Annotated in this window: 110 protein-coding genes, 1 pseudogene and 1 other annotated feature (2 of these 112 only partly in view); of the genes and pseudogenes, 30 read left to right on the top strand and 81 right to left on the bottom strand. The window is 41.6% G+C overall.

The features are described from left to right. A protein-coding gene (gene polA, locus C4B60_RS06020; protein ID WP_104057275.1) for a DNA polymerase I crosses the window boundary here: on the bottom strand, positions 1 to 2,112 show its 5' portion. Its footprint begins 501 nt before the window's first position; only the first 2,112 of its 2,613 coding nucleotides appear in the window; the start codon lies at positions 2,110 to 2,112; the stop codon falls past the left edge of the window. A 244-nt stretch (positions 2,113 to 2,356) separates the two neighbouring features. Here polA and C4B60_RS21365 point away from each other — a divergent pair, with 244 nt between their 5' ends. After that, complete coding sequence (locus C4B60_RS21365) at positions 2,357 to 2,506, top strand: hypothetical protein (protein ID WP_167578589.1); 150 nt, start codon at positions 2,357 to 2,359, stop codon at positions 2,504 to 2,506. Between the two features lie 136 nt (positions 2,507 to 2,642). Here C4B60_RS21365 and pnpS read toward each other — a convergent pair whose 3' ends face one another. The 7 genes from pnpS to C4B60_RS06055 all read right to left on the bottom strand — a co-directional run bounded on the left by pnpS (position 2,643) and on the right by C4B60_RS06055 (position 10,159). Continuing rightward, complete coding sequence (gene pnpS / locus C4B60_RS06025; RefSeq protein WP_104057101.1) at positions 2,643 to 4,406, bottom strand: two-component system histidine kinase PnpS; 1,764 nt, start codon at positions 4,404 to 4,406, stop codon at positions 2,643 to 2,645. Between the two features lie 2 nt (positions 4,407 to 4,408). After that, a complete protein-coding gene (locus C4B60_RS06030) occupies positions 4,409 to 5,122 on the bottom strand; it encodes a response regulator transcription factor (RefSeq protein WP_104057102.1) in 714 nt (237 codons plus the stop codon). Positions 5,123 to 5,362: 240 nt separating this feature from the next. Then, positions 5,363 to 5,839, bottom strand: a complete 477-nt coding sequence (locus C4B60_RS06035; protein ID WP_104057103.1) for a MaoC/PaaZ C-terminal domain-containing protein — start codon at positions 5,837 to 5,839, stop codon at positions 5,363 to 5,365. 116 nt (positions 5,840 to 5,955) lie between these two features. Beyond that, the gene (mdh, locus tag C4B60_RS06040) at positions 5,956 to 6,897 is read right to left on the bottom strand and encodes a malate dehydrogenase (RefSeq protein ID WP_104057104.1); all 942 of its coding nucleotides are present in this window, start codon (positions 6,895 to 6,897) and stop codon (positions 5,956 to 5,958) included. A gap of 67 nt (positions 6,898 to 6,964) precedes the next feature. Continuing rightward, a complete protein-coding gene (gene icd, locus C4B60_RS06045; protein ID WP_104057105.1) occupies positions 6,965 to 8,233 on the bottom strand; it encodes an NADP-dependent isocitrate dehydrogenase in 1,269 nt (422 codons plus the stop codon). A 113-nt stretch (positions 8,234 to 8,346) separates the two neighbouring features. After that, positions 8,347 to 9,465, bottom strand: a complete 1,119-nt coding sequence (gene citZ, locus C4B60_RS06050) for a citrate synthase (RefSeq protein ID WP_104057106.1) — start codon at positions 9,463 to 9,465, stop codon at positions 8,347 to 8,349. Positions 9,466 to 9,691: 226 nt separating this feature from the next. Continuing rightward, positions 9,692 to 10,159: a DUF441 domain-containing protein gene (locus C4B60_RS06055; RefSeq protein WP_104057107.1), complete on the bottom strand. Its 468-nt coding sequence runs from the start codon at positions 10,157 to 10,159 to the stop codon at positions 9,692 to 9,694. A 69-nt stretch (positions 10,160 to 10,228) separates the two neighbouring features. Between C4B60_RS06055 and ytvI the strand changes: the two genes are divergently transcribed. Beyond that, positions 10,229 to 11,356, top strand: a complete 1,128-nt coding sequence (gene ytvI, locus C4B60_RS06060) for a sporulation integral membrane protein YtvI (protein ID WP_104057108.1) — start codon at positions 10,229 to 10,231, stop codon at positions 11,354 to 11,356. A gap of 13 nt (positions 11,357 to 11,369) precedes the next feature. Here ytvI and C4B60_RS06065 read toward each other — a convergent pair whose 3' ends face one another. From C4B60_RS06065 to C4B60_RS06105, 9 genes are all read right to left on the bottom strand, one after another. Next, positions 11,370 to 11,759: an FxsA family protein gene (locus C4B60_RS06065; RefSeq protein WP_104057109.1), complete on the bottom strand. Its 390-nt coding sequence runs from the start codon at positions 11,757 to 11,759 to the stop codon at positions 11,370 to 11,372. A 139-nt stretch (positions 11,760 to 11,898) separates the two neighbouring features. Continuing rightward, positions 11,899 to 13,656 (bottom strand): pyruvate kinase, encoded by a 1,758-nt coding sequence (pyk, locus tag C4B60_RS06070; protein ID WP_104057110.1) that lies wholly within the window; start codon positions 13,654 to 13,656, stop codon positions 11,899 to 11,901. A gap of 36 nt (positions 13,657 to 13,692) precedes the next feature. After that, positions 13,693 to 14,652 (bottom strand): 6-phosphofructokinase, encoded by a 960-nt coding sequence (pfkA, locus tag C4B60_RS06075; protein WP_104057111.1) that lies wholly within the window; start codon positions 14,650 to 14,652, stop codon positions 13,693 to 13,695. Positions 14,653 to 15,000: 348 nt separating this feature from the next. Then, positions 15,001 to 15,969 carry an acetyl-CoA carboxylase carboxyl transferase subunit alpha gene (accA, locus tag C4B60_RS06080; protein ID WP_104057112.1) on the bottom strand — a complete coding sequence of 323 codons (969 nt, stop codon included), beginning with the start codon at positions 15,967 to 15,969 and terminating at the stop codon, positions 15,001 to 15,003. Then, complete coding sequence (gene accD, locus C4B60_RS06085) at positions 15,963 to 16,829, bottom strand: acetyl-CoA carboxylase, carboxyltransferase subunit beta (protein WP_104057113.1); 867 nt, start codon at positions 16,827 to 16,829, stop codon at positions 15,963 to 15,965. The genes accA and accD overlap by 7 nt, the downstream gene beginning before the upstream one ends. A gap of 91 nt (positions 16,830 to 16,920) precedes the next feature. Then, positions 16,921 to 17,481, bottom strand: coding sequence for a FadR/GntR family transcriptional regulator (locus C4B60_RS06090; protein ID WP_245153880.1), 561 nt, complete (start codon positions 17,479 to 17,481; stop codon positions 16,921 to 16,923). A 69-nt stretch (positions 17,482 to 17,550) separates the two neighbouring features. Then, positions 17,551 to 18,789, bottom strand: a complete 1,239-nt coding sequence (gene ystJ / locus C4B60_RS06095) for an NADP-dependent malic enzyme (protein ID WP_104057115.1) — start codon at positions 18,787 to 18,789, stop codon at positions 17,551 to 17,553. A gap of 183 nt (positions 18,790 to 18,972) precedes the next feature. After that, positions 18,973 to 22,296, bottom strand: a complete 3,324-nt coding sequence (dnaE, locus tag C4B60_RS06100) for a DNA polymerase III subunit alpha (protein ID WP_104057116.1) — start codon at positions 22,294 to 22,296, stop codon at positions 18,973 to 18,975. A gap of 26 nt (positions 22,297 to 22,322) precedes the next feature. Then, positions 22,323 to 23,258 carry a DHH family phosphoesterase gene (locus C4B60_RS06105; RefSeq protein WP_104057117.1) on the bottom strand — a complete coding sequence of 312 codons (936 nt, stop codon included), beginning with the start codon at positions 23,256 to 23,258 and terminating at the stop codon, positions 22,323 to 22,325. A gap of 88 nt (positions 23,259 to 23,346) precedes the next feature. Here C4B60_RS06105 and C4B60_RS06110 point away from each other — a divergent pair, with 88 nt between their 5' ends. After that, on the top strand, positions 23,347 to 23,685 hold the full coding sequence (locus C4B60_RS06110; RefSeq protein WP_104057118.1) for a YtpI family protein: 339 nt from the start codon (positions 23,347 to 23,349) through the stop codon (positions 23,683 to 23,685). Positions 23,686 to 23,706: 21 nt separating this feature from the next. Here C4B60_RS06110 and C4B60_RS06115 read toward each other — a convergent pair whose 3' ends face one another. Both C4B60_RS06115 and C4B60_RS06120 read right to left on the bottom strand, forming a co-directional pair. Then, a complete protein-coding gene (locus tag C4B60_RS06115; RefSeq protein WP_104057119.1) occupies positions 23,707 to 25,017 on the bottom strand; it encodes a CBS domain-containing protein in 1,311 nt (436 codons plus the stop codon). A 132-nt stretch (positions 25,018 to 25,149) separates the two neighbouring features. Then, positions 25,150 to 25,830 (bottom strand): metal-dependent hydrolase, encoded by a 681-nt coding sequence (locus C4B60_RS06120; protein WP_104057120.1) that lies wholly within the window; start codon positions 25,828 to 25,830, stop codon positions 25,150 to 25,152. 195 nt (positions 25,831 to 26,025) lie between these two features. Here C4B60_RS06120 and C4B60_RS06125 point away from each other — a divergent pair, with 195 nt between their 5' ends. Further along, entirely contained in the window at positions 26,026 to 27,120 is a 1,095-nt protein-coding gene (locus C4B60_RS06125) for a M24 family metallopeptidase (protein WP_104057121.1), read from the top strand. 42 nt (positions 27,121 to 27,162) lie between these two features. Here C4B60_RS06125 and ald read toward each other — a convergent pair whose 3' ends face one another. Then, on the bottom strand, positions 27,163 to 28,281 hold the full coding sequence (ald, locus tag C4B60_RS06130; RefSeq protein WP_104057276.1) for an alanine dehydrogenase: 1,119 nt from the start codon (positions 28,279 to 28,281) through the stop codon (positions 27,163 to 27,165). Between the two features lie 237 nt (positions 28,282 to 28,518). Here ald and C4B60_RS06135 point away from each other — a divergent pair, with 237 nt between their 5' ends. Both C4B60_RS06135 and C4B60_RS06140 read left to right on the top strand, forming a co-directional pair. Beyond that, the gene (locus tag C4B60_RS06135) at positions 28,519 to 29,838 is read left to right on the top strand and encodes a cytosine permease (protein WP_104057122.1); all 1,320 of its coding nucleotides are present in this window, start codon (positions 28,519 to 28,521) and stop codon (positions 29,836 to 29,838) included. 89 nt (positions 29,839 to 29,927) lie between these two features. Then, entirely contained in the window at positions 29,928 to 30,410 is a 483-nt protein-coding gene (locus C4B60_RS06140; protein WP_104057123.1) for a universal stress protein, read from the top strand. Between the two features lie 43 nt (positions 30,411 to 30,453). Here the strand turns inward: C4B60_RS06140 and argH are convergent, their stop codons facing one another. The 10 genes from argH to sppA form a co-directional block, all read right to left on the bottom strand. Beyond that, on the bottom strand, positions 30,454 to 31,845 hold the full coding sequence (gene argH / locus C4B60_RS06145) for an argininosuccinate lyase (protein ID WP_104057124.1): 1,392 nt from the start codon (positions 31,843 to 31,845) through the stop codon (positions 30,454 to 30,456). Next, positions 31,842 to 33,059 carry an argininosuccinate synthase gene (locus tag C4B60_RS06150; RefSeq protein WP_104057125.1) on the bottom strand — a complete coding sequence of 406 codons (1,218 nt, stop codon included), beginning with the start codon at positions 33,057 to 33,059 and terminating at the stop codon, positions 31,842 to 31,844. Before C4B60_RS06150 ends, argH begins: the two co-directional genes overlap by 4 nt. A gap of 177 nt (positions 33,060 to 33,236) precedes the next feature. Then, positions 33,237 to 34,073 carry an EcsC family protein gene (locus C4B60_RS06155; RefSeq protein ID WP_104057126.1) on the bottom strand — a complete coding sequence of 279 codons (837 nt, stop codon included), beginning with the start codon at positions 34,071 to 34,073 and terminating at the stop codon, positions 33,237 to 33,239. Positions 34,074 to 34,339: 266 nt separating this feature from the next. Continuing rightward, a complete protein-coding gene (locus C4B60_RS06160; protein WP_104057127.1) occupies positions 34,340 to 35,524 on the bottom strand; it encodes an acetate kinase in 1,185 nt (394 codons plus the stop codon). A gap of 272 nt (positions 35,525 to 35,796) precedes the next feature. Continuing rightward, positions 35,797 to 36,783: a class I SAM-dependent methyltransferase gene (locus C4B60_RS06165; protein ID WP_104057128.1), complete on the bottom strand. Its 987-nt coding sequence runs from the start codon at positions 36,781 to 36,783 to the stop codon at positions 35,797 to 35,799. 411 nt (positions 36,784 to 37,194) lie between these two features. Next, a complete protein-coding gene (tpx, locus tag C4B60_RS06170; RefSeq protein WP_104057129.1) occupies positions 37,195 to 37,695 on the bottom strand; it encodes a thiol peroxidase in 501 nt (166 codons plus the stop codon). 85 nt (positions 37,696 to 37,780) lie between these two features. Next, positions 37,781 to 38,209 carry a GerW family sporulation protein gene (gene ytfJ / locus C4B60_RS06175; RefSeq protein ID WP_104057130.1) on the bottom strand — a complete coding sequence of 143 codons (429 nt, stop codon included), beginning with the start codon at positions 38,207 to 38,209 and terminating at the stop codon, positions 37,781 to 37,783. Then, a complete protein-coding gene (locus tag C4B60_RS06180) occupies positions 38,193 to 38,846 on the bottom strand; it encodes a hypothetical protein (protein ID WP_104057131.1) in 654 nt (217 codons plus the stop codon). The genes ytfJ and C4B60_RS06180 overlap by 17 nt, the downstream gene beginning before the upstream one ends. Before the next feature lie 92 nt (positions 38,847 to 38,938). Next, the gene (locus tag C4B60_RS06185) at positions 38,939 to 39,526 is read right to left on the bottom strand and encodes an RDD family protein (RefSeq protein WP_245153881.1); all 588 of its coding nucleotides are present in this window, start codon (positions 39,524 to 39,526) and stop codon (positions 38,939 to 38,941) included. Between the two features lie 14 nt (positions 39,527 to 39,540). Then, positions 39,541 to 40,536: a signal peptide peptidase SppA gene (sppA, locus tag C4B60_RS06190; RefSeq protein WP_104057132.1), complete on the bottom strand. Its 996-nt coding sequence runs from the start codon at positions 40,534 to 40,536 to the stop codon at positions 39,541 to 39,543. 201 nt (positions 40,537 to 40,737) lie between these two features. Here sppA and C4B60_RS06195 point away from each other — a divergent pair, with 201 nt between their 5' ends. Next, positions 40,738 to 41,538 (top strand): NAD kinase, encoded by an 801-nt coding sequence (locus C4B60_RS06195; RefSeq protein ID WP_104057133.1) that lies wholly within the window; start codon positions 40,738 to 40,740, stop codon positions 41,536 to 41,538. Between the two features lie 68 nt (positions 41,539 to 41,606). On the opposite strand, the gene rarD is transcribed toward C4B60_RS06195, so the two are convergent. Next, the gene (gene rarD / locus C4B60_RS06200) at positions 41,607 to 42,584 is read right to left on the bottom strand and encodes an EamA family transporter RarD (RefSeq protein WP_245153882.1); all 978 of its coding nucleotides are present in this window, start codon (positions 42,582 to 42,584) and stop codon (positions 41,607 to 41,609) included. Positions 42,585 to 42,726: 142 nt separating this feature from the next. Between rarD and C4B60_RS06205 the strand changes: the two genes are divergently transcribed. Then, on the top strand, positions 42,727 to 42,894 hold the full coding sequence (locus C4B60_RS06205) for a hypothetical protein (protein ID WP_245153883.1): 168 nt from the start codon (positions 42,727 to 42,729) through the stop codon (positions 42,892 to 42,894). A 48-nt stretch (positions 42,895 to 42,942) separates the two neighbouring features. Here the strand turns inward: C4B60_RS06205 and C4B60_RS06210 are convergent, their stop codons facing one another. The 4 genes from C4B60_RS06210 to C4B60_RS06225 all read right to left on the bottom strand — a co-directional run bounded on the left by C4B60_RS06210 (position 42,943) and on the right by C4B60_RS06225 (position 47,368). Continuing rightward, positions 42,943 to 44,538: an amidohydrolase gene (locus tag C4B60_RS06210; protein WP_104057136.1), complete on the bottom strand. Its 1,596-nt coding sequence runs from the start codon at positions 44,536 to 44,538 to the stop codon at positions 42,943 to 42,945. Between the two features lie 186 nt (positions 44,539 to 44,724). Then, positions 44,725 to 44,928, bottom strand: coding sequence for an alpha/beta-type small acid-soluble spore protein (locus tag C4B60_RS06215; RefSeq protein WP_104057137.1), 204 nt, complete (start codon positions 44,926 to 44,928; stop codon positions 44,725 to 44,727). Between the two features lie 87 nt (positions 44,929 to 45,015). Further along, positions 45,016 to 46,230: a tRNA uracil 4-sulfurtransferase ThiI gene (thiI, locus tag C4B60_RS06220; protein WP_104057138.1), complete on the bottom strand. Its 1,215-nt coding sequence runs from the start codon at positions 46,228 to 46,230 to the stop codon at positions 45,016 to 45,018. Further along, positions 46,220 to 47,368: a cysteine desulfurase family protein gene (locus C4B60_RS06225; protein WP_104057139.1), complete on the bottom strand. Its 1,149-nt coding sequence runs from the start codon at positions 47,366 to 47,368 to the stop codon at positions 46,220 to 46,222. The genes thiI and C4B60_RS06225 overlap by 11 nt, the downstream gene beginning before the upstream one ends. A 238-nt stretch (positions 47,369 to 47,606) precedes the next feature. Here C4B60_RS06225 and brnQ point away from each other — a divergent pair, with 238 nt between their 5' ends. Continuing rightward, on the top strand, positions 47,607 to 48,956 hold the full coding sequence (gene brnQ / locus C4B60_RS06230; protein WP_104057278.1) for a branched-chain amino acid transport system II carrier protein: 1,350 nt from the start codon (positions 47,607 to 47,609) through the stop codon (positions 48,954 to 48,956). Between the two features lie 33 nt (positions 48,957 to 48,989). Here the strand turns inward: brnQ and C4B60_RS06235 are convergent, their stop codons facing one another. Then, complete coding sequence (locus C4B60_RS06235) at positions 48,990 to 50,708, bottom strand: septation ring formation regulator EzrA (RefSeq protein ID WP_104057140.1); 1,719 nt, start codon at positions 50,706 to 50,708, stop codon at positions 48,990 to 48,992. Between the two features lie 264 nt (positions 50,709 to 50,972). Between C4B60_RS06235 and hisJ the strand changes: the two genes are divergently transcribed. Next, positions 50,973 to 51,782, top strand: coding sequence for a histidinol-phosphatase HisJ (gene hisJ / locus C4B60_RS06240; protein WP_104057141.1), 810 nt, complete (start codon positions 50,973 to 50,975; stop codon positions 51,780 to 51,782). On the opposite strand, the gene refZ is transcribed toward hisJ, so the two are convergent. Beyond that, entirely contained in the window at positions 51,777 to 52,412 is a 636-nt protein-coding gene (gene refZ / locus C4B60_RS06245) for a forespore capture DNA-binding protein RefZ (RefSeq protein ID WP_167578590.1), read from the bottom strand. The two genes, hisJ and refZ, sit on opposite strands and share 6 nt — an antisense overlap. 175 nt (positions 52,413 to 52,587) lie before the next feature. Here refZ and C4B60_RS06250 point away from each other — a divergent pair, with 175 nt between their 5' ends. Beyond that, positions 52,588 to 53,067: a GAF domain-containing protein gene (locus tag C4B60_RS06250; protein WP_104057143.1), complete on the top strand. Its 480-nt coding sequence runs from the start codon at positions 52,588 to 52,590 to the stop codon at positions 53,065 to 53,067. 123 nt (positions 53,068 to 53,190) lie between these two features. Here the strand turns inward: C4B60_RS06250 and megL are convergent, their stop codons facing one another. Continuing rightward, complete coding sequence (gene megL / locus C4B60_RS06255) at positions 53,191 to 54,405, bottom strand: methionine gamma-lyase (RefSeq protein WP_104057144.1); 1,215 nt, start codon at positions 54,403 to 54,405, stop codon at positions 53,191 to 53,193. Positions 54,406 to 54,791: 386 nt separating this feature from the next. Between megL and rpsD the strand changes: the two genes are divergently transcribed. Further along, positions 54,792 to 55,394 (top strand): 30S ribosomal protein S4, encoded by a 603-nt coding sequence (rpsD, locus tag C4B60_RS06260; RefSeq protein WP_104057145.1) that lies wholly within the window; start codon positions 54,792 to 54,794, stop codon positions 55,392 to 55,394. Positions 55,395 to 55,496: 102 nt separating this feature from the next. Here rpsD and C4B60_RS06265 read toward each other — a convergent pair. Next, positions 55,497 to 55,862: pseudogene (locus tag C4B60_RS06265) on the bottom strand (YybH family protein). 42 nt (positions 55,863 to 55,904) lie between these two features. Beyond that, positions 55,905 to 56,312 (bottom strand): DUF4181 domain-containing protein, encoded by a 408-nt coding sequence (locus C4B60_RS06270; RefSeq protein WP_104057146.1) that lies wholly within the window; start codon positions 56,310 to 56,312, stop codon positions 55,905 to 55,907. A gap of 220 nt (positions 56,313 to 56,532) precedes the next feature. Between C4B60_RS06270 and C4B60_RS06275 the strand changes: the two genes are divergently transcribed. After that, on the top strand, positions 56,533 to 57,696 hold the full coding sequence (locus C4B60_RS06275) for a DUF4317 domain-containing protein (protein WP_104057147.1): 1,164 nt from the start codon (positions 56,533 to 56,535) through the stop codon (positions 57,694 to 57,696). Positions 57,697 to 57,755: 59 nt separating this feature from the next. Here the strand turns inward: C4B60_RS06275 and C4B60_RS06280 are convergent, their stop codons facing one another. Next, a complete protein-coding gene (locus C4B60_RS06280) occupies positions 57,756 to 58,064 on the bottom strand; it encodes a DUF5412 family protein (RefSeq protein ID WP_104057148.1) in 309 nt (102 codons plus the stop codon). Between the two features lie 381 nt (positions 58,065 to 58,445). Between C4B60_RS06280 and C4B60_RS06285 the strand changes: the two genes are divergently transcribed. Beyond that, entirely contained in the window at positions 58,446 to 58,937 is a 492-nt protein-coding gene (locus tag C4B60_RS06285) for a hypothetical protein (protein ID WP_104057149.1), read from the top strand. Between the two features lie 59 nt (positions 58,938 to 58,996). Here C4B60_RS06285 and tyrS read toward each other — a convergent pair whose 3' ends face one another. Continuing rightward, the gene (gene tyrS, locus C4B60_RS06290) at positions 58,997 to 60,256 is read right to left on the bottom strand and encodes a tyrosine--tRNA ligase (RefSeq protein WP_104057150.1); all 1,260 of its coding nucleotides are present in this window, start codon (positions 60,254 to 60,256) and stop codon (positions 58,997 to 58,999) included. A 350-nt stretch (positions 60,257 to 60,606) separates the two neighbouring features. Continuing rightward, positions 60,607 to 60,818 (bottom strand) — a binding site (T-box leader). Positions 60,819 to 60,965: 147 nt separating this feature from the next. Between tyrS and C4B60_RS06300 the strand changes: the two genes are divergently transcribed. Continuing rightward, positions 60,966 to 64,016 (top strand): transglycosylase domain-containing protein, encoded by a 3,051-nt coding sequence (locus tag C4B60_RS06300; protein WP_245153885.1) that lies wholly within the window; start codon positions 60,966 to 60,968, stop codon positions 64,014 to 64,016. 162 nt (positions 64,017 to 64,178) lie between these two features. On the opposite strand, the gene acsA is transcribed toward C4B60_RS06300, so the two are convergent. Then, on the bottom strand, positions 64,179 to 65,897 hold the full coding sequence (gene acsA / locus C4B60_RS06305) for an acetate--CoA ligase (RefSeq protein WP_104057152.1): 1,719 nt from the start codon (positions 65,895 to 65,897) through the stop codon (positions 64,179 to 64,181). A gap of 188 nt (positions 65,898 to 66,085) precedes the next feature. On the opposite strand from acsA, the gene C4B60_RS06310 reads away from it, so the two are divergent. The 3 genes from C4B60_RS06310 to C4B60_RS06320 are packed head-to-tail and all read left to right on the top strand — an operon-like array spanning position 66,086 to position 68,548. Continuing rightward, positions 66,086 to 66,718, top strand: a complete 633-nt coding sequence (locus tag C4B60_RS06310) for a GNAT family N-acetyltransferase (protein ID WP_104057153.1) — start codon at positions 66,086 to 66,088, stop codon at positions 66,716 to 66,718. A 22-nt stretch (positions 66,719 to 66,740) separates the two neighbouring features. Further along, positions 66,741 to 67,388 (top strand): acetoin utilization AcuB family protein, encoded by a 648-nt coding sequence (locus tag C4B60_RS06315; RefSeq protein ID WP_104057154.1) that lies wholly within the window; start codon positions 66,741 to 66,743, stop codon positions 67,386 to 67,388. Next, a complete protein-coding gene (locus C4B60_RS06320; protein WP_104057155.1) occupies positions 67,358 to 68,548 on the top strand; it encodes an acetoin utilization protein AcuC in 1,191 nt (396 codons plus the stop codon). Before C4B60_RS06315 ends, C4B60_RS06320 begins: the two co-directional genes overlap by 31 nt. 102 nt (positions 68,549 to 68,650) lie before the next feature. Here the strand turns inward: C4B60_RS06320 and ccpA are convergent, their stop codons facing one another. The 12 genes from ccpA to C4B60_RS06380 form a co-directional block, all read right to left on the bottom strand. Then, on the bottom strand, positions 68,651 to 69,652 hold the full coding sequence (gene ccpA, locus C4B60_RS06325; RefSeq protein ID WP_104057156.1) for a catabolite control protein A: 1,002 nt from the start codon (positions 69,650 to 69,652) through the stop codon (positions 68,651 to 68,653). Between the two features lie 276 nt (positions 69,653 to 69,928). Beyond that, positions 69,929 to 71,011 (bottom strand): bifunctional 3-deoxy-7-phosphoheptulonate synthase/chorismate mutase, encoded by a 1,083-nt coding sequence (locus C4B60_RS06330; protein WP_104057157.1) that lies wholly within the window; start codon positions 71,009 to 71,011, stop codon positions 69,929 to 69,931. 445 nt (positions 71,012 to 71,456) lie between these two features. Next, entirely contained in the window at positions 71,457 to 71,777 is a 321-nt protein-coding gene (gene ytxJ, locus C4B60_RS06335) for a bacillithiol system redox-active protein YtxJ (RefSeq protein ID WP_104057158.1), read from the bottom strand. Between the two features lie 73 nt (positions 71,778 to 71,850). Next, positions 71,851 to 72,396, bottom strand: a complete 546-nt coding sequence (locus tag C4B60_RS06340) for a YtxH domain-containing protein (protein WP_104057159.1) — start codon at positions 72,394 to 72,396, stop codon at positions 71,851 to 71,853. 34 nt (positions 72,397 to 72,430) lie between these two features. Continuing rightward, a complete protein-coding gene (locus C4B60_RS06345) occupies positions 72,431 to 72,919 on the bottom strand; it encodes a DUF948 domain-containing protein (RefSeq protein WP_104057160.1) in 489 nt (162 codons plus the stop codon). A gap of 159 nt (positions 72,920 to 73,078) precedes the next feature. Then, a complete protein-coding gene (gene murC / locus C4B60_RS06350; RefSeq protein ID WP_104057161.1) occupies positions 73,079 to 74,386 on the bottom strand; it encodes a UDP-N-acetylmuramate--L-alanine ligase in 1,308 nt (435 codons plus the stop codon). Positions 74,387 to 74,536: 150 nt separating this feature from the next. Next, positions 74,537 to 77,125, bottom strand: coding sequence for a DNA translocase FtsK (locus tag C4B60_RS06355; protein WP_104057162.1), 2,589 nt, complete (start codon positions 77,123 to 77,125; stop codon positions 74,537 to 74,539). 222 nt (positions 77,126 to 77,347) lie between these two features. Next, positions 77,348 to 77,956, bottom strand: coding sequence for a YtpR family tRNA-binding protein (ytpR, locus tag C4B60_RS06360; protein ID WP_104057163.1), 609 nt, complete (start codon positions 77,954 to 77,956; stop codon positions 77,348 to 77,350). A 12-nt stretch (positions 77,957 to 77,968) separates the two neighbouring features. Continuing rightward, positions 77,969 to 78,778 (bottom strand): DUF1444 domain-containing protein, encoded by an 810-nt coding sequence (locus C4B60_RS06365; protein WP_245153886.1) that lies wholly within the window; start codon positions 78,776 to 78,778, stop codon positions 77,969 to 77,971. A 128-nt stretch (positions 78,779 to 78,906) separates the two neighbouring features. Beyond that, complete coding sequence (locus C4B60_RS06370; RefSeq protein ID WP_104057164.1) at positions 78,907 to 79,221, bottom strand: thioredoxin family protein; 315 nt, start codon at positions 79,219 to 79,221, stop codon at positions 78,907 to 78,909. Then, entirely contained in the window at positions 79,218 to 80,237 is a 1,020-nt protein-coding gene (locus C4B60_RS06375) for a PTS sugar transporter subunit IIC (protein WP_425331152.1), read from the bottom strand. Before C4B60_RS06375 ends, C4B60_RS06370 begins: the two co-directional genes overlap by 4 nt. A 192-nt stretch (positions 80,238 to 80,429) precedes the next feature. Continuing rightward, positions 80,430 to 80,951 carry a hypothetical protein gene (locus C4B60_RS06380; RefSeq protein ID WP_104057166.1) on the bottom strand — a complete coding sequence of 174 codons (522 nt, stop codon included), beginning with the start codon at positions 80,949 to 80,951 and terminating at the stop codon, positions 80,430 to 80,432. 150 nt (positions 80,952 to 81,101) lie between these two features. On the opposite strand from C4B60_RS06380, the gene C4B60_RS06385 reads away from it, so the two are divergent. Both C4B60_RS06385 and C4B60_RS06390 read left to right on the top strand, forming a co-directional pair. Continuing rightward, the gene (locus C4B60_RS06385) at positions 81,102 to 81,548 is read left to right on the top strand and encodes a YtoQ family protein (protein WP_104057167.1); all 447 of its coding nucleotides are present in this window, start codon (positions 81,102 to 81,104) and stop codon (positions 81,546 to 81,548) included. Positions 81,549 to 81,663: 115 nt separating this feature from the next. Further along, positions 81,664 to 82,308, top strand: a complete 645-nt coding sequence (locus C4B60_RS06390) for an alpha/beta family hydrolase (RefSeq protein ID WP_104057168.1) — start codon at positions 81,664 to 81,666, stop codon at positions 82,306 to 82,308. 166 nt (positions 82,309 to 82,474) lie between these two features. Here the strand turns inward: C4B60_RS06390 and C4B60_RS06395 are convergent, their stop codons facing one another. Both C4B60_RS06395 and C4B60_RS06400 read right to left on the bottom strand, forming a co-directional pair. Beyond that, positions 82,475 to 83,029, bottom strand: coding sequence for a DUF84 family protein (locus C4B60_RS06395; protein ID WP_104057169.1), 555 nt, complete (start codon positions 83,027 to 83,029; stop codon positions 82,475 to 82,477). Between the two features lie 4 nt (positions 83,030 to 83,033). After that, the gene (locus C4B60_RS06400) at positions 83,034 to 84,107 is read right to left on the bottom strand and encodes a M42 family metallopeptidase (RefSeq protein ID WP_104057170.1); all 1,074 of its coding nucleotides are present in this window, start codon (positions 84,105 to 84,107) and stop codon (positions 83,034 to 83,036) included. A gap of 181 nt (positions 84,108 to 84,288) precedes the next feature. Here C4B60_RS06400 and C4B60_RS06405 point away from each other — a divergent pair, with 181 nt between their 5' ends. Beyond that, on the top strand, positions 84,289 to 84,600 hold the full coding sequence (locus tag C4B60_RS06405; protein WP_104057171.1) for a hypothetical protein: 312 nt from the start codon (positions 84,289 to 84,291) through the stop codon (positions 84,598 to 84,600). Positions 84,601 to 84,757: 157 nt separating this feature from the next. On the opposite strand, the gene C4B60_RS06410 is transcribed toward C4B60_RS06405, so the two are convergent. Both C4B60_RS06410 and C4B60_RS21640 read right to left on the bottom strand, forming a co-directional pair. After that, entirely contained in the window at positions 84,758 to 85,384 is a 627-nt protein-coding gene (locus tag C4B60_RS06410) for a hypothetical protein (protein WP_104057172.1), read from the bottom strand. A 300-nt stretch (positions 85,385 to 85,684) separates the two neighbouring features. After that, positions 85,685 to 85,810, bottom strand: a complete 126-nt coding sequence (locus C4B60_RS21640; RefSeq protein ID WP_342365031.1) for a hypothetical protein — start codon at positions 85,808 to 85,810, stop codon at positions 85,685 to 85,687. A 67-nt stretch (positions 85,811 to 85,877) separates the two neighbouring features. On the opposite strand from C4B60_RS21640, the gene C4B60_RS06420 reads away from it, so the two are divergent. Further along, the gene (locus C4B60_RS06420; protein WP_104057173.1) at positions 85,878 to 87,020 is read left to right on the top strand and encodes a M20 family metallopeptidase; all 1,143 of its coding nucleotides are present in this window, start codon (positions 85,878 to 85,880) and stop codon (positions 87,018 to 87,020) included. Between the two features lie 50 nt (positions 87,021 to 87,070). On the opposite strand, the gene C4B60_RS06425 is transcribed toward C4B60_RS06420, so the two are convergent. From C4B60_RS06425 to thpR, 6 genes are all read right to left on the bottom strand, one after another. Continuing rightward, entirely contained in the window at positions 87,071 to 87,922 is an 852-nt protein-coding gene (locus C4B60_RS06425) for a YtnP family quorum-quenching lactonase (RefSeq protein ID WP_104057174.1), read from the bottom strand. Positions 87,923 to 88,127: 205 nt separating this feature from the next. Continuing rightward, positions 88,128 to 88,766: a tRNA (guanosine(46)-N7)-methyltransferase TrmB gene (gene trmB / locus C4B60_RS06430; protein WP_104057175.1), complete on the bottom strand. Its 639-nt coding sequence runs from the start codon at positions 88,764 to 88,766 to the stop codon at positions 88,128 to 88,130. A gap of 79 nt (positions 88,767 to 88,845) precedes the next feature. After that, positions 88,846 to 89,649 carry a phosphotransferase family protein gene (locus C4B60_RS06435; RefSeq protein WP_104057176.1) on the bottom strand — a complete coding sequence of 268 codons (804 nt, stop codon included), beginning with the start codon at positions 89,647 to 89,649 and terminating at the stop codon, positions 88,846 to 88,848. A 133-nt stretch (positions 89,650 to 89,782) separates the two neighbouring features. Further along, positions 89,783 to 90,724, bottom strand: coding sequence for a diacylglycerol/lipid kinase family protein (locus C4B60_RS06440; protein ID WP_167578591.1), 942 nt, complete (start codon positions 90,722 to 90,724; stop codon positions 89,783 to 89,785). Continuing rightward, positions 90,721 to 91,713: a nuclease-related domain-containing protein gene (locus tag C4B60_RS06445; RefSeq protein WP_104057178.1), complete on the bottom strand. Its 993-nt coding sequence runs from the start codon at positions 91,711 to 91,713 to the stop codon at positions 90,721 to 90,723. Before C4B60_RS06445 ends, C4B60_RS06440 begins: the two co-directional genes overlap by 4 nt. A gap of 32 nt (positions 91,714 to 91,745) precedes the next feature. Further along, positions 91,746 to 92,288, bottom strand: a complete 543-nt coding sequence (gene thpR, locus C4B60_RS06450) for an RNA 2',3'-cyclic phosphodiesterase (RefSeq protein WP_167578592.1) — start codon at positions 92,286 to 92,288, stop codon at positions 91,746 to 91,748. Positions 92,289 to 92,438: 150 nt separating this feature from the next. Here thpR and cysK point away from each other — a divergent pair, with 150 nt between their 5' ends. Further along, on the top strand, positions 92,439 to 93,371 hold the full coding sequence (cysK, locus tag C4B60_RS06455; RefSeq protein WP_104057180.1) for a cysteine synthase A: 933 nt from the start codon (positions 92,439 to 92,441) through the stop codon (positions 93,369 to 93,371). A gap of 52 nt (positions 93,372 to 93,423) precedes the next feature. Here cysK and C4B60_RS06460 read toward each other — a convergent pair whose 3' ends face one another. Next, a complete protein-coding gene (locus C4B60_RS06460; RefSeq protein ID WP_104057181.1) occupies positions 93,424 to 94,215 on the bottom strand; it encodes an aminoglycoside phosphotransferase family protein in 792 nt (263 codons plus the stop codon). 120 nt (positions 94,216 to 94,335) lie between these two features. Between C4B60_RS06460 and C4B60_RS06465 the strand changes: the two genes are divergently transcribed. Beyond that, a complete protein-coding gene (locus C4B60_RS06465) occupies positions 94,336 to 94,719 on the top strand; it encodes a DUF4181 domain-containing protein (RefSeq protein ID WP_104057182.1) in 384 nt (127 codons plus the stop codon). A gap of 66 nt (positions 94,720 to 94,785) precedes the next feature. Here the strand turns inward: C4B60_RS06465 and dat are convergent, their stop codons facing one another. Continuing rightward, positions 94,786 to 95,652 carry a D-amino-acid transaminase gene (dat, locus tag C4B60_RS06470; protein WP_104057183.1) on the bottom strand — a complete coding sequence of 289 codons (867 nt, stop codon included), beginning with the start codon at positions 95,650 to 95,652 and terminating at the stop codon, positions 94,786 to 94,788. A gap of 30 nt (positions 95,653 to 95,682) precedes the next feature. Continuing rightward, the gene (pepV, locus tag C4B60_RS06475) at positions 95,683 to 97,098 is read right to left on the bottom strand and encodes a dipeptidase PepV (RefSeq protein ID WP_104057184.1); all 1,416 of its coding nucleotides are present in this window, start codon (positions 97,096 to 97,098) and stop codon (positions 95,683 to 95,685) included. Positions 97,099 to 97,586: 488 nt separating this feature from the next. On the opposite strand from pepV, the gene C4B60_RS06480 reads away from it, so the two are divergent. After that, positions 97,587 to 97,805, top strand: a complete 219-nt coding sequence (locus C4B60_RS06480) for a DeoR family transcriptional regulator (RefSeq protein ID WP_104057185.1) — start codon at positions 97,587 to 97,589, stop codon at positions 97,803 to 97,805. Between the two features lie 51 nt (positions 97,806 to 97,856). On the opposite strand, the gene C4B60_RS06485 is transcribed toward C4B60_RS06480, so the two are convergent. Together C4B60_RS06485 and C4B60_RS06490 are read right to left on the bottom strand one after the other, a co-directional pair. Next, a complete protein-coding gene (locus C4B60_RS06485) occupies positions 97,857 to 98,570 on the bottom strand; it encodes a pseudouridine synthase (protein ID WP_104057186.1) in 714 nt (237 codons plus the stop codon). A 54-nt stretch (positions 98,571 to 98,624) separates the two neighbouring features. Beyond that, positions 98,625 to 100,244, bottom strand: coding sequence for a putative polysaccharide biosynthesis protein (locus tag C4B60_RS06490; RefSeq protein WP_104057187.1), 1,620 nt, complete (start codon positions 100,242 to 100,244; stop codon positions 98,625 to 98,627). 179 nt (positions 100,245 to 100,423) lie between these two features. Between C4B60_RS06490 and C4B60_RS06495 the strand changes: the two genes are divergently transcribed. Further along, complete coding sequence (locus tag C4B60_RS06495; RefSeq protein WP_104057188.1) at positions 100,424 to 101,683, top strand: BaiN/RdsA family NAD(P)/FAD-dependent oxidoreductase; 1,260 nt, start codon at positions 100,424 to 100,426, stop codon at positions 101,681 to 101,683. Between the two features lie 20 nt (positions 101,684 to 101,703). On the opposite strand, the gene C4B60_RS06500 is transcribed toward C4B60_RS06495, so the two are convergent. Further along, on the bottom strand, positions 101,704 to 102,138 hold the full coding sequence (locus C4B60_RS06500) for a GNAT family N-acetyltransferase (protein ID WP_104057189.1): 435 nt from the start codon (positions 102,136 to 102,138) through the stop codon (positions 101,704 to 101,706). Between the two features lie 166 nt (positions 102,139 to 102,304). Between C4B60_RS06500 and C4B60_RS06505 the strand changes: the two genes are divergently transcribed. Next, complete coding sequence (locus C4B60_RS06505) at positions 102,305 to 103,849, top strand: gluzincin family metallopeptidase (protein ID WP_104057190.1); 1,545 nt, start codon at positions 102,305 to 102,307, stop codon at positions 103,847 to 103,849. 207 nt (positions 103,850 to 104,056) lie between these two features. Continuing rightward, a complete protein-coding gene (locus C4B60_RS06510) occupies positions 104,057 to 104,503 on the top strand; it encodes a hypothetical protein (RefSeq protein WP_104057191.1) in 447 nt (148 codons plus the stop codon). 40 nt (positions 104,504 to 104,543) lie between these two features. On the opposite strand, the gene C4B60_RS06515 is transcribed toward C4B60_RS06510, so the two are convergent. The 5 genes from C4B60_RS06515 to C4B60_RS06530 all read right to left on the bottom strand — a co-directional run bounded on the left by C4B60_RS06515 (position 104,544) and on the right by C4B60_RS06530 (position 106,334). Beyond that, a complete protein-coding gene (locus C4B60_RS06515; RefSeq protein WP_104057192.1) occupies positions 104,544 to 104,951 on the bottom strand; it encodes an NUDIX hydrolase in 408 nt (135 codons plus the stop codon). Positions 104,952 to 104,990: 39 nt separating this feature from the next. Next, positions 104,991 to 105,311: a hypothetical protein gene (locus C4B60_RS21645; RefSeq protein WP_245153887.1), complete on the bottom strand. Its 321-nt coding sequence runs from the start codon at positions 105,309 to 105,311 to the stop codon at positions 104,991 to 104,993. Positions 105,312 to 105,456: 145 nt separating this feature from the next. Then, on the bottom strand, positions 105,457 to 105,834 hold the full coding sequence (locus C4B60_RS21650) for a nucleotidyltransferase domain-containing protein (RefSeq protein WP_245153888.1): 378 nt from the start codon (positions 105,832 to 105,834) through the stop codon (positions 105,457 to 105,459). Between the two features lie 109 nt (positions 105,835 to 105,943). Next, complete coding sequence (locus C4B60_RS21590) at positions 105,944 to 106,135, bottom strand: GNAT family N-acetyltransferase (RefSeq protein ID WP_104057193.1); 192 nt, start codon at positions 106,133 to 106,135, stop codon at positions 105,944 to 105,946. After that, positions 106,125 to 106,334 (bottom strand): hypothetical protein, encoded by a 210-nt coding sequence (locus C4B60_RS06530; protein ID WP_104057194.1) that lies wholly within the window; start codon positions 106,332 to 106,334, stop codon positions 106,125 to 106,127. Before C4B60_RS06530 ends, C4B60_RS21590 begins: the two co-directional genes overlap by 11 nt. A gap of 214 nt (positions 106,335 to 106,548) precedes the next feature. Between C4B60_RS06530 and C4B60_RS06535 the strand changes: the two genes are divergently transcribed. Both C4B60_RS06535 and C4B60_RS06540 read left to right on the top strand, forming a co-directional pair. Then, the gene (locus C4B60_RS06535) at positions 106,549 to 106,803 is read left to right on the top strand and encodes a hypothetical protein (protein ID WP_104057195.1); all 255 of its coding nucleotides are present in this window, start codon (positions 106,549 to 106,551) and stop codon (positions 106,801 to 106,803) included. A gap of 59 nt (positions 106,804 to 106,862) precedes the next feature. Next, positions 106,863 to 107,813, top strand: coding sequence for an arsenic resistance protein (locus C4B60_RS06540; protein WP_104057280.1), 951 nt, complete (start codon positions 106,863 to 106,865; stop codon positions 107,811 to 107,813). Positions 107,814 to 107,891: 78 nt separating this feature from the next. On the opposite strand, the gene C4B60_RS06545 is transcribed toward C4B60_RS06540, so the two are convergent. The 5 genes from C4B60_RS06545 to C4B60_RS06565 form a co-directional block, all read right to left on the bottom strand. Beyond that, positions 107,892 to 110,549: a GH32 C-terminal domain-containing protein gene (locus C4B60_RS06545; protein WP_245153889.1), complete on the bottom strand. Its 2,658-nt coding sequence runs from the start codon at positions 110,547 to 110,549 to the stop codon at positions 107,892 to 107,894. Between the two features lie 221 nt (positions 110,550 to 110,770). Then, positions 110,771 to 112,216 (bottom strand): glycoside hydrolase family 32 protein, encoded by a 1,446-nt coding sequence (locus tag C4B60_RS06550; RefSeq protein WP_104057196.1) that lies wholly within the window; start codon positions 112,214 to 112,216, stop codon positions 110,771 to 110,773. 1 nt (position 112,217) lies between these two features. Continuing rightward, positions 112,218 to 113,822, bottom strand: coding sequence for an ABC transporter substrate-binding protein (locus C4B60_RS06555; protein ID WP_104057197.1), 1,605 nt, complete (start codon positions 113,820 to 113,822; stop codon positions 112,218 to 112,220). 41 nt (positions 113,823 to 113,863) lie between these two features. Next, positions 113,864 to 114,739 (bottom strand): carbohydrate ABC transporter permease, encoded by an 876-nt coding sequence (locus C4B60_RS06560; protein WP_104057198.1) that lies wholly within the window; start codon positions 114,737 to 114,739, stop codon positions 113,864 to 113,866. Positions 114,740 to 114,755: 16 nt separating this feature from the next. Beyond that, positions 114,756 to 115,343 carry the 3' portion of an ABC transporter permease gene (locus C4B60_RS06565; RefSeq protein ID WP_104057199.1) on the bottom strand. 417 nt of this gene lie beyond the right edge of the window, so the window shows 588 of its 1,005 coding nt (coding positions 418-1,005); the start codon falls outside the window, past its right edge; it ends in the stop codon at positions 114,756 to 114,758.

Raw genomic sequence — 115,343 nt, forward strand, 5'->3', positions numbered from 1 at the left:
AAAGTTTACCGCTTTAGCATGGCGGCGCATTCCGGAGGTGACATTTTCTTTTTCTACACCGAAAACGTCCATTGCAGTTTTCGTATGAATATCCATATCATTATTAAACGCTTCAGTTAAGCCTTCATCCTGGGAAATATGGGCAAGGACACGCAATTCGATCTGCGAATAATCTGCTGCAAACATAACCCAGTCTTTCTTTGAAGGAATAAAAGCCTGTCTGATCTTTCGGCCCTCTTCAAGGCGTATCGGGATATTCTGTAGGTTCGGATCAATCGAGCTCAGACGTCCCGTTTGTGTCAGCACCTGGTTATACCGTGTATGAATTTTATTTGTATCTTTATTGACTACTTTAAGCAGGCCTTCTATATACGTGGATTGAAGCTTGCCTAGCTGACGGTATAGCAGAATGTGATCAATAATCTCGTGCTCAGGCTGCAGCTTTTCGAGAACATCAGCTGAAGTAGAATAGCCTGTTTTTGTTTTCTTTACTGCTGGAAGTCCAAGTTTTTCAAATAAGATGACCCCCAGCTGCTTAGGTGAATTAATATTAAAGACTTCTCCTGCAATGCGGTGAATATCTTCTTCTATTTGAGCGAGCTTGGTTTTAAGCTCATCTCCCATTTCTCTCAAACGTTCAACATCAACCAGTACGCCTTTTCTCTCCATCTCTGCCAGCACTTCAGCAAGTGGAAGCTCCAGATCGGTAAACAAATGATCCTGTTCGTTTTTCTCCAATTCACTTACACAGCGGTCTTTAATTTTTGCAATTGCTGCTGCTTTCCTGGAGATATGTTCACCAAGCACGTTGTCTTCCGGCACCTTTTTCTTCGCGCCTTTTCCATAAACAGCATCATCGGGCTGAACAGCATCAGCACCGTGACGCTTGGCAATTGAAGAAAAGTCATCAGCTGCCTGGGACGCGTCAATAACATAAGAAGCGATCAATAAGTCAAAATCGATGCCTTTTAACTCCATTCCCAATCGGTGAAAGGCGATAATTGATTGCTTGGCATCATAAACGGATTTCCTGCTGTTTGTATCCTCAATCCAGTCCTTGAACCGGGCAGAGTTTTGTGCGACCTCAACAGGGATAAAATACGTGCCTGATTCATTATGAAGACCGATGCCAAGAATTGCAGCGGTATGATAATTAACATCAAATAATTCGATATAAAGCTCTGATTGGGAAGAAAGCATTGATTCTGTAATATCCGTTACTGATTCCCATTCCAGGTCCTTTAACTCGATTTCTTCTGCATTTCCGTCCCCAAGCTTCTCGAGAAGTGAATTAAAGGAAAGCTCTTTATAGATCGTGCGCAGCTTCTCCTCATCCGGCTCGTGGCGTTTAAGATCATCAAGTGATACGTCTACCGGTGCGACACGGGTAATAGTCGCAAGCTCCTTGCTCATCCTTGCCTGGTCCTTGTATTCATTCAGCTTGTCCTTCAGCTTAGCACCCTTCACGTCCTCAATCGACTCGACCAGCTTCTCTAAGGTTCCAAACTCCTTCAAAAGCTTAATCGCTGTCTTCTCTCCAACTCCCGGGACACCTGGAATATTATCAGATGAATCCCCCATTAGTCCCTTCATATCAATAATCTGATCAGGGGTGAGTCCATATTTCTCCATAATATGTTCAGGTGTATAAGATTCCATATCTGTAATGCCTTTCCGGGTAATCTCTACACGGGTGCGCTCTGATGAAAGCTGCGTTAAGTCTTTATCCCCTGAGACGACAACCACATCGTATCCCTTCTTTTCTGCCTGCAGGGAAAGGGTCCCGATAATATCATCTGCTTCGTATTGATCAAGCTCATAATGTTTAATTGAAAAGGCATTAAGTAAATCTCTTATAAAGGGAAACTGCTCTGAAAGCTCTGATGGAGTTTTTTGGCGTCCTCCCTTGTATTCAGAGAAGGTTTTATGTCTGAAGGTCGTTTTACCTGCATCAAAAGCCACCAGAATATGACTCGGTTTTTCATCGTCAATCATTTTTGTAAGCATAGTAGTAAATCCGTAGATGGCATTCGTATGTACACCCTTTTCATTATTAAGCAGCGGCAGTGCAAAAAAAGCACGGTAGGCGATACTATTGCCATCAATAAGCATAAGTTTTTTCGTCAATGCTAGTCCTCCTTTAAACTCCTTTATTACTGACTGGTGTGTCCTTTTAAGGAAACTTCTATTTAGTGGTTAAATGTTATCCTTACTTCGTCTCTACCATTTTAGCATGTTCAAAATTAAAAAAGAAAACGCAGCGTTCTAAAAAGGGATCAGACTGATTAAGGGAAAAAATGTTTTTTACTATTTATAAGGGGAAAAGGATAGAAAGAACAATTTAGGAGGGGATAACATGCCAAGCGGAAAAAATGATAAAGAAAGCTTAATGGAATATGAAAAAAAGATGCAGACCAATCCTAAAGACTCGGAGAAGAATGTGAAAGAAGGCCGTGTTCCGGATCAGAAGAACCGGATGAAGGATAAAGAAAGCGGCCACAGATAAAATACGAAAAAAGACGTGAACGGGGTCTGTTCACGTCTTTTTTCTGGGTTCCTTGGATGAAGGGGCTTTCACTTGATATCGTATCAACTAAATATTAAGTGAAAACCCTTATATTGTTAAGTGATTGTAAATATCTTCATCCGTTGCTTTTTTGTCTTACCGGGAGATTTACTGAAAAAACAGTGCCTTCATTTGGTTTACTTTTAACTGAAAGCTCCCCGGCATGCACCTCCACTATATGCTTAACGATAGCCAGACCTAATCCGGTACCGCCTGAATTACGGCTTCTTGCTTTATCGACCCGATAGAAGCGTTCAAAAATCCTTGGGATTTCTTCTTCCTCCATACCGATCCCGTCATCCTGAACAAGAATAGTTGTGCTTTTCTTTTGATCCTCCACTACTACTCTTACTTCGCCTTCAGGTTGAGAATAAGTTATCGCGTTACTGATAAGATTAATAAAAACCTGCTTCAGACGGTCATAATCACCCTCAAGAGGAGTAGACTCATTGCTGATCAGTGTAATAACCATTCCTTTTTCAGCTGCCTTTTGCTTCATAATCGCTATTACTTCCTTAAGAAGATCCACAATGTTAAACTGCGTAATTGCCAGCTTAAAGCTTTGCTGCTCCACCTTCGAAAGCTCCAGCAAATCCTGAATTAACGCCTGCAGACGGTCGCTTTCCTTTAAAATGATCGATAAAAAAGACTGTAAAGCTTCTTTATCATTTAATGCACCATCCAAAAGGGTTTCAGTAAAGCCTTTAATTGAAGTGATAGGGGTTTTGACTTCGTGAGAAACATTCGCCACAAAATCCTTTCTCATCTGCTCAAGCTTTTTTAGTTCAGAAATATCGTGGAAAACAAGTACAATTCCTTGCCATACACTGCCATCACTAATGATAGGCGCTCCATAAATCTCCAGGTGGCGCTTGGCATAATCAGCCGGAAGATGAATTTGCTTGCGAATACGCTGCTCGGTCATAAACACTTCTTCAGCAAGCTCTCTTACCTTTACAGCAGGAATAATATCTACATAACGTTCATTGATAACCTCATTGCTGTCTAAGCGGAAAAAATTCAAAAATGTTTTGTTCACCAGAACGATATACCCCTGACGATCGATCATGATGAGACCGCTGCCCATATTTTCAATTAAAGTTTGAAGCCGGTCCTGCTGAATTGCCTGGTGGGTCACCATCTCCTGCAAGTTACGTGCGAGCACATTAATTGAATTGCTCAGCATTCCCGTTTCATCTACCCGGTCTTCGTAGGTTCTTGCGCGGTAGTTTCCTTTAGCCAGCTCGATTGCAACCTTTGTAGCTGATTCAATCGGCTTTGTATATTGGTTGGTGATGCGGGTGCCTAAAAGAATAATGATTAAAAGAGCTACCCCAAGGGTGATTCCGAGAATCATCCAGATTTGACGGTACACATCCTGCAGCTCTTCAAATGAAGCACCCACAATGATCACACCTGTCTCCCCATCAATTGTAATATGTTTAGCATAATAGGTGATATTATCAGTTACCGGGAAACGCCGAACCGGATCCCCAGGCCCAATCTCATCCTCAGCAATAACCGATACGATGGAATTATGCTCCTCCACTAGAATGTTATTTTCGCTGTCATAAGCAGTGCTTCCTTCTTCACTTAGCAGGATTATGCGGGTATCAAGCAGCTCACTCAATTCATCAAAGAGAGTAGAGTTTACATTTGCGAAGGAAGTCTGCTGCTCCGCCTCATTAACAACAATCATTACCTCTTTTTCTAAACGGGAGTTTAACGCATTAACGTAATAGGATTTAAATAATTCACCGAGCAGCACTCCAAGCCCGACTAACACTAAGACGATCAATGAAATCAGCGCAAACAGAAGCCGCGTTCGAAAGCTAGACATTCTCACTCTGCTTTTGGCTTCTCCATTTTATACCCAAGACCCCGGATGGTTTTAATGTAGAGAGGCTTTTTCGTGTTTTCTTCAATCTTTTCACGCAAGTGGCTGATGTGTACATCAACGATTCGTGTATCCCCTGCAAAATCATAATTCCATACTGCCTGAAGCAGCTGGTCTCTTGTTAAAACGCGTCCTTTATTTTCTATTAAATACACTAGCAGTTCAAATTCTTTCGGTGTTAATTCAAGCTGATCTTCTTTGTAGTAGGCTTCATACTGCTCTGGGAATACTTTGACTTCACCAACAGTTACAAAGTTTTCTTTTTCCGGTTCCGGTGCTTTTGGAGAGGTTTGTCCCGTTCTTCTCAGGATGGCTTTGGCTCTTGCCACTACCTCTCTTGGACTGAAAGGTTTTGTCATATAGTCATCTGCTCCAAGCTCAAGACCAAGAACTTTATCGAATTCGTCATCTTTGGCAGTAAGCATAAGAATCGGTGTTTGAATATGTTCCTGCCTGAGCTGCTTGCAAACTTCAATTCCATCTTTTTTTGGCAGCATCAGATCCAGTACAATCAAATCAGGATGTTCATCAATCGCTTTTTGTTTTCCTTCTTCCCCGTCAAGGGCAGTGATGACACTAAATCCCGCTTGTTCTAAATTATATTTTAATAAAGTAACGATCGATTGCTCATCATCTACTACCAGTACTTTTTTACTCATATTCGACCTCCAGATCCATAGTAAAGCCCGGTTACTCATCCAATAACCACTCTTATTATAATATAGTTTTACATCTGTTTCAGTAAAATTTCGAATTGTATAAGATAGACTTCTTTAGGTTTCCCTTTTTGGAGTCAGCTACACTCTTATTATTTTTTTGGGCGAATTCATCAAATTAAACGGAATGAATGTAAAAAGTCCTGCTGTGGAGTTCAGCAGGACACTTAGTAAATCTTTATTCTAGAAATTATCAAGTGCAGAGCTTTCGAAACGCTGCAGCTTGTGTGGAGGACAAACTGTAACAGATCCTGATACCACATTATCTCCACTTTCATCAATCGCATTCACTTTAATTTCCACTTTCGCATTAGAACGATCAATGGAGGTGACTTCAAATATAAATTCCACGGTAGAATAATGCGGAAGTGCTTTTGGGAACGTAAGACTTTGCGCCAATATATGGGAGCCTGGTCCGGGCAGGTATTTTGATATTGCAGAAGTAACGACCCCCGTCAGCATAATGGTTGGTACGATAGGTTTTTTATAAGGTGTTTGTGAAGCATAATCATGCTGAATATATAATGGATTCGCATCATTCGTCAGACCTAAAAATAATAGCAGATCCTTATCTTCTATTTTTTCTGTGAGTGTTAATTTCTCCCCGATGGTCATGTCCTCTATATTTCGTCCAAGCTTCCTTTTCTTCCCTAATAACATGATGATTCCCCCTTGTTCACCTTTGTTACCTCTCATTGCTTGAAATAAGTGTAACACTTTTCAGTTAATTATCAATGTAAAAAAGGAACCGCCTGTATGACGATTCCTTTTGCAGTTTAGTTTGTCAAAGCTCCCATTACGCTTTTTACGGAATCCACTGACTTTTGAAGCTGAGTCTTTTCATCTTCAGTAAGCTCAAGTTCTACAATTTTCTCTATTCCATTGCCGCCAAGAACGGTTGGAACGCCTAAGTAGATCCCTTCAAAGCCATACTCTCCTTCGAGGTAAGCAACAGAAGGAAGTACGCGCTTTTGGTCCTTAAGGATCGCTTCCGTCATTTCCATTAAAGAAGCAGCAGGAGCATAATAGGCAGATCCGTTGCCTAATAAAGCAACAATTTCTCCTCCGCCTTTACGAGTGCGTTCAATAATAGCATCCAAACGGTCTTTAGGGATCAACGTTTCAAGCGGGACTCCACCGGCATTAGAATAGCGCGTTAACGGCACCATATCATCACCGTGTCCACCAAGCACAAAGCCCTGAATATCTTTTACAGACAAATTCAATTCTTCTGCAACAAATGTATTAAATCTGGCAGTATCTAAAACACCCGATTGACCGATGACACGTTCTTTTGGAAAACCGGATTCTCTAAATACCGTGTAGGTCATAGCATCTACCGGGTTTGAAAGTACAAGAATCGTACTGTTTGGCGAGTGAGCTGCTACTTCCTTTGTTACAGCTTTCATGATTTTTTCATTTGTCTGAACGAGATCATCACGGCTCATCCCGGGCTTCCGCGGAAGACCTGCTGTAATAATAACGACATCTGAATCTGCAGTATCTGCATAGTCGGAAGTTCCTTTAATGGTTACATCATATCCAAATACCGGACCTGCTTCCAGCATATCTAAAGCCTTCCCTTTTGTCGGATCCTCGTTTTGCGGAATATCAACAAGCACGATGTCGCCAAGCTCCTTCTGTGCCAGAAAAAGTGCTGTCGTTGCTCCAGTAAACCCTGCTCCAATGATGGAAATCTTATTACGCTTGAAACCCATTAAAATTCCTCCCTATTTTTATTATGGTTATAGAGAAGGAACCAGACTCGCTGGTTCCTCTGCTTACTTACATATTGTCAATCAGGGTAGTTCCAAATTCTGAGCATTTAACCTCAGTTGCTCCATCCATCAGACGGGCAAAATCATAGGTTACAACTTTAGAAGCAATTGTTTTTTCCATTGAAGAAATAACAAGATTAGCAGCTTCATTCCATCCAAGATGCTCAAGCAGCAAAACGCCTGAAAGGATTACAGATGATGGATTCACTTTATCAAGACCTGCATATTTTGGTGCAGTTCCGTGAGTCGCTTCAAAAATTGCATGGCCTGTGTCGTAGTTGATGTTTGCTCCAGGAGCAATTCCAATTCCGCCCACCTGAGCTGCAAGCGCATCTGAAATATAGTCTCCGTTAAGGTTCATAGTAGCTACTACATCAAACTCTGCCGGACGAGTAAGGATCTGTTGAAGGAAGATGTCAGCAATTGAATCCTTGATGATGATTTTGCCTGCAGCTTCAGCATCGCTTTGAGCTTTGTTTGCAGCATCAAGACCATCTGTATCTTTAATTGCATCGTACTGTGCCCATGTAAATACTTTTTCGCCGAATTCTCTTTCAGCAAGCTCATAACCCCATGTTTTGAAAGCACCTTCAGTGAATTTCATGATATTGCCTTTGTGTACAAGTGTTACAGATTTACGGTTTTCAGTTAACGCATATTGGATCGCTGCACGTACGATACGCTCTGTACCTTCTTTTGATACAGGTTTTACACCGATACCTGATGTTTCAGGGAAACGGATATTTTTAGCTCCCAGTTCATCCTGAAGGAAAGAAATTAGCTTTTTAACCTCATCAGAGCCTTCTGCAAATTCAATACCTGCATAAATGTCCTCTGTGTTTTCACGGAAAATAACCATGTCAGTGTCTTCCGGGCGTTTAACCGGTGAAGGTACTCCTTCAAAATAACGAACAGGGCGCAGGCAAGTGAATAAATCAAGCTGCTGACGAAGCGCTACATTTAGTGAACGGATTCCTCCACCAATTGGTGTTGTAAGAGGTCCTTTAATGGCAATGAAGTATTCGTTAATGGCATCAAGAGTTGCCTGAGGCAGCCATTCACCAGTCTGGTCAAATGCTTTTTGCCCTGCAAGAACTTCCTTCCAAACGATTTGTTTTTCGCCATTGTAGGCTTTCTCAACAGCTGCATCAAGTACGCGGGAAGCAGATGCCCAAATATCCGGGCCTGTACCGTCTCCTTCAATAAATGGGACGATTGGATTGTTTGGCACATTTAATGTACCGTTATCGACTGTAATTTTTTCACCTTGTGTCATTTGTTTTCCCTCCAGCTTCATTGTTTGGGACTGGCTTATAAATAAGCCAGTCCCGCTTATAGCATCTAGTTCATTACATCAGTTATTGCTACATTTGTAAACTGTAAATGAAATTAACCTCTGTTTTCAACCGGTACATATTCCTGCATTCCAGGGCCGATATAATCGGCACGTGGACGGATCAGGCGGTTGTTTGAATACTGCTCTAGGATATGAGCAAGCCAGCCGGAAACACGGCTTACAGCGAAAATAGGCGTGAACAGATCGTGGTCGATGCCCAGGCTATGATAAACAGAAGCTGAATAGAAGTCCACGTTTGGCGGAAGTTCTTTTTCAGATGTAACAATTTCTTCGATTTTGATCGACATTTCATACCACTTTGTTTCACCGCTGATTTCTGTCAGCTTTTTAGACATCTCTCTTAAGTGCTTTGCACGCGGATCTCCCTGGCGATATACACGGTGGCCGAAGCCCATAATTTTTTCTTTATTTTCCAGCTTTTTACGAACAATTTCCTCAGCTTTATCAACAGAATCAATTTCAGTAAGCATTTTCATAACCTGCTCATTGGCACCGCCATGAAGAGGTCCTTTTAATGCACCGATCGCAGCTGTGACACCTGAATATATATCAGATAATGTCGCAACACATACACGTGCAGTGAAGGTTGAAGCATTAAGCTCATGATCAGCATGCAGGACAAGCGCTTTATTCATCGCTTCCTCCTGGATATCTGCAGGCTCTTCTCCAGTAAGCATGTACATAAAGTTTGCAGCAAAGCTTAGATCCGTTTTAGGTGCAATCGGGTCTTTCCCCTGACGAATACGGGAAAATGCCGTCACAATGGATGACATTTTTGCCTGCAGACGAATAGCCTTGCGGTAATTTGCATCATCCTCCATAACATCCGCTTCCTCATCAAAGAGACCTAATGCTGAAACCGCTGTGCGAAGTGCCGCCATCGGATGAACATCTTTAACAGGCATTGCTTTTAACTGTGCAAGAACTTCGTCAGGTAACGACATATTCTCTGCAAGCTGCTGTTTGAGCTCACTTAACTCGCTTTCAGTTGGTAGACGCAGATGCCATAGTAAGTAAATAACCTCCTCGAAGCTTGCGTTCTCGGTCAGGTCATCAATATTGTAACCGACGTATGTAAGTGTGTCATCAATAATTGAGCTGATAGACGACGTAGTCGCAACGACACCTTCCAGTCCTCTTGTTGCTGTCATACTTATCTCTCCTTCAAAATGTATTTTAGCCTTTCATAAGCTCTTATACAGGCCTAATCAAGAATAATTCATGAGCAGTCTCTTAAATTGAGCGGTTGCTCAGCATTAGAAAGCATGTTTCAGCAAAATGCTGCAAGGATGCGCTTTCATTCCCCATTATAATCAATAATCTGAACTTTGTGAATGAAAACGCATAAATTTGCTTATTTATTTTTCCAAAATCCCCTCATATCTGACTAATCCACTCATAGACCCTCATCGCAGAATAGGCAATTCCGGCTCCTATTAAAGGACCTACTGCGATTCCTTTAAATAATGCAACAGCTAAAACCGTACCTAAAACAAGCGCAACGGTTATATGCGGATCATTTTGCAGAAGGGAGACTCCGCCCTTTGCTATTAATGCAACTAAAATTCCAGAGCCTAACGCAATCCAGGCATATGGTGACTTTACCGCATCAGTCAGTTCCTTAAACCCGATAGCCCCGCTGGCAATAGGAGCCAGTACGGCAATCGTAATAATGGTCACCCCCCAATTAACGCCTTTAGATTGAATCGCTTCAAAGATTTTCTGGTCTGTACCGGCTACTTTTATGACCAATAATAGCGCTACAGCGAAAATCAGCGAGTTGTTTTTGGCTGCTATGCCAATTCCAAGCAAAAGTAATAAAAATAATAAGGCCTGATCCATCATCCGAAATCCTCCTGTAAGTCGATCATTTTTTTAGCTCTCTTTTCATACAAATAAAAAAGCCCTTAAGAAATGTTGGTGTTAATAGTGAACCAGAATCTGATGCTTTCCCGGCTTATTTTGCTTGTCACGGGTCTATTTTTTGCCCTGATAGCAACGATTGCAGCCTATCAATTTATGCTTCCCGTTCTTGCAGGAGGAATACTCTCGCTTTTTTTATACAGCCCTTCTCAAAGGCTGCACCAATTCAGCAGGCTCCCGCTTACTTTATGTATAACGATCATTATCCTCTGCTTTTGCACAGCAAGCACCGGGCTCATCATTATTGTGGGCGCTTTATTCTGGAATGACATCGTCCGGCTCGTCGAACAAATTCCAGCTCTTTTCAAAATGCTTGCAGATGCAGTTCAAAATAGTTTTTATCAATTACTGCCGTTGATTACTAAAATTGAGAACTGGACTCATTCAAAGGGACTTATTCCTGATTATACCACTGACAGTCTTTTACGTTCGCTTGAGAAGCAATTTACTGAATTGATTCAAAAAGCGGGAGAGGTTCTGTTTATTGAGCTTTCGCTTTTTCTTTCTACACTTCCCGGCATGCTGTTTGAAACTGTCATTACCCTCTTATCCTCCTTCTTTTTTATAAAGGAAAGAGAACGATTAACGTTAAAAATAAAAGCTCTCTTGTCAAGTTCCTTTCGTTCACATGTTAAAAAGGTTGCAGCGGCTATCCGCTTTTACACATGGTCCTATGTTCAAGCTCAAATGCTGTTAACTGCAATAACAGCCGTAATTGTACTTTCAGGTCTTCTGATCCTTAAAATTGATGGCGCACCTGCTATCGCTTTGGCGGCTGCTCTCTTAGATTTAATCCCTTTAATTGGGACAAGTGCTCTTTTTTTACCCTGGATTTTTTACTGCTGGATTAATGAATTGAATTCTCTTATGATCGGATTGATCATTATTCAATCTCTCCTTGTAGCTTCAAGACAAATTCTTGAACCAAAAATAATTGGACAAACTCTCGGAATTCATCCGTTTATCACGTTTCTGCTTATTTACCTGAGCTTCCAGAGCTTTGGATTTATGGGAATCATTTTTTCTCCCCTTATTCTTTTACTTATCAGCACCTTTATAAAATCAGGAACCGCTTCTCTGATCAAAGAGTACATAAAAAATGGAACTGTCCTAAAATAAGGACAGTTCCATTTTATTGACGATAAATAATAAGATTTCCTTTTCCTGCCCGTTTGCGGAACCAATTATAAATCAGCGGTTTAAATCCGTTTCTCGTTCGGGGAATCAGAAGCAAAAACCCTGCAATGTCAGAAATAAATCCCGGTGTGAGCAACAGAACTCCACCAATCAAAATACAAACACCGTCAAGCACAATTTCTCCTGCGGGTTTTTGAACACCCATTTGATTTTGAACATTACGGATTGCCTGAAGTCCTTGGGATTTTGCTAAATAAGCACCAAATACACCTGTAGCGATTATTAACAGGAATGTAGGGAGAACGCCTATGGCATTACCTATACTTATTAAAACAGCAATCTCTATAGCTGGTATCACAATTATTAAAAGCATGAGCCATCTCAACTGTCTGATCCTCCTTTGCTTGTTGCATCAACTACAGTATACCATACCCCGCTATTATCAAACAGAATTAGACCCGTAAAGTAAAAAACGGTAAATAAAAAACCTGTCATTTCCTTAAAGGAAACAACAGGTCTGCTTTTTATAATACACTTGCGTGTCCGTTATAAACAACACCGCGTTCTGCATCAACTGTTACAACCTGATTATCCTTGAATAGAGAAGTTGCATTCTCCACCCCAACGATAACCGGCAGGCCAAGATTCAGGCCAACAACAGCTGCATGGCTTGTCAAGCCGCCTTCTTCCACAATTAAAGCAGCACATTTTTCGAGTGCCGGGACCATTTCTTTATCTGTGCCAATTGTTACCAGTACAGAGCCTTCCTTCACCTTATCAAGAGCTTCAGAAGCATTAGAAGCAATTACTGCGCGGCCAAAGCCTGATCTGCGCCCGATGCCCTGTCCTTTTGCCAGCACATCGCCCACAATATGGATCTTCATCAGGTTCGTCGTGCCTGATTCACCGACCGGCACACCCGCCGTGATGACGACAAGGTCACCATGCTTTACGCAGCCGCTATTTAAGCTCTCAGAAACCGCCATATCGAGCATTTCATCCGTTGTAGCAGTCTGTCTGCCCACTTGCGGATAAACACCCCATACAAGTGCCATACGGCGTGATACAGCCGAATCAGCTGTAACTGCGACAATTGTTGCCTCAGGACGGTATTTTGAGATCATGCGTGCCGTATGACCGCTTTCTGTAGGAGCAATAATTGCATTTACTTCCAAATTCAATGCAGTATGAGCAACTGCCTGGCCAATCGCATCTGTCATATTCGGTTCAAACCGTTTGCTTCGGTTAGAGAGAATCGTTTTGTAATCAAGTGCAGTTTCAGCACGAGAAGCAATATCGTTCATTGTTTTTACTGATTCAACCGGGTAGTCACCAGCTGCGGTTTCCCCGGAAAGCATAATTGCATCGGTTCCATCAAAAATAGCATTCGCAACATCACTTGCTTCTGCACGGGTAGGACGCGGATTGCGCTGCATTGAATCAAGCATTTGAGTCGCAGTTATAACAGGTTTTCCAACAGCATTACATTTTCTGATAAGGTCTTTTTGTACAAGAGGCACTTCCTCAGCAGGAATTTCAACGCCCAAATCTCCACGGGCAACCATCAGACCGTCAGATACTTCCAGGATTTCCTCGATGTTGTCCACACCTTCCTGGTTTTCAATTTTTGGAATGATGTTAATATCTGCACCATTTTTCTCAAGCAGCTCACGAATTTCAAGAACATCTGATGCACGGCGTACAAAAGAAGCGGCAATAAAATCAACCTTCTGTTCAATTCCAAACAAAATATCCTGTGCATCTTTATCGGTAATACCTGGAAGCTGTACAGATACACCTGGAACATTAACACCTTTTTTGTTTTTCAAGGTGCCGCTGTTAAGAATTTTCGTGCGGATTTCTCTTGCATCACGGTCAACAGATAATACCTCAAGACCTATAAGTCCGTCATCTAAAAGGATTTTAGAGCCTGCGTCAACATCCTCTACAAGACTTTCATAGGTAATCGAAAATTTCTCAGTGGTTCCGACTACTTCTTTCATGGAAACAATAATTTCATTTCCTGCTTCGAGATGGATTGCTCCGTTCTCCATTGTATTCGTACGGATTTCAGGTCCCTTAGTATCAAGCAGGATCCCGACGTTTTTGCCTAGTCTTGAAGCTGCTTCACGGATATTTACAATTCGGGCTCCATGTTCTTCGAAGTCCCCGTGTGAAAAGTTGAGACGGGCTACATTCATCCCGGCTTCCATTAGCTGGGTAAGCTTTTCAATGCTTTCACTTGCAGGACCGATTGTACAAACTATTTTCGTTTTTCTCATAATGATGTTGAACCTCCTAATAGCGATTAGTCTTTATTAAATTGATAGTTCCTGTGACAGGCGGTATAAATCTTTGTCAGCTCTTCTTTTCATTTTCAGCGCTTCAATGATGTCATAATCTACAAGCTCATTTTTTTCGATCCCAACAGCTCGTCCACCTTTGCCATTCATCAGGATTTCAACAGCACGCGCACCTAAACGGCTTGCAAGTACGCGGTCAGCCACCGTAGGAGAGCCTCCACGCTGGATATGCCCCAGTACGGAAACACGCGTCTCAAGAGCGATCTTTTCTTTCAGTTTTTCTGCTAATTCGTTACCGGACATAACTCCTTCAGCTACGATAATGATACTGTGCTTTTTACCACGCGCGTGCCCTTTCAGGATGCGCTCGGCAATATTATCCATATCATGCGGGTCCTCAGGAATTAAAATCGTTTCAGCTCCACCGGCCAAACCTGTCCACAGGGCAATATCACCAGCATTTCGTCCCATAACCTCTATGATAAAGGTACGTTCATGCGAGGTTGCTGTGTCTCTGATTTTGTCAATTGCATCAATTACTGTATTCAAGGCCGTATCAAACCCGATTGTGAAATCTGTTCCAGGGATGTCGTTATCGATGGTGCCAGGCACTCCTACACACGGATACCCATGCTCAGTCAGCGCTTTAGCTCCCATATAAGATCCGTCTCCTCCGATCACAACGAGGCCTTCAATGCCGAATTTTTCAAGCTGCGCAATTCCTTTTTTTTGACCTTCTACTGTTTTAAACTCCTCACAGCGTGCAGAATAAAGCTTAGTGCCTCCGCGATGAATAATATCACCTACTGAACCAAGCTCAAGCTTTTCAATATTTCCGGAAATTAATCCTTGATATCCCTGATAGATACCGTAAACTTCTAAACCGTGAAAAATCGCTTTCCTCACAACTGCACGGACAGCCGGATTCATACCCGGTGAATCTCCGCCGCTTGTTAAAACACCTATTCTTTTCATTATTAGAAATTCCCACCTTTTTGAAAAAATGTATTTATTATGTTAATTATTTCACACAGGTGTAAATACCTTGTGAAGTTGGGTATACAAGTTATCGTTCTTCCTCATTTAAAATACCATGAAGAGTGGCTGTTCTCAATCATTAGAGGACAGGTTAAGGAAAAGACGAAATTATCATGCTACTGTAAGCGGTTAATAGACATTAAAATTCGATTTTTTGACATAATTCTATCATATTCTACAAATTTCATGTTTTTTTAGCAGATTCTGATACAAACGTTCACTTGTAATTCAATTAGCGTGGAAAAAAAAAACGTGTACTGAAAAACAGTACACGTCTACTATTCCCTAAAGGATTTCACTCAAAACAGAATGAGACCCAATTTTCTGGAATTTTTCATGTCTGTGGGCTACAAGCTCTTCCGGTGTAAGCTGTGTAAGCTCGGTTAAAGACTTGTAAAGAACAGCGTCTATTTTTTGCGCCTGCTCCTTAATCCCATGATGGGCCCCGCCTCTGACTTCCGAAATAATTTCATCAATAATTTTCAGCTCTTTCAGATCCGGTGCAGTGATTCTCATTGATTCAGCTGCTTTTCGGGCTAATGATGCATCTTTCCACAGTATGGATGCTGCCCCTTCCGGAGAAATAACCGAGTAAGTAGAATTTTCAAGCATATGCAAATGATTACCGATGCCAAGCGCTAGAGCACCGCCGCTCCCGCCTTCACCAATGACTACACAAATAACCGGGACTGTCAGGCCGGCCATTTCAAAAAGATTGCGTGCGATCGCTTCACTTTGTCCTCTCTCTTCTGCAGCTTTTCCAGGATAGGCACCCTTAGTATCAATGAAACAAATGATCGGCCGGTTAAATTTCTCAGCCTGCTTCATTAGACGAAGTGCTTTACGATAACCCTCGGGGTGGGGCATGCCAAAATTGCGGCGAATATTTTCTTTCGTTCCCTTACCGCGCTGATGGCCAATAATCGTTACAGGCTTCCCTTTATAAAAGGCGATACCTCCAACAATTGCATGATCATCGCCATACAAACGGTCGCCATGAAGCTCAACGAACTGTTCAAATAATTCATTAATATAATCAAGCGTCGTCGGTCTTTCGGGATGTCGTGCGATTTGTACACGATCCCATGGCTTAATATTACGGTAAATGTCTTCTTCTAATTTTACAAGACGTGATTCAAGCTTTTCAATTTCAAGGGATAAATCAACGTCTGAATTTTCTGTAAAGGTTTTTAATTCGCTGATTTTTTCTCTCAGCTGAACAAGCGGCTTCTCGAATTCCAATTCGTTTACCATGATGTTACCCCCTGCTCATGTATAGCTAGAACCGTCGTGATTCTTTCCCGGAGCTCATTTCTTGGAATGACTGCATCCAATTGCCCGTGCTCGAGCAGGAATTCTGCTGTTTGAAAATCTTCAGGCAGTTTTTCGCGAATGGTCTGTTCAATAATTCTTCTGCCGGCAAAGCCGATTAATGCACCGGGTTCTGCAAAGTTATAATCTCCAAGTGAGGCAAAGCTCGCAGATACCCCGCCTGTTGTTGGATGCGTCATGACCGATATAATCAAGCCGCCTGAACTGCTGTATTTTTTTAATGCAGTGCTCGTTTTGGCCATCTGCATTAACGAAAGAACTCCCTCCTGCATCCGGGCACCGCCGCTTGCAGTAAAAATAATAAATGGAACAGAGAGCTTTTCAGCCTGAGCAATAGCCTGGGAAATTTTCTCTCCTACTACAGAGCCCATACTGCCCATTCTGAAATGGGAATCCATTATTGCAATAACCGTTTTATAGCCGTTTATCTCGGCTGTACCGGTGACAATCGCTTCATTAAGGCCTGTTTTCTTAATATCCTTTTCGATCTTCTCCATATAATCAGGAAAATTCAAAGGATTTAAAGAGGTCATTTCCTTGTTGGTCTCAACAAAGGTATCTGAATCCACCAGGTTATTAATGCGCTCCTGTGAGGTCATTGGGTGATGATAGCCGCAATGAAGACACACCTTGGCATTTTTTTTCACTTCTTTTGTGTACATTATTTTTTTGCACTTTGGACATTTTGTCATAATTCCTTCAGGTACATCATGCTTTGCATTTTCTGATGGAATCGTAGCATACTTTTTCTTTTTCGATTTAGCGAAAATATCTTTAAGCAACGCAAATCCTCCCCCCGCGTGTAAATTACGATAAAATGCTCTTCGACTCCCTGATAAATTACATGACCTACACGTTACTTTGTTTATTAGGTTATCTGGTCATTGTACAAAAAGAGCGGATAAAATCAATATTTTTTGATAACAATGCTTCTTTTAACTTATTAATATTCTCTTCTTCTAGAGACTTACCATCTTTAGCTTTACCTTTGTCAAAATCATGCAGAACAAGCCAGACCTTATATGCCAGCTGATTTCCTGAAGATTTTAGCAGAAAAGATTTTATTTGGGAAATAGATGTCAATTCCCCCTGCTTAAATCGGAGCAAAATCGAGTCGGCCAGCGACTTGATCATTTCTTCATGTCCCGACAGTAATCGTTTAATTCCTGCAATTTCAATCCATTCCTTCATCTCAGCTACATCGTTTTCAGCCTGTCCATGCTGAAGAATAAACATACCCAGCAGCTCGACTAAATGATGATCCCGAAAATCTCTGAGGAATGTACCTTCTCCATGCCGGGTCTCGATAAGCCCGAGCAGTTCTAAAGCCCGGAATGCTTCCCGGACTGAAGACCTGCCGACTCCCAAGCGTTCTGACAGCTCCCGTTCTGAAGGAAGCCTGTCTCCGGAGGTTAAACGGTCATTTTGTATCATTTCTTTTAGTTTATGAACGACTGAAATGTACACTTTTAAATGAGGGGAAGTTGGCTCAGCGAACATTACCTACTCAGTCTTTCCGATTTGAGAAAGCTGTTCAGTTTTAATTCTGATCTCCTCAGGATCTACTTTTCTTCTTGCCACTCCAGTTTCCATCGCCGATTTTGCCACTGCAGCTGCTACAGCAGGTGCTACTCTTGGATCAAAAGGCGCAGGAATGACATAATTTTCATTCAGCTCAGCATCGCTGATTAGGGAAGCGATTGCTTCTACAGCCGCTCGCTTCATTTTTTCATTAATATGTGTAGCTCGTACATCAAGCGCCCCTCTGAAAATCCCAGGGAAAGCAAGTACATTATTTACCTGATTAGGGAAGTCAGAGCGGCCAGTACCGATCACTTTCGCACCAGCGCTTTTTGCCAATTCAGGCATAATTTCAGGTACAGGATTTGCCATTGCAAAAATAATCGCTTCATCATTCATTGTATTAACCATCTCTTCAGTTAATGCTCCTGCAACAGATACGCCGATAAAAACATCTGCATCATGGATCACATCAGCTAGAGAGCCATCTAGACGTTCACGGTTTGTGATTTTTGCTACGCCCTGCTTTACTTCATTCATTCCGAAAGGACGCCCTTCATAGACTGCACCTTTAGAATCACACATAATAATATCACGTACACCGTAGCTGTATAAAAGATTGATAATGGCAATTCCCGCAGCTCCTGCTCCATTCATAACCACTTTAATATTCGAAATCTCTCTGTTCGTAATCTTAAGTGCATTTAAAAGACCCGCTACCGTTACAATCGCTGTTCCGTGCTGATCGTCATGAAAAATTGGAATATTCGTTTCCTTCTTTAGTCGCTCTTCGATTTCAAAGCAGCGCGGAGCAGCAATATCTTCTAAATTAACTCCTCCAAAAGTAGGCTCCAGCAGTTTAACAGTTTCAACAATTTTATCGATCTCCGTAGTATTTAAACAAATTGGAAAAGCATCAACACCGGCAAAGCTCTTAAATAGTACTGCTTTTCCTTCCATTACAGGAAGCGCTGCTTCAGGTCCGATATTACCAAGCCCAAGAACAGCCGTGCCGTCCGACACAACTGCAACCATATTGCCCTTCATCGTATAATCATAGACGGTTTCTGGTTTATCATAGATCTCTTTGCATGGTTCTGCCACTCCTGGAGAATAAGCAAGACTTAAGTCCTCTGCATTTCTAACGCTTACCTTTGATTTTGATTCCAGCTTCCCCTGATTAACTCTGTGCATATGTAGTGCTTCATCGCGTAATGACAACTTTGTTCACTCCCTGATTGTATTGAGGATATTCCCCTATATTTAACAATTGGTCAGACCACATCATTTTCTCTAACCCACTATATCAAAAATTCCTTTAAAAAAGCAATTTATTATTCCAAAAGAAAAGAAGGCAAAGGTAGACTTCCCTTAGCCTTCAAATTGAGTTTACCGCTTCTTTTATTACTTGATCACCACATTCGATTCCCCAACAAGATTTTTTAATTGAGCAGGCAGCGGACCATGAAGATACACCCACTCAGACGCCTGAAGCTGAAGGGTACGTCTGGTTTCTTCTATATGAATCACAACCGGCGCATCCCCTTTATACCTGCTGCATAGCTCTCTTATTTTACTAATGGTATCTTCTTCTTCAAGACTGGAAGGTACTTTAATAAAAAGTTTATGGTTGCTTTCGTCTGCTTTAAAATCCTTTGCAAGCTTTACTTCCTGAAGGATGACCTGAAGCTTCCCGTTTCGCTCTTCAGCCTTCCCTTTTACGATAACAACAAATCCCTGCTTTAAAATGGCTGATGCATGGCGGTAGGTATCAGGAAAAGCAACTGCATCAATATCACCTGAAGCATCACTGAGAACGGCAAAAGCCATTGCTTCTCCTTTTTTTGTGCGAATCATCCTGACCTCCGTAATAAGTGCACCAAAAACGGCAGTGCCTGAGGAAAGCTCCGCAATCGGGACAGCCCGAAGAGTCTCTAATTTTTCCTGAATTGCCGTTACAGGGTGGGCGGACAGATAAAGGCCCAGCACCTCTTTCTCAAAGGAAAGCTTCTCTTCGGCAGGCATTGGGGACTTTTCAACATATTTAGGGGAGATGGAAAAATCGTCATCAAAAAGCCCCCCATCCTCACTCTTCATTAGAGAGGCATGCTCTAAAGCTACATCCAATGTAGCAAGCAGTGTGGATCTGTCTTTTGAGAAATCATCCATTGCTCCCGAAAAGACCAGCGCCTCTAGTATTTTACGATTAATTGACTTAGCAGGCACCCGGACACATAAATCAAAAATATCTTTATACGGCTTAGACTCCCTACTTTGGATCAGGTCAATTGCCGTGGCTTTTCCGATTCCTTTAATCGCACTAATACTATAGCGGATGCCCTCCTGTTCAACAGCAAAATACCGCTCGCTTTTTTGAATGGAAGGAGGAAAGACCTTTATATTCAGCCGCTCACATTCCCTGACATACAAACGAAGCTTATCTTCATTCCCTGTTACAGAGGTCATTAAAGCTGCCATAAAATGCTTAGGGAAATGGGTTTTTAAGTAGGCGAGCTGATAGCCGATCAGGCTGTAGGCAACCGCATGACTTTTATTAAAGCCGTAATTTGCAAAGCGCACAATTAAATCATAGATTTCATGTGCAGTTCTTTCTTCATATCCTCTTTTTACCGAGCCCTCTACAAAGCTTTTTCTATGAAAATCGAGCTCTTCTTTTTTCTTTTTGCTGACCGCCCGTCTAAGCACGTCTGCCTGGCCAAGGGAGAATCCCGCCATTTGAGCAGCGATTTGCATAATCTGCTCCTGATATACAATAATGCCATGGGTAGAGGATAAAATAGATTTCAAATCAGGATGGGCATAGCTCACTGCTTCTTTTTTATGTTTCCTTTTAATAAAAACCGGGATGTTTTCCATTGGACCCGGACGGTAAAGTGCATTTACTGCAACAATATCGTCAAAAGATGTAGGAAGAAGCGTTCGCAGAACATTCTTCATGCCGTCTGATTCAAGCTGGAATATTCCGACTGTCCAGCCCCTGCTTAACAGTTCGAACGTCTTTTTGTCATCAACAGGAATATCTTCAATGCGAAAGCGGGCGCCTTCTTTTTGATTAACCGAGTGAATAATCCGTTCAAGGAGAGTTAGATTCCGCAGGCCCAAAAAATCCATTTTTAATAATCCAATATCCTCTAAAAGATCCATCGGCCACTGGGTTAGATATACCCCCTCCTGTCCATCCTGAAGCGGAACGATCTCAACAAGCGGACGGCTGCTGATGACTACTCCTGCTGCATGGGTTGAGGTATGTCTTGGGAGTCCCTCTAATTTTTTTGCTGATTCAAACCATTGCTTATGCCGGGAGGACTGATCTGCAAATTGCCTTAGAGCGCCTGACTCCCTGTAAGCTTCTTCAAGCTTAATGCCGACCCTAGATGGGATCGACCTCGAAATGACTTCCATTTCACCGGTTGAAAAACCAAAAACACGGGCAGTATCTCTCGCACTTGCTTTTGCAGAAAGTGTTCCAAACGTAACGATTTGCGCTACGTGCTTTGAACCGTATTTCTGAGCAACATAATGAATGACCTCATCACGTCGATTATCAGGAAAATCAATATCGATATCAGGCATTGAAATTCGTTCAGGGTTTAAAAAACGTTCAAACAATAAATTGTATTTTAGCGGGTCAACCTGTGTGATTGATAAGGCATAGGCAACAAGAGAACCTGCTGCCGATCCCCTGCCCGGACCCGTGAGGATTTTTTTATCTCTTGCAAACTTCATAAAATCCCAGACAATCAGAAAATAATCGTTAAAGGACATTGAATCAATAACATTCAATTCGAACGCTAATCGTTCCGTATAGGCAGACGGGACGGGATCCATTTTTCGTTTCAGCCCCTCAAGACATAGATGCTCGAGCACTTCTTTTGCTGTAACATCATCTGGAACTGGGAATTCTGGTAGTGATAGCTGGGTAAAATCTAATGTTAGATTACAGCGATCCGCAATTTTTAATGTATTTTCAAGCGCATCAGGAAAATCTGCAAAAAGCTCCTTCATCGACTCTTTTGATCTGAAGGAGTAATCCCCCTCAAGCCTCGGACTCTCAAGCTTAATTCCATCGCGGATTGCGGTTATGACTTCATAGCTAAAAGCGTCCTCCTCTTCAAGATAGCGTACATCCCCAGTTACTGCCGTTTGAAGATCAAAAGACTCTGCAAAGTGTGCCAGCTTCTTTAGAAGCTCTTTACCCGAAGAATTATTATGATCCTGCAAAGACAGATAAAAGCTATCTTCTCTAAATATTTTCTGATAAAGAAGTATCCGCTTATGCGCCAGATCATTCTCATCATTTTGAATCAGCTGTTCAATTTCTCCTTCACTTCCGGGAGTCAGCGCAATAAGTCCGTCTGAATAAGATGACAGCCATTTTCGGGAAATGCCTTTTGAAGGATTGGTCATAAGAACACTTGATATTTTAATAAGGTTTTTGTACCCTGTTTGGTTTTTTGCAAGCAGAACAAGAGGATATGGGCGGTCATCTTCTTCCGCGAGAACATCGGCTGTCATACCAATGATCGGCTTTATGTTTTCCTTTACGCAAGCCCGGTAAAAAGGAACGACGCCATATAGAACATTACGATCTGTTAAAGCAACCGCCGGAGAACCATCCTTTTTGACTTTATCCACCAAAGCAGAAAGCGTAACCGGGCTTGATAAAAGATCAAAAGAGCTTGTAATCTGTAGATGTATATACGACATTTCTGCTTTCCCTCCTCTTTTAGGAATTAAAGCTCACATAGCTTTTGAAGCTTCCTAATAATTTCATCCGCTTCATGCCAGTTCGTAATAGATGCACCGGCTGCCAGAGGATGCCCTCCTCCGTTATGCTGTTTTGCCAGCCCATTTACAATTGGTCCTTTTGAGCGAAGTCTTACCCTGATTTCACTTGCTTCTTCAATAAAAAAGACCCATGCTTTGATTCCTTTCACACTGCTGAGTGAGCTCACTAAAAGTGATGCTTCAGACGGAGTGGCATTATATTCGCCTAAGAGCTCTTTTGATAGCTTAATATAGGCTGCGCCATTTTCATCAATGGAAAAGTGCTGGAGAATAAACCCCTGCAGCTTCAAAACATGAGATTCCATTTCATAGAGGGAATTAAATAATTCATTGCGGTCGAAGCCGTATTGTATAAGCTCACCTGTGTAATCGAATGTTTTTTGAGAGGTGCTTGGAAAGAGAAATCTTCCAGTGTCCCCCACAATTCCCGCAAAAAGCAGTCTTGCTGCTTCAGTATTCATTTTCAGTCCATCTTCTTTTCCTGAAAGATAAAGTTCATAAATCATTTCACTCGCTGAACTTGCAGAAGTGTCCACCCACAATAGATCTCCGTATGGATCTTCATTCGGATGATGATCGATCTTAATCAGCTTGTCCCCTAATGGGTAGCGCTGGTCATCTACCCGCGCTTCATTGGCTGTGTCACAAACGATGACGAGAGAATCTTTATATACATCATCTGTTACCTTATCCATTTCGCGTAAGAACGTCAGGGATTTTTCTCCTTCTCCTACTGTGTAGACTGTTTTATCTGGAAAAGAGGCTTTTATAATTTCTGCCAGACCGCCCTGGGAGCCGTATGCATCAGGGTCAGGTCTTACATGGCGGTGGATAATAATTGTGGAATATTCCTTAATCATTTCAACGATTTGTTTTTTCATTTCAATCTTCCCTTTCAAGATCATAGTGGCAATAAACCCGAATTCCGGCTACAATGTGAGAGAATGAGTCTTAATTGGAGGAGTTTTCATGCTGATCTTTGTTTTTTTGATTATTTTTTCTGCTGTATCCTATCTTTATTTTAAAACGAAGCAAATCCGGTCGCCAAGACCTGTGGAAAAGCAATGGCAGGCAAGCAGAGCTGGCATAGCTTTAGGTGTAGGAATCGGCTTATTTGGCATAAATCAATTATTTTTATTTAATTTTGAGATGTCATCAGATTTAATTGTAACGTACATTATTGCAGCTGCCTTCATCTTAGTTGGATTTGGCAGCGCATGGCTTCGCTATAAAGCCTTTAAGCAGCTTACACCTTTTCTGGCAAAAGAAAATGAAGAATGGGATAAATATGAAAAGCAGCAATCCTAAAAAACGGCCGAGGCCGTTTTTTTATCGGTCCAAAAGCTGAACCATCATCATCGCCTTGCCGACGAGATTTCCTTCGCTGAACACTTCTACATCTACCTTGCCGAACTTTCTTCCTACATCAAGGAGCCTTGGGTTAATCTCAATGATGCTTTCCATTTGAACCGGTTTAATAAAATAAATAGTTATATTTTCAATGACCAGATCACCGCGTTTATAATCCCGAAGCGTACGGTTTGCTGCCTCTGTTACAAGGGAGGTAAAAACCCCATAGGAGATGGCGCCAAGCTGGTTGGTCATTTGAGGCGTTACCCTGAACTGATAGGGCTTGTCAGCATTTTTTTCAACTGTCAGCTCCTTAAACACAAGATCATCAATCGTTTCACCTACTTGCGGCTGGCGTTGAATCATTTGCATCGCCTTGAGAACATCCTGCCTGCTGATCACCCCGTGTAAATGCTGCTGGTCATCCACTACCGGCAGCAGCTCGATGCCTTCCCAAATCATGATATGAGCCGCCGATGCGACGCTTGTCTTTAAGCTGACTGTTAAAGGCGACCGGGTCATTAACCGTTCGATCGGCTCCTCGCTGCTCTGTCCAAGAATGTCCTTTGACGTTACCATTCCCACTACCTTTAATGTATGGGCGTCCACTACAGGAAAACGGCTGTGGCTGGTTTCTTCATTAAGCTTTGCCCAGTGGCTCACCGTATCCTTGGAGGTTAGAAAATGAGCCCGTTCAAAAGGAATTAATATATCTTCCACGAGGACAATTTCTTTTTTAATTAATTGGTCGTAAATTGCACGGTTAATCATTGCCGCAACCGTGAATGTATCGTAGCTTGTGGAAATAACTGGGAGCTCTAGTTCATTGGCCAGCTTCTTTGTCGCCTCATCTGCGTCAAACCCGCCGGTAATGAGTACTGCAGCTCCCGCTTCTAGGGCATGGGCGTGTGCCTGTGTACGGTTTCCGACAATTAAAAGATTACCTGCTTCGGTATATCGCATCATCGCTTCAAGCTTCATCGCACCGATTACAAATTTATTCAGTGTTTTGTGCAGGCCTGCCCTGCCGCCTAACACTTGTCCATCTATGATGTTTACAACCTCCGCAAAGGTCAGCCGCTCAAAGTTTTCTTTCTTCTTTTTTTCAATCCGTATCGTTCCGACCCGTTCTATCGTACTGACAAGGCCCTGATTTTCTGCTTCTTTTATTGCACGGTAAGCAGTTCCTTCACTCACTTCCATATGCTTAGCAATCTGGCGGACAGAAATCTTGTTTCCTACCGGAAGTGAATCAATATGCTGTAATATTTGTTCATGCTTTGTGGCCACAGTCTTTCCCTCTCCTTCAATCCGATCATGTATTCGCCTTTTTATTATACTCACTATTGCCCGTATCGTTCAATGAAAGGGAAAAGATATAAAAAAACTGCCGGCAAAAAGTGAACCGGCAGTACATTTTTATTAATATTCAATTGACTCTCCTGCTTCCATAACTTTCCCTTGCCCTTCCTTGAGCAGCTGAACAAATTTCTCCGGATCCTGCTTAATAGGAGGAAATGTATTGAAGTGAATCGGCACAACCGTTTTCGCTTGCAGTAATTCGGCTGCATAGGCTGCATCCTCAGGTCCCATTGTGAAATTATCTCCAATTGGCAAAAATGCGATATCAATTGGATGACGTTCCCCAATGAGCTTCATATCGCTGAAAAGAGCTGTATCTCCAGCATGGTAAATCGTTTTGTCTTCTGCCATAAGTAAAACGCCTGCAGGCATTCCCGTATAGATAATCTGGTTATCCTCTGTCGTGTAGGAAGAACCATGAAATGCCTGAGTAAGCTTAACTGTACCAAAATCAAACGTAAAAGCTCCTCCTATGTGCATGGGGTGTGTTTTTAACCCCTGCCACTCCAGATATGTAGCCAGTTCAAAAGGAGCGATTATAAGTGAATCATTTTTTCTGGCAATGTCAATCGTATCACCAACATGGTCGTTATGGCCGTGGGTCAAAATAATCACATCAGGTTTTTCGTTTTCCGCTTTCAAATCCGTCATTTCATTTCCATTAATAAAAGGATCAACTAAAATTGTGGTGCCATTGGTTTCCACTTTAATAATGGAATGACCGTGGTAAGATATTTTCATTTTGAACATTCCTCCTCAAAAGAATTCCTTTCTTTACCCTTTCCCTATCCCATTTTGCCAAAAACCCCTGTTTTATAAGAAAATTTTAAGAGAATACCAGCTTTCCGTTAACTTCATTGTCCATTTTACAAACTGTTTTAATATTGCTACGATTTAGTAGAATACAAGCTCGATCGTGTATAGGAGGAAGTCAAATTGACAAACAAAATTAATCAGATTCAACAGTATCTTACAGACAATTCCCTCAATGCTGCTTTTTTAACTTCGACCGATAATATTTACTTTACAACGGGTTTTAGAAGTAACCCGCATGAGCGGTGGCTCGCCGTCTTTATTCCTTTATCAGGGGAGGCCACCCTGATCTGCCCTGGAATGGAGGAGCCCGAGGCGCGCCATTCAGGATGGAAGGGACACATTATCGGCTACAGCGACACTGAAAATCCAATTGCCTTATTACAGCAGGAGCTAGAGAACAAAAATAGCAAAATCTCTACTCTAGCAGTTGAAACTTCTCACTTGACTATTGATAGACTTACGGTATTAAAAAAGTCATTTGGCGAGTTTTCTGTTCAATCAATTGACGCTGCACTCAACGATATGCGGCTTATAAAAACGGAGGAGGAATTAGTTCTTCTCAGAAAAGCAGCCGAATTAGCCGACTACGCAATCGATGTTGGATGTAAGGAGCTTGCTGAAGGAAAAACGGAGCTGGACATTCTTGCAGCGGTTGAATATGAGCTTAAGCGTAAAGGCGTTACAGAAATGGCGTTTTCCACAATGGTGCTGACGGGAAAAAACGGAGCTTCCCCTCATGGAACCCCCGGGCTTTCAAAGGTGCAAAAAGGCGATTTAGTGCTTTTTGACCTTGGTGTGGTGTATGAAGGCTACTGCTCTGATATAACAAGAACGGTCGCTTTTGGGGACATTACGGACGAGCAGAAAAAGATTTATGATACGGTGCTTGCTGCGCAGCAAAAAGCTCTTGAAATGGTTAAGCCTGGTGTTAAGGCAAGTGAGCTGGATAAAGCGGCAAGGCAAGTCATCGAAGATGCAGGTTTTGGAGATTTCTTTCCACACCGTCTTGGGCACGGGCTAGGAATAAATGTTCATGAATATCCATCTATTACATCGGAAAATGACCTCGAGCTAAAGGAAGGTATGACCTTCACCATCGAGCCTGGAATTTATGTACCGAACGTTGCTGGCGTAAGAATTGAAGATGATGTACTCGTTACAGGGGACGGCTATGAAACGCTGACCACATTCCCGAAAACTCTTCAAACCTTTTAAAGCGGACAAATAAGAAAAGGATGCCATTTTGGCATCCTTTTCTTATTTAACAAGCAGTTCTCTTACTTCTGCATACTCCAGCCCGTGTGCCTCTGCCACTGCCCGATACGTAACAAAGCCGTCAGCACAGTTAATTCCTTTAAGAAGAGCTTCATTTGTCAGACAAGCCTGTCTGTAGCCTTTATTTGCAATCTGTACTGCATATGGAACTGTCACATTTGTAAGAGCAATGGTTGATGTGCGCGGAACCGCTCCAGGCATATTGGCCACTGCGTAATGCACAACATCATGCTTCGTATAAGTTGGTGCGTCATGTGTTGTAATACGGTCTGTTGTTTCGAAGATGCCGCCCTGGTCAATGGCGATATCCACGACAACCGCTCCAGGCTTCATGGATTTTATCATTTCCTCTGTAACAAGCTTAGGTGCTTTAGCACCTGGAATTAATACTGCTCCAATGACCAGATCAGCCTCTGCCACGCTTTCTGCAATATTAAGCGGATTGGACATTAAGGTTGTAACATCCTTTCCAAATAAATCATCCAGTTGGCGAAGACGATCCGGACTTAAATCTAAGATGGTCACATCTGCGCCTAAGCCTACTGCCATCTTAGCCGCATTCGTGCCGGCAACACCGCCGCCGATAACGGTTACCTTCCCGCGTGCCACTCCAGGAACGCCAGCCAGCAGAATGCCCATCCCGCCATGGATTTTTTCAAGAAATTGTGCGCCGATTTGTGTAGCCATTCTTCCTGCTACCTCACTCATTGGAGTTAATAGCGGCAGTGAACCGTTAGGAAGCTGAACAGTCTCATACGCGATCGCAATTACTTTATTGTCAATTAACGCTTTTGTAAGCTCAGGCTCTGGAGCAAGATGCAAATATGTAAATAGAATAAGTCCTTCTCTAAAGTAGCCGTATTCACTTTGAATCGGTTCTTTCACTTTCATGACCATATCAAAAGACCATGCCTCCTGTGCTGTCAAAACAATTGAAGCACCGGCGCTGATGAAGTCTTCATTTGTAAAACCTGATCCTGCTCCAGCTTCATGCTCAACAAATACCTCATGGCCATTGTTTACCAAATGATAGACGCCTGATGGTGTTATCGCTACTCGGTTTTCGTTGTTTTTAATTTCTTTAGGAATTCCAATGCGCATTAAAAGCCCCTCCAATTAATCAATTCTCCTCATCCAGTTTTGCATGTAAAGCCCTGCAAAATAGCACTCCGATAGTAAGCAATTTCATTTTATCAAATGAATGAATGGATGTCTCAGTTTATTTCGCCAGGAGAAATAAACTAATAATTCTTACTATTACTCGTGCTGCTAGATGATTTTTAGTATGGTAAACTGTATCCAAAAACATGTATAAACCAGCAGAAATGGAGAACAAAAATGCACAGCATTCAGAAGAAGCCAACAATAGAAATTGAACGATTTGGACTTGAAGAAATTCCATTCCAACTGAAGCAGACGAAATGGTATGAATATACCGTTCTCCAACTGGCGTTTTCAGTTAATACCGGTAATGTACTGGTTCCCGCTCTTGCTGTGTTAACCGGCGGACTTTCAGTGGGCTGGGCGATGCTTTCCACTATTTCAGGAGCAGCACTTGCTTTTTTGCTTGTATCGCTTTTATCCATGCCGGGAGCTAAGCATGGCCTCCCTGCTCAATTCGTTATCCGTACCATGATTGGGACACTGCTTTCACGATATTTTGCATCACCGATTCGCTCGATTACCTCCCTTTATTGGTTCAGCGTCCAGACAATCGGCGGTTCCATAGTAGTAATTGCCCTGCTAAAACAAGTAACAGGATTATCCATCCCGATTCTTATTTTAGCTCCTCTTTTATCTGTTATTATGGCTGTATTGGCGCTGGTGGGCTTTGATGCAGTTAAAAAAGCAACGAAATGGTTTTTACCTTTTCTGTTTGCCGGCCAGGGCATAATGCTGGTTTTAATTATTCAGCACAACCTGACAGATCAATCTTCTTTTTTCCCTAAAACAGGAGAGTTTCATACAGGTGCTTTTTTCTTTTATGCAAGTCTCGCTTTTGTTCAATATGTTTCAGGGGTAAGCGCATCGTCTGATATTACCCGATATGCAAAGACACAAATGCATGGGTTTTTAGGGTTATTAGCTGGAAATGTTGGGGGATTTGTCATTACTGCTTTTCTTGGAACTTTTTATGCAGCATCACTTGGAACTTTAAATCCATTTGCTTCCGCAGGAGAGTTGACTGGCTCCCCCTTCCTATTATTTGCCGTGGCACTCAGTGCTCTCTTATCAATGATCTCTATTAATTTAAGTAATGCTTATACTGGAGGCTACAGTCTGCTCAACGCCATTCCCTCTGCCGGTCGCATTAAATGCGCTTTATTGTTCGGTGCTGCAGGTACATTACTAAGTTGTTTCCCGGTCATAGTAGAAGAGGCTGAAAAATACATCTCTCTGCTGGGCGCAGCCGTCATCCCGCTATCCGCTATTATTGTTTTTGACTACATGTTTATTAAAAAAAGAAGCATAACCGATGAAGATCTGCACATATTATTGGCAGGAAAAAATCTTATGAACACAAAAGCGTTCATGTTAGCTTCTTTTTCAATTCCGGTTTACTTATTGATTCCTCCTTTTGCATCTCCCGGTTTTATTATATTTTTACTAGTCGGATTTTCTTACATACTAGTAAAAAAAGCTGGGAATCAGGTTTAAAAATTTAAATTTTGTCCCAATTTCGCCACTGAAATATGAAGAAATTTTCTGATAATACGTGTACAATAGAAGTAAGGAGGGGGATTAAAATGACACTTAGTTACGATCATATCCTGGTGGCTGTAGATGGTTCCAAAGAAGCAGAATGGGCTTTTAAAAAATCAATTGATATTGCCAGAAGAAATGATGCAACCTTAAATCTTCTTCATGTAATTGATACACGCTCTTTTGCAGTAGTTGAAGCATACGACCGCAGTGTAGCAAAGCGCGCTCAAACCTTCGCTGAAGAAATGCTTGGTGAATACAAGGCTGAAGCAGAACGCAAAGGTGTGAACAAAATTAATGTGTTTGTCGAATACGGCTCCCCTAAAGTACTCGTACCAAAAGAATTTGCCAAAAAAGTAGAAGCAGATTTGATTATTTGTGGAGCGACCGGATTGAATGCTATGGAACGCTTTTTAATCGGAAGTATTTCAGAGCATATTGTACGTGCTGCTAAGTGCGATGTTCTCGTGGTAAGAACCGATCAGCCTCCGGAAAAGTCCAATCTTGAACCCATCGATAAACCGTAATAAGAAAAGCAGCCGGGATAAGTTCCGGCTGCTTTGTTTTTATTTATTGAACAGAAGACGAAGCGCTTATTTTTTCTTTCGCTTTACCGAGCTGTTTCTTCACCTGTGAAAAACCGGTGCCGCCGGCAGATTCTCTTCGCTTAACCGCTTGAAACGGCTCCAGTATTGTGTAGATATCGTCCTCAATTACATTGGAAGCCTCCTGCAGCGTTCCAAGAGGAAGATCCTTCAAATAAATCCCCTGACCAATACATACAAGCACAAGCTTTCCGACAATTTCATGAGCCTCTCTGAACGGTACACCTTTAGCAGCTAAATAATCTGCCAGTTCAGTAGCATTTGAAAAATCCTCATTAACTGCTTTATTTAACCGTTCTGTATTAACCTTCATCGTATCAATCATGCCGGCAAATATTTTCAAGGACCCCATCAGGGTATGAGCTGTATCAAACATGCCTTCCTTATCTTCCTGCATATCCTTATTGTAGGCAAGAGGAAGCCCTTTTAAAACGGTTAGCAAGGAAAGTAAATGCCCGTACACTCTTCCTGTTTTTCCGCGCACAAGCTCTGCCATGTCAGGATTTTTCTTTTGAGGCATGATGCTGCTTCCAGTCGAAAACGCATCAGCAAGCTCAATAAACTGAAACTCCTGGCTCGACCAAATAATCATTTCCTCAGAAAATCTTGATAAATGCATGACCGTCATAGAAGCATTTGATAAAAACTCAATAATAAAATCACGATCACTCACCGCGTCCATACTATTCTCGTAAATTGCTGAAAAACCAAGCAATTCTGCTGATCGATTCCGGTCAATAGGAAAGGTCGTTCCTGCCAGTGCACCTGCTCCTAATGGTGATAGATCAATGCGCTTCATAGAGTCCTCAAAGCGCTCGTGATCGCGCTCAAGCATCCAGAAGTAGGCAAGTAAATGATGCGCAAAAGAAATTGGCTGTGCGCGCTGCAGGTGAGTATATCCAGGAGCTACCGTTTCCACATGCTGTTCTGCTTGTTTAAGAATGGCCTTTTGCACCGAACGAATCAGCTGACAAATCTCTTCTACTCTCTTTTTCAAGTAAAGATGCATATCCGTCGCAACCTGGTCATTTCGGCTTCGGCCGGTGTGGAGCTTGCCCCCGACCTGGCCGATCTGCTGGATTAGAAGATGTTCCAGATTTAAATGGATATCTTCATTTGCAACTGAATAGGTTAATTCATTTTTTTCAGCCTTCTCTTTCAAAAAAGCAAGACCACCTAAAATCTCCTCAACTTCATCAGAGGCAAGGATGCCGCACTCACCAAGCATCGTGACATGCGCGACAGACCCTTGCAAATCTTCAAGAACAAGCTGCTGGTCAAAACCGATTGAAGCATTAAATTCGTCTACCCATTCTTCGGGAGATTGTGCGAATCTTCCTCCCCAAAGCTTGCTCATGATACAGGCTCGCCTTTTTTGTTTTGCACCTTTGCATGCACTTTTGTCGGTAAGCCCCAAAGCTTAATGAATCCAACCGCCGCACCATGATCAAATTCATCATCTGATGTATAAGTAGCAAGCTTTTCATTGTAAAGTGAATTTGGTGATGTTCTGCCTTCTACAATGGCGTGTCCTTTAAATAACTTCACTCTCGCTACTCCATTTACATACTGCTGAGTTTCTTTCAGGAATGCCTGAAGTGCCGGTGTAAGCGGGGAGAACCATAGGCCTTCATAGATCATTTCAGTGATTTTCTTTTCGATAACGGGCTTAAAGTGAGCCATTTCCTTAACAAGGGTTAGATCCTCAAGCTCCTTATGAGCTTTCATTAGGGTAATAGCCCCAGGACATTCATACACCTCTCTGGATTTAATCCCTACAAGTCTGTTTTCAACATGGTCAATTCTTCCGACTCCATGCTTGCCTGCAAGATCGTTCAGCTTTAGGATCATGGCAGATAAAGACATAGGTTCTCCATTTAATGCAACAGGCACCCCTTTTTCAAATGCAATTTCAATTACATCAGGTGAATTAGGCGATGTTTCAAGGGATGCTGTGAGATCATAAGCACCTTCTGGAGGGGCTGCCCAAGGATCTTCAAGAACTCCGCACTCATTACTTCTTCCCCAAAGGTTCTGGTCAATAGAATAAGGGCTGTCTAAATTGATTGGGATCGGGATATTATGCTTTTTCGCATAGTCGATCTCTTCCTCTCTTGACCATCCCCATTCTCTTACAGGCGCCAGGACTTCAAGCTCCGGATTGAGTGCCTGAATGGCGACCTCAAATCTTACCTGATCGTTCCCTTTCCCTGTACAGCCGTGCGCCACTGCTGTTGCGCCGCTCTGTTCGGCAACCTCAACAAGCTTCTTGGCAATTAGCGGACGGGAAAGTGCAGAAACAAGCGGGTACTTTCCTTCATACATTGTGTGCGCCTGAAGGGCTACTAGCGCAAAGTCCTGTGCAAATTCTTCTCTCGCATCAATTACATAGCTATCAACAGCCCCTACGTTCAGAGCTTTTTCTTTCACAAAATCAAGATCCTTGCCTTCTCCAACATCAAGGCAGCAGGCTACAACTGCATAACCCTGATCCTTTAACCATTGGATTGCTACGGAAGTATCTAATCCGCCTGAATAAGCAAGAACGACTTTTTTATTATTTTGATTCATATTAATCGACCTCTTTCGTATTTTTATTTATTAGAATGTATATTTATTCTTTATAGGATGTGTACATACTAACAGGTACATTTAGAACTTACAAGAGAAAAAATCAAAAAAAATAAAGTTTTAATTTTCTGAATAAGGAATATAAAAAAACTGCCCTCATTTTTTGAAGGCAGTGGTTCAATGGGTTTTTTTATCCATTAAAAATCGATACTGGTAGAATTTTTCGGCAAAATCCGTAATCCGTCTAGTCAGCTGATAATTCGAAAGAGCACCGATAGACATTGAAACGACAGGAAGATTTGAAATTTTTTTCTTCCGGAAAAGACTGATAGCTGTTGATTTGAAAAGCTGCTTCATCGGTCCCTCCAGCCATTTCTCGTTTGTAAGTTCATCGTCTCCTGTAAAAAAATAACTTAAATCATACGTTTCCAATGAGCTGACGAGCTCATCCCAGGCCTCTGCCTGATAGCGGATTGGCAGTGTGGCAGCATGAAATAATTTAAGTGAGAGCGTCATTTCATAGGGAGTCTGAACGTCTCGCCCGTAAGCGGATGCAATAAACTGTATTGCTCTAATATTGAGAATTGTGATCGCAAGTAGATCTGTGCCAAATGCTACGATACCGCCAGTACCTGCAACTCCGCCCTGTAAAAACGAGTAGATCTTATGCCTCCCGCTTTGCTGAACTGCCATATAGTGCAGCTGGTCAATCCTAAGCTGCTTTAAATCAGTTACATGCGTAACCCTTTCATCAAAAGCCTGTGCTGTAGCCATCAGTCTTTCAATCGTATCCTTATGAAGATGCGTCCCCTGAATAATGCTGTGAAGATGAAAAAGTCCGGAGTCAAGCTTTGTGAAAACTTCTTCTTTCAGGCTTTCCGGCAGACTCGCAAATGAAGCATCAAGCCACCTTGAAAAGGTATGTGATAGATCATGCCCTCTATATGCCCCTAAATCATTTCGCCAATTTGAGATACCCTCAAACACTTCCTGTTCCCGCACTGTCCAGCTCATGCCCGCTCACCTCTTTTTCACTAGTATAGCACCGTCTGGCAATTTCTATAACGTCAGGAAAAAAAGGGTTATTTTAATAATATGGTCCATAATGAAGGATATTCAGCATATTTTGCAAGTTGCAATTTTTCTGCCGGCTATATGACCGGTTTTTGCCAAAGCACTCCCTGATTTATATAAAAAAACAGCCCTCTTCAGGCGTATGAACGCGTATAGAAGAAGACTGTCTAGACTGTCTTATTTGCTTATTAATTTAATGGCTAAGGTCAGCTTAAACGGATTACATCCCGTGCAATCATAACCTCTTCGTCTGTTGGAATGACAACGACTTTTACTGGTGAATGAGGATAGTTAATAAACGCTTCCTCTCCACGAGTTTTGTTAAGAGCCGGATCCCAGTATACACCCATAAACTCAAGACCTTTAAGTACTTCAGCACGGATGGTATCACTATTTTCACCAATACCTGCTGTGAAAATAATAGCATCTACCCCGTTCATGCGTGCAGCATAAGAGCCGATGTACTTATGAATCCGGTTAGAAAACACATCAAGTGCAAGGCGGGCACGTTCATTACCTTCTGAGGATTGCAATTCGATATCCCGTAAATCACTTGAGAAGCCGGAAACCCCAAGCATTCCGGACTGTTTATTTAAAACGTCAAGCACACCTTCTGCTGTTTTATCCGTTTTTTCCATAATGAAAGGAATAAGAGCAGGGTCAATATTACCGCTTCTCGTTCCCATTGTTACACCAGCTAGCGGAGTGAAGCCCATTGAAGTATCAATTGAGCGTCCGCCTTCAATCGCAGCAATACTTGCTCCATTGCCCAGGTGACATGAAATAAGGCGAAGCTGTTCTAATGGACGGCCAAGCATTTCTGCTGCCCGCTGCGAGACGTACTTATGAGAAGTGCCATGGAAACCGTACTTACGAATGCCGTACTCTTTATAATACTGATACGGCAAACTGTATAAAAATGAGCTTTCAGGCATCGTTTGATGGAAGGCAGTGTCAAATACAGCTACCGCAGTCACGTCAGGCAGAACATTTTGGAAAGCCCGGATACCTGTGATGTTTGCAGGGTTATGGAGCGGCGCAAGATCTGACAGCTCTTCAAATTTTGCAATGTTCTCTTCTGTGATAACGACTGAATCATTGAAGATCTCTCCCCCATGCACGACACGGTGGCCTACCCCATTGATTTCGTTAAGAGATTTAATAATGCCTGTTGAAGTAAGCTTATCAAGCAGAAGCTTTACCGCTACCTCGTGATCAGGAATAGTAAGAATATCCTTTTGTTTCTCTCCATCCACTGTGATGGTAAAAACGGAGTCGTTTAATCCAATTCGTTCAATAATACCTTTTGTAATTACTGTTTCTTCCGGCATGTCAAAAAGCTGAAACTTTAGTGACGAGCTTCCTGCATTAATTGCAATGACTTTAGTCATGTGGGGAATTCGCTCCTTTTAACTTAATTAATAGTATATGGTAAATGGTTTGCCATAAAATTTGAATAATATTTATATCCTTATTTATTTAATCATTGTATCTCTGTTACTTCAAGGGAAAGGTCGCTGTGACAACGTTTACAAGCAGAAGTGTTTATTTTCAGAAAAAGCGCGCACCGGAATGGGGTGCACGCTTTTATTTTTAGAAGAAAATATTTGCTATTCATTTTAGTGTTCCCTGGAGAAAAACTCTCTAATCCTAAATAAGCAATTTATCTTTTATTTTCATCCATCCAGAGCTGAATTTTGTTCATCATTGTCTGTACTGCCTGTGCATTGCTAAGCTTTGGCATCTCAGCCAGCAGCACCTGATTGGGTGGATTTACACCCTCTTTTTGCTTCTGAAGAATTAAAATGCTTTTCGCTGACTTTTCATTTTTAAAAAGTGAAGCAGGAAGCGTGATCAGCCCCTGCATATGAGCATGCTTTTGCAGGTATTCATGCAGCTGCGCGGCATATGGAGACTCAAACAAACCATTAGGCACGAGAAAGAATAAATAACCGCCTTCTTTAACATGCTGTACACTTTGCTCAATAAACAAATGATGGGCATAAGAGTGACCTTCCTTAGCCATTAGCTCATAATCGGCTGCGCGTTCATCATTCGGGTAATAGCCAACCGGCAAATCACTGACAACTGCATCCACAGGATCAATAAATAAAGGCTCAAGTGAATCCTGATTGTATAAATGCAGCGGCTGTTCTGTTAAATTAGCCCCTGCATACGCAAGGCGCACTAATACTTCATCTATCTCAACACCATGCGTTACCGCTGCCTTACCATTTAACTGGTTCATAATAGCAAGCACCAGATTGCCTGTTCCCAGCGCCGGATCAAGCAGGGTTAATTCTTTTTCGTTCCCCGTAAACTTGTCCAGTAAAAAACCGATAACCATCGCAATTGAATCGGGTGTCATTTGGTGGTTCGGCTGAATGTGCTCCTTCATTCCCTTCAAAATTGCAAGCTGGAAGGCTTTTCTCACATCTTCCTTTTCAAAGCCTTCAAGCGGGTGTTTTTCGTAGGCATTATAGAGCCTTCTCTTTAAAACGTCATCGACTGTTTCAGGGATTTCTCTGCTGAACCAGTATTCACCACTTTGGGCTAAAGCCTCTAAAAAAGATGTCGCCTGGGCGTCCTGTAATGCGGCTGACGTGTCGTTTAACATCGTAAAAATCGTCTCAACCGGAGAATGATTCATTCCGTATACTCCTCCTGTCCTTAATCTCAACACCCCATTTTACCCGCTTTCCTGAAAAAAAGAAAGAAAAGGCTCATAAGATGATTTATTGGCCCCTCTCATTATCTGACCATGGTATAAGTATTCACTCATAACATATTTTTTTCGAAGCAGTTTATAAGTTACCTTAGATTGATTGAAGCGGAAGGGGCTGACTCCTGCGGGAAGAAGCGGGAAGGCTGAGATCCACTTGCGTTAGCAAGTTAGCTCAGCTCCCGCCCCGCGGAAAGCATGCCCCTGCAGTGGAAATCAATACGCCACATTAAGAGGCATTCACTCAACCTAACTTCAATTTAAAAAAGTAAATAAAGATACTCGTGAGTGATCAAATCAAAAAACCCGGCTAAGCATAATGCTTAAACCGGGAATACTTTATTTTGCTGACTTAGCTGCATCGACTGCAGCTGCGTAGTCTGGATGATTTGTTGCTTCTTTTACATACTCTACATAGGTTACAGTATCGCTTGAATCAACAACGAACACGGCGCGTGCAAGAAGTCTCAGCTCTTCAATCGCTACACCATACGCTTTTCCAAAGGAAAGATCGCGGTGGTCGGAAACCGTTTGAACATTTTCGATTCCGTTGTCCCCGCACCAGCGGCGCTGAGCAAATGGAAGATCAACCGAAACCGTCAAGATCTTCGTATTTCCAAGTTCTGCTGCTTCTTCGTTAAAACGGCGTGTCTGTGCGTCACAAACGCCTGTGTCGAGGGAAGGAACGACACTGATAATTCTTACCTGCCCTTTAGAATCCTGTAATGAAACAGGAGACAGATCATTTGCCAGTACAGTAAAGTCAGGTGCCTTGTCTCCAACTTTCACTTCTGACCCAAGCAATGTTACCGGATTTTCCTTAAAGGTTATCGCTGCCATTTTTATCATCCTCCTCTATGTATGACTCTCTAGTTCATCATACTTATAGGGGGAGTGTTAATCAACTAATAAGCAGGAGAAACGATTACTGATAACGCTGACTGTCGTCAGAATAATGCTTCTGATTTCCCTGGTTCCATTGCTGCTGGATTTTAGAAATTGCTCCAGGCGCCAAATCCATCAGTTTTTCAAGCAAATGGGTTCCATCATTAAGATGGTGCATTCTGACTCCTTCTTTCCCCACGATTAAAAAAGCGATAGGTGTAATCGAAACACCTCCGCCGCTTCCTCCTCCAAAAGGATGTAAAGAGCTGCCTGAATTCATATCCATCGAATCCATTTCAGATTGATAATCACTTCCGCCGGTCGCAAATCCAAAACGAACTTTTGACACCGTCATAATCGTTGTTCCATCATGTGTTTCGACGGGTTCACCGATAATTGTATTTACATCAACCATTTCTTTTAACTGTTCCATTGCAGTGGACATAAGTCCTTCAATAGGATGTTCCATGAACCTCACCAGCCTTTAAATTTTTTGACATTCTGCGATCAAGAAACAATCGGATGCCGATTTTCATAAGGTGCCCAAAACGGATGGAGGCTATGCATGTTGCAGTCATTTTAAAGGCTTTAAAGCCGTACAGCGGAACAACTTTGTGCACCGGCCTGCAATTAATGGAGACCTTCTTTGCAAGAAAGGTCCGGAGAAAGCTTTGCAGCATCCAGATCAAGGAGCTCGAATAAGCTGTCATATCCGCCTGGCCTGTTCCAAGCCGAATATCTGTAGTAAGCTGTTCGATTCTAATTCCTGACCATAAACGGTTAAGATGTATTTTTGCATCATGGTACGTTTTTAAAAATTTTTGATACCTTACTTGCAAATGACCCGCATCGTCTGACGTGAATGTTTTGTTCTCACTTTTTGAAGTCTTCATGTCTGAAGTATTATAGCTAAGCCCTAATCCTTCTTTCTTAATTAGCGGGACCATCAGCTCCTTATTAATCAATCCATTAAATAGCTTTACAGTGATTTCCACCCGGTCATTATGGCCTGTTTTTCTGAAGGAGATGGAGACTGTTATTTTTGAAAAATAAATATAAAAAAGAACACTGCAAATGAACGCGCCAATAACAGCCAGAACCCACATCCCGATTCCTCCTTTTGTTTTTCCCTATTATGTCCAACAAGCACAAAAAAAACCTGCTTTATCAATAGCAGGTTCAATATCTTTATAATTGTTTAGTAAATCATCTGTGTCTGTTCAGGCTCTTTAACAGTTACAAGAGTACGCTCATGTATGACAGAGGTATCCGCTATGAAGTCATGGATGCCCTGCTTCTTTGGCGTAAAACCGACGATGGCATATAAAAAAATGAGGACAGGAAAGCTAAAAATCGAAATTCCCGTATGAAGATACCGACCGATCAGCTCTCTGAAAATAACGGCAGACCAGCTTAATTGGGCATTGCCCAAAGAAACTACCTTAAGACCAAACACCATTTTTCCAAGCGTCTGCTGAAAAAACTTTGTCATAAGAACAAAATAAGCAAAAAACGTAATGCTCGTCGCAATACCGAGAGGACTTATAAAACCTGAACTTTCAATACCAATCAATGAAAAAAACGGTCTGATCAATACATTATTGATAGCTGCAATTACAATAACATCGAATAGGTAAGCCCATACTCTCATCCAAAAACCGCTGTAGTGCAGGGCGGTTACTGGGCGTTCCGGCTGATAAACCGGTTTTTTTGGCTGGACTTCTTCTGTTTCCGTCTGCTCATTCAAAGGGGCAGACGTTTCGAATGATGCCTGTTCTTTATCCAAATCTGCTCCCTCCTTTATTCAGCATATAAGTACATTGGGCGGGGTCCGCCGACTTTGTTTACTAACTCTGAAAAGACCTGTCCTTCAAGACCTCCAAATAGCTTTTGGGCCTGAAAGGTAAACAATGATTCCCAGCTGTTTGGCATAGTGTAGTTAATAACTTGTGCATTTTCAAGGTCAAAATCTTCCTTGACCCCGGCAATAACATCTTCTTCATAGCCGAACTCATCAATCAAATCCAGCTCTAGCGCCTGAATTCCATTGTAGATGCGTCCGTCAGCTATTTCACGTACCCGTTCTTCCGGCAGGCCGCGTCCGTTGGCAATAACTTCTACAAAACCGTTATAGGAATCATCCAATATGCTTTGTACAATATCAAGATCCTCCTGCCTTACTTCCTCGGTAGGGCTTAGCATATCTTTGAATTCACCTGAAGTTACGGTTACAAATTCGATGCCGTACTCATCTGCCAGTCTGCTAAAATTTAAGCTCTGAAGAATAACACCTAATGAGCCAGTCATCGTTTCCTTGCTGGCAAAGATTTTATCTGCTGGCGCAGAAACATAATAGCCTCCGGAAGTTGCCTGTGCTCCCATTGATACATAGATCGGCTTTTCCGTTTCTTCTTTAATTTCAAGAAGCTTATCATGGATTTGCGCACTTTCCACCACTCCGCCGCCTGGGGTATTTACGCTTAAGACGACCGCTTTAATTGTATCGTCCTGTTTAATCTGGTTTAACTGGTTCATAAAATGAGTATGATTGTACCCTGTTCCGGCAAGTAGACCTCCCTGCTCACCTGTGTCCTGAATGGTGCCGTTCAAGTCAATTACTGCAATTCGTTCAGATGTGCTTCCCGGCTCCATTACTACCTCAGGCAAGCCTTCATTTTCACTCGATGTAAATTGGTCAAAATCCATTGTTAAAGCAGTGGTTGCTATATTTACAATAATGGATACAGCAAATAATGCAGCAGCAATCCCCAATGCTATCCACCTTTTTGCGGACATGTAACATTCCTCCTTTAATCTCTTCTCTTTCTTGTACGGTTCTGTTTTGGATATGTTTCATTTCATGGTACACTTTATACGTGTTCCTTATGTATAAGTCAGGATCATGCTTTCCTTTTATCCAAAAAAAGAAAGAAACAAGCCTTACATATTGTACCAAACTATGGTGAAAAGAAACAATGCTACCTGGAGGTTTTACAAATGGAAAAACGTCGCAATATGTATTTTTATGCGAGAAAAGATGAAAAAACAAAGGAGCAGGTCCTTACATTAAGTGATCTTGCTGAACGCTATGGGTTTACAGTTGTAAAAGATTTTAAACAGGCTAATATTATTGTATCAGTTGGAGGAGACGGCGCTTTTTTACAGGCTGTAAGAAAAACAGGGTTTCGCCAGGACTGCCTCTATGCAGGTATTGCAACATCCGTCAGCAGAAGTCTGTACTGTGATTTTCACATTGACGATGTTTCAGCCATGATTGAAGCGATGACAAATGAGCAGATTGAAGTACGAAAATATCCCACTGTTCAGGTAACGGTTGATGGGGAAACTAATTTTCTTTGTCTGAATGAATTCAGCATTCGTACAGGAATTGTTAAAACTTTTGTTATGGATGTCTTTATTGACAATTTACACTTTGAAACTTTCCGGGGAGACGGTATGATCATTTCCACTCCTACAGGAAGCTCAGCCTACAGCAAATCTGTTGGGGGCGCTGTAGTTGACCCGATGCTTCCTTGTCTTCAGGTCAGTGAGCTTGCTTCACTGAATAATAACCGATACCGCTCTCTCGGTTCATCTTTTATTTTAAGCGGTGAGCGTAAACTGAAGCTTGTCGTTACACAGGATGGAAATGACTATCCGGTAATGGGCCTTGACAATGAAGCTCTTGGCATCAGCCATGTAAAAGAAGTCGACCTGATGCTTAGTGATAATATCGTCAAAACAGTTAAACTGAAGGACAATTCCTTCTGGGAAAAAGTAAAGAGAACATTTCTGTAAAAAAATGGATTGTGCAGATATCAGGCTTAGCCTGACTGTCTGACAATCCATTTTTTATTAAGCTTACATTAGTGGCTGTGCGCTTTTTTAATTCTTTTTGGTCTGGCAAGATACCATTTTGAACGCGAGAAAGTAAATAAAGTCAGGCTTGCCCAAATAAATAAGAAAGAAATAAGATCAATGAGATCAAATGGTTCTCCGTAAATAAAAACACCGAGTAAAAGCGTGAGAGTCGGAGCGATATACTGCAGGAACCCCACCATATAAAGCGGGATTTTCTGAGCCCCTTTCGCAAAAAGAAGCAGCGGAATGGCCGTAGCTGCCCCTGCGCCAATCAGGAGCAGATCTGTATTCAGACTAATCGAAAACAAAGCAGGACTTCCGCTTCCCGCAAGATACATCATATAAAGCATGGCAACCGGCATAATTGTAAGTGTCTCAAGCGTCAACCCTATAGCTGGATCAACCTTGATCATTTTTTTAGCTAAACCGTAAAGCCCAAAGGACATCGCTAAGGTAAAGGCAATCCAGGGGAAAGCCCCATAAGAAATCGTAATAATCAGGACTCCGATAAGTGCTAAAATAAATGATACCACCTGCGCCTTTGACATCACTTCTTTTAATACAATCACACCCAATAAAACCGAAACAAGCGGATTTATATAATAACCTAAACTTGCTTCAATCATCTGGTTCGAGTTCACTGCCCAAATGTACACAAACCAATTAATGCTAATTAGTGATGAAGCAACAACTAATGCAAGCAGCCTCTTCTTTTTCTTTATAAGAGATTTGCCTTCTTTCGCAAAAGCCTTTACATTCCCGGTTGCTAAAAGAAGAACCAGCATAAACCAAAACGACCAAAATACACGATTGGCAAGAATTTCATCTGCATCCACGTGTGCAATAAACTTCCAATAAATCGGAAGCAGCCCCCATAGCGCATAGGCAAATGCGGTGAAAAATATTCCCTTTTTCTCTTCTGTCTCCATTTGCTTCTCCATTCCTTTGATTATCGAAATAAATTTAATTATACGCTTGTACATAAGCGAGATTCAAGAAAAAATTCTTATAAAAAGGCAATATTCTCCTCGTGTTGTTGAAGTCTTTTCAGGCACCCTAAAAAGGTTCATGTAAAATGGACAAATCCTAAAGACAGGGTGATGAGATATGAGATTTAATTTTGCCATGAATAAGATACTGCCGATTATTTCATCAATAGGTGTAGGTTTAGCCGCTTATCAAATGTTTAGCGGTAACGGCAAGAATATGAACAATATGATTTCTCCGCTTGCTTCGAATTTGATGGGTTCACAAAATGGAAATGGCAAAAACCAGCGGTACTCATATCAATAAACACTCTGTCCTGAAAAAATCCCGGAGACCTATCTCCGGGATTTTTCTTTATGCCTGATAAACGGTTTTTCCATCTACAACTGTCAGCATTACTTTCATTGTCAGTAATTTATCCGGATCGCAAGCGAAAGGATCTTCTTCCAGAACCGTAAAATCAGCTGCATAGCCTTTATCAAGTATCCCCCGGTTATGCTCATGATGGCACACATATGCACTTCCCTTTGTAAACAGTTCAAAGGCCTGATACATCGTTAAGCATTCTTCTTCTCCATATACTGTTCTGGATGGATCATTTGGATTTCTTCTTGTTACCGCAGCATGAATACCAAGCAATGGCCCAAGAGGCTCAATCGGTGCGTCTGATCCTCCTGCGCAGGCAATGCCTCTTTCAATTAAAGTCTTCCAGGCATAATTCCATTTCATTCGTTCTTTACCTATGCGGTCATTTACCCAAGGGAAATCTGATGCAACAAAACGGGGCTGGATGTCCAGCACAGCCGGCAGCTTTTCTACACGCTGAACCAATTCTTCCGATAAAATCTGGGCATGAATTAACCGGTCCCGCTGCCCGTTTTCTGCAGGATACTGTTCAATAGCATCGAGCATATATTCAAATGCAAGATCACCTATTGTGTGTACCGCTATCGGCATATCATATTGACGCGCTTTGTAGACCAGCTGCTTCAGTTTATCAGGGGTGTGAATCGCAACTCCATTGGTTGATTCATCATCTGCGTATCCATTTTTTAATAAAGCGGTTCTTCCCCCTAGAGCGCCATCTGCAAAGAATTTCATCGCACCGAATTCTACATAGCGTGATCCTGATAGAAAAGAATGACCCTGCCTGTGCCAATCCTCGATGACCTGATGATGCACGAGAAGATGAGCTCTGAATTGATGCCCTTCTTCTTCGATCACTTTTTGAAAGGCCCGGTAGGTTCTCGTAAAGTCTCCGTAATAGCTGAGATCCTCTGTATGCCCTCCCGTTAACCCAAGTGACCATGCATGCTTAACCCCTTCCCGAAGCGATTTTTGAATGTATTCCTCTTCTATAGGAGGAAGGGCTGGAATCATTAAATCCTGGGCCTGATCCTTCAACAGACCGGTTAATTGGCCGTCCGGCGAACGGTCAATTAAACCGCCTTCCGGGTCCGGGGTGACAGTGTCGATTTTAGCAAGCTCAAGTGCAGCGGAATTTACGACTGCTGCATGCCGGCATATACGCTTTAAATGAACCGGGTGATTAGGAGCCGCTTCGTCAAGCTCAGCTGCTGTGATAACCTCAGGCAGCTGCCATTGATTTTCATTCCAGCCATCCCCAAGGATCCAATCTCCATAAGAAAGCTCAGAAGCCTTCTCTCTCACTGCCTCAAGCACTTCTTCCTTTGAATTCATCGCTGAAAGGTCCAGTCTGAGGAGAGTCTCGCCAACGCCAATTAAATGCAAGTGACTATCCACAAGGCCTGGTAATAACACTGAGCCATTCAGGTCCACTGTTTCATTTATTAGATCCCTATACCGGTCACGGAGCCATTGAATTTCTCCTAAATCAACGATTTTACCATTCTCCGTTATAACAGCTTCTACCTTGTGCTGCTCTTTTTGCATTGTATAAATAATTCCGTTATACCAAAGCTTCATCACAGATCCCCCTAAACTTCCTTATGTAAAAATAAATTAACATTTAAAAATGGCCTAGTACAATTTTACAAAAGTTTTGTTTAAAGTTGAAGCTGAACGCTCATATAAAAAATGTATAAAAATGTTTCCAACTGCAAATAAAAAGCCGACAGCTCAATTTAGCTGTCGGCTTTTACTATTTATCATTAATTATCTTTGAGAACCACCTAATTGTTGTTCAGCCATCTGAACAAGACGCTTAGTGATTTCTCCACCTACAGAACCGTTAGAACGAGCTGTAGAATCAGCACCAAGTTGTACTCCGAATTCTGTTGCGATTTCGTATTTCATTTGAGACAACGCTTGTTCTACACCAGGAACAAGAAGTTGATTACGTGAACCGTTGTTAGCCATGAGTTTTTCACCTCCCTTGTAAAAATAGAATGTGCAAAAACTCATATTATAACACTGGTAATTGTTGTTAATTTAAATTTCTTTTGGCTAAAACAAATCAGAATAGGAGGATTGTATTTCATCCTCTAATTTGCCTGGTGTAATGATTTCAGCTTCAGTTTGAGAAACTGCCTCCTGTAGCATGGAGTCAAAATCAATAAAGCTTTCATAATAGGCAATCTTCTCAAGTTTCGGTTTAGTTTTAGGCGCTGCAGGCGTAAAAATTGTGCAGCAGTCTTCATAAGGAAGGATTGAGATGTCATATGTGCCAATCTCTTTTGCGATATCGATAATTTCTGTTTTATCCATCGTTATCAGCGGTCTGAGTACCGGTGTAGCCGTGACAGCATTAATCGCCTGCATGCTTTCAAGTGTCTGGCTTGCTACCTGTCCAAGGCTTTCACCGGTAACGATTGCTTTTGAACCGGTTTGCTCCCGGATAAGATTCGCAATTTTAAGCATCATTCTTCTTGTAGATGTCATGGTATAGTTCTCTGGCACCTGTTTGTGTATTGCCTGCTGAATAGCAGTGAAAGGAACAATATGAAGCTTTACCTTGCCGCTGAACCCTGCTAGTTGAGCAGCAAGCTGCCTTACTTTTTCCTTGGACTGGTCACTTGTAAATGGCGGACTATGAAAATGTATGGCTTCAATTTCAACACCGCGTTTTAGCATCTGATAGCCTGCTACAGGACTGTCAAAGCCGCCTGAAAGCATCAGGCTTGCTTTATTGGAAGCGCCAATCGGCATACCTCCAGCACCTTGAATGGTTTCAGCTGACAAATAAACGCCTTCCTCCCGCACCTCAACCACGAGCTCAATCTGTGGCTTTTTCATTTCCACAAGAAGCCCGTGAACCCGGCTCATAACATGAGAACCAATTTCCATGTTCAGGCCATTAGTATCAAGCGGGAAGGATTTATCCGCCCTTCTTGCAGAAACCTTAAAGGTTGCAGAAGTTTTCTTAATAGAAGAAACAAGCAAAACTGCCTGCTCTTTTATTTCATCCAGTTCTTTAGCCGTCTTTACTACAGGGCTGAACGATTGAATACCGAAGATGGTTTTTAGCCGTTCCACTATGGGGCTTACATCTTCCGGATTATGGAGCAAAAGATGCATCCTGTCGCGGCCAGCCTGTATATGAATTGAAAAGCCTGTCAGTGAAGAGAGGATATTCGCTTTTAACTGATTGACAAACTTGCTTCTGTTTTTTCCTTTTGTTGAAATTTCTCCATAGCGGATTAAAATTCGATCATACTTCATTACGTTTAATTCCTTTCAATAAGGGCGGGATTACTTTTCTCCACGCTTCTAATAATCGGTCTATTTCAGCTGGCTCTGTAAGGTGTGACATACTGATGCGCACTGAGCCCCTTGCATCCTTTTCAGAGAAGCCCATCGCAAGAATTGTTTTACTTATTTGAGCTTTTTTTGAAGAACATGCACTGGTGGTTGAAATAAAAATACCTTCCTGCTCAAGGGCATGTACAATCACTTCACCTTTTAATCCCGGAACAGTCACATTAACAATATGAGGAGCTCCTTCTTGTTGAGGTGATACAAGCTTTACCTCCGGCCTTGAGGCAAAAAAATGAACTAGGCGGGAACGGTGCTGATTTAAATTTTGAGAATGCATATTTTCCATCGTCATCCTCATAGCTTTCGCCGTGGAGACTGCTCCCCCTACGTTCTCTGTACCGCTCCTGATCCCTCTTTCCTGGCTTCCGCCACTCAACTGGGGAGTAAACAATAGATTTTTCTTCATATAAAGAAGACCATTCCCTTTCATCCCATGAAATTTATGTGCAGAAAGTGATAAGGAATCAATCGAGGAATTTTCGATTAAGATAGGAACTTTTCCAAAGCTTTGAATCGCATCAACATGAAATACCGCTTTCGACTTTTCTTTTATGATTTTCCCAGCCTCCTGAATTGGCTGAATAGACCCAACCTCATTATTGACATGCATGATGGATACAAGAATGGTTTCGCTGGTCAAAAGACGTTTCAATTCCTCCAGTGAAATAATTCCCTCCTGATTGACTTTCAAAAACGATACACGAAAACCTTTAGTCTCAAGTTCTTTCACTGTATTGTATACGGAAGGATGCTCAATGTCAGTAGTGATAATATGTCTTCCTTTATATCTGTTAGCTTCAGCGATTCCCTTGATTGCACTGTTATTTGATTCGGTGCCTCCGGAGGTAAAGATCATTTCGTCACTCTTCACTCCAAGGATTAAAGCCGCCTGCTCACGGGCTTTTTCAAGTAAAAGTGAAGCAGTTGTGCCCATCTCATGCAGAGAAGAAGGATTTCCGAAGTGTTTTTCGTTTATCGTGATAAAAGAAGAAAGAACCTCTTTATACGGTTTAGTTGTTGCACTATTATCTAAATAAATCATTTACGTCACTCTTTCGTTAATTGCTTTCAGCTTACCCTAAACACTAAATACTGTGTTATCATACCACATTTTATCTAAAATAACGGTGGAAATCCCCTGACTTCCAGCTGACGTTTATTAAGTCGTTTTAATCGATTTAATTTTCTTACTATTTCGATTATTGTTATTTTCGACAAAATTCTTTTTTTCTATGTTAAGATATTTCCGTGTTTAAAGAAGGCCAAGTATGGAGGTAGTTATGAAACAGCAGTCTATAACCTTTGGCAGCATTTTAACTGTAGGGTTAATGCTTTTTGCTTTATTTTTAGGAGCAGGAAATATGATTTTTCCTCCTCTATTAGGACAGCAGGCAGGTGAATCTGCAGGGCTTGCCATCATAGGATTTTTAATAACCGGAGTGGGCTTGCCGCTTCTTGGTGTCATTGCCATTGCGTATTCAGGTGGAGATCCTCAGCGTCTTGCAAGCCGAGTACACCCAATTTTCGGAATAATCTTTACAATCACTCTTTATCTTGCAATTGGTCCATTTTTTGGAATTCCAAGAACCGCAACCGTTTCATATGAAATTGGCGTCGTGCCATTTCTTCCAGCACAGATTTCAAATGCAGGATGGCCGCTAGTGCTTTTTTCAGTTGCTTTTTTCATGCTGGCAGCTGTTTTATCCCTCAATCCATCTAAACTAGTAGGCAGAATCGGAAAATTTTTAACTCCTGCGTTAATTATCATTTTAATCGCTTTAGTTGCAGGAGCTTTTGTAACGCCTATGGGCGACCCTGGAGAGCCTGTAGCAGGTTATGCGTCTTCTCCATTTTTCACTGGATTTATTGAAGGATACTTAACGCTTGATGCGATTGCAGCGCTTGTTTTTGCCATTGTCGTTATTTCTGCTATTAAAGAGAAACAGGTACACGAGAGAAGCCAGCTAATACGCTTAACCGTCTATGCAGGGCTTATTGCTGCAACGGGATTAGCACTGGTATACCTTGCATTAAGTCATCTGGGGGCAACCAGCCTGTCAGCTGTCGGACCTCAGGATAATGGAGGCGCCATCCTATCAGCTGCTGCCGCATATTTATATGGATCAAGCGGAGCGTTAATTTTAGGCCTTGCAATCACAGCTGCCTGCATAACGACATCCATTGGATTAATTTCATCAGCATCCACCTATTTTTCCAGGCTGATTCCCCGCATTCCGTATAAAGCATTTGTCTTTTTGTTTGCAGGATTCAGCACCATAGTAGCAAATATAGGTTTAACGCAGCTAATTGCTTTTTCAGTTCCGCTGCTGGTAATGATTTATCCTATGGCAATTGTGTTAATTTTCCTAACCTTTTTGCACCGTTTATTTAAAGGGTACCGGGCAGTATATGTAGCCGCAATCATGCCAACCTTTATCGTTGGCATCAGCGACGGATTAGCTGCTGCCGGACTTACAGACAACCCGTTGACCGGTTTTCTCGGCTTTCTGCCTTTAATGGAGCAGGGAGTAGGCTGGGTCGTCCCTGCAGTTGTCGGGGCTGTGGCCGGCTTTGTTATTGCATCACTATTAAAGCATCGTCCTTTTTCATCAGAGACTTATGCAAAATAAAAAGGCTGGCTCCAATTGAATGGAGCCGGCCTTTTATGATTGATTTGCAAACTCTTTTTCTTCAAGGGAGGTGCCTGACAGTTCTTCAATTCGTTTTAATGCACCCGGCTCTACCTTTTCGATGGTATTAGCTGCCTGTTCGAGCGCATCATGAAATTGGCCCTTTCTGAATAATAGCTCTGCTTCATTCAGACCAATATACACGACCTCATGTCTGCTGCGGTACCGGTTGCCGTATTGTATCACCCGCTCAACAGATTGAGCTGTCTGAACCATATCTTCAGCATCCCTGCACACAGCTTCCACCATTGCCTGTGAGGTTAAGGAGTGCTGCTGGATGGTGATAATGTTTAACGGACGATCCTTAAGACTTTCTTCAAGAAGATACAGCTGGTCATAAGCTTCTGTAAACTGATTAACAATGTAATCAGGATAGCGCGGAAGATTAGCATGACGAATTTCCCGTTCTGCTTCTTTAAGCTGTCTTCTCAGTTCAACATCAACTTCACGGACGGTTACTTCATCCTGTCGCAGGCGCTGAAGAAGTTCTTTGAAGTCTGTTTGGGCCGGTTCAATTTCCTGAAGCTCGTTACGGATTAGATTCAGTTCTTCCCAAATGAGTGAATAAGCTGTTTCCTCAGAGGACCGTCGTTCCTTTATGATAGAGAATCTTTTTTCAATTTTAATTAATTTTTTATCAAGTTCCTTCGGGATGTCCAGGTTCTCCTGGTCAATCTGATAGCTTTGACGAACGAATTCTGTTTCACTCTGCAGGGATTGATTCTGCTCAATAAGACGTCCGAGCAGCTTTGCAGTATTTTCCCAATGGTCCGCTACAAGAGACCGCGCCTCCGCTTCCTTCTCCAATAAATCGTAGAGAGTATCGATTTGTTCGTGGGCTGCACTGACGATCACTCCGGCTTCTTCCATTTCCAGCTGGTTCACATGTTTTCTTCCCTGTTCAATCGACTCCTGGATTAATTCTGCATCTCTTTCAAGCGGAATGTGGTCAAGCGGGAAGCCGGAACTCCTCATTTCTTCAAAGCCTTCTTTAAGCTCTGTCAATTGAGAAGGAATGCCATAATTCGTTTCGTTATAAACATCCGGCAAGTCTGCCAGCAGTTTCTTAATGAATGCCACATCGTCCAGCAGCGAAAGCACCAGCTCTCTTGCAGCCAGATAGTTTCCTTCCTCCGTCATTTCATTATAAAGAATTAACTTTGGCTCTACCGCTTCAATTTTGCGTTCAATTGCTTCTGCAGCCTTACCATATGTATGACGCTGAGCTAATAAATCCTTCTTTGCCTGCTTATAGTCTGCCAGGATGGTTTCCATTTCAACTTTATTTTTCTCATCGCTTCCCATAAGTTCTTCAAGTTCGATTAAGATCTGGTTCATTTCTTTCTCTGCATCGGAAAGCATTTGTTTAATTTGTTCCCGGATTTCGCGGGACTTTTTAAAGCGGAACTTATCAATGTTTTCTTCTGCATCAAATAAGAGGGTATTCACCTCTGCCAGCTTTACATCAACAACGTGGATCCAGGATTCTCGCCAGCCTTCAAATAATTCTTCTGTTTGGCCGTTCATATTTAATTGCTTCACCTTTGTCATTTCCTCGAGAATTGGACGATGTTGAATTTCCAGTTTTGCAGCTTCAAGCTGATCCACTTCTTTATATTCTTTTCTTCGCCAAAAAAGGGCTATGGCAATGATTATTACGATTAATATGACGGATCCGATTATGTACTCCATCCTAAGCCTCCTGTCCAAACAACCGATCCTATGTTAACAATCATTGGATGTTCATGATATTGACTTTATGATACCATGTTATCAACGATTTTTCTTGTTTTTTCTAATATTTTTGACATGATTATCAAGTATTCTTAACTACTCCCTTTTTTTAGGACCTCTTCTCTTATTTCCTACTAACCAATTACCGGTTTGATAGGTAGTAAACCAGCAGAAAACAGCGGGATAATAACTTGATTATTTTTTATAAAAGGAGACAGCGAAATGAAGCTTCAGGATGGGCATATTCATACCCCTTTTTGTCCTCACGGCTCAAAGGATTCATTTTTGCTTTATATCGAACGGGCAATTAAGCTTGACTACACAGAAATTTCCTTCATGGAGCATGCTCCTCTGCCTGCTTCTTTTACAGATCCGACGCCGGATCAGGACAGCGGCATGGACATCAGGTTTTTAGAAGAGTACCTTCACACCATCTCTTCGTTAAAAAACACATATAAAAAAGACCTTAAAATAAATACAGGTCTTGAGGTAGATTATATAGAAGGGTTCGAACACGAAACAGCAGCATTTTTAAACCGGTACGGGCCACACCTGGATGACTCTATTCTATCTGTGCATTTCCTTTTAAAGGATGGAAAATATGACTGCATGGACTATAGCCACGAGGTATTTTCAAGCATGGCGGAACGCTACGGATCAGTTGATGCGGTGCATAAAGCCTATTACCGGACACTTCAGCTTTCTATTGAAGCAGATCTTGGCATATATAAACCAAAGCGGATTGGCCACATGACACTTGCACGGAAGTTCCAGCAGCTTTTTCATGCCAATGAGGATTATTCCCTCGCTATTAACGCTATTCTTACAAAAATAAAGGAAGAAGGATATGAGTTGGACTACAATGGTGCCGGTGCGGTCAAACCTCACTGCAGAGAACCATACCCGTCTGCTGATATTGCTCAAATCGCAAGAACTCTTGGGATTAAGCTTGTCTATGGGTCCGATGCCCATCAGGCAAAAGACCTTCATCAGGGCAGAGCACAGCTTATACCGCCTTTTTCACTTTTATAAAATGATGGTGGATTCGCATGTTACCCCCAAGTACCATTCCTTTAAGATATCTCTGTATGAACGGGTGAAGAATTCTTCACTTGGATTAACATTCCAAAGCTCCTGAATTGTCTGGCTTTGCAAAAATGGCATTGAAAGCATCGACGTGAGCTGAATAAGAAAGAAGGATGGAGATATTTTTATGGAAATGCCTTTTTCAATATCCTGAGCGAGCAGCAGCTTCCAGATGTATTGCTCTTTTCGCAGGTAGCAGGAGGTCATTTCCCGTACCATTTGACTGTCCATCGTAACCTCTCTCCACGCAAAGCGGGCGAAGCGGTGATTTTGCTGCTGAAATTCAATTAACGAAAATGCCGCTTCCATCATATGTGATCTGCTCGGATCATTTTTTAAGGTTGCCGAATCGGCAGCCTTTTGCAATATGTCCAGATAAGGCTCAAAAAAAGCAACGAGGCACTCCTCTAGAAGACCCTGTTTTCCCGCAAAGTAATAGGAGACAGTAGCGACATTTACACCGGCCTTTGCTGATATTTCTCTTATGCTGGTGGCATGGTACCCCTTTGTGTAAAATAAATCGACAGCTGCAATCATAACATCAGATTTTGTTTCCCGCTGCTGTAGCATGACCATCTCGCTCATCCCTTTCTTAAATGATTGCTTCCAGGTATGGAATATGCTAAAAATAAATTACTGTCTTTCTATAGATTCTAGATTTAAACCTGTAAACCTCTATAAAGTTATCATCAAATATCGCCTTAAAAAGGCTTATAAGACAGAATAATTCATCAAAAAGAAGGTGAACAAATTGTTTACTGTCGAAATGTATAAAGGAACCAAGAATGAAAATTACTCACTTGTTCAAAAACAGCTTCGCGCTCTACTTGAAGGCGAACCAAATCAAATCGCCAATTTAAGCAATGCTTCTTCTTTATTAAATCAATTCCTGGTTCAAACAAACTGGGTTGGATTTTATCTTGTTGATGGAAAGGAGCTTGTATTAGGACCTTTTCAAGGGCTCCCTGCCTGCGTTCGAATTCCTTTTGGCAAAGGCGTTTGCGGTACATCAGCAAGCGAGCTTAAAACAATGCGCGTCGATGATGTTCACGCTTTTCCAGGGCATATTGCTTGCGACGCAGCTTCACAGTCTGAAATCGTCGTGCCGGTCGTAAAGGACGGAAGGCTTATTGGAGTGCTCGATATCGACAGCCCTGTAACCTCCCGTTTTGATGAAGTGGACCAGGAGCAGCTGGAGAAGTTTGTGGAGATACTTGCAGAGTACCTTTAAAAGATGAATAATCGATATCAGTTATGTACAGATTTTGTAAAGTAGTTTTTCGCTTCTAAGAGGTTTTCTTCTGTTCTGAATGCAATAAAAACGAGCATCAGCCTTAAATGGCTGATGCTCGTTTTATATATCAGTTGAAATCGCCATTACAGACAGTTTCTGAAAAGACTGTTCAAGGTCTTCGCATACATCCTCCCATGCTTCAAGGCCTACTGAGAGCCTGAGAAGTGAATCAGTAATGCCCATCTTTCCCCTTGCTTCTTTTGGAACGATTGAATGAGTCATCGTAGCAGGGTGCTGAATTAATGTTTCAGCATCGCCAAGACTTACAGCAATCTTCACCATTTTCAACTCGTTCATAAATGCCTGTGCCGTTTCTTTTGATCCTTCCAGAACAAATGAAATCAATCCGCCAAACTTTTTCATCTGCCTTACTGCAATTAAGTGGCCGGCATGCTCCTCAATTCCTGGAAAATGAACTGCTTTAACCATGTGATGATTTTTAAGATACTCGGCAATCTTCTCTGCATTTTCACAATGTCGGTCCATTCTTATCGGCAATGTTTTCAGCCCTCTTATTAACAGCCATGCATCAAATGGTGACATGATGCCTCCAATATCCTTTTGTGTCGTCATCCGGATATGATTAATTTCTTCTGCCGAATCACCAACCAAAAGACCGCCCACAACATCTCCGTGACCGCAGATGTACTTCGTTGCGCTATGGAGAACAAAATTTGCACCAAAGTTTAAAGGCTGCTGCAGATAAGGTGAGCAAAATGTATTATCCACCACTACCGGTATATTATTTTGATTTGCTATTTTACATACTAGAGCAAGATCAATCAGCTCCATTGTTGGATTGATAGGTGTTTCAATATAAATGCACGCAGTATTCTCTCTGATTGCCCCTTCAATGCTTTCTGCAGTGGCCATCTTTATATAATCATGCTTAATTTGAAATTTCTCCTCCAGCATTTCAAGCAGTCCAAAGGTACAGCCATACACGCCTCTTGAGCATAAAATATGGTCCCCTGACTTTAAAAGGTGAAACAATACTGCTGATACTGCTGCCATACCTGAGCCAAATGCTAGCGCCCCTTTTCCGTTTTCCAAAGACGCTATCCTGTCCTCCAAAACCCGGACCGTAGGATTTCCAAGTCTCGAATAAATATATCCCGCATCTTCCCCGGCAAACCGATGCTCCCCTTGCTTGGCATTGGCAAATGTAAATGTCGAGGTTTGATATATAGGTGGTGTAAGAGCTCCATAATGATCAGCTGAATCATAGCCCTCGTGAATCACTCTGGTCTCAAACCGTTTTTTCCCCTTTCCCATGAAAAGCTCCCCCTAAAATGTAATCGCTTTCATTAATAGTTTATGCTATTTTACAGATTATGAAAAGGGGGGCTTTTTTGAATGGGTTTATTTAATCAGCTTTACATAATATAATTATTATGGTCATAATTTAATTCTTGAGACATTACTTAATTATTGTTTAAAAGGTTGACATCACTAGTTCAGCATTATATGATGATAGTTGTGTAAAATAATGCAGCCTATTGTGAATGCATTGATTGATCATTTTGTTCCTATTCGTTAGGTGCATCGTGTAACCCTTGCTGCAGGGCGATGGTGCAAGATGACAAAATGACAGTGAGTGTTCCATCACGCGTACGGTTTTTATTTTACAACAAAATAAAAACACAAGGAGGAGTCAACTTATGGCTCGTTATACAGGTTCATCATGGAAAATCTCCCGTCGTTTAGGAATTTCTCTAAGCGGTACTGGGAAAGAATTAGAAAAGCGTCCTTACGCTCCAGGTCCACACGGTCCTACTCAGCGTAAAAAACTTTCTGAGTATGGTCTTCAATTACAGGAAAAGCAAAAGCTTCGTCACACTTATGGTGTAACTGAGCGCCAATTCCGTAACTTGTTTGACAAAGCTGCTAAACTACAAGGTAAACAAGGTGATAACTTCATGATTCTTCTTGAAACTCGCCTTGACAACCTGGTTTACCGTTTAGGTCTTGCTCGCACACGCCGTCAGGCTCGCCAGCTTGTAAACCACGGTCACGTTACAGTAGACGGATCCCGCGTAGATATCCCATCTTACAGCGTTAAACCTGGACAGGTTATCGGAATCCGTGAAAAATCTCAAAAACTTAACATCGTAAAAGAATCAATGGAGCTTAACAGCTACACTCCTGAGTATGTATCTTTTGATGCAGACAAGTTAGAAGGAACTTTCACTCGCCTTCCAGAGCGTGCTGAATTAGCTGCAGACATCAACGAAGCTCTTATCGTTGAGTTCTATTCTCGTTAATTTTCATTACAAAAAAGCCTTGAGATGTTGTTTATCAACATTTCAAGGCTTTTTATTTTGTCAGCACTTTAACTGAGTGAGAATAAGTAAGTTAAGTTCAAACTAAACATTGCTCAAATGTTCATGAATCAATTTCCATTCATGATCTGAATTTTTAACGAATACATTTGTCGCACGGCCGCTGCCTTTTACAAATCGTCCCTCATAATATCCTTCGTAGCGATATGTATATATACATGTAGCTGCTTCATCTGTTCTCACAATCCAGCTAATATCTTCTGCTGAATATATTTCTTCTTTAATGGTATTCCAAGCATGTTCAAAATACGTCTGGATCTCATTCATCGTGGTGCAGTTCTTATTTGTAAACCAGTAAATTGCATCGTAATGAAGGACTTTTTTTACATTTTCAAAATCGTGTGAGTTTGTTGCCTAAATATATTTCTCCAGCGCTTTTTCGCAGCTCATCCTAATCCCCTGCCTTTAAAGTCTAATTTGTTTCTTTTCTATTTAAAAAGAAATCTGCATAAAATAAATAATAACTAAAATACTTGCGGCAAAAAGAATGCTCATCTCAGCTAAGGTGACAATGGACCGCTTCGGATTCTCTGAATACTTCCACTCAAAAAAAGCTTTTAAACCAAGTTCTGCTAAAATGAATAATAGACTTACAGCAAAAACTAACAGAATATATTCCTCGAAAAATAGGATTGCTGCGCCAAATGAGAGAATTAAAACAATAACCGAAAAAATCCTCACCAACTGATCAATTTTTTTATGGCGTTCATTTACATAGTTAGACGAAAAGAGAACCGTTTTTTCTCTTTCCAGTTCGAATAACCTTAGCAAGCTATATTTCACTGCAGAAACCATCAGAAAGACGCCTGCAACAACTAACAATAAATTAACCCAGATCAAACAGTTTCCCCCATTCCAATCAATTTAGATGAGCTGCAAGAGATCATTTATTTTATAATAACATGAGTCACCTAAATCTATATAATATTTACAAATTTTACCTAAATAATTCTGTTAGGGGCTTTGAAATTTTGCTCCTTCTCTTCTTTCTTAAGTCGTAACTATGGTAGACTTGAAGAATGTGTTTTGTGAAATATAACCTCCCGGGAGTGAATTATTCATGGATAAAAAAGATATTGCAGGCATCCGTAAACAGCTTAAACCGGATAATGATCTACTAAGGATCTCAGATATTTTTACTGTTTATGTTATGAAAGAGACAACTGAAGTTTATCATTCTCAAAAACAGCCATTTGAAATGCTCGATAGCGATCAACAGGAGCTTTTTATGAATAACTTTAAAAAAGTGCTGACAGGTCAGCTCAACGAAAAATTATTTGAGTTGAAATTCCAACGGGATGCAGAAAACAGCTCTCAGCTTATTCTACATAAAGGATTGCTTGAATCATCAGAAGGATGGCAGGAGCAAATGTTGATAATGACTGAAAAGATGCTAAAGGATCAGCCGAATGAAAAAGATATTGTTATTACCTTTATCCGCGCAGAATATATGAAACCGACGAAAAGCCGCAATGAGGAGACAGAGGAAACCGGAAGAGATACGGTCTACGCTCATCGTTTCATTCTGTGCAGCATCAACAAAACGGACGAACCTAAAAAAGAAATTCAGTTTGATTATGTAGAAAAAGAATTTAAATACAAGGTAGAGGTTGATCCTGTAATTGACCTAAAAACGCCGATGTCCGGATTTTTATTTCCTTGCTTCACAAATCACTCGTCGGATGTAAACCATGTTCTCTATGCAGCCGGAAAAGCGAATGAGCCGGATTACCGTTTTATTGAGGAAGTATTGAACGGGGAAGAAATCATGACTGCCCAGGAAGATAAAGCGGTATTTGAAGAGGTTATTAAAAGCGTTGTAGGAGACCAGCTCTCCCCCTCAACCCTGGCGTCTGTTTACAGTGAAATAAATGAATCCATTGAAGAAAGCGGAGATGATGAACCACCAAGGCTTGATTATAAAGATGTTGAACGCATTTTAACAAACAGCGGCGAAAAGGTGGAAAGCGAAAAAATCAAGGAAGCTTTTGGGCTTATTACAGACAATGAGTCCTATGAGCTTAAGGCAAATAGCATTGTCCCTAAATTTAAATCAAAATCAATTAAAATTGATACAAAAGTAGCTAAGATCTCAATCAGCCCTCAGGATCTGCAATATGTAAAGCAGGTAAATCGCAACGGCAAGCGCTGGATCATGATTGAAATTGATGAAGATGCGGAGATTGACGGGTTTAGAATGCTGCCTGAGGAATTTGGAGAATAAGATTTCCGCATCCAGGAACCTCATAGAATGGGGCTCCTGGATTTTTTACTTTTATCAGATTAAGGATGCCGGTAATCATACTTTCCATTTGGAACTTCTATCAAAACCCCATTGATCTGGACAGTTGTATCATCCTTCCATAAAATAACTCCCTCTTCTGTTTTGTACTGCCAATATATATTTTTAGGTTTTTTATTTTGTTCATTAAATTCTAAAACGCCTAACACTGAGTAGCTTACCGTTGCCCCGCCGTTGTTTAAATATGTTTTAACGGTATACCGCCCATCAGGCGACTGCTCCTGTGCGATAAGCTCTCCGGGTTCGATCCGCTCAATTGAAAAAAATGCCCAATGAATGAGGAAAAGCAAGAACAGACGTTGCTAAGACAAACACGATTGTCAGTATTGAGATAATAGGATGTCTATTAAAAAATGATTCACCCCTATTGGATTTTGTTTTTTGCATATTCAGCACTCTCTTTCATTTTAAGTAGAAATAATTTATGTATGTTCAGGCTCTTATTTGAGGTCTTAAAGCACCAAAATGCAGGTTAATTATCATCAGGGTCAGACAGCGTACGCTATAATCCATCCGTATCCTTTGTTTGATAAGTCGAAATACCTGTTTTTTTGCAAAAAGCCTCCGATAAGTGTTGAACGATTAATAAACGGCTTCCATTCTTTTTATAGTAATCTACTTATAAGAAGCATGCCTTGAAACCGGGACAAAATAGAAGGATGGTGAGTAGGATGTTCATGAATATAATTGCAAAATGGAGCCCTAACAAAGAGCAGAATCTCTGTGAAGCAAAGCTGAGAAAAGTAATGAAGCGCTTAAGAATCGACCAGTACAATTATAACTGGGATCGCAGCAGCTGTCTCATAGAATTCACTTATCTTGAAAAATCCTATCGACTCGAGCACTCAATTGACAAGGCAAAAAAGACTGGAATTATTGTTAACAATGGCATGGATTGTTTGTATGAATTAACTTCTTCCCTCGAGGATTTATCGGAAATCATTAACAGAGGAACGTATAAGCTTGAAAAGTGGATACACGGTATGGAGGAGCCATCAGAAGATGAAGAGCAGGATTATGAGGAAGAATATCACATCAGATATAAGACCGGCAGCCGCCCCCGCTTCTTCGATAATCGCAACGAAGCAGCTGCTTCTTTTGAACCGGATTCCCCTTACAGAGACTATGACCGCAGTCACTTAGTTCAGCGGCAGAGAAGATAATTTTATTTTATTCATGCGAAAAAGAGTGACCGGATAGCAGAACGGTCACTCTTCCTGTTTTAAGCGTACTGAATCATAAAGTATTTCTTTTTTCCTCTTCGGATAATAGTAAATTCATTTTCCAAGCGGGCATCCCCTTCAAGGAGAAAATCAAGCTCTGTTACCCGGTCGCCATTAATGTATACAGCTCCGTTGGATACATCCTCCCTGGCCTGACGCTTTGAGGAAGAGATTTTTGCATCAACAAGCACATCTACGATATTAGTAGAGTCCTCTTCCTCTACAAGATAAGTCGGGACATCCTTAAATCCCTGTTTAATTTCTGAACTGCTGAGTGATTTAATATCTCCGCTAAAAAGAGCTGCTGTTATTCTCTGCGCCTGCTCAAGAGCTTCCTGGCCATGAATCATTTTTGTCATTTCTTCTGCCAGTGTTTTTTGAGCTGCCCGAAGATGCGGTTCTGTCTGCACTGATTCCTCAAGGCTTGTGATCGTTTCCTGATCAAGGAATGTAAAGAATTTCAGGTATTTAACAACATCCGCATCTGAAGAATTAAACCAGAACTGGTAGAACTCATACGGTGATGTTTTTTCAGCATCAAGCCAAACAGCTCCGCTTTCTGTTTTACCGAATTTACTTCCATCCGCTTTCGTTACTAAAGGAATAGTCATGCCGAATGCTTTTGCATCATCATTCATTTTCCGTATGAGCTCAAGTCCTGTTGTGATATTCCCCCACTGATCGCTACCGCCTATTTGAAGCTTGCAGTTAAATTCATTGTACAGATGATTAAAGTCCATTGCCTGAAGGATGGTGTAGGTAAATTCAGTGTATGAAATACCTGTCTCTAAGCGTGAGGCGATGGTGTCTTTAGCAAGCATGTAATTAACGCCAATGTATTTTCCAAAGTCGCGCAAAAAGGAAATCATGTCAATTTTTCCGATCCAGTCAAGATTATTTACCATGACTGCACCGGTATCTCCTTCTACCTTAAAAATTCTTTCAAGCTGGGTTTGAATTGATCTTACGTTAAATTCAACCTGCTCTGTTGTCAGTAGAGAACGCTCTTCTTTTTTCCCGCTTGGGTCTCCAATTTGACCGGTCGCTCCTCCGACCAATACGACCGGACGGTGCCCGTGCTTTTGAAAACGTCTCATTGTCAAAAATGGAAGAAGATGACCAATATGCAGGCTGTCTCCTGTTGGATCTACACCGCAATACAGCGAAACAGATTCCTTCTCCAGAAGTTCTTTCATCCCATCCTCATCTGTCTGCTGATAAATAATGCCTCTCCAGGCTAAATCCTTCAGTAACTCCATTGCTTCTTCCTCCTTTGATTTGTACAGCTGTCTTATGCTTTTCGGGGCTGAACGCCCGTTTCCGCTTTAAGTGATATCCAGCTCCAACGGGCAGCTCCTCGGATCGTAAGCCACTCATCCATTCAGGCAAAAAGCGCCTGATTGGCTGATCGTCTTACGTCTGTCGGAGCTAAACGCCCGTTTCCGCTTTTAATGATATCCAGCTCCAGCAGGCAGGGGCTCGAGTCATAAGTCATCCTGCCCAATAGGCAAAAAGCGCCTATTTGTGCAGGCTGCCTTATGCTTGTCGCCCCTAAACGCCTGCTTCCGCTTTTAATTAAAAAAACACATAAAAATAGCCCCTTGCGTTGTGCAGGGACGCTTTTATGCGCGGTACCACCCAGCTTAAGAGTATGGTTACTCTTCCACTTCATTTACATAACGGATTGTTATCCGATCCTCCACCCGGGCAGAGGACAGCTCAGAGAGTGTAATTCACAAATCCTTTGTAGCGGTTTGCACCAACCACCGCTTCTCTACTAACAGGGAGGATTTCCTACTGCGATCTCTTCAACGCATTTTACAATTAAGTTAAAATATTTTTATCATATCTTCCACAATCATGTCAAGTCGGTATTAATGGATTTCCGTCACATTGTGTCTTAATATCCATTGAATTCCTGCAAAATATGGTATAATAAAGAGGATGTTTTAAGGAGGATGATAACTGTTGACAGATCGTAAACTAAACGTCCGGGAGCGCATTGATTCCATAAAAGCAGCTTTTGCAAAAAGCGGGGCAGGAAAGAAATTCCGCATCTCCTATCAGGTTATGTGGAACATCGTATTACTGCTAATCATTTTTGGAGTCCTCGGTGCAGCTTTTGCAGGTGGTGTAGGAGCTGGATACTTTGCGTCACTGGTAAAGGACGAAGAAGTTTTGTCATATGAATCATTGCAGCAGGATCTGTATGATTTTACAGAAACTTCGGATATATATTTTGCTAATGATGTTTATTTAGGTAAATTACGAACGGATTTAGAGCGTGAGCATGTTTTACTTGAAAATGTGTCTCCGTTATTAATAGACGCTGTAATCGCCACGGAAGATGAATACTTTATGGAACATGAAGGCGTAGTGCCAAAGGCTATCATGCGTGCAGTGTTCCAGGAAGTTACAAACTCTGCCACACAAACCGGAGGAAGCACCCTCACCCAGCAGCTGATTAAAAATCAGGTGCTAACGAATGAAGTCTCCTTTGACCGTAAAGCAAAAGAAATTTTACTTGCCCTGCGTGTAGAACGTTTTTTTGAAAAAGAAGAAATATTGGAAGCTTACCTAAATGTAGCTGACATGGGAAGAAACTCCTCAGGTAATAATATTGCAGGAGTGCAAACAGCAGCACTTGGACTCTTCGGAGTGGACGCGCAAGACCTCACTCTTCCCCAGGCCGCTTTTATAGCAGGGCTTCCACAGGCTCCGTTTGGCTACACGCCATTTACTAATGCCGGGGAATTAAAATCCGAAGAAGCACTGGAGCCGGGCTTCACACGGAAAAGAGAAGTTCTTCACCGCATGCTCCGCGAAGGTTCTATTACTCAGGAACAGCACGATGAAGCAGTAGAGTATGATTTAACTGCTGACTTTATCCCTCCTGCAGCAAGTGCGCTGGATCGCTACCCTTACGTTACAGAAGAAGTGGAGCGAAGGGCTGCAGAAATTCTCAAATTTTATCTTGCTGAGCAGGACGGCTACCCAAAACAGCAGGTGCTTGACAGCAAAACCCTGGATGACAAATACAAAGAAATGGCCGAGCGGGATATCCGACAAAAGGGATACGAAATTCACTCAACCATTGATAAAGAGCTTTATGATGCAATGGAGGTTGTGAAAAATGAGTATGCCAGTTACGGCCCTACCAAAACAGTCATTGAACTCAATGAAGATGGCGAAGAAGTGGAAGTAGAAGCTCCTGTACAGGTCGGCAGTGTCTTAATGGAAAACTCCACGGGCCGTATTATCAGCTTTACAGGAGGTCGTGATTTTGAGCTTGAACAAACGAATCATGCAACGAGATCATACCGTTCTACCGGGTCTACCATTAAACCGCTTGCTGTTTATGCTCCGGCAGTAGAATATGGAATGATTGGCGCAGGAAGCCCTCTTGCGGATGTGAAATTCACTCATAATGGCTGGACGCCAAGCAACTATGTGGTAGAGCGTGAATACGGAATTGTGCCGGCAAGAACTGCTCTGGCGGCTTCACATAATTTATCCGCAGCCAGATTATATGGAAGAATGATTGAAGAAGGTCATAACCCGGGTGAATTCCTACAGGTTATTAACCCTCAAAGAATTAAACAGGAAGAATATGGATATCGCGCCTTTTCGCTTGGCGGTTTAGGCGAAGGATTATCAGTAGAAGAAAATGTTTCAGCTTATGCAGCCATTGGAAATATGGGGCAATACAATGAGCCTTATATGATCGAGAAAATTTTAGACAATGCTGGCAATGTTATTTTTGAACATGAATCCGAGTCTAAAAAAATGTTCTCGCCAGCAGCTGCTTATGTCACACTTGAGATGATGCGAGATACCATGACACCAATCGGCTCAGGTCGTACAGCACCTGGATTCCTGAATTTTTCAACCGATTGGGCATCAAAGTCCGGTACTTCTCAAAACACACATGATAACTGGTTTATCGGTACCAATCCAAATATCACCTTTGGAATCTGGTTTGGCTATGACAAGCCTTCTCCGCTTCCTGAGCGTGCAAGTGTAAACACGATTAATTTATGGGCTAATATGATGAATCGAGCTCGGGAGCTTCAGCCGGATCTAATTGATCCATCCAGTCCGTTCCAGCGTCCAGAAGGCGTAGTAGATCGATCCTTCTGTTCCTTTACGGGACTGCCGGCAGACTCTGCCTGCTCAGCAGCAGGCCTGGTAACAACAGATGTATTTACTACTGCCTATCAGCCTGATAGCTCAGATGCGGGATTAAAAAATACGAAATACGTAACAATTGGCGGAACACGCTTTATTGCTTTGGACTCAACACCGGATGAATTTTCTTCTACTGGTGCTGTACTGAGCCCTGATTTTGCTGAAAGAATGCTTTTCCCTTATGGCGGAGATGCTTCTAAATTGTTCCCAAGTGATAATTCTTATTTTGAAAATCTGCTTGCCGCAAATAGTACACTGGAAGATGACGGAAGTGCTCCTTCAAGTGTTACACTAGCTGTTTCCGGCAGCACTATTTCCTGGAATGCTTCAGGAAGCAGCGATGTAGTCGGCTACCGTATCTATTCCGGTAACAGAAAAGTTGAAATAAGACAAGCCGATGATACACTATCTGCTTCCCTGCCAAATGGAACCTACCAGGTAGTCGCAGTCGATGTAGCAGGCCGAGAATCTGCCCGTTCCAACGAAGTCCGAATTGGAAGCGCACCTTCAGAACCGTCTGAATCTGATGACGAAGACCCAGATGAAGACACGGCAGAAACCAGCACCCCGCCAGCATCCACCCCTCCTTCCAGTGGGAATGGCAATGGTGGCAATGGAAACGGTAATGGTAACGGCAATAGTAATGACAATGGCAATAACAATGACAATGGCAATAACAATGGCAATGGCAACGGCAATGGCAATGGTGGCAATGATGAGGATGAAGATGAAAATGAAGAAGATACTCCTCCGCCATCAGATGAAGAACCTGAAGATCCACCGGAGGACGAGACTCCACCTGAGGATCCGCCAGAAGATGATGAAAATTGAGTAAAAGGACTGACCCGTCATGGGTCAGTCCTTTTTGTTCAGTACTCCCCTATATTAGCTAGACCATCAAAAACCCCTAAAAGCTTATCCAGATTATTGGACAGGCAGAATTAGGGGCTTTTTGTTTAAATAGATTCCAAATGCCGAATCATAAAGATCCTCTTAATCTTCCATAGTTGATAAATCACCGGTTGGAAGATCTAGTTCCCAGGCTTTTAACACCCGGCGCATAATTTTACCGCTTCGTGTTTTCGGCAGTTTGTCTTTAAAATCAATTTCACGCGGAGCAGCATGAGCTGCCAGACCTTTTTTAACGTGAAGACGGATATCCTCTTTGAGTTCATCAGTTGCCTCGTAGCCTTCCCGCAGCGCAATGAACGCTTTAATAATTTCCCCGCGGACCGGATCCGGCTTCCCGATAACTCCTGCTTCTGCTACAGCGGGATGCTCAAGCAGCTTACTTTCTACTTCAAATGGCCCTACACGTTCACCTGATGTCATAATTACATCATCAATTCTTCCCTGGAACCAGTAGTAGCCCTCCTCATCTTTATAAGCAGAGTCTCCTGAAACATACCAGCCGTTTGGCATAAAATAAGATTCATATTTTTGCTCATTGTTCCAGATGGTATTCATCATAGACGGCCAGCCCTTTTTAAGTGCCAGATTCCCCATGCGATTGGCAGGAAGCTCATTCCCCTGATCGTCCACAATGGCCGCTTCCACCCCAGGGATTGGCTTCCCCATAGAGCCCGGGCGAATTTCCATTGCCGGGTAATTACAAATCATTTGTGCGCCTGTTTCTGTCATCCACCATGTGTCATGAATCCGGTGCTGGAATACTTTCATTCCCCAACGGATGACCTCAGGATTAAGCGGTTCTCCCACACTCAGAACATGGCGGAGAGAGGAAAGATCATACTTCGTTACCAGCTCATCTCCAGCTCCCATCAGCATACGGAAGGCTGTCGGTGCACTGTACCATACTGTCACGCCGAAATCCTCTAGTGTCTGATACCAGGCTTCCGGACTAAAGCGGCCTCCTACAATAACGGAGGTTGTTCCTGTAAGCCACGGACCGAAAATTCCATATGATGTTCCGGTAACCCAGCCAGGATCCGCTGTACACCAATACACATCATCATCACGCAGATCAAGAACCCACTTAGAGGTCTGGTAATGCTGGAGCATCGCCTGCTGAACATGGAGAACGCCTTTAGGCTTTCCTGTAGACCCTGAGGTATAATGCAAGACCAGTCCTTCCTCTTGCTCAAGCCACTCAACAGAGAACGAACGACTTGCATCGCTGAAGTGCTTCATAAAGTCAATTTGCTTTCCTTGCTCCTCTACCTTATTACCCACAATAAATACATGCTTTAGATTCGGCAGTTCATCCACTGGCACCCGCTCTAGTAAGTCAGGTGTGGTAATAATGGCTTTTGCTTCACTGTCCTCCAGCCGGTCTCTAACAGCACCCTCCATAAAGGCCTCAAATAGAGGTCCGACGATTGCACCAATTTTTAATGCGCCCAGTAAAGCAAAATAAAGCTCCGGAGACCTTGGCATGAAGATAAATACACGGTCTCCTTTTTCAATATCTCCCTGGTTTTTCAGTACATTTGCTGCTTTGTTTGTTAATTCCTTCATCTCTTTAAACGTATATTTTTCATTTCTGTCCGCGTCGCGGTAGTATAAGGCGACCTTATTCTTTTTGTCGGATTCTGCATGGCGGTCTATTGCTTCGTGTGCCATGTTTATTTTTCCTGTCTCATACCAGGAAAAATTCTTTTGTGCCTCTTCCCAATTAAACGAAGCGGCTGTTTCTTCATAGCTTTCAAGATTGTACTTTCCTTTAACTGATGGTAACGCTTCCAAATTCATAAAATCGTCCCCCTATGTAAGAAATGTCCACTTTAGTATAGTATAAAACTAAAATTATCTCAATTTTTAAAAATTATCTTGGAGAAAATTTGTCGATTTAAAGGATTATGAGGTTTTAGTTGAAAGCGCTTTAAATGTTGGGGTATGCTGTATTTAGGACTTCAACGAAATGTAGGTGAGCCATTAAGATGGACCATGTAAAAATATATAACGCAAAAGAATTAAAAACGACAAAAGGATCGATTATTATCGAAGGCCCCGTTTCTTCTGAGCATCTTTCGACTCTGGAATTTCATGAAGACCTTATTGCTTTTCGTCCTCCTGCCCAGCAGCATCAGGCACTGATTGAAATTGCTGATCTTGCGGAAGGCCGCATCATTATCGCAAGAGATCACAATACGATAGTAGGATATGTAACCTATCTTTACCCTGATCCGCTTGAGCGCTGGTCTCAGGGGAAGATGGAAAATTTAATTGAGCTCGGTGCTATAGAGGTTATCCCTCGATTCAGAGGTGCATCAGTAGGCAAAAATCTTCTCAGGGTTTCGATGATGGACGACGCCATGGAGGACTATATTATTATTACCACGGAATATTATTGGCATTGGGATTTAAAAGGCACCGGCCTGAATGTGTGGGAATACAGAAAAGTGATGGAAAAAATGATGAACGCCGGCGGTTTGGAATATTATGCTACCGATGATCCTGAAATCAGTTCTCACCCCGCTAATTGCCTTATGGCGCGTATCGGCAAACGAATAAAGCCGGAATCCATTGAACAATTTGATCAGCTTCGCTTTATGAATCGTTTTATGTACTAGCCTGATTGGAGGAAGGTAAAAAATGATAGTTGAAGATATGATGGTTCAAGACGTTCATACACTCACTCCCGATGCTACCCTGGCTGAAGCGATCGATAAGATGTCTGCTAATAAAATCAGGCATCTTCCTGTGGTTGACGGAGAATTTAAGGTTGTCGGCATTTTAACAGACCGGGATATTAAAGAATTCTCCCCTTCTCCCTTTCAAATGAACGGCCAGGATGAGCTTCTCGAAACAAAATTACAGGAAATTATGAGAACGCCTGTTATTACAGGACATCCCCTTGATTTTGTTGAGGAGGTCGCCTTACTTTTTATGGAGGAACGAATTGGCTGTCTGCCTATTGTCAGTGACGGCAGACTAATCGGCATGATCACTGAAACAGATTTATTACATACATTAATTCAGCTGACCGGCGTCAGCCAGCCTGGATCACAAATTGAGGTAAAGGTACCAAATAAAGCTGGTATGCTTTATGAAGTTGCCGGAATCATTCGAAAAAACCACTCAAATATTCACAGTGTCCTCGTCTATCCTTATAAGAAAGACGAACGGTTTAAAATCTTGGTATTTCGCGTACAAACAATGAATCCGATGTCCGTCATTGAAGATCTGCGCGAGGAAGGGCATGATGTATTATGGCCAAGTCTTCCAATGAACGATCAGTAATAAAGGAAGCAGCATTTGTTTATTCGGATGACCTATTAAACTACCGTTTTTCTAAGGATCATCCCTTCAACCAAAAAAGGCTGCAGCTGACCTTGGACTTACTCAAAAAAATAAACGCCATCTCTGATGAGGACATCATCAGTCCAAGGATCGCTACAGATGAAGAGCTTACACTGATTCATGACCATGCTTATATTGAGGCCGTGAAGCTTGCCAGCGAAGGAAAGCTGTCAAAAGAAAAAGCAGAAAACTATGGCCTTGGCACTGAGGATACTCCAATGTTTAAAGGGATGCACGAAGCGAGTGCACGACTTGTCGGGGCCACGCTTACTGCTGTCGACTCGGTCATGACAAATCAATCACGACATGCCGTAAATTTAGGCGGAGGACTGCACCATGGCTTCAGAGGAAAGGCTTCCGGCTTTTGCATTTACAACGATAGTTCAGTTGCCATCAAATATATCCAGGAGCGCTATAACGCCCGTGTACTGTATGTAGATACAGATGCTCACCATGGAGACGGCGTTCAGTGGTCTTTTTATGACGATCCGAATGTCTGTACACTCTCCATCCATGAAACAGGGCGTTATCTTTTCCCTGGTACAGGCGCTGTAAATGAAAAAGGTCATGGAAAGGGATATGGATATGCATTTAATATCCCTCTTGACGCATTCACTGAAGATGAGTCTTTTTTAGAGGCATATGAGCAATCATTTAGAGAAATTATTGAATTTTTTAAACCTGACGTGATCTTAACGCAAAATGGCGCAGATGCCCATTGTCTGGACCCTCTGACGCATCTTTCTTCCACGATGACCATATACCGTGAAATACCAAAGCTTGCCCACCAGCTTGCCCATGAGTACTGTGATGGCAAGTGGATAGCAGTAGGCGGGGGAGGCTACGATATTTGGCGTGTGGTGCCGCGAGCGTGGGCACACATATGGATGGAAATGACTGATTTTGAACTTTCTTCTAACGATCTTCCTAAGGAATGGCTTGATAAGTGGCAGAGTGAATCACCTGTTCCTTTAATTAAGACATGGAATGATCCGAAACAGGTATATAAGGCAATTCCGAGGAAAAAGGAGATCTCCGAGAAAAATCAGCAGACGATTCAGAAGGCACTTTATGCCTTGCGTTCCAATAAAAAAAACTAAGCCTATAATAAAACGCATGGAGGAAAATTCCTCCATGCGTTTTTATTTACCTATTATAAATAATATCTTATATCTGGGCACTATACTTTACGTTATAATTCTTTAACTTTTTGTTGACTGTCTCTCTTCAATTCTGTGAGGCAGAGTGACGCTTTGGTTATCAATGCTTTCTTTATTCATCAGCTTTGTTAAAAGTCTCATGGCCACAGCGCCAATATCATACAATGGCTGCACAACGGATGTTAACTGCGGGCGGACCATTAGGGCAAGCTTAGTGCTGTCAAAACTTATTACTTCGACTTCGTCAGGAATTTTAAGCCCCTGATCCTGTGCTCCATGAACAACCCCTAAAGCCATTTCATCATTTCCTACAAAGATGGCTGTAGGCTTAGTAGAAAGCTCCTGTAAACGGCTCCAGGCCTCTAAGCCGCTGTCATAGGTATAATCCCCTTCTATGACCAGATCGTCGGTATATTCAATCCCTGCTTCCCGAAGAGCCTCCCGATAGCCTTCAAGTTTCAATGCACGATTAATCGTGTCATGAAAAGGACCGCTGACAAAAGCAATTTCCTTATGACCTTTTTCAACGAGGTTTGTGACCGCATCATAGGAAGCCTGATGATAGTCAATATTCACTGAAGGCGTTTCACTTGAAGCGTCTACCGATCCAGCAATAACGATTGGTACAGGCGAGCGCTTAAATTCAGATACATGCCCCTCCGTAATATTTCCACCCATGAAGACAATGCCGTCCACTTGTTTTCCAAGCATGGTGTTTAACAGATGAAGCTCTTTTTCCTCATTTTGGTCTGAATTGCTCAAAATAATATTATATTTATACATCGTTGCAATATCTTCTATTCCTCTTGCCAGCTCCGCAAAAAAGATATTGGAGATATCGGGAATAATAACACCGACTGTGGTGGTTTTTTTGCTGGCTAATCCTCTGGCTACAGCATTTGGGCGATAGCCAAGTCTTTCGATTACTTCAAGAACCTTTTTCCTAGTTGCCGGTTTTACATTCGGATTTCCGTTTACTACTCTTGAAACGGTAGCCATTGATACATTTGCTTCTCTTGCCACATCATAAATTGTGATATTCATCTTAAGCGCTCCTTTAAGCATTCTCATTTTCATTTATTTTCATTTTACACGATAAAGCTCTCCGAATCGAAGATTTACATGTATTTTGTTTGATTTGTTAACATATGTTCACAATCATACTCTAGTGTTGCAACGCTTTCAATCATTAGAGCAGGAATTCGTGCTGCATTTAGTAATTTTAGTATAGGCAATCATGGAAAAAAGAAATCGTTAAATGACATTCTTGAAGAAAAAAACTCCCCAAGTCCATTCAGGACCTGAGGAGTACTACTATTTTTATTTTACTGAATGAGCTCCTAAGAAGCTTTGTACTGCTCCCCAGAAATCATCGAATTGATCAAAGTTCATTTGCTGTGCTGAATCAGAAAGTGCAACTGCAGGATCCGGGTGCACCTCTGCCATTACACCATCTGCTCCGATAGCAAGTGCAGCTTTAGCTGTCGGAAGAAGAAGATCGCGTCTTCCAGTCGAGTGAGTTACGTCCACCATCACAGGAAGATGTGTTTCCTGTTTTAAAATCGGCACGGCTGAAATATCAAGTGTATTTCTTGTAGCTTTTTCGTATGTGCGGATTCCGCGTTCACATAAAATAATTTGATCATTGCCCTGAGACATAATGTATTCAGCGGCATTTATAAACTCATCAATTGTTGCAGCAAGTCCTCTTTTTAACAGAACAGGCTTATTTGACTGACCTGCAGCTTTCAGAAGCTCAAAGTTCTGCATATTACGGGCTCCGATTTGGATAACATCTATATAGTCTACTGCTTCCTCAATATGCGCCGGGTTTACAATTTCACTAATAACGGCCATATCATATTCGTCCGCAACTCGCTTTAAAATTTGAAGGCCTTCAAGTCCAAGCCCCTGGAAATCATAAGGAGATGTTCTCGGCTTATAAGCGCCGCCACGCAATAATTTAAGTCCTTTAGCCTGAACCTGTTTTGCAACTGCTGCTACCTGTTCATAAGATTCTACAGCGCATGGACCGAAAATAAATTGCGGCTTGCCATTTCCCACCTGCTCACCTTTTAGCTCGACAATTGTATCGTCTGCTTTTTTCTTTCTTGATACAAGAAGCGCTTTACGGTGATCATCCTTTTGAAGCTCAAGACCCGCTTTAAAAATCTCTTTAAAAATATGCTCAATGGTGGAATTGAGAAATGGTCCTTTATTATTTTCTGCTAAAAGATCAAGCATTGCCCGCTCACGAACCGGCTCAAATTTATTTACGCCCTGCTTTTCTTTCACTCGGCCAATCTCCTGAACTAATTCTGCACGCTGGTTAATAACGTCCAGCAGCTGCAAATTCATCTCGTCTACTTTTTGTCTAAGCTGATCCAATTCCACATTGCTCATACTAAACATTCCTTTCTTTTGGAAATCCATTTGTTCAATAATTGATTTAGTTGTTCCTGGATCTACGCTTTTTTACAGTGCTTGAAACAGGTATAACTAAAAAGCAATTATCAATTGTTCCTTATTATAATCCAACCTTTCCGTAATGTCACGAAAAACTTTATTTGTTAAACGCTTTTAAGCGTTAATTGGATAAAGTAAAAACTTTTCAACTCCTGATGTGACGCCTTTTCTAAATAACAAATATAGAAAAAGAAATCAAAATAAAAGAGGCTGGAACAAATGTTCCAGCCTCTTTTACCCGGTTCACTTCGCTTCAGGGGGACGCTTTCCACGGTGAGGGGCCCTTCGCTAACTTGCTAACGCAAGTGGATCTCAAACTCCCTCTTCATCCCGCAGGAGTCGCGCCCTTCCACTCCGTTCACCTCACGTTTCTAATAAACAATTAGTTCGATAACTGCTCCTTTAGTGCCTGCTCTTTAATTTTATAATGCGAGGCATTCCAGACAGGCTGGCCATCTTTAAAATAAAGCACCTGGGGAGACTCGTGCTTCACCCCGTATGTGGCAGCAATATGTGCAGAAAGCTCACGAGCCTTCTGTACAGCAAGATAGTAAGTATCTGAATCTGCATTTTCTGAAAAACGTTTAAACTCCTCATAAGCTGAGGCGCTGATTGGGCACGTCAGGCTGTGCTTCAGTAAAAAGAAAGGTTTGTTAGCAGATATAGCTTCGTCAAATTCTGTAATTTGATCTATTTTTTTCATTCTGAATTCTCCTCTCGATAAAAATTTATCGGTAAAAAAACGATGAAGAAAACTTCATCGTTTTTAATTAATATTATTTATCTTCTTTGAGCTGATTTTCAAGTGGTGATTCATTCGTATCAGGTGTCAGCGGATCAACAGGATTAACTGTTAGATTCGGTGTCGGTGAAGGCGGCGTATTTGATGGTTCAAATGATGTGCTGGAGAAATTCTCACTTGAAGAATCTCTGTCAGTATCGTCTGAAGAATCATCTTTAAATGACTTTACCTTTTCAACAAGCGCATTAGATGATGACTGAACCGTCTGAGTAATGCCTGAAGTTTTTTCCTTTGCTAAAGAAGAAAGCTCAGCTGATTTTTCTTTTGCTGTAGTAGCAATCTCATTTCCTTTTGTCACTGCCTGATCCTTCCACTCGTAAGAACGCTCTTTTAAAAGACCTGCCTGTGTATTCAGATCTCTTCGAAGATCGGTTCCTGATTTAGGTGCCAGGAATAATGCTGTAGCAGCACCAATGGCTCCTCCGATTACCGCTCCAAGAATAAATGAACCTGATTCTTTTGCCGGTTCTTTCGTTGTAGAATGTGTATCATATGTTGATTGTTTACCTTGCTGAGTCATAAAAACCCCTCCTAATTTGATGGCTGCATTTGTTTTAGTAAGAACTCTGTTTATCAGCAGGCGGCAATGCGCGCTGCGGTTCCGGGTATTCGGTATTAAAGCTCGTCGGCTTTAATTTTCTGGCTTTCCACTTTTCACGAAGCTCCATTGCCACATTGCCCCATTGAACAACCTGTGCAATTTTTTCTTCATTGTTTTCAACCGAACGGCTGATTGAATGAGTGATCTTGCCAATTGAATTGTTAAGCTGCTGAACATTTGTACCAACACCTTTAACAGCATCTACAACGGAATTTAATTTTAAGGATTTGTCTTGAATATCCTCAGCAAGACCATTTGTTTTATGTAATAAATCCGTCGTCTCTCTTGTGATGCCGTCTAATTGATTTTGAAGAGCACCAACAGTTCCTGCAAGATTATTTAAGGTCTTTTTCATAGCAGTTAATGTAATTGCAAGGCTTACACAAAGCACTAAAAAACCTACAGCCGCAACAGCAGCACTAATGTAAAGTATGATTTCCATAAATAAACAACTCCCTTCCAATGATATAGTGGTTATACCCTTGCAGATTCTACACTAAACTTACTATGCCACTAAATTCGTTTCTTCATTACATAAATCCTTCTGAAAATAAGATTTTTTAAAAATAAAAAAGCTGCTCAATAAAGAGCAGCCTAAATCTCAGTTTTTAGCCATTAGCCAATTTTCATATGAAGCTTGAAATTTTTGGATATCCCCTGCACCCATAAAGATCAGGACTGAATCCTTGTGTTTTGACAGCAAAGAAGGATCCTCATCATTTAACAGTACAGCCCCATCAATTTTTTCAAGAAGATCCTGAATTGTCAGCTTGCCATGATTTTCACGGGCAGAACCGAAAATATCACATAAATACACCTGGTCTGCCTTATTCAGACAATCTGCAAATTCTTCGAGGAATGTCTGAGTGCGTGTAAATGTATGCGGCTGAAAAATTGCGACAATTTCACGATTTGGATATTTTTTTGAAGCAGAATCAAGAGTTGCTTTTATTTCTGTCGGGTGATGGGCATAATCATCAATCAAAATCTGGTTTTGCACTTTCTTTTCAGTAAAACGTCTTTTCACACCTGAAAAGGTCTTAAGCTGAGCCTGAACCACTTCAGTATCGAAGCCTTCATAATGACAAAGCGCAATAACCGACAGAGCATTTAAAATCGTGTGATCACCAAAGGTAGGAATCGTAAATGAAGCATAATATTCGTTACGCACGAGTACATCAAATGATGTTCCTTCTTCTGATGTTTCTACATTGCGTGCCTGAAAATCATTTTCTTCATTGAAGCCATAGAATAATACAGGTACATTTGCCTGCATCTTTTGCAGCTGGTCGTCATCACCGCATGCAATTATTCCCTTGTTAACCTGCATAGCCATTTCTTGAAAAGCTGAAAATACATCATCAATGTCAGCGAAATAATCAGGATGGTCAAAATCAATATTCGTCATGATCATATAATCCGGTGAATAAGAAAGAAAGTGACGGCGGTATTCACAGGCTTCAAAAACGAAATACTTACTGTCCTCCATTCCTCTCCCTGTTCCATCTCCGATTAAAAAGGACGTTCTGTCCCCTCCCTGCATAACATGAGCAAGTAAACCCGTGGTAGACGTTTTCCCATGAGCGCCGGATACGCCGATTGACGTATAGTTTTTCATCAGATCTCCAAGAAATTTATGATAACGGATCACTTCAAGACCCTGCTTTCGTGCCTCATCTATTTCTTCGTGGTCATCGCCAAAGGCATTGCCCGCAATAACGGTCATCCCAGGCTCTATATTACTTCTGTTAAATGGTAAAATCCGAATTCCTCTTTCCTCAAGCGGTACTTGAGTAAAGAAATGTTTTTCAATATCAGAGCCCTGCACATCATGATTCATGTCGTGCAATATTTGAGCTAGAGGACTCATTCCAGAGCCTTTTATTCCTACAAAATGAAAACTTGTCATAATTGAACCTCCAACGATCCTCTGCCTTGTTGCAGTATATGTCAGGCATAGAATGGTGTGTAATGATAGTAGCTTGAAACACATATTCCTGTATTGTAGCATAAACTCCGTTATCAATAAACTATGTCCAATAAACTATGTTTGTATGGACTATTGACTAGTGCCTGTGTCCTGAAGCGACTGAAGATCTTCATTTGTCATTAAAACGTCTCTTGGTTTACTGCCCTTGGCCTCTGAGATCCAGCCCTGCTTTTCCATTAAATCAATCAGACGGGCAGCACGGTTATAGCCAATTCTAAACTGTCGCTGTAAAAGAGAAGTAGAGGCACCGCCGTGGGACACAACTAATTCGCATGCATCCATCAGCAATTCATCCTCTTCCTCCTGGATTTCCACCTTTGCAAGGAGCTCTTCCTGATGGAATAAATAATTTACATCTCTTTCCTTTCGGACATGCGCTACTACGGAATCTATCTCTTCATCAGAAACAAAGGTTCCCTGAAGCCGGACAGGCTTTGAGGCTCCGTTTCCTAAAAACAGCATATCCCCTTTTCCAAGCAGTCTGTCTGCTCCGGATGTGTCGATAATCGTGCGTGAATCAACCTGTGAGCTTACAGAGAAGGCTACACGGGTTGGAACATTTGCTTTAATAAGTCCTGTTATGACATCAACTGATGGCCTTTGTGTCGCGATCAGCAAATGAATTCCGCAGGCTCGGGCCTTTTGAGCAATACGGCAAATTGCTTCTTCAACATCTGCCGGCGACATCATCATCAGATCTGCGAGCTCATCAATGACAATAACCAAATAAGGGAGCTTTTGATTAAATTGCCGTGATTCTTTTGCTTTTTGATTATACCGGCTAATATCTCTTACGCCTGCATGGGCAAATAACTGATACCTTCTCTCCATTTCCTCCACCGCCCATTTAAGCGCTGCTGTAGCTGCTTTTACATCTGTAATAACAGGGCTGACCAGATGCGGGATATGGTTATAAGGCGCAAGCTCAACCATTTTCGGGTCGATCAGCAGCAGACGTAAATCATCCGGTGAAGAATGATAAAGCAAACTCACTAAAATGGAGTTAATGCATACACTTTTCCCGGAACCGGTCGCTCCAGCAATGAGTCCATGAGGCATTTTGCCTATATCGGTAACTACCGGCTGCCCTTCTATATCCAAACCAAGTGCGATCGGTAAAGTAGCAGTAGATTCATGGAAGGCTTTATGATCGAGAATTTCTTTTAACGCAACCGGCCTGCCTGAAGCATTTGGAATTTCTATACCTACAGCCATTTTCCCCGGTATAGGGGCTTCCATTCGGATATCTCTTGCTGCCAGACTCAATTTAATATCATCAGTAAGGCTTGTTATTTTACTTACCTTAACTCCTTTTTCAGGAAAGATCTCAAATCTTGTGACAGAAGGACCCTGTGTTACATGCTTAACCTTGGCATTTACATTGAAGGAAGCCAGTGTTTCATCAAGCAAAGCTGCCTGCTCGTCCAGCCAGTTCTGATCAACCTCTGCGTGAACAGGAGGCATCAGTAGATTCATGGAAGGAAAAGCATAATAAGCAGGTTCATCGGAATTTGTTTCTAAAGTGGCAGACGGAATAACAGCAGCTGCCTCCTCCGTTTTTACTTCGGGCTGCTGATCATCAATTTTTGTTACTTGAGGCGCCGTTTGTTGAAAAGTCTGCTTTTTAGCTGCTCCACGATCTTCCGCTTTACGTCTATCCTGCTTAAGCATCAGAACATTGAATGGTAGAGCACCCGCTTTCTTTTCTTTTTTAGGCTCTGCCTGTGCTTTATGATCAGCTTTTTCAGCCTCTTCTTCTTTAACTGACAGGTCAGCTGCTTTTTCCGGAAGCAGCGGTTCTTCCTCAGTTACTAAATCTGCTTCTGTATTCGCGTGAGCGGGAGCTTCTGCATCCTGCTCAGATTTCGCAGCGACAACAAGCGGCTCCACTTCGGCTTCTTCAGTCTCAAGCTCTTCTGCGACTGCAGCAGCTGCTTCTAATTCTGCGTTATCGCTCTCTTCAAACTCTGCTTCTTCTATTTGGTTCTGTGACTCTTCTATTGAACGAACTTTCTCTGCTGCTTCAACCTGGTCAACTTTCTGAAAAGACTGGACAGATTCAAGCTGCACATCTAATGCGGCATTTAATGGAGATTCACCGGCAGTCCCGGTGTCCGGCTCCTTAACAGCTTCCTCAGCTTGATCATTACTATTTTCGTTTGGCAATGGTGTAATTTCACTTGTTTCCGTGTTTTTTTGCTGGAGAAAGGAAACCACATTGTCAGTCTGTTTTGCTTTTTTAATGGACGCCGGAAGCTCATATTCAATTTCTGGAATTTTCTTCTTGTCAGGCCGTTTTTCAAAACCATAAATAGGAGAAGGTACTTCCGTCGGTGTAAAAGGTCGATTTGAAACCTCTCTTTTCACCTTTTTCTTCTCATCGTACTCTCTCTCATACAGTTTTCTGTCCGCTTCATAATCAGGGGCAGGCTGAGAGCGTTTTGCTTCTTCTTTTTGTTCATTTTTCACCCGTACGTTTTGTTCATCCGGGATAATTGGAAACCGGAAAGCCCCTTTAGGATATTGGTACACCATTTTTGTATCCAAATCATGTGATTTATGTAGAGGACCATCCTTTTTTTGTAACGGCTGTTTTTTTACTGCACCAGGTTCTTCTTCCTGCTGGAGAAAGGATAAAACCTTTTTAATCCAACTCATTTATAATCACTCATTTCTTTTAGTTCCCCTTCATTCTAACAGTTTTTTGCTTAAATTCGAGGTAAAAACATGAATTGGGTAAAACGGCTTGCATCAGCCCCTGAGGTTCCTCAATCCTCCGACCTAGCATAAATGGCTAATTATCCCACCAAACAAAAAGCCGCCCCATTTATCTCCCTAGCCATATAGGAAAACAAATAGAGCAGCAATATCCAGAAACGATTATACCAGCGGGAAAGACTCACCGGCTTCATATGATTCTTCAAGAACAAGAATTCCTTTTTCCTGAGGAGCATCTTTAAGGTCAAGCTCCTTTGCAGAGCAAATCATGCCGCTTGATGGCACACCTCTCAGCTCAGCGTCTTTAATGACCATTCCGCTCGGCATAACAGCGCCAACCTTCGCTACGACGACCTTTTGGCCCTGGTCGACATTTGGCGCACCGCAAACAATTTGAAGTGTTTCTTTTCCGGTATTCACCTGGCAGATATTCAGCTTATCTGCATTAGGATGCTTTTCCTTTGACTCTATATAGCCCACAACAAACTTTGGTGAAAAATCAGCAGTGATTTCTTCATCAAATCCGTTCTTTTTCAGCGCCTGATTAATCAGCGCAAGCTTCTCTTCGTTCATTTTTACAGGTCCATCTTCATCAGTTTCAAAATAGGAGGATGCATTAAATAGATTGTAGCCTGCTGTTTTACCCGTTTCACTGTTTACAATTTTAGCCGCATCCTGTTTGCGCTCAAATGCACGCAGATCTGACGGCACCGATTCTAATGTAATAAGCAGGACATCTCCAATCCCCTGGCGGTTATAAAAAACATTCATTTCTTGTTCTCCTTACTCTTTTCGTTTATTTTTTCCTAAAATAAATACCGGCTCCAATTCGCCTTCTTCGTAAATAAAGGATAAAGCTGTAATTGGAACATGACCGTTAGCAAAGAATGCCATGGCCATTTGCGCAAGAACATCGTATCCGGTCTCATTTCTCATATCTCCGATAATAAGGACATCCTGATGAGGAACGGCAACCGTCATTTCTCCTTCTATTTTACCAGCCATTTCTTTTAAAAACGAGTCATTTAAAATTCTGCTCGCATCGTATCCGTCATTTGTGTTCATAAAATAAAACACATTGCCTGCGACTTCGTCTTTCTTAACACCAGTAGGCAATGAACGAACATTAAAAAGAGCCATTTCCTTTATTTGTTCCTTCGTCCAGGACTGTTTTTTAGCAAAGTTTTCATCAATCAGCCTATAGGTAGTCCCAAGATCTACGGCATAATAAATACGTGTTTCAGCGGTATGATCATCGAAAATAAATGGAACCCCTTCCGAAGCTTCAGCCGGAAATGATGTTGAACGGATAACAGGAAGAACCTGTTTTTCAGCTGATTCCACTTTAGTTTCCTTGCCCATAACTGATAAGGCCTGTTCCACATAATAAACAACCTCATCTATTGCTGCATCCTTTTTTTCATTCCATTTTCCGATAACACTCGGCAGGGAAACCTCGATGCCTTTTCCTGTCTCTTTATTTTCAAAGCGAACCTGATCTTTTTCTCGGTCATAGGTCATGGACCGGCCATCCTGCTTTAGCCGATCTTCAAGCAATCGTTTCATTTTTATCGAGTCCATTTTCTTACTCATATGCTTCCTCCTAACTTAGGAGCGTCTATTTATTCTCACGCTCTATTGTACATGAAAATAACCTGTGCCTAAAGAAAGAACTTCTCTTTAGGCTCAGGTTTAATGAAATTAAAGCTGTCTATTTCACTTTAGGATAAACCGGATATAAAGCGTTCGATTTCTTCCTGTGTTTTTCTCTCTTTGCTGACAAAGCGGCCGGTTTCCCCGCCATCCTTGAACGCAACAAAGCTCGGAATTCCATACACATCCAACTCAATGCACAGGTCTATATATTCATCGCGGTCCACATAAACAAATGTAAATTCCGGGTGTGCTTTTTCAATATCGGGCAATATAGGATCGATTACACGGCAATCCGGACACCAGTCTGCAGAAAACATAAAGACATGCTGGCCATTATTTTTCAACTCACGAAATTGTTCAATTGACTCAAGCTTTTTCATTCCTCGCTACCTCCTGTATGAATCTTCATTTGACCTTCTTTTATCAGGCCAAGCTTTCTCATATAAAGAGATAGTAACAGGCAGATCACAAATGGTCCAATAAAATGCAACACTGCAACCTTCATCAGCACCTCAGCGGTAAAGCCCATTGTTTGAAACGTCATAATTTGTCCGACTAATCCGCTTGTGCCCATCCCTGCTCCGGGGGCATTATTTTCCATTATCCAAACGGTTGTACCGATCGGCGCAAGTATGATTCCTGCAAGAGTAGGCGGAATCAGGATCAGGGGATTTCGTAAAATATTTGGAACCTGAAGCATTGAAGTTCCAATCCCCTGTGCAATAAACCCGCTGAACTTATTTTCCCGGTAGCTTGCTACTGCAAAGCCAATCATTTGCGCACTGCAGCCAATTGTAGCCGCTCCAGCTGCAACACCGCCGAGATCAAGCATTAACGCAATAGCGAGGCTTGAGATCGGTGCTGTCAACGCAAGGCCCATTAAAGCAGCAACCAGCATCCCCATTAAAATAGGACGCTGCTCTGTCGACCATTCTATCCAGCCGCCAAAGGCAGTCATAAATTCTGCTATGCCCGGACCGATAAGTGAGGCAACGGAATAGCCTGCCACTATCGTCACAAACGGTGTTACAATAATGTCAATCTTCGTTGACTGGCTGATGAGCTTTCCTATTTCAGTAGAAAACACCGCCGCTACATAAGCCCCTGCCGGCCCTCCAAGCGCATAGCCTGCTGCCCCTGTTACAGCCGCTGCAAATAAAACAAGAGGTGGGGCTTTAAGACCGTACGCCACCGCTACTCCAATCGCAGAGCCTGTGATGCCCATAGCAAGCCCGCCCATTTCAACTAAAAACGGGAGATCTGTCTGTTCACCTAGCGTTTTAATAATTAAACCGATAATAAGAGAACCAAATAGTCCTAATGCCATATAGCTTAATCCATCAATTAAATACGTTTTAAAGGATGGGTAAACCCCTTTTTTATGTAACCACTCCATCAGTTTTCCTCCTTAAAAATTATCAACATTACTAGTGTAAAGACACCTGTATTAAAAGTAAAGAAGAGATTAATAGAACGAAGGCCTTAACTAACAGCTTGATAAGTCCCTATTAAGTAAATAACCTAAAACCGGACTTTATAGGCAAAAAAAAGAGACTTTCTACAAAGAAAGTCCCCATTCAGCCTTCTATTATTCTTCTGTTTTCTTCCATTTTGCAGAGCGGACCGTTTCCATCATCCATTCTGCGTTCTTGGATAAATCTCCGACAGAAGAAATGGTTGTCATCTTTACATGGTCAATTCCTGTAACAAGCTCGTAGGTTTCTTCATCCACCTGACGAACCAGAACATAACCAAAGCGCCCTTCTTCTTCAAAGGTTTCGTTAACCAACCATTCCTCTTCTGTACTGTTGGTCGTCATATGGTAAATAACATCATTTCCTGCTTCTTCATTACGATGATAAAATAGCACAAATGTATCATTTCCCCTGTCGATTACGGCGTTGTGTTCAGATTCTTCTGCTACAGATGCCCTAAATGGGAGGCGTAATTCTAATTCATCTATTTCTTCATTTGTTTTTTTAGGCTGATCTTCAAAAATTTCTTTTACCTCTTCCACCGTTTTCTCTCTTTCTTTTTCGATGGATGCACTGCAGGCTGCGAGGATCGCAGATAGCATGATTAGGACTGCGAGATGCATTGCTTTTTGCATGATACTTTCCTCCTAAATCTAGAAAAAGCTTCGTTTATCATCATACCTATAAGGTTTACTTTTTGACAACCGTTTTAAGGCATGCAATTTTTAACAGAATTATGAACATGCTATACTAATTTCATCATTTAGTTATAGGAGGGTTTTTAGATGGAACTAACTATTTACCTGGCTGGCGAAATACATAGCGACTGGCGCGAAAAGATTAAAAATCAGGCAAAGGAACTGCCCTACTCTCTCAAATTTGTCGGTCCGATGGAACATCACAACCGTTCTGACAATATCGGAGAAGAAATTTTAGGCAAGCAGCCAAATTCCATCCTAAAGGATGATGCTGCCTCTTCCCTCAACAATCTTCGGACACAGGTTTTACTGAATAAGTCGGATTTAGTCATTGCTTTATTTGGAGAGCAGTACAAGCAGTGGAACACAGCAATGGATGCAAGTGCCGCTCTTACGCTAAATAAACCTCTAATTTTAATTCGGCCTGAAAAGCTTCATCATGCGTTAAAAGAGCTCTCCCGAAAAGCGGATGTTACGGTTGAAACGCCTGAGCAGGCGCTCCAGTCGGTTTCTTATATTTTTGAAGAAGCTTAAAAAACATCTCTGAAGCTGGTAATCCAAATAGGAGAAATAAAGACAAGGGATTTTCCTTGTCTTTTTTTTCTGCCCATAAGGTACAATAAGCAATAAAAGGAAGGATGAGGTAATAATGGTGCAATTTCAGCGATTAAGTATAAACGGATACAACGATTTGACGGTGCCTTACACGAAAATCACATCAGATAAACCTTCTGCTAAACTGGCTATTATATTGCCAGGACTTGGCTACACAGCGCAGGCGCCTCTGCTCTTCTATGCGACAAGCGTATATAGTAAGAGAGGATTTGATGTTCTCCAAATCAATTATCAGTACAATACAAGCGACTATGACAGCTTTACTCAGGAAGAGCTCAGTACAGCTATTCAAAGCGACGTTCGTACAGTGATTGACAGAACACTTACAGCTACTGCGTATTCTGAAATCTGCTTAATCGGAAAATCGCTCGGAACGATTGCCATAGCATCAGAGCTTAAAAGAGATTTTACTCAATCGGTAAAAGCGGTCTGGCTGACTCCTCTTCTGCAAAGAGAGGATGTTACCGACGCAATTCTTCAAAGTAAAATTCCAGGCTTATGTATTATTGGAGATAAGGACCCGTGCTTTATAAAGGAACGGTTTCAAATGCTCTTATCTGTCGCGAATCTTACGTTTATGCTGATTCCAAATGCTGACCACAGTCTCGATCTGGCAGGTGATATCACAGGCTCAATCGAGATCTTAAAAAAAGTGGTTAATGAGTTGGAAAAATTTTAAGCAGTGGAATGTATTTCCTGTACATAATTTCAGTTTACCATTATTCACTCTAAACATGTTCAGTCTTTTTCTTCATGTTATTTTCGGTAGACTTATAGGTAATAGCTTGGAGGGGGATTAGAAAAGCCTTAGAAGAGAATGATTCACTCTCTTCTAAGGCTTTTAATTAAGAATTTTTCTGCATTTCCTTTTCGGCCAATTTACATTCCCATTGACCGATAAGAAGCATGACGATATGTGAAAACATCATGGAGCGTCCAACCCGTCCATTTGTAAAAATGCCGACTGCCCCTTCCTGCTGGCGAATGTTTTCCCGCTGGCTGAAAGCTTCCATAACAGGACCTAGCTCCTGCCCTGCACGAACCTTCCGGGCTACTTCTTCTGGAAGTGGAAGACTTGCTCCACCGGCAACAAAAGGTGCTGAAAAACGTTCATCCTTCAATGCCCCCCAATTACAAATAAAAAGTCCCTGAGAGGTTTCAACTACCCCGCCTTCCAATCCCAGCCCAAGCTTTGCGCCGCTTCTCGACCGGGCTAAAGAAGCACGGTTTATTGCCCCTGTCATCGTTTCTTCATTCCCAAAGGGCTGATCAGAAACATTGGAAGGAACAGAGATGCCTGTCACTTCAAACGGCTGAAGCGCAAGCTGATTAAGAGCATGTTCAATTGCAGTTAATTTTGCTTTGTTTTTTGTACCTGCTGCAATAGTTAAACCATTCATTGAATTACGAGCCCTGGCGGATTGAGTCAACCGTTGAACGGTCGCATGACTTTACAAGCTTCACTAAAAGCTCTTTTGCAGCAGCATAATCATCAATATGGACCATGGAAGCGTGTGTATGAATATAGCGGGAGCAAATGCCTACTACAGCACTTGGAACACCTTCATTTGATGTATGGACTCGGCCTGCGTCAGTTCCGCCAGCAGATACAAAATACTGATACGGAATATTATTCGATTCTGCCGTATCAAGTACAAATTCTCTCATTCCGCGGTGAGTCACCATGCTTCTATCGAGGATGCGAAGAAGTGTCCCTTTCCCGAGCTGGCCAAATTCATTTTTATCCCCGGACATATCATTTGCAGGACTTGCATCCATCGCGAAAAAGAGATCCGGCTTAATGAGATTTGCTGCTGTCTGCGCTCCTCTAAGTCCTACTTCTTCTTGTACTGTTGCTCCACTGTATAAGGTGCTGTTAAGCGTTTCTCCCTCAAGTTCTTTTAAAAGTTCAATGGAAATTCCGCAGCCATATCGGTTATCCCAGGCTTTTGCTAAGATCTTTTTGTCATTTGCCATCGGAGTGAAAGGACAGATCGGAACGACCTGCTGGCCTAAACGGATGCCGATTGATTCAGCATCTTCACGATTATCCGCCCCTACATCAATAAGCATGTTCTTAATTTCCATCGGCTTTGCACGTTTTTCGGGGCTAAGAAGATGCGGCGGAATAGAGCCGATTACGCCCACAACTGGACCGTTATCTGTAATGATTTCTACGCGCTGTGCAAGCAGCACCTGGTTCCACCAGCCCCCAAGCGTTTGAAAGCGCAGCATCCCATTTTCTGTTATTCCCGTAACCATGAAACCTACTTCATCCATATGGCCTGCAGCCATTATGACCGGTCCGTCCTGAGGTCCTTTTTTCAGACCGAAAATACTGCCAAGACCGTCCTGGACTATTTCATCTGAGTATTTGGCAAGCTCTTTTTTCATAAACGCCCGGACAGCGTGCTCGTTACCCGGAGCACCCGGCAGTTCAGTTAAGTTTTTAAATAAAGTTAATGTTTCCTGGTTCACTATGATTTCCCCTCTCTAAATCCCTTCATATGTACAACAATCGTCAGGGTCTATTTTACAGAACTTTCTTTAGACTTGCCACCAGAATGCAATTTTCAAAAAAATTGGAAGTCAAAGATGATTTACGCATGGGATTTCGGTATACTTATTGTAGTTTGAGCAACTCGGAGGTGAAGGTAGAATGAATTGGAAGGATGTAACGATAGGTGCAGTAGCAGGTGTAGCTGCCGGGATCGCGATCAGCCAGACTGCGTCCAGGGCTGTTCCCATGTCTCCTGACAAGGTTCTGGAGGATGTTAAAACTCAATTTAAAAGACAAGGTACTATTGATGGCTCCTGGATTCAAATGAAACCTGAGGAGCACGAAATCATGGCAGTTAAAAACCGCGTGTACCGCGGCGGAATTTCACGACACCAGGGAATTGAACTTGAGCAATTTGAATTCATCGCAGATGCTAAAACCGGCACTGTAATGGATGTTTATAAAATTTAATCTTTTCCAAAGAGATTCCTGTCAGCAACAGTATGACAGGAATCTTATCTTATAAATTCAGCCGATATTTATGTTCCGCTTTTTCGAAAGGAACCAAAATAAAAATGAGAAAAACACTCAATAATTGCGACTGGAGGCAACATTAAGTGTTTTTATTTTAACCATTCTCAATTACAAGCTCATAGATTTTTCTCGGACGTCCAGGTTTCCCCGAGTTTTTTTCTTCAGTGACACTTTGGATCAAACCCATCTGCTCCATATCGCTTAAAATTCTTCTTGAATTGCGGTCAGTATTTTTTAGGATGGAAGTTATTAAGTCACTTGTTAAAAAGGGAACGTTCTTTAATCTCATGTATTGATAAATTTTAGCTGGAATGTTCTCCCGGTAATTATGTTCTTTTAAAATCCCTTTCCAATAATCAGGCAATTGATAAGCCTCCGTCAATGAATTAGACTCAGGACTCGATAAATTTCTTATGACTCGTTCTTCATTTACATAGGCAATGGAGCAATTCATATTCATTTCTGCATCGGTGTAGCCCTTTAGGGATCGCAACTCAAAAGATATGCTGTCCAGCCGGTATTCGTCAAATAAAGAATGAACAGTTTTTTCATCTACAATATCAAGACTCATTTTTGGGACAAATTTTCCTTTTTTCTGCATCACCTGTAAGCATGTTCCAAATAGTGCCATTCCATGAAGTGGAGGAAAGGAAGTCTCTTCCTCTGTAATAAGATTTTTTTCAAACAATAATAGTACGGCGTGGGTCCCGAGAAAATCCATTGATTGACTTTATATCTGTGCTTACTTAAGATGTCTGGAAGCTGATCTGAATGGGAATATTCAAACTCAACCAGTTCAATTCTGGAGTCTGAATCAGCAGCCTCTCTTATAATTTTCAGGGAATCGGCTGGTCCAATTGTACCTATACGCACTTTCATATTTTGTATTCATCCTTTTTACTTGTCTTTATGGGGCAAGCGGCTAAACACGTACTTATTTTCTTTCAAAAGCGGATAGTGGCATGCTGTAAAATGACCAGGCAGGATCTCCCGGTATTCCGGTATTTCCTTTTTACATTTATCATTTGTATACGGACATCTCGGATGAAATGACAGCCAGAAGGAGGATTAGTCGGGCTCGGGATCCTTTTATCAGCTGATGATCCTTTCGCAATTTAGGGGCAGAAATGGGAACAGAATCCAGCAGTGCAGCCGTATATGGATGTAACGGCTGTTGAAATAATCTGTTTTAAATAAAGGAGAATTTAAAAGTTATGAGTAAATATTATGATTATTTATCTAAAAATAACGATGAAATAAAAGAAGATCTACTAGCATTGGTTCGTGCTCAATCACCTAGTCATCATAAAAAACTGGTCGATGAATGCGGACATTTAATAAAGGACATTTTCCATAATAGATTAATAGGGAGCTGGAAACAGAAGATTTACGCTCAGGAAGAAGCAGGCGATCATTTTTCTTTTGAACTCGAAGGACATCAAGGTCCCCGTATTTTGTTTTTAAGTCATTTTGACACCGTATGGAATGTGGATGCCATTCCTTTAGAGGAAAAAGGCAATGATATTTACGGGCCTGGCATTTTTGATATGAAAGCAGGACTCCTATCCTCCATTTGGGCGGTTCATTCTCTTCAAATTCACCAAGAGAGCCTTCCCTTTACTCCTGTATTTTTATTTACATCGGACGAAGAGGTTGGAAGCACAACCTCTCGTGAAATTATTGAAAAAGTTGCTTCGACCTGTGATGCGGTATTGGTGATGGAGCCCCCTGTTTCCGGTTCTAACGCATTAAAAACCGAACGAAAAGGAGTCGGTATCTATACACTCAAAGTAAAAGGCGTAAGCGCACATGCCGGAAACCATCATGCAGATGGTGTAAGTGCCGTGAATGAACTTGCTCACCAAAATATTAAGCTTGAGGAACTGACAGATTATGAAAAAGAAACCACTGTAAATGTAGGGGTTATAAGAGGCGGCACGAATAGTAATGTCGTACCTGATTATGCGGAAGCTGAGATTGATTTTCGGGTCACAAGCATTGATGAGGCAGATCGGATTATTCAATCGTTTGAACAGTTGACGCCTGTGAACAGTGCAGCTGAGCTTGAAATAGAAGGAGAGCTTAACAGACCACCCCTGGAAAAAAACAAAGGAAACCATTTACTTTTTAAAAAGGCTGTTGCGGCAGGCAAGAGAATAGGACTTGAAGTGAAAGAAGAAAAAGCCGGCGGCGGAAGCGATGGAAATTTCACCTCCGCTCTTGGAATCCCTACACTTGACGGTCTTGGTATTCCCGGCGATGGCCCACATGCAATTCACGAGCATATTCATTTCGATCAGTTTAGTGAACGCTGTGCCTTAATAGCTGAGCTATGCCTTGAAATTGCAGATAACTGAAGAGAATGAAAAGAGCCAGCCTGGTTAAACAGGTCGGCTCTTTTTCATGATCATTCAAACGGCGTCCGCTTGACAGCCTCCACTATTTCTTTCCCTGATTCATCCCATTTTAAGACGCGGTAAAAGGAGTCATGGTAAAACGTAAACCACCAGTTATTCTCGATCCCCTCTTTTACCCACTTCTGTTTTGCATCAATAGAGGTCATCGGGTAGTCATCGTAAGCAAGCACCCACAGTGGATTCTGGTGGGCATGAGTCGGCATAAGATCCCCCATGTGAACAAGGGTTTCTCCGTTTTGTTCCATTAGCACAATGGAATGGCCATTACTGTGTCCCCCTGTATGAACCATTTTTAAACCTTGAAGAATTGTTACTTCTTCTTCAAATGTGATCACCTGATCCTGAATCGGTTTCCAGTTTTCTTCCCAATATGTATTTTTTGAGCGGATATTCGGTTCTCTGATTTCATCCCACTCGACCTTTGAGGTATAAATTTTTGCGTTTGGAAATACAGAAACGAGTGTGTCATTTTGAAGTTTCGTTAAGCCGCTCGCGTGATCAAAATGCATATGCGTCATGCAAATCAGATCAATGTCTGAGCATGTCAAACCAAGCTCAGCTAAGGATTGTTCAATATGGCACTCTCTTGTTACGCCATAATTTCGCTTTTTCTTTTCATTTAGCTTTCCATGCCCTACACCTGAATCAATCAAAATACGGTGATCGCCAATTGTGACTAGCGCAGGTTCTGTTGGGAGCTCAATTTGATTTAATTCATTTGCCGGATATTTCTTTGACCACAGCGGCTTTGGCACTACTCCAAACATCGCTCCGCCATCCATGTTGGTAATGCCTCCATCAAGCCACTTAATCTCCCAATCTCCAAATTGCAACGAATCCATATAATTCCCTCCTTAAGTGAATACGCTTCCATTTTAACACATTTAAAAAAATGCGTTAAATAAGAAAGGGGGTCGGACAATTGAGTCCCACCCTCTTATACATGGTTCATTGCGCTCAAGCGGACGCTTTCCGCTCCGTCCATCTCACAAAACATAGGAACCAATTGATTTTTTCAGTTATGTCTCACTCTAGTATTTTATCAGATTACTGATAGCGGACCTCACAGCGGTAAATACGCTGACCTTTTTTTGAAAACTTCTCTTCGTATTCAGTCATAATATTTCCTTCATAATCGCTTTTATGAAGATCGAGGCTGACGAAAGTAAGCAGCATGCCATAAGCGGAAAAACTTTGCAGGGAGTACTCAAACAATCCCTGGTTATCGGTTTTAAAGTGAATTTCCCCGTTTTCAGGAAGAACCGTTTTATATAAATCCAGGAATTTTTTATAGGTAAGTCTTCTTTTTTCATGGCGATTTTTCGGCCATGGATCAGAGAAATTTAAATAGACCCTTTCAACCTCACCTTTTTCAAAAACATCCGTCAAGTTCTCTGCGTTGATATTCAGGAGCTTTACATTTGGAAGTTCCTCTTCAATCAATCGGTCAAGCGCCACGACAATAACGCTCTCAGACAGCTCGACACCTACATAATTGATATGAGGATTGGCTTTTGCCATTCCGGCTACAAATCGGCCTTTCCCGGTTCCCACTTCTATATGAAGAGGATGATCATTGCCAAAAACATCAGCCCATTTCCCCTTTTTTTCTTCAGGAGCCCCGACAGCGTATTGCGGGTAATCAGCGAGCCTCTGGGCTGCCCATGGTTTATTTCTAGTTCTCATCTTTTACCTGCACCTCTTCTTCTCATTAAAAATAGCCTCGGCATTTTTCTAAAATGGTTCTCTTAGAAAAGACACCGGGCTATTTCTTTTTCTCAGTTGGACAATAGCTGTAAAAGCAGCGTTGAAGAAAACTCATCCATTTCGATACATCGTGAAGGCGGCCTTTGTCCTTTTGCCATTGAAGCATCATAAGGGCCTGGCAGACAACATACCATTTCATCCGCAACCTGAAATCATCTGTAAGCTCTTCACCATACTGCTCCATCCACTGCTTCCAATCCTTTTGCGGTATGTACCAATACAAAAGCATTCCAACATCTACAGCCGGATCTGCAAGCATCGCTCCGTCCCAATCAATCAGGAACAATTCATCAACCTCAGATAACAGCCAGTTATTATGATTCACATCCCCGTGGCAGACGGTATAATCACCCGTGCCGACTTCTCCAAGGTTTTCCTGTAAAAATTCAATCGCTTCACGCACCGGTTTTAACAATGTTAACTCTATATCAAGGGTGGACTTTACTTCATCCAGCATGACAAACGCTTCATACGGTTCTTTTCCTAAACGACGCAGCATAGAGGTCAGTGCTTTGGAGCTATGAATTTTTTTAAGAAGTCTTGCCACTCTTGCACCTGTCATTTCTTCTGCCTTTAGCTCACGGCCATTCAGCCAGTGCTGCGCTGTAATGACATCGCCATTTTCAAGACGCTTTGTCCACTTGAGCCGGGGTACAATCCCCTCTGCTGATAGAACAGCAATAAATGGAGAAGAATTGCGCTTTAAGAACAATTTTTGTTCATGGAATCGTGCAAAGAAAGCTTCACCAGAGGCGCCGCCTGCGGACATGATTTCCCAATCTTTATCAAACAAGTGTTCCAAATTCATTCACCTTCTACATCTTTGTCTTTAGAAGTTTATCACTTTACATTAGAAATAAAAAAAGATAGCTATTGGTGCTTAAAAGACAATAGCTATCCCTTGGTAAAATTCTATCGTTTAGAGGGGGCATTCGTCAAGACCCATGTTTATCCGTGCGAATATGATTCCAGCTTTTAGAATGCAGTTGAATCCACAAGGGGGACTTCTCTGACAATACGCCTCCAAACTCTCCGTCTGCATGAATAAACGCTTCACTGAAAACCTTAATTTGAACTTTTCTGCCCGATAGGTGTTCAACTTCCTTAAAACGCAAGTGACTGCCAAAAAATACTGAGATAAAAACCGCAAGGAACTTCCACCTGGATAATTGATGAACAATGATCATATCAAGTATTCCGTCGGATGAATTCGCTGATGGAGCGATCTTCATTCCGCCCCCATAGTAAGGCTGGTTAGCTGCCGTTATAAACCATACGTCTTTATATCGATGTGCTTTTCCGTCCAGCCAAATCTCCATTTCCTGGGGCTGATAGCGGAATAAATGACGAAGCAGATAAAACGCGTAAATTAATTTCCCAAGCTTAAACCGGTTAAACCATTTTTTTAAGAAGGACTGATTGGCAGAATAAGCAACTAGAGCATCGAAGCCTATTCCTAAATTATTCACAAACCAGCCGCTTTTGTCCCCTTTAAAATAAACTGAATCCTGTTTTTCTGCCTTTCCATCCCATTGCTTTAGCCATCTTAGCGACTGTTCGGTAAACGGAAAGGAAGAATAATGCCGTCCGAAATCATTGCCTGATCCTGCTGAAATTGAAGCGATGAGCGCATTGGGAAATCCTGCTGCACCGTTTATAAGTTCGTGCATTGTCCCGTCTCCGCCTACGCCAAGAAATATTACTTTCTCGTCAGGGTGCCTGCTTAAGTAATCTTTCATTCTATGCACTGCATCTAATGGGGCAGCTGTGATCCAATAGTCAATTTTCTCCTTTTCACAAATAGGGATTAATCTTGTAAACTTTTTTAATGCCATTCCATTTTTCGCATGAGGATTTACAATAACAATAACCTTCATTGACGGAACTCTGAAGTCCGGGTTAATGAGTCGTCTTCTGCAACCCATTGGGTTCGGCTGACAGAGGTTGTTTCTGTATGCTCAAAGATCGCCTGCACTGCTTTAAGCTGCATATTCTTCAGTGGTGAAGTAGTTGTTCTTTGCTGATTAAACCACACCTGAAAATTTCTTTTGTCAATCAGCTGCAATCCATTAGGGACATCCTTAAAATCGAGGTAGCCATTTCTTGATAAAATCACTTTCTTAATTGGAAAGCTGACTCCATTCTGTTTAAACAGCTGCTTTAAAATAGTTTCGCTTCGGTCAAGTGAGATCGATGGATTTAAAAGCCGCTTTTCCTGTTGACCAGCTTTTACCGTCCAAAAGCGGTCTGACGATCCGATATAGGCCGCATGATCAGCTTCCTCAAGAATTTTAATGCAGTAAAGGCTGGATGGTGTAAAAATGAGCACATCCAGCTCAATCGGTGCTTTTTTGATCAATAAAACCGGTTCATACATAATTAGATAGGTATCTGGAAATCGCTGCAGAAAAAATCGCAGCGGCTCCTCTCTCCTATATTTCATATCCACATAGGAGATTTCAGTTAGTGTAGAGCTTGCCCAGATAAGCTGCAGTCCAAAAAGCTGATCAAGGTACAAATGCTTCAGATCCTCCAGGGAATCAGGACGGTAATGCACCTTCGGCTCAAAGAGGAGCGGAGAATCCTTAGCATCTACATTCGACTTTTCCTCTTCCTGATCAACCTGCGTCAATTTTTCATCCCGTGTCCATAACGATTTTATACGCCTGAACAATCCGTTCCTGCCTTCAATTTCGTCTTTGATCTGCTGAGCTTCTTCTTCATCTATAAAAAGGGCTCCGCCCTCCCATTGCGCCTTTAATTTACTCCACTGCTGTTTTTTCAGACGCACAAACTGCGAAGGATAGCGAATCATATTTTTCTCATATCTTGAAACATAATCCTGAAGCTTTATTAATTGAGCCATCATACCACTCCTCTTATTTTTAGAGGTCTCATCTAAGACAGTCTAAACTGAGAAACTACTTCGTATTTTGGAGATTCTTTTGGGTGTATTCGGTATAGACAAACCGACGAAATTTTTGTTTTAAATGGTTCAAATCCATGCGGAAGCTTAAATGCTCCCTCTCCCTGCCAGTTTTTTGCAAGGGTAATATGAGGGCGGAACGGTCTTTTCTCTGTTGTTCCGCCTGCTTTTTTGACTGCCTGCTGAACGTGATTGTATATTTCCTGAAGTCCTTCAGTCGTTTCAGGTCCGATCCACAGGATACGTGGAGAATCACTTTTCCCGAATGTGTCAGCCCGTTCGATCGTAATTTCCTCCCTTTTAAGGGGTGTAAGCACTTCCTTTAAATAGTTTTTATAAAGCCCCAGATCTGTATCATTAACAGCACCTAAGAAAGCAAGGGTCAGGTGAACATCCATTTTATGTGTCCATTGTTTGAATACAAGCTTGTCTTTCCATTCAGTTTTAATGGCGTCAATTTTCTCTTTATCTGCCGGTGAAAATTCAATAGCAATGAAATAATGAGAGCTGGTCATTTGTGACACCTCCGTTATCATTTTCCTTTCTAGTATTATACCCTTCCTGCAGGTTTTGAACTATCTTTTCCTTTAAGCAGTGTTGATTGATTGAAAAGTTTCTTAACGGTAGAATAAAGGATAGGAAATCGGTTTGAAAGGATGAAAGACATGAAGGTAGTTCAGAACATGGCAGAATTAATCGGAGATACTCCTATTGTAAAATTAAATCGACTTCAACCTGAAAACGGAGCAGCCGTTTACGCCAAGCTGGAATATTATAACCCAAGCAAAAGCGTTAAGGACCGTGCAGCTTATAATATGATGGTAGAAGCAGAAAAAGCAGGCCTTTTAAAAGAAGGCTCCACGATCATTGAGCCAACAAGCGGCAATACCGGAATCGGCATTGCGATGAATGCGGCTGCACGAGGATACCGTTCGATTCTTGTGATGCCTGATACAATGACATCCGAGCGAATTAACTTATTAAAAGCATACGGTGCTGAGGTTGTTCTCACACCAGGCGACGACAAAATGCCAGGAGCCATCGAAAAAGCGAAGCAGCTGGCAGAACAAATACCAAACAGCTTCCTTCCTATGCAATTTGAGAACGAGGCAAATCCTGACGCACACCGCACATCTACAGCACTTGAAATTATAGAAGCGGTTAAGCAGCTGGACAAGCCTCTTGGCGCATTTGTGGCAACTGCTGGTACGGGCGGAACCATCACTGGTACGGGCGAAGTGTTAAAGGAGCATTTTCCTGATCTTCAGGTGCACGTCGTTGAGCCCGCAGGATCCCCTGTATTATCCGGAGGAAAGCCGGGCAAGCATAAACTCGTAGGTACAAGCCCTGGATTTATCCCTTCCATTTTAAATCAGTCTGTTTATGATAAGATTCACAAAATTGAGGATGAGGATGCGTATGATATCACAAGAAGGCTTGCGCGTGAGGAAGGTATTTTAGTCGGCCCGTCGTCTGGTGCCGCGTGTTACGCTGCACTTGAGACCGCTAAAACACTTCCTAAGGACTCGATTGTTATATTTATTGCCTGTGATACTGGAGAGCGTTACTTATCAAGTGACCTCTTCCGATTCGAATAATTGAAACGAAAAACCTGTTCAAGTCAGCCAAAAGGCTATTGAACAGGTTTTTTTAAATCCATTCCTCCCAGTGAACTTGGATAAAGTGGATGTCTTTCTTATAATGGTCCAGATGCCCCTCATCAACCATTTTTAGAAAAGAAGGATCTCCCTCCTGCGCTTTTCTTTGAATGGTTTGACACAAGCCTTCAAGCCGGAGAATAACTGTATTAATTATGTTTTCCGGACAGCTGACGCCATAAGCATGAAAATAGAGCGCGATACGATCCTTTCTGTCTGCTGTGTGTACTGAAGAATCGTACCGGCATTTTTCTCCTGATTCCAGCAAATAAAACCGGCTCAAAGGAATGCACGTATATAGAGTATACGCAATATCCCATATCTTTGGCCCCGGTGCTGCCATATCAAAATCAATCACGCCGACAGGCATCCCTCCTGAGAAAATAATATTGTAGACAGCAAAGTCATTATGGCAAATGATTTCTCTTTTTTCAGGTGTCCCGTCTGTGCTAAGCCACTTCTCATCAAATTCAAAATCCTCCACAGCATCATGGTAGGCCCGCTGCATCTTTGCAACTCTAATTAAAGCCTCATTGGACCACATCTCATTTTTTAAAGGATAATTCCCAGCCTCTCCTTCAATATAAGTAAGAATTTCTCTTCCCTTTTCATCAATCCCTAAAAATCTCGGAGAATAAGGGTACGATTTATTTTCAAGATGCTTTAGCAGAGCATGGATTCTTTCGCTGCCTTCAGTCATTTCTCGTCTGACTGTACCACCGGCTAAATAAACAGCAGATATATTCCCGCCTGTCAGTTTTTTTTCATTTTTGTTTTCTGTCATATTCACCATCCTTTCAAGCACTATTTTATAGAATCTTTAAAGGGATATATTTACTTTTGAAGAATAATTAATTTATGCAAACCTTTTTAAGAATTGATTCCTACTGGAAGGAATGTGAGTATGAGCAATGCAGAAATCGTTACACTGGTGTTGATCGTTGCTGCTTTTTTAGGCTTGGACGCTCTTATGAGATTAAAAAAGAAGCAGAGTATATTTAAAAGCTTTCATATTGGTGGCACTTATATTAAAGATTCAGGGAAGTTTTTTTCAATTGCACAGTTTTCTCTTTTTATCGCTTTTGTTGCAGGTTTATTTTACGTTGCTGATAACGGGCTTTCTCCCAGTCATTTATCTTTGGTTACGTTTACGTATCTTTTCTTTATCTCTTGCGTTGACAGCGTGGAACAATGGATATATAAAAAAGAGGAAAAGGAATATCAGCATATGTGGCTGGCAGCTTCTTTTAGTGTTGTTTTTTTTCTGTTTATTTTAGCAAGGGTATAACAACAATGTAAAAAAAGGGTGTGATCTGCCAGAGTAACTGCAAATCACACCCTTCACTTTACTGCATCACACTTCCGATCTTACAAGCTCACCGCATTGCTCCTGAATGGAAGCCTTAAATGTTTCCTGCAGCTTTTTAGACCATTCTCCAGGCTTGCTGCTGCCCACTGCTTTAGCTCCCACTTTAATAACCGGCATAATTTCAGCTGTTGTACTCGCAACAAAAACCTCATCTGCCTCATAAAGCTCATCAAGCGTAAAGGATTCCTCTTTAACCTCTAAACCGATACCGGGACAAAGACGAAGAATTTCACGGCGTGTAATTCCGTTAAGAATCAGGTTTGTAGCCGGATGAGTGTACAACGTATTATTTTTAATGATAAAAACATTAGAGGAAGAGCCTTCTGTTACAGTTCCATCACGATGCAGAATCGCTTCAAAGCTTCCTTGTGAGAACGCCTCCTGCTTAGCAAGAAGATTCCCTAATAAGTTCAAGCTTTTAATATCACAGCGCAGCCAGCGGACATCATCTGCTACAATCGCTGTAACTCCTTCATTCATTTGGGCTTCAGGACGCGCCACCTCTTTTGTATAAGCGGTAAACACTGCTTTCCCGTCTAATGGGAACTGGTGCTGCCTTGGGGATACCCCTCTTGTGACCTGTAAATAAATAATGCCTGTATCCAATTTATTTTTTTCGACAAGCTTATATAGGTTTTCAGTAAGCTCATCCTCTGTGAAAGGAAGTGTAAGCTGGATTTTTTCAGCTGACTCAAACAGGCGGGTGATATGCTCTTTTCCTGTAAACATCTTTCCACTGTAAATTCGAATCACTTCATAAACACCGTCTCCAAATTGGTAGCCTCGGTCTTCAATATTAACGCTGGACTGTTCACGATCGATAAACTGATCATTTAAAAGAATTGTATTCATATTGATTTCTCCTTTTTGCATTAAAGCAGTTTATTTTTTACATGCAAGCTCATAAATGGCCTGGGCATAGATTGCAGTCGCTTTAAAAAGATCATCAAGCTCGATATATTCATCCTTTTGGTGCGCTACATCCTCTTTTCCGGGAAATAGAGCGCCAAACGCGACTCCTTTTTCCAGGGAGCGCGCATAGGTCCCCCCGCCAATTGCTAAAAGCTTTCCTTTGTCTCCAGTCTGGTCCTCATAAACCTTTAGAAGAGTTTGAATAAATGGATCGTCTCCGTCCACATGATGCGGCTTGGCATCTTTTTTATTCGCTATTTCAATACCTGCTTCCTTCATCCTGGATGCAAGAGCCGTTATCGCATTATCCATATCATATGTGACAGGGTATCTTACATTCAACCCTATAAAAGCCTCATCTTGACTGTAGCGGATTTTTCCTGCATTCATCGTGAGGTCGCCGCTGACCTCATCTTTCCCTGCTATCCCAAGCGTATTTCCTCTTGAATCCTTATGTAGATTAGCTGCAGCAAATTCGCAAAAAGCCTTTGCTCTTCCGTCTAATTTAAAATTGCTTAAAAAGGACAAAAGATGAAGACCCGCATTTTTTCCATCATCGGGTTCCATGGCATGAGCAGATTTCCCATGCAGGTCAATGGTTAACTCTCCGCTTTCAATAAAGTACTCACCTGTTAAGTCAGCAGCCTTTAAATACTCCTCAAACTCCTGAAGCAGATAAGTTTGGTCCCTATATGGTGTAAGAACCGCTCTGGCAAAATCAGGGACCATATTGTAGCGTTCTCCGGATCTGAATGAATGAAGCTCAAGGCTTGACCGTTCCTCAGACTGTTTGGCTGAATGAAAGATTAAATCGAAATCCATAAGTCCTTTTTCTGCATTAATAACGGGAAAATCAGCATCCGGTGCAAAGCCGATGGACGGCATCTCTTCCTGTTCAAAATAATGGCTGACGCATCGCCAGTTGCTTTCTTCATCCGTGCCAATAATCATCCGCACTCTTTTTGTAAAAGGAATGCCTAGATTCTTTACAATTTTTAATGAGTAATATGCGGCTATCGTTGGACCTTTGTCGTCAATAGCGCCTCTTGCATACAAGCGGTTGTTTTCCACTTTTCCTTCGAACGGCGGATACGTCCAGCCCTCGCCTGCAGGAACAACATCTACATGGCAAAGGATGCCTAGAAGATCTTCCCCTTCTCCAGCTTCAATATGACCTGCTAGATTTTCCACATTCTTAACTGTAAAGCCATCCCCACTGCCTTTTTCAAGCATCCAATCAAGCGCCTCTTTTATATGGGGACCAAGCGGGGCTTCACTAGTCGCCTCAGCTTCATCTAAAACACTTGGAATCTGCACAAGATCCTGCAGATCCTTTACTAATTCTTCTTTATATTTTTCCACTTCTTTTGTCCATTGAATGGGCATTAAAACTTCACCCCTTTTACGTAATGTCTCTCATTATAAGGCATATTCCGTCTACAAGCACGTACAGATTAATTAAAACCGTAAATTATCTGACACTTCCCGGGCTCAAAAAATGAAGGAGAGGATTGTTAAAAGAAGGGAATTTAAATCATCCCCACACAGCAAGCTAAACACGGGGTTTAAAGTAGGGGCTGTACATGAGATTACTCCTTTCTTTTATACAGAAAAAACAGGAGGAAGTTATCATAAAAACACGAAGATTTATTAAAATTCGAAGAAAAATGTTAACAAATCGTTAAAAATTGCTTTAATACTAGAAATTATAATTAAATAATTGTACAATGAAATTGTCAGATAATATCCTTGTCGAATATTAACGAAAAGGGGCTGTCGTGAGGCAACCAAAAAAACGTGTCGTTGAGCGATACTCAACAAAGTAGTCTATTGTAGTCATTGCCCATGGAAAAAAGTTGAGGGAGAGTGGTTTTTTGAAACCAACTACGAATCGGATGCTTACACGCATCAAATCTGTGTACATGTTCATTAAGAAAAATGGAACGGTTACGACAAATGATTTGGTGGATGAATTTGGCATCACACCTCGCACCATTCAAAGAGATTTGAATGTGTTAGCCTATAACGATTTAGTGAGCAGTCCTAGTCGTGGCAAATGGACGACGACACAGAAAAAAGTCAAAATTTCGTAAGAATGTAATAGGAAAAGACCCCGCCTCGATTTCCGTGAGACGGGGTTATTTTTATTCGTTATTTTGTAAGGCGCCAAGCTCCTCAGGAGTCAGCTCACGGAATTCTCCAAGCGCTAAAGCCGGATCAAGCTTTAAGGAGCCCATTGAAATACGTTTTAAATAGGTTACTTCCTTCCCCACAGCCTGAAACATTCGTTTAACCTGATGAAACTTTCCTTCCATTATGGTCAGCTCAATTTTTGACACCTGTCCTGATTCGAGAATAAGCAGCTCGCCAGGCTTTGTTACATAGCCATCGTCCAAAGTAACGCCATGCTTAAAGATTTCACGATCCCTCTCTGTTACTTCTCCTTCAATCTCAGCAAAATACGTTTTCGGTACATGCTTTTTGGGAGAGAGGAGCTGATGCGCCAGCTGCCCGTCATTCGTAAGCAGCAGCAGTCCTTCCGTATCCTTGTCGAGACGTCCAACTGGAAATGGTTCGAATACTGCAAAATCAACCGGGAGCAAATCAATAACGGTTTCGTGCTGACGATCCTCAGTCGCTGAAATAACTCCTTGAGGCTTGTTCATTAAAAGATAAATAAACTCCCTATATTCAACCCGCTCTCCGTTTACGGTAATCTCTTCAGTAAAAGGGTCAACCTGCGCTTTTCCTTCTTTCACCGCTTCTCCATTTACAATTACAGAACCTGATTTCAACAATTTTTTCATTTCTTTACGGCTTCCATAGCCCATATTCGACAATAATTTATCTAAACGCAAAGCTCCTGCTCCTTTCCTGCATAACAAAAGCCGGCTTTTGACCGGCTTTTTGCTTTAAGATGTAAATCTTTTTCTTAACCTTGTAACCCGATCTCCGAACAATCGATCAGCAAGGCGTGATTTTAAGCTGAGAACAAAATAAACAAATGCGCCAATTACCCCGCAAATCGTTAAGATAACAATTGACTGCCAGCGGCTGGCTGTGTCCATGAATAGTGTAAGTCCAAAATAAGCTAACATTACCGGAACGGCCATAATAATATTAAAGATCACCATGAGCAGCGTCCGTTTAACCACAATCCGATATTTATAAGCGGCAAAATGACGAATTACCAGAAGGTTAATCACAATTGCCACTACGTAGCCGATCGCTGTTGCCAGAACAGCTCCCTGCACCTCAAAAAGCCGAACGAGGGGGATATTGATTGCGAGCTTAACCAAAAGTCCGACAAGCAGACTAAGCACACTCCAGCGCTGTTCATTTATTCCCTGCATCATAGCGGCTGTTACTGTATAAAGAGCGAATAAAATAGCAACAGGTGAGTAAGTGCGAAGAACTTCAGTCCCAAGCTCACTGTAGCTGTAAAACACGGTATAAGCCGGTTCAGCCAGAAGCGCTAATCCAATTGCTGCAGGCATTGTCAAGAATAAAAGAATTTGAAAGGTCTGATCAAGCTGATGGTTTAGCGCCTTCCAGTTTCCTTTTGAAAATGTGCTTGTAATAACCGGGATAAGTGTCATTGCAAATGCAGTTGCTAGCGACACCGGTATGATCACCAGCTTATGAGTCGTAAAGGTTAAAATACCAAATTGAAAATCTGAAACAGCTGCAAGTCCAATCGACGTCATGGCCCGGTTAAAGGTCAGGATATCGACCAGCTGGAACAATGGATTGGCTACTCCTACAAGGACAAAAGGAATGGAATAAAGCACAATCTCCTTGTACATATCCTTAATGGATATATCAATCTTACCCTTGCTTTTTGAGAGCATTTTATCCAGATGAGGCTTGCGCTTAATATAATACCAAATTAACAGCGCCAAGCTTGCAGCACCACCAACAAACGCCCCGAAGGTTGCTATGGCAATCGCAGTGGTCATGGAGCCTTCTATCACATATAAAACCACATAAACACCGATCAATAAGAACACAATCCGGACAATCTGTTCAACAACATTTGATACAGCCGTCGGACCCATTGATTGATGCCCCTGGAAAAAACCTCTTATTAAACTCATAAAAGGAATAACGATTAGTGCAAAGCTGACTGCTCGAATAACGGTCGTTACCTGCTCAACTGTAACCAGCTGCTCGTCAGCGGCAATGACCATTCCGGCAAAAACTGGAGCAAATAAATACATGATTAAAAAAGAAATAAATCCTGTCAGCGTCATTAGCCATAGTCCGGAACGGAAAAGCCTCCGCCCGATCTCATATTCCTCTAAGGCATTATACTTTGCTATAAATTTTGATACAGCAAGCGGTACACCGGCAGTAGCGATGGAAAGAAAGATGGTGTACGGAACATACCCATAGGAGTAAAGAGCAAGCGGTCCTTCCCCGTTTCCAAGCAATGCATAAAATGGAATGACATAAAATAATCCCAAAAACTTTGAAATAAATGTACCAAGCGTTAAAATAAATGTTCCTCTTACTAAAGTAGATGTAGACATTCCTTTATATTCACTTCCTAATCTAAGGAAAACTGATTTTTCGACACTAACCATTAGTGTACTACTCTGTTATAGTATTGACAATCGATTTTCTTTGTCATTTACATACAAATATTGAATATAAGCCTCAGGGAAGGTAAAATGGACGCAGTGCGAGCTTGAGAAAAGATGGTGAAAATATGAACTATGATGTAATTATAATAGGAGGCGGGCCGTCAGGATTAATGGCAGCCATTGCTGCAGGCGAAAAAGCTGAGAACGTGCTTCTGGTTGATAAAGGATCAAAGCTTGGAAAAAAGCTTGCCATTTCAGGCGGAGGCAGATGCAATGTGACAAATCGCCTTCCCGTTGAAGAGATTATCAGGCATATTCCGGGAAATGGCCGCTTTTTATATAGTGCTTTTTCTGTATTTAATAATGAAGATATTATTGCGTTTTTTGAAGGATTAGGTGTTGCATTAAAGGAAGAGGATCACGGTCGGATGTTCCCTGTTTCAAACAAGGCACAGTCTGTTGTAGATGCTCTTTTGCGCCGATTGGGAGAACTTCATGTGGAAATCCGGACAAATGTAAAGGTTGCTGACCTCCTTGTCCACGAAGGTGCTATCCAAGGAATTAAGCTTGAAAACGGAGATGAAATCAATTCAAGAGCTGTTGTTTTAGCAGTCGGAGGGAAATCAGTACCGCAGACTGGCTCAACAGGGGATGGCTATCCATGGGTCGAAAAATGCGGACATACGGTGACAGAGCTTTTTCCAACGGAGGTTCCTCTCCTCTCCGATGAGCCGTTTATCAAAGACCGCTCGCTTCAGGGTCTTGCATTAAGAGGCGCTGCTGTCAGCGTGCTGAACAAAAAGAAAAAACCGCTCGTTACTCATGAAATGGACATGCTCTTTACTCATTTCGGCTTGTCCGGACCCGCAATTTTACGGTGCAGTCAGTACGTGGTGAAGGAAATGAAAAAACAAAAAGGGGCACCTGTAACGATTCGAATTGATGCTGTGCCATCCATTAAAGGAGAAGAACTCTTCCAGCAGCTTTTAAAGGAAGCAAAGGATGAGCCTAAAAAAGCGATCAAAAATGTCTGGAAGGGTCAAATTCCTGAACGTTATCTCCATTTCCTGATGAGTCTGGCAGAAATCGATCCTGACGGTCAGGCTGGAACGATTGCGAGCGATAAAATCCGTACAGTTTCCCAGTTAATAAAATCCTTTGAGCTTTTCGTCCATGGAACACAATCCATCGAGAAAGCCTTTGTCACAGGCGGAGGAGTTTCGGTTAAAGAAATTGAGCCAAAAACCATGCGCTCTAAAAAATGCCAGGGATTATTTATTTGCGGTGAGCTGTTGGATATTCACGGCTATACTGGAGGATACAACATTACATCAGCACTTGTAACCGGGCGCTTAGCCGGAACGAATGCCGGGTTAATGAAGTAGAGAAACTAAACCGTCAGTACCTACCTAAACCCGGTGCTGATGGTTTTTCTATTCCTATGTTCTACTCTCCATACACCGCCTGTGCTTAGTGTAAACCCGCAGGATTGATAAAATTCAGCATGTTCCTCACTGAAGGTTAAAGTCACAATCTCGATTCCCCTCTTTTCAGCTTCTTCAAGCAGCCCTTTAATTAATGCCTTTCCGATTCCTTTTTTCTGATGATCAGGATGGACAATGATATCCTCTATATATCCATGCTGGAGCCCCATTCCACAGATATAGCCAAACCCGGCCAATGTCCCCTCGTTACTTCTTACACCAGCCCAAAAATTGCAGCGTTCGAACAACAAAGGAAAGTCCTGATCGCGGCGTTCCCACCCAATCGATTCACGAAGTTCTGGTACTTCTGTTCCCGCTATAGGAAGATTTATTATTGCAGACTGATTAGCCTTCATTTAATCCCTCCTTTCTATTTAAAAAATCTCCATTAAGGCAATCTAAAATAGGAGGAAATACCCTCGCTAATGGGCGAGAATATCCATTAGGATTAGATAGGAAATGTTTAAATGTTTTAGAAATTTTTACTATCTTTAATTATAGATAAGTGTGCGGAGGCTGGGAATGAAAAGCGGGATTAAATTAGGATTTTTGTTGTTTGCTGTTTGCAGTTTATCGTGGATTGGTTTTATTGTGATTTTCGGTCAGCAGATACTTCCCGGGCTTTTTTGGGCTTGTTTAATAACTGTCATAAGCTTTGCACTTTTTGCCGCAAGTATATATGGATTTACTGCAGGGAAAGTACCATTTTTAAAACTTACTAACCTGACCGAGGGCACCGGGGTATTTTTAACCTCTCTTCTTTTGTTTGCCGGTGCTAACTTTATGATGGCGGCTAATTTGATTGCAGTGTATTTGGGTGAGGATTTGTCTTTGGACAGACAGGAAAAAATCGAGATTATAGCTAAAAGCGCGTTAAACCCCTATTACCAGGAAGAAAGAGTACAGGAAACCCTGGATGGAATTACGTACACCTACCCAGCATCTCGAAAAAAGGAAATAAACAGCATTCACCAGTTAATCCAGCAGGAAAAGAATCGTTTTTATGAGTTACTTGGGACAGAAGAGCATGAGGGGCTAACCATAGAGCTTCACGAAAACTACAGCTCCTTAGAGGAATACTCCGGGCTGGAGGATGTTTCAGGCTATTATGAATATGACTCAAAGTCTATTCATCTTGCCGCAGAGGAGGAAATGCTTGATTTCATTTTGCTTCATGAGTATACCCACTATCAAAGTCACCTATTTGCCGAAAAGCACTATCTGCCGCCTACAAGAATACCTCATTGGTTTGAAGAAGGTATTGCAGATTATTTAGGAGGTGAGAGCACTTTCTGGTATGAGCTTGAAGACGTTGAAATTGAAATTACCGACTTTACGTCCATTGATACATTTGACGAATATGATGGTTCACGAACTGACGACTATGACCCTTACCTTCAAAGCTATTTAGCGGTTGAATTTCTTGTAAAGGATTACGGGGAAGAACTGATACCTGAACTTTTGCTTTCTAAAAGGCCCGGGGAATTTTATGAGAAGCTTGAAGCTAAAATTGAAATGGATATTACCGAATTTCAGGAAACTTTTTTAGATGATTTAATTACTGCCCAAATAGAATTAGAAAATAAATATGAGCTAGTCTACGATGCACTTGAGGATGAACAATATGCCCCTGCTGAAGCTCTGCTGCAGGAAATAATCACGTCTGGAAACGAATATGATCAAGACTATGCAAAATGGCTACTGACTGATAGTTATCTTGAGCAGGAACGATATGCTGATGCCATTTCGCTTTTAGAAGACAAAATATCAAATGAATCCTATCGTTTTAAACGGGAGGATCTGCTGTTTCTTGCTGAGATTTCACTTCTCTTTGATCCTGAAAAATCATTGGTTTATGCGCAATCGGCGATTGAAGAAACAATCTTTGGCTATGGCGTTTATGCAGAATACGATGATCAGGTTCTGGAGGCGTATTCAATTATTAATTCCGAGAATCCTCTTGAAGGCTATAGAATTCTTCTACAAGAAAACCTGCTTTATAATGACAATGTACTAACGAAATTGAGTGAAAAACTTGCTGAGGAATTTCCAGAGGAAACGTTCTAGCTCAATGTGAAGATTCGAAAAGGGCTGTAAAGCGTCAGACGTATTTGACGCCTTACAGCCCCCATTTATTTAAGGAGAATTAACCAAAACAAGCGATGAAGCCAGTGGAATAGCCATTAAAGGTTAGTATGTCTTAGATAAATAACATAAGTTTAGTTTATTAAATGGTCGGCAATACTGCGAATAAACGGATCGGGAGTGATTCTTATGTTATTCACTTTTCTTTTTGCATTTGTTGTTCCATGGTGCATTGTCCTGTTCATTGTAAAAGTTAATAAAAAGACTATTGCTCTTATCGCCCCTTTTACAGCTATTATGACAAATATATTGAATACCTGGACACTGGCCTATGATTTCGCTGCTGTCTATCCATTTGAAATGGAGTCGGAACTTGCTTCTCTGCCAATGGTTTTAGGCATCATTCCTGCTTTAGGATCTCTTTTAGTTCATCTTCTATTAAAAAGCCATTTTTCCATCAGTCTGGTTATTGCGTTTATTTTAATCTCTACCCTCAATGAATGGATTTTTGTACAGGCTGATTTGATCCGCTATTTTAAAGGATGGACAATAGGATGGACATTCGTGATTTATCTTATTGGTTTTACTGCCGTTTATCTTTACTATAGATTGTTAAAAAAGTGGGATATTTTATAGCTGGTTCCTCGGCGTCCTATATCTACTTAACCTATCTTTTCTAGAAATCCACAAAAAAAGGCTGTTTAGACTGATCTAAGCAGAGCTCGATACGTTCTCTGAAATTTTTCCAGGTTACCATTTCCAGTCCCTCCTCCAGTGGGAAAAAGCCAACCTCCAGCGCTTCATCAGTAGGAGTAAGCTCTCCACCGACAGGTCTTCCGAGAAACAATGTATTGCAGATCGACTGGGATACATTCTGGAACACTCCGCAAAAAGCCGTTATTTCAATGTCAAGTCCGCACTCCTCCTTTGTTTCTCTTATCGCTGCATTTTTTAAAGATTCTCCTTCTTCTACCTGCCCGCCAGGCATTTCCCATCCTCTTCTTGGTCCTTTAATTAACAGGATTTCATTTTTGTCGTTTAATACGATTGAGGCTGCCGAAACAATATGCTTTGGTGATGTCATTGGGTTTCTCTCCTATCTTTTTGTACTAAACCAATCATGTCACAGAACCATATCCAGGATCTCCTCAACAGACAGAGTTTCCTTCATTCCTATCTGTTCGCACAGCTTATTATGGATATAGATGAATTCCGGTTTTATCCGCTCTATAATATGTATAATCTCATCCGGCTCCCTGTTGCTATGCCATTCGGAAAGCAGAGCTAATTGCCATTTCTTAAGGCTGCTTCTTTCCCCTTCAAGCTTTGCCCAATCACCAAACGTATTCGGCTGGATCCCGGCTTCCATCAGCCAGCCTGCTGCCATTGATAAACGCAGGCTGTCCAGACATTGGAGGCTATAGTAAATTTCATTTCTTTTCACTCTCCGGTATGCTTCGTGGACATAAGCTAAAAATTTTGTTCTCCACAGCTCTACCTCTTCAATGGATGGGCTATAAGAAAGCTTGCTTGATTCCTCTCTGATTTTAATGATTATACCTTTCGGATCATAAACGATTTTTAGTTTATTAAGCCATATAGAAGGTTTGATATCTTCTTATATCTTCTTTTCTATAATAAAAAGCATCTACTTTAATAAATGTATCGAAGTGAGCGATCGTATAAGGAGCTTCCGGAAAGTCTTCGAAAAAAAGAACAGAGCCCCAATTTTTAGCCCGTTCCTTTTTATTCAAAAGGTATTCTTCAATTACATGATCCTCAACAACTACTCTCAGGTCAATATCAGAGTATAGATCTGTATTCCCACTTCCGATTGAACCTCCGTAAAAAACAGCTAAAACATTCGAATCATTCAATAAGTCTTCTTCTATTGTATTGAGTAAATTCCGTCTGTTCTCAGGCAGCTTATGGTCTCTTTCCTTATGAACCTGTTCAAAATCATCCAATGATCCCACTCCTAATCATGAAAAGATTTTCTAGAGATCTCTCTGCGTATTTGTCCATTTGAACTGAATAAAATGAAATTCTTCATTATTGAACTCATAAGTCTCATCACTACCCGCAATTTGCTGAAAGCCATTTTTCACAAGTACTCTTTGAGAAGCGACATTCTGTCGTTTTGGCATTTAGTTCTTTTATTCTGTCTTGTTCTATTATCTTTCCCATTGCTAGTTTAAAGGCTTGATTTGCTGCTCCTTTACCAGTAAAAGCTTCTCCGATTCTGTAGCCGACATCTTTAACTCTCATGACCTCCCCTACTTTCTCTTTGTTTTCTTACTAAATTAATTAAATAAAAGAGCTGTGAAATAATAAAGGAAAGCAGTATGGAAAGAGCTGCCCCTATTGCTAAAATGAAGGATTCATCCATCAAAAGATAAGAAAATAAAAAGAATAGAATGATGCTTATAAGAAAGGCAAGTAAGAAAATACTTATGTATTTGACCATATCACCCTCCACCTTTACTTTTAGCTTCGCTTCAAAGGCATAATAGTTTAATTAGAGGTAGTCTTTATGGATAATTTTAACACGAAAATGGTTTTTAAATGAGAGGATCTCTGATAAAATTATATTTCGTTTTGCTGAGATATCTTTATAGTGGATTAAAATTCTAATTAATCATAACTAGTATATTTTGATGCAGCTTGAGGAGGATGTATGTTTGAAAAAGTTAGCCTGGTTTTTACTGTTTTTTTATTTGGTTATAACCGTTTTGTGGATAGCAAATTCACTCTATCTTTTTACATTGATCGGTGTAGTCGCTTGGGTGATACTAATTATTAGCGGCTTTATCATTTATAAAAAGCTTAAAGAGAAGGAACTCATTACTCTTCTTTTACTATACTCAAGCTTCTTTATGCTTTTTTTGCTGATACTTACTATTATCATCCAGCTCACCGTATCATCCATGCCATAATCGCAGATTGTGATAAAGTGGAGGATAGATAGAATAACTTGCAATTGGATGTGGATGGGTTGAATTTATTTGAAAAGCTATATACTGTAATCATTTTTCTGTCTGTGGCAATTGGGATTGCAATTGGACAGATTGATGGCATACAGGAAAATGCAGAAGCTTTTATTCTTCCGTTATTAATGTTAATGCTCTATCTGACCTTTATGCAAATCCCGATACATGAGATTGGAAAAGCGTTTAAGAACATTAAATTCACCAGCATTTCTGTAATCATTAATTTTATTTGGACACCAGTGTTAGCATGGCTGCTTGCTCTTTTATTTTTACGGGACTCCCCTGCTTTATTTATTGGATTTATTATGCTGATGGTTACTCCGTGCACCGACTGGTATTTAATTTTCACGAAGATCGCAAGAGGAAATGTCGCCTTGTCGATGTCTATTTTACCGTTAAATTTACTTTTGCAAATTGTTTTACTGCCACTGTATCTGCTTGTTTTTGCAGGAACTGCAGGCGTCATTGAGCTTGAATTTCTGATTAAAAGTATCCTATTGGTATTAATTGTCCCGCTGATTCTCGCTCTGTTTACGAACTGGGTTTTCAAAAAACACCCCAAAAAGAAAGAATCTGTTTTGGCTTCTTTGAGCGCACTTCCTCTGGTATTTTTAAGCCTTGCCATTTTAGCCATGTTCGCCTCTCAGGGAAATTTACTGCTCGCTAACCTGGACTTATTATGGAAATTATTACTTCCTATTTTATTATTCTTTCTCATTAACTATGTGGTCAGCCAGGAGACCGGGGAACGCTTAAACTTCCCTAAACCGGAGAAAACAAGTTTAGGCCTGACCACGATCGCAAGAAATTCGCCGGTTGCATTGGCGATTGCGATTACCGCCTTCCCCAATCAGCCATTAATTGCCTTAACTTTAATTATTGGACCTCTTCTGGAACTGCCGATTCTGGCTCTTGTCTCACAGGTTTTATTGGTAACAAATCGTGAGGATAAATAGCTCAACAAGAAAAGGCGATAACCCGATCAATGTTAATTGACTCCGGGATCACCTTTTACTTATAATCTGGCATTAATTTTATGATTCTGTCTGATGGTTAATAATATATACTGCCATTTTGATCAAGTCTTTAGCTTTTTGATTCTCCTTACTTTTTTGCAAATGGGAAGAGAACTGCTCTATTTTTTCATATCCCTTCACTTCCTCTTTATTGGCCTGCACAACTTTCTTATTCTCATATAATTGCTGTGCTTTTTCAAAATGTTTTTGGGCATTTTTTAAATGAGCAAGGGAGGATTGTTTAACTCCCTTGGAAAGTTCAGAGGAAGTTTCTGCTGCTTCAATCAGGTCATCAAGTCGATATTTCTTAAAAGCAGGTTCAACTGTAAAGTTTGTATACCTTGCCTCTACATTTTCTGTAATCGCACCTGCTGTTAAGGTATCATCCATTTCTACAATTCTCTTATACACCTCCACTCCGTTTACATAAAAGGTAAACAGGTTCTCCTTTCTTTCAATTTTTAAATTCTGGGGTTCAGCAAGATCGATTGCTGCAGGAAGATCGACCCCTTCCCAGCCAGATTCTGAACTCGTTTCTGCAAATGTTTCAAGTTTATTAATATCTTTATTTAAAAAAGCAAACAGGCTGTTACTATCTTGATCCTCTAACGCAATCCCGTATTTAGGAAATCCCTCTGACCCCTGCTTTATCCACTTTATATCTGCAGAAAGAGTAAAATCACCTGTTAATAGTTCTTCACGGTAAATTCTTGACCATACTTGACTGAAAGAGAGAAAGCTATTGATAGTGGATTGTCCGAAAACATCCCATTTCCCATCTATGGCTCTGTTAAATGGAGATGGTCCCCATCCAAAAAGATAATCTGTACTGCTGTCTGTTACTCTGATGGTTACTTTTTTAGTACTGATTCCATTCGGTTCTCGTACCGTAACAGTGGTTGTTCCTGGTTTTAATCCTTTAACAGAGATGGTTTTATCGTTCAGTTCGTGAATCTCAATAATCCCTTCATTATCAGCCGTCCACTGGAATGGTTCTGTTTGTATAAACCAGTCCGGCTTTGCTCCTGCTGTGAGTTCAGCAGTCTCCCCTTGAGGTAAAATGATTAATTCATCGCTAACAACGATTCTTTCCATCTCCCCTTCCTTCGGAGCATCCCTCCATGTGGATTGCAGGTGATAAAAATCAATTGATTCAACGTTTATACTCCCTCCATTTGCATATAGCTCGATGCCTGTATTAGTCGGTTTAGTATAAATTAAATTAGTAAAAACTGTCTCACCATTATCGATAAATAACTCTACTGAAGACTCGTCTACCAGCCCCCGGATCTTAATGCTTTTTCTATCCGAAGAAAAAGGAGCATTAAATCTTTTTCCAAATGGGAAAGGTTCCCCATTACGATCAATCAATGTTTGGAGTCCAGCATTTGAGCGATCAAGGAAAAGGGTTTCGTCAGTAACATCAACGCCGAAGACTGTTTCTTCTTTTTCAGATTGACGTAATCGGATTCCGAATTCATCCACGTCATCCCAGCTGATTTGTGCTTCAAATTCATATGACGCTCCAGAAAACCCTTCAATTTCATGGTTTCCTTCTACCATAAAACTGTCAAAAGACTGCTCTGTCGCCCGAATCGTTTCGAGTTCGCGGATGGGCTCCTGGAACAATCGGATCTCGCCTTCCTGATTAGTTTGAAGTGTTACTTCTCTTGGAATTGACATGGAACCCATCCACGGATAAGTCGGTGATTCATACGGGTAGCGCCAATTTGCCATCCATCCTATCCAAATTCGTCTGTCGTCACCTTCTGCAAGTTCGTTAAATGACTGGGCAGCGTAAAAGTCCTTACCAGCATCTGTATAGAATATTTTTTCAGGTGAATGATCATTAACAAAAACTGAACCATCAAATTCCCCAATGAAGTATTGGTTTGTAGACCCCTCCGTTACAGGATTGTCTCCGATACTTACGGTCAGTACCCATTTTTGGTTTTCTTTATCTCCATCTACAGGCAGGCGGAATAAATCAGGTGTCTCCCATACTGCTATATGACTTCCCTCTTCATTTCCCTGCTCATCCACGCCGAATTTACTTTGGTATTCCCAATTGATTAAATTAGGAGAGTTATAGAAGGTTACACTTTTGTCCGTGGTGACCGCCATTACCCATTTCTCTGTTTCTTCGTGCCAAAATACTTTGGGATCACGAAAGTCTTTAATGCCGGGATTTTCGATAACAGGATTGCCGGTATACCGTGCCCATGTTCTACCGTTATCTTTACTGTATGCTATTCCCTGTTCTTCTCCATTTGCCGTGCTTGTATAAATTGCAACCATTCCTGCTTTTCCATCAAAAAAGCCCGTGGTATCGTTCCAATCGATAACGGCTGTTCCCGACAATGCCTGCCCTAATTCGTCATGCTCAAGTGCAATGGGAAGATGCTCCCAGTGAAGCATATCTTTACTGACAGCATGTGCCCAAGTCCCCATTTTCTGATGAAACAAGTGATACTCACCATTATAATAAATCAGCCCATTTGGGTCAGCAAGCCTTCCCTGAGGGGTAGAGAAGTGATACTGAGGACGATATTGTTCCGTATAGTACTCAGTATCCGATATAGTAGATTCCTCTTCAAAATTTTCAGCTTCTTGAGGGCCAAAGCCTGCAGCGATAATGACACTTGCTATTGATAATAATACAAATTTCCTTTTCACAATTTTAAAAGCCTCCTTATTTTTTCTACCCCTTATGCGTTCGTCGTTCACCTCCAGGATCCGAAGGAAGCGTGCTACATTCTTATTCATAAAGTTGATTTCCGCTGTCACTCCGGAATTGATTTTTTACAATTAAAAAGGCTCCCCCTTGTCTGCAAGTAAATGCCGTTGTATGTAAGCAACTTCATCCAGCTGACTTTAAGGAGTAAGCCTGTCATTCATTATTTTTTTAAAGAGGATAAATATCCCTGAACCTTAATTGTTCCTTCCGGTGAAGATATTGTTAGTTCACTGCAGATCTGATCAGGGTAAACCAAGCTGGTTAAAGAATAAGCCCCCTCATTGACAAGCAATTCTATCGAAGAAGAGTCGAGCAGTAAACGCAAATTAATCGAATCAGTCAGCTTAGTATCTATTAGTTGTTCATGTGCAAACATCTCAGAAAAATCAATTGCACCAGAACGCTTTCGATCTAAGATGATTTGGTTCTTCACAGCATCAAAAGTGATTTCCGTGGATTGTTCTTTAGTATGATGCACGGTAATAGCGAATAACTTTGACTCCATTCTTTCAATTTTTATATCAAGTTCAATGGGCCCTTGAGAGACTACAACTTTTTTTGAGCCCTTTTGAATTTTCTCTATGAGCGGTATTTTTTCTGTTAAAAACGAATCCACTTCTTTTACAAACTTCTGAATAACGAAAGACTCTCCGTCAATAGTTCTAAGTGTAAGTTCACGGGGAAGAGTCATTTGCCCGCGCCAGCCGTCTGTCGGAATCTGATTTGCATATCGCCAGTTGTTCATCCATCCCAAATAAATTCGTCTTCCATCTTCTTTTGGAATATCTGAAAAGCTCACACCGGCATAATTATCTTTTCCATAATCAAGCCATTTCACAGAAACCTGATCTGTGATAAAGGTATTTCCATCAAAAGACCCTGTAAAATACTGTGTTCGGGAACCCATTTCAAGTTCAACATCATCCCCTATACTGACAAGGAGCACCCACTTTTCTTCTGAGGAATTTTCATCTTTCAAGATAAATAAATCCGGACATTCCCACACCCCGGCATGAGAACCTTTTCCTTCCCCAAATTCACTTCGAAATTGCCAATCAATTAAATTAGCAGATGAATAAAAGGTAATGGTTTGTCCCGTGGCCAACACCATAATCCATTTATTTGTCTCGTGATGCCAAAATACTTTAGGGTCTCTAAAATCGACTTTTGATTCGTGCGCCAATACCGGATTTTCCTTGTATTTTTCCCACGATCTCCCTTTGTCACGGCTATATGCAAGACTTTGAGTTTGTACAGGAGCTGAGCCATCTTTCTTATCTAAATGATGAGTGAAAATCGCAACTATTCCCGGCTCCTCCGGGAAAAAACCAGTTGAATTATGCCAGTCGACTATCGCACTTCCTGAAAAAATGGTTCCATTTTCGTCAGGATAAAGAGCGATATCAAGTTCTTCCCACTGAATTAAATCCTTGCTGACAGCATGGCCCCAGTGCATGGGACCCCAGGTGCTGCCGTTTGGGTGATATTGATAAAACAGATGATATTCTCCTTCAAAGTACACTAGTCCATTTGGGTCATTTAACCAATGCTGCTTTGGTGCAAAATGCAGCTTTGGTTTATATTTTTCCACTGAATTTATCACCATATTATCCCTCCATTTGATCATCATAGCCTGTTTGCTTAATCTCCAGCCATTCAGAGAGCCCTAAACGCTCCAGTTCCTCCAAATACTCGTCCCATTCTGCTTCAACGCTGCCATTTGTAATCCATTCTGCACGTTTTCTTTCAACATAAGGAATAAGGTCAGCTTCAATTGTTGAAAGTCTCTCTGAATCTTCTATTGATAAAAATACTCTTGGAAAAATATTGTCTGCCTGCATATCCGGTACCATTACATTTTTCATCAGATCCAGTCTCCATGCAGCATCATCCGGTTTAGTCGTAACCGTCCCGTAATACTCATCCAAAATCGCCAGTGGTCCGCCGATGGATGTTTGTTCTCTTAACTCAACAGGAGCTGTACCTTCAAGAGGCAGATGCGTCAGCATATTAGCGCTTTCATCTAATTCAAAGATATTCTGCTTCGTTTCGTCTCCGTATGTTCCCCAGTTATTTTGAACTGATTGGACCGGATCGTAAAGCTTATCGATCCATTTAGCTGTCAATTCAAGATTTTTATTTGCACTTGTAATGACCATTCTTCCTCTGTCAAAGCCCATGCCATTTGTACGTGCCACATTTTTTGACCCATCCGGTCCTTCAAGTGCCGGCAGTAAGTCATATTCATCATTCATTCCGGTAATATTCCCTTTATCCCATGTAAAGTATAGGCCATATCTGTTTTCTCTTCCTTTAGACAGGTACGTGTTCCAGTCCTGTTCAAACGCTTCTACATCCATTAAATCTTCTTCATACAATTCATTAAAATAAGAGATCGCATCCTTATAGCCGTCCTCTGCAGCAGTGAGTACGACTTCTCCCTCATTTGTTACAACCGTATGATCCCAATTATCGCCAAGACCGAAAGAACCGAATAGGAAGGAAAGATCTTCTCCTCCTCCATTGATAATAAATGACATCGGAATGGTATTTCCATCACCGGCAGGATCATTTTCTTTAAATGCAATCAATACTTCTTTTAATTCTTCTGTAGTTGTCGGCATGTCTAAGCCAAGCTCTTCAAGCCAGCTGACATTTATCCATGGGAAGGCATCGACTGAATGAATGCTCTCTTTCCCGGAACCAAGCTCCTCAATCCATGGGAAAGAATAAATATGTCCGTCCGGAGCTGTAATCATTGATTTATATTCAGGGGCCTTATCAAGTACAGCTTTAAGATTCGGCATATGTTCCTCAATCAGCTCCTCTACGGGAACGATTGCTTCATCCTTTGCAAGCTTTAGCAGTTCATTGTCATTTAAACCTGCATTCATAATTGCATCAGGATGCTCGCCGCTTGCGATTGCAAGATTTCTTTTTTCCGCAAACGAATCATTCAAATAATTCTTCCATTCAATATGAACGCCGGTCTGTTCTTCCAATCGTTCAAAGATAAGTTTTTCGTTAGGATCGGTTGGGGCAAGCGGTGAGCTTTGTGTCATAAATTTCAGTGTTACCTCTTCCTCCAGAGGAAATGTGATATCAGATAGCTCGTAATCTTCCGAGGATGCACTGTTATCATTGCTGCTGCAGCCAGTTACAACTATTGCGCCAATCATCAAAGGCGACATTACTTTTAGTATTTTTTTCATTTAAAATCCCTCGCTTTTTATTTTTTGTTTTTGTACCGGGGTTATTTTAATGACCCAACCATGACTCCCTTTTCAAAGTATTTTTGGAAGAAAGGATACATAATTAACAGCGGCAAACTCGCAATAACAATAGATGAATACTTGATCATTTCAGAAATGCGCTGCATTTCAGCTCTTGCCATTTGATCGCCAATCATGCCCGGCTGTACTTCGTTTTGAATGAGTATGGATCGTAAAACTAGTTGGAGCGGATAAAGCTCCTGATCCTCGAGGTAGATCATGGCATCAAAGTATGCGTTCCATTGTCCAATAAAGGCGTATAGAGCAAGAACAAAAATGATCGGTTTTGACAGAGGCAATATAATTTTAAGGAAGATTTTAAAATCAGAGGCTCCATCTATTTTTGCCGCTTCTTTTAACTCATTTGGAATCGCTTTAAAATAAGTTCTTGCCAGGATAATAAACCAGACAGAGATTGCATTTGGGAGAATAATTGCCCACATGGTATTTAGCATTCCGAGATCTCTCACCAAAAGATAAGTAGGAACTAAACCGCCATTAAAGAACATGGTGACTAAGAAAAAAACCATAATTGTCTTTTTCCCGACTAACCCTTCCTGCGATAAGGTATAGCCTGCAAGAACGGATACAACAACCGACACGATGGTAAATCCGCCGGCATAAATAATTGAATTAACAAAACCCCGGAGAATGGTGTTATCAGAAAAAATCCGTTTATATCCATCCAGGCTCCAATCCGACAGGCTGATATTAAACCCTTTGTTCAGCAAGGCATTTGGCTGCAAAAAAGATGCAAGTAATACATAGAGCAGCGGTATAAGTACCACCAGCACAATAATAGTTAATAAAACCCGGTTGATGATTAGTAAAATCCGGTCATTTCTTGAATGATTCATGGTTTACCCTCCTCTCTTAAATCAGCCCTTCACCTTCGTTTAATTTTTTCACAACCTGGTTTACAAAAATTAATAACCCAACATTAATTACTGCGTTAAACAGACCTACTGCCGTTGCGAATGAATAATCACCCGCCAATAAACCCCTTTTATATACATAAGTCGGAATAATCTCCGAGGTTGGAAGATTCATTGATGTTTGCAGCAAATAGGCTTTTTCAAAACCAATGGCCATGATGCCGCCAGCTGCCAAAATAAACAGCACCGCCATAACAGGCTTTAAAACCGGCAGTTCAATGTGTATGATTCGTTGTAACAGCGAGGCTCCATCAATAGTCGCCGCGTCATGAAGCTGCGGATCCACATTAGCGAGAGCTGCTACGTAGATAATGGATGCCCATCCTGCTCCCTGCCATATACCGGAAGTAATATAAATCGAACGAAAGGAATCCGGGTCTGACATAAATGAAAATGAAGTTCCAAATACATTTGTCAAAATAACATTGATTGGACCCGTAGGAGAAAGAAATAGAAAAACCATTCCTGAGATAACAACAACCGATATAAAATGAGGTGCGTATAATACAAGTTGAATATTTTTCTT

The sequence above is a fragment of the Jeotgalibacillus proteolyticus genome (assembly GCF_002926065.1).
Classification (GTDB): domain Bacteria; phylum Bacillota; class Bacilli; order Bacillales; family Jeotgalibacillaceae; genus Jeotgalibacillus; species Jeotgalibacillus proteolyticus.

What these genes read in the sequence shown, in the direction of transcription:
- C4B60_RS06365 (WP_245153886.1), bottom strand. Translation starts at nt 78,778, where the DNA reads ATGAGTAAGAAAATGGACTCGATAAAAATGAAACGATTGCTTGAAGAT.
- C4B60_RS06410 (WP_104057172.1), bottom strand. Translation starts at nt 85,384, where the DNA reads ATGGATTTTCTCGGGACCCACGCCGTACTATTATTGTTTGAAAAAAAT.
- acsA (WP_104057152.1), bottom strand. Translation starts at nt 65,897, where the DNA reads ATGAATTTGGAAGCGTTACCATCAGTTAAAGGAAAGTACAATCTTGAA.
- C4B60_RS06180 (WP_104057131.1), bottom strand. Translation starts at nt 38,846, where the DNA reads ATGTGGGTTCTGGCTGTTATTGGCGCGTTCATTTGCAGTGTTCTTTTT.
- C4B60_RS21365 (WP_167578589.1), top strand. Translation starts at nt 2,357, where the DNA reads ATGCCAAGCGGAAAAAATGATAAAGAAAGCTTAATGGAATATGAAAAA.
- C4B60_RS06285 (WP_104057149.1), top strand. Translation starts at nt 58,446, where the DNA reads ATGTTCATGAATATAATTGCAAAATGGAGCCCTAACAAAGAGCAGAAT.
- C4B60_RS06105 (WP_104057117.1), bottom strand. Translation starts at nt 23,258, where the DNA reads ATGAAAAAACAAATCGTTGAAATGATTAAGGAATATTCCACAATTATT.
- rarD (WP_245153882.1), bottom strand. Translation starts at nt 42,584, where the DNA reads ATGTACAAGCGTATAATTAAATTTATTTCGATAATCAAAGGAATGGAG.
- C4B60_RS06035 (WP_104057103.1), bottom strand. Translation starts at nt 5,839, where the DNA reads ATGTTATTAGGGAAGAAAAGGAAGCTTGGACGAAATATAGAGGACATG.
- pyk (WP_104057110.1), bottom strand. Translation starts at nt 13,656, where the DNA reads ATGAGAAAAACGAAAATAGTTTGTACAATCGGTCCTGCAAGTGAAAGC.
- C4B60_RS06385 (WP_104057167.1), top strand. Translation starts at nt 81,102, where the DNA reads ATGGAACTAACTATTTACCTGGCTGGCGAAATACATAGCGACTGGCGC.
- C4B60_RS06090 (WP_245153880.1), bottom strand. Translation starts at nt 17,481, where the DNA reads ATGATACAAAATGACCGTTTAACCTCCGGAGACAGGCTTCCTTCAGAA.
- C4B60_RS06225 (WP_104057139.1), bottom strand. Translation starts at nt 47,368, where the DNA reads ATGATTTATTTAGATAATAGTGCAACAACTAAACCGTATAAAGAGGTT.
- C4B60_RS06160 (WP_104057127.1), bottom strand. Translation starts at nt 35,524, where the DNA reads ATGACTAAAGTCATTGCAATTAATGCAGGAAGCTCGTCACTAAAGTTT.
- C4B60_RS06445 (WP_104057178.1), bottom strand. Translation starts at nt 91,713, where the DNA reads ATGGCTCAATTAATAAAGCTTCAGGATTATGTTTCAAGATATGAGAAA.
- C4B60_RS06375 (WP_425331152.1), bottom strand. Translation starts at nt 80,237, where the DNA reads ATGGAGTGGTTACATAAAAAAGGGGTTTACCCATCCTTTAAAACGTAT.
- ytfJ (WP_104057130.1), bottom strand. Translation starts at nt 38,209, where the DNA reads ATGGAACATCCTATTGAAGGACTTATGTCCACTGCAATGGAACAGTTA.
- C4B60_RS06345 (WP_104057160.1), bottom strand. Translation starts at nt 72,919, where the DNA reads ATGGAAATCATACTTTACATTAGTGCTGCTGTTGCGGCTGTAGGTTTT.
- C4B60_RS06495 (WP_104057188.1), top strand. Translation starts at nt 100,424, where the DNA reads ATGAACTATGATGTAATTATAATAGGAGGCGGGCCGTCAGGATTAATG.
- C4B60_RS06215 (WP_104057137.1), bottom strand. Translation starts at nt 44,928, where the DNA reads ATGGCTAACAACGGTTCACGTAATCAACTTCTTGTTCCTGGTGTAGAA.
- C4B60_RS06510 (WP_104057191.1), top strand. Translation starts at nt 104,057, where the DNA reads ATGTTATTCACTTTTCTTTTTGCATTTGTTGTTCCATGGTGCATTGTC.
- dat (WP_104057183.1), bottom strand. Translation starts at nt 95,652, where the DNA reads ATGAATACAATTCTTTTAAATGATCAGTTTATCGATCGTGAACAGTCC.
- C4B60_RS21590 (WP_104057193.1), bottom strand. Translation starts at nt 106,135, where the DNA reads ATGAGAGTTAAAGATGTCGGCTACAGAATCGGAGAAGCTTTTACTGGT.
- sppA (WP_104057132.1), bottom strand. Translation starts at nt 40,536, where the DNA reads ATGTCCGCAAAAAGGTGGATAGCATTGGGGATTGCTGCTGCATTATTT.
- C4B60_RS06055 (WP_104057107.1), bottom strand. Translation starts at nt 10,159, where the DNA reads ATGATGGATCAGGCCTTATTATTTTTATTACTTTTGCTTGGAATTGGC.
- citZ (WP_104057106.1), bottom strand. Translation starts at nt 9,465, where the DNA reads ATGACAGCAACAAGAGGACTGGAAGGTGTCGTTGCGACTACGTCGTCT.
- C4B60_RS06235 (WP_104057140.1), bottom strand. Translation starts at nt 50,708, where the DNA reads ATGGAGTACATAATCGGATCCGTCATATTAATCGTAATAATCATTGCC.
- C4B60_RS06315 (WP_104057154.1), top strand. Translation starts at nt 66,741, where the DNA reads ATGATAGTTGAAGATATGATGGTTCAAGACGTTCATACACTCACTCCC.
- tpx (WP_104057129.1), bottom strand. Translation starts at nt 37,695, where the DNA reads ATGGCAGCGATAACCTTTAAGGAAAATCCGGTAACATTGCTTGGGTCA.
- C4B60_RS06405 (WP_104057171.1), top strand. Translation starts at nt 84,289, where the DNA reads ATGAATTGGAAGGATGTAACGATAGGTGCAGTAGCAGGTGTAGCTGCC.
- cysK (WP_104057180.1), top strand. Translation starts at nt 92,439, where the DNA reads ATGAAGGTAGTTCAGAACATGGCAGAATTAATCGGAGATACTCCTATT.
- C4B60_RS06355 (WP_104057162.1), bottom strand. Translation starts at nt 77,125, where the DNA reads ATGAGTTGGATTAAAAAGGTTTTATCCTTTCTCCAGCAGGAAGAAGAA.
- accA (WP_104057112.1), bottom strand. Translation starts at nt 15,969, where the DNA reads ATGGTAAACGAATTGGAATTCGAGAAGCCGCTTGTTCAGCTGAGAGAA.
- C4B60_RS06390 (WP_104057168.1), top strand. Translation starts at nt 81,664, where the DNA reads ATGGTGCAATTTCAGCGATTAAGTATAAACGGATACAACGATTTGACG.
- C4B60_RS06140 (WP_104057123.1), top strand. Translation starts at nt 29,928, where the DNA reads ATGACACTTAGTTACGATCATATCCTGGTGGCTGTAGATGGTTCCAAA.
- ald (WP_104057276.1), bottom strand. Translation starts at nt 28,281, where the DNA reads ATGCGCATTGGAATTCCTAAAGAAATTAAAAACAACGAAAACCGAGTA.
- rpsD (WP_104057145.1), top strand. Translation starts at nt 54,792, where the DNA reads ATGGCTCGTTATACAGGTTCATCATGGAAAATCTCCCGTCGTTTAGGA.
- C4B60_RS06460 (WP_104057181.1), bottom strand. Translation starts at nt 94,215, where the DNA reads ATGACAGAAAACAAAAATGAAAAAAAACTGACAGGCGGGAATATATCT.
- C4B60_RS06380 (WP_104057166.1), bottom strand. Translation starts at nt 80,951, where the DNA reads ATGCAAAAAGCAATGCATCTCGCAGTCCTAATCATGCTATCTGCGATC.
- ytpR (WP_104057163.1), bottom strand. Translation starts at nt 77,956, where the DNA reads ATGAATGTTTTTTATAACCGCCAGGGGATTGGAGATGTCCTGCTTATT.
- hisJ (WP_104057141.1), top strand. Translation starts at nt 50,973, where the DNA reads ATGAAGCTTCAGGATGGGCATATTCATACCCCTTTTTGTCCTCACGGC.
- trmB (WP_104057175.1), bottom strand. Translation starts at nt 88,766, where the DNA reads ATGAGAACTAGAAATAAACCATGGGCAGCCCAGAGGCTCGCTGATTAC.
- C4B60_RS06370 (WP_104057164.1), bottom strand. Translation starts at nt 79,221, where the DNA reads ATGAAAAAGCTTGAGTCAATTGAACAATTTCGTGAGTTGAAAAATAAT.
- C4B60_RS06550 (WP_104057196.1), bottom strand. Translation starts at nt 112,216, where the DNA reads ATGGTGATAAATTCAGTGGAAAAATATAAACCAAAGCTGCATTTTGCA.
- C4B60_RS06330 (WP_104057157.1), bottom strand. Translation starts at nt 71,011, where the DNA reads ATGAGCAATGTGGAATTGGATCAGCTTAGACAAAAAGTAGACGAGATG.
- murC (WP_104057161.1), bottom strand. Translation starts at nt 74,386, where the DNA reads ATGACAAGTTTTCATTTTGTAGGAATAAAAGGCTCTGGAATGAGTCCT.
- C4B60_RS06135 (WP_104057122.1), top strand. Translation starts at nt 28,519, where the DNA reads ATGCACAGCATTCAGAAGAAGCCAACAATAGAAATTGAACGATTTGGA.
- C4B60_RS06110 (WP_104057118.1), top strand. Translation starts at nt 23,347, where the DNA reads ATGCTGATCTTTGTTTTTTTGATTATTTTTTCTGCTGTATCCTATCTT.
- icd (WP_104057105.1), bottom strand. Translation starts at nt 8,233, where the DNA reads ATGACACAAGGTGAAAAAATTACAGTCGATAACGGTACATTAAATGTG.
- ytxJ (WP_104057158.1), bottom strand. Translation starts at nt 71,777, where the DNA reads ATGAAAAAAATAGATCAAATTACAGAATTTGACGAAGCTATATCTGCT.
- C4B60_RS06395 (WP_104057169.1), bottom strand. Translation starts at nt 83,029, where the DNA reads ATGAATGGTTTAACTATTGCAGCAGGTACAAAAAACAAAGCAAAATTA.
- C4B60_RS06155 (WP_104057126.1), bottom strand. Translation starts at nt 34,073, where the DNA reads ATGAGCTGGACAGTGCGGGAACAGGAAGTGTTTGAGGGTATCTCAAAT.
- C4B60_RS06465 (WP_104057182.1), top strand. Translation starts at nt 94,336, where the DNA reads ATGAGCAATGCAGAAATCGTTACACTGGTGTTGATCGTTGCTGCTTTT.
- dnaE (WP_104057116.1), bottom strand. Translation starts at nt 22,296, where the DNA reads ATGTCGTATATACATCTACAGATTACAAGCTCTTTTGATCTTTTATCA.
- C4B60_RS06425 (WP_104057174.1), bottom strand. Translation starts at nt 87,922, where the DNA reads ATGGATTCGTTGCAATTTGGAGATTGGGAGATTAAGTGGCTTGATGGA.
- C4B60_RS06505 (WP_104057190.1), top strand. Translation starts at nt 102,305, where the DNA reads ATGAAAAGCGGGATTAAATTAGGATTTTTGTTGTTTGCTGTTTGCAGT.
- C4B60_RS06150 (WP_104057125.1), bottom strand. Translation starts at nt 33,059, where the DNA reads ATGAATCAAAATAATAAAAAAGTCGTTCTTGCTTATTCAGGCGGATTA.
- mdh (WP_104057104.1), bottom strand. Translation starts at nt 6,897, where the DNA reads ATGGGTTTCAAGCGTAATAAGATTTCCATCATTGGAGCAGGGTTTACT.
- pfkA (WP_104057111.1), bottom strand. Translation starts at nt 14,652, where the DNA reads ATGAAAAGAATAGGTGTTTTAACAAGCGGCGGAGATTCACCGGGTATG.
- C4B60_RS06165 (WP_104057128.1), bottom strand. Translation starts at nt 36,783, where the DNA reads ATGAATCATTCTCCGGTTGAGACGATTTTTACGATGTTAAACGACACG.
- C4B60_RS06530 (WP_104057194.1), bottom strand. Translation starts at nt 106,334, where the DNA reads ATGGTCAAATACATAAGTATTTTCTTACTTGCCTTTCTTATAAGCATC.
- C4B60_RS06195 (WP_104057133.1), top strand. Translation starts at nt 40,738, where the DNA reads ATGGAAAAACGTCGCAATATGTATTTTTATGCGAGAAAAGATGAAAAA.
- C4B60_RS06120 (WP_104057120.1), bottom strand. Translation starts at nt 25,830, where the DNA reads ATGAAAATATCTTACCACGGTCATTCCATTATTAAAGTGGAAACCAAT.
- thiI (WP_104057138.1), bottom strand. Translation starts at nt 46,230, where the DNA reads ATGAAGTATGATCGAATTTTAATCCGCTATGGAGAAATTTCAACAAAA.
- ccpA (WP_104057156.1), bottom strand. Translation starts at nt 69,652, where the DNA reads ATGAATATCACAATTTATGATGTGGCAAGAGAAGCAAATGTATCAATG.
- C4B60_RS06420 (WP_104057173.1), top strand. Translation starts at nt 85,878, where the DNA reads ATGAGTAAATATTATGATTATTTATCTAAAAATAACGATGAAATAAAA.
- C4B60_RS06030 (WP_104057102.1), bottom strand. Translation starts at nt 5,122, where the DNA reads ATGAGTAAAAAAGTACTGGTAGTAGATGATGAGCAATCGATCGTTACT.
- pepV (WP_104057184.1), bottom strand. Translation starts at nt 97,098, where the DNA reads ATGCCCATTCAATGGACAAAAGAAGTGGAAAAATATAAAGAAGAATTA.
- thpR (WP_167578592.1), bottom strand. Translation starts at nt 92,288, where the DNA reads ATGACCAGCTCTCATTATTTCATTGCTATTGAATTTTCACCGGCAGAT.
- C4B60_RS06490 (WP_104057187.1), bottom strand. Translation starts at nt 100,244, where the DNA reads ATGTCTACATCTACTTTAGTAAGAGGAACATTTATTTTAACGCTTGGT.
- refZ (WP_167578590.1), bottom strand. Translation starts at nt 52,412, where the DNA reads ATGGTCATGCTACAGCAGCGGGAAACAAAATCTGATGTTATGATTGCA.
- C4B60_RS06555 (WP_104057197.1), bottom strand. Translation starts at nt 113,822, where the DNA reads ATGAAAAAAATACTAAAAGTAATGTCGCCTTTGATGATTGGCGCAATA.
- C4B60_RS06275 (WP_104057147.1), top strand. Translation starts at nt 56,533, where the DNA reads ATGGATAAAAAAGATATTGCAGGCATCCGTAAACAGCTTAAACCGGAT.
- pnpS (WP_104057101.1), bottom strand. Translation starts at nt 4,406, where the DNA reads ATGTCTAGCTTTCGAACGCGGCTTCTGTTTGCGCTGATTTCATTGATC.
- C4B60_RS06560 (WP_104057198.1), bottom strand. Translation starts at nt 114,739, where the DNA reads ATGAATCATTCAAGAAATGACCGGATTTTACTAATCATCAACCGGGTT.
- C4B60_RS06320 (WP_104057155.1), top strand. Translation starts at nt 67,358, where the DNA reads ATGGCCAAGTCTTCCAATGAACGATCAGTAATAAAGGAAGCAGCATTT.
- C4B60_RS06500 (WP_104057189.1), bottom strand. Translation starts at nt 102,138, where the DNA reads ATGAAGGCTAATCAGTCTGCAATAATAAATCTTCCTATAGCGGGAACA.
- C4B60_RS06340 (WP_104057159.1), bottom strand. Translation starts at nt 72,396, where the DNA reads ATGACTCAGCAAGGTAAACAATCAACATATGATACACATTCTACAACG.
- argH (WP_104057124.1), bottom strand. Translation starts at nt 31,845, where the DNA reads ATGAGCAAGCTTTGGGGAGGAAGATTCGCACAATCTCCCGAAGAATGG.
- megL (WP_104057144.1), bottom strand. Translation starts at nt 54,405, where the DNA reads ATGGGAAAGGGGAAAAAACGGTTTGAGACCAGAGTGATTCACGAGGGC.
- C4B60_RS06515 (WP_104057192.1), bottom strand. Translation starts at nt 104,951, where the DNA reads ATGACATCACCAAAGCATATTGTTTCGGCAGCCTCAATCGTATTAAAC.
- tyrS (WP_104057150.1), bottom strand. Translation starts at nt 60,256, where the DNA reads ATGGAGTTACTGAAGGATTTAGCCTGGAGAGGCATTATTTATCAGCAG.
- ytvI (WP_104057108.1), top strand. Translation starts at nt 10,229, where the DNA reads ATGTTGGTGTTAATAGTGAACCAGAATCTGATGCTTTCCCGGCTTATT.
- C4B60_RS06205 (WP_245153883.1), top strand. Translation starts at nt 42,727, where the DNA reads ATGAATAAGATACTGCCGATTATTTCATCAATAGGTGTAGGTTTAGCC.
- C4B60_RS06310 (WP_104057153.1), top strand. Translation starts at nt 66,086, where the DNA reads ATGGACCATGTAAAAATATATAACGCAAAAGAATTAAAAACGACAAAA.
- brnQ (WP_104057278.1), top strand. Translation starts at nt 47,607, where the DNA reads ATGAAACAGCAGTCTATAACCTTTGGCAGCATTTTAACTGTAGGGTTA.
- C4B60_RS06440 (WP_167578591.1), bottom strand. Translation starts at nt 90,724, where the DNA reads ATGAAGGTTATTGTTATTGTAAATCCTCATGCGAAAAATGGAATGGCA.